106 protein-coding genes, 5 tRNA genes and 1 pseudogene (2 of these 112 running past the window's edge) are annotated in these 115343 nt (G+C 66.0%); 44 read left to right on the plus strand and 68 right to left on the minus strand.

Translation table 11 applies throughout. From position 1 onward, the window contains the following. From OHQ90_RS00185 to mftA, 6 genes are all read right to left on the minus strand, one after another. Positions 1–7852, minus strand: partial view of a non-ribosomal peptide synthase/polyketide synthase gene (locus OHQ90_RS00185; RefSeq protein ID WP_328406515.1) — the 5' end (the start) only. The gene continues 10016 nt to the left of window position 1, outside the view; 7852 of the gene's 17868 nt are visible here — the first part of the coding sequence; its start codon is at positions 7850–7852; its stop codon lies off the left edge, out of view. A 491-nt stretch (positions 7853–8343) separates the two neighbouring features. After that, entirely contained in the window at positions 8344–9717 is a 1374-nt protein-coding gene (locus OHQ90_RS00190; RefSeq protein ID WP_328406516.1) for a GAF domain-containing protein, read from the minus strand. A 124-nt stretch (positions 9718–9841) separates the two neighbouring features. After that, positions 9842–11323, minus strand: a complete 1482-nt coding sequence (gene mftG, locus OHQ90_RS00195) for a mycofactocin dehydrogenase MftG (RefSeq protein ID WP_328406517.1) — start codon at positions 11321–11323, stop codon at positions 9842–9844. A 32-nt stretch (positions 11324–11355) separates the two neighbouring features. Further along, positions 11356–12756 (minus strand): mycofactocin biosynthesis glycosyltransferase MftF, encoded by a 1401-nt coding sequence (mftF, locus tag OHQ90_RS00200; protein ID WP_328406518.1) that lies wholly within the window; start codon positions 12754–12756, stop codon positions 11356–11358. Positions 12757–12988: 232 nt separating this feature from the next. Next, complete coding sequence (gene mftC / locus OHQ90_RS00205) at positions 12989–14551, minus strand: mycofactocin radical SAM maturase (protein WP_328406519.1); 1563 nt, start codon at positions 14549–14551, stop codon at positions 12989–12991. 14 nt (positions 14552–14565) lie between these two features. Beyond that, entirely contained in the window at positions 14566–14664 is a 99-nt protein-coding gene (gene mftA, locus OHQ90_RS00210; protein WP_328413443.1) for a mycofactocin precursor MftA, read from the minus strand. Positions 14665–14992: 328 nt separating this feature from the next. Here mftA and mftR2 point away from each other — a divergent pair, with 328 nt between their 5' ends. After that, entirely contained in the window at positions 14993–15631 is a 639-nt protein-coding gene (gene mftR2 / locus OHQ90_RS00215) for a mycofactocin system transcriptional regulator MftR2 (protein ID WP_328406520.1), read from the plus strand. A 61-nt stretch (positions 15632–15692) separates the two neighbouring features. After that, positions 15693–16748 (plus strand): ferredoxin--NADP reductase, encoded by a 1056-nt coding sequence (locus OHQ90_RS00220; RefSeq protein WP_328406521.1) that lies wholly within the window; start codon positions 15693–15695, stop codon positions 16746–16748. 268 nt (positions 16749–17016) lie between these two features. On the opposite strand, the gene OHQ90_RS00225 is transcribed toward OHQ90_RS00220, so the two are convergent. From OHQ90_RS00225 to OHQ90_RS00235, 3 genes are all read right to left on the minus strand, one after another. Continuing rightward, complete coding sequence (locus OHQ90_RS00225) at positions 17017–17760, minus strand: DNA alkylation repair protein (RefSeq protein ID WP_328406522.1); 744 nt, start codon at positions 17758–17760, stop codon at positions 17017–17019. 69 nt (positions 17761–17829) lie between these two features. Next, the gene (locus OHQ90_RS00230; protein WP_328406523.1) at positions 17830–18591 is read right to left on the minus strand and encodes a glutamate racemase; all 762 of its coding nucleotides are present in this window, start codon (positions 18589–18591) and stop codon (positions 17830–17832) included. Positions 18592–19005: 414 nt separating this feature from the next. After that, positions 19006–20205, minus strand: a complete 1200-nt coding sequence (locus tag OHQ90_RS00235) for an NAD(P)/FAD-dependent oxidoreductase (protein ID WP_328406524.1) — start codon at positions 20203–20205, stop codon at positions 19006–19008. Between the two features lie 244 nt (positions 20206–20449). Between OHQ90_RS00235 and OHQ90_RS00240 the strand changes: the two genes are divergently transcribed. The 3 genes from OHQ90_RS00240 (at position 20450) to OHQ90_RS00250 (ending at position 22717) form a co-directional block, all read left to right on the plus strand. Further along, the gene (locus OHQ90_RS00240) at positions 20450–20806 is read left to right on the plus strand and encodes an SPW repeat domain-containing protein (RefSeq protein WP_328406525.1); all 357 of its coding nucleotides are present in this window, start codon (positions 20450–20452) and stop codon (positions 20804–20806) included. Continuing rightward, positions 20806–21435, plus strand: a complete 630-nt coding sequence (locus OHQ90_RS00245; protein WP_406233519.1) for a TetR/AcrR family transcriptional regulator — start codon at positions 20806–20808, stop codon at positions 21433–21435. Before OHQ90_RS00240 ends, OHQ90_RS00245 begins: the two co-directional genes overlap by 1 nt. 127 nt (positions 21436–21562) lie before the next feature. Then, positions 21563–22717, plus strand: coding sequence for a lipase family protein (locus OHQ90_RS00250; protein ID WP_328406527.1), 1155 nt, complete (start codon positions 21563–21565; stop codon positions 22715–22717). A gap of 36 nt (positions 22718–22753) precedes the next feature. Here the strand turns inward: OHQ90_RS00250 and OHQ90_RS00255 are convergent, their stop codons facing one another. Together OHQ90_RS00255 and fusA (OHQ90_RS00260) are read right to left on the minus strand one after the other, a co-directional pair. After that, entirely contained in the window at positions 22754–23563 is an 810-nt protein-coding gene (locus OHQ90_RS00255; RefSeq protein ID WP_328406528.1) for an alpha/beta fold hydrolase, read from the minus strand. A 140-nt stretch (positions 23564–23703) separates the two neighbouring features. After that, positions 23704–25776: an elongation factor G gene (gene fusA, locus OHQ90_RS00260; RefSeq protein WP_328413445.1), complete on the minus strand. Its 2073-nt coding sequence runs from the start codon at positions 25774–25776 to the stop codon at positions 23704–23706. A 389-nt stretch (positions 25777–26165) separates the two neighbouring features. Here fusA (OHQ90_RS00260) and OHQ90_RS00265 point away from each other — a divergent pair, with 389 nt between their 5' ends. Beyond that, positions 26166–26717, plus strand: coding sequence for a hypothetical protein (locus tag OHQ90_RS00265; RefSeq protein ID WP_328406529.1), 552 nt, complete (start codon positions 26166–26168; stop codon positions 26715–26717). Between the two features lie 75 nt (positions 26718–26792). Here OHQ90_RS00265 and tuf read toward each other — a convergent pair whose 3' ends face one another. The 6 genes from tuf to OHQ90_RS00295 form a co-directional block, all read right to left on the minus strand. Then, positions 26793–27983 (minus strand): elongation factor Tu, encoded by a 1191-nt coding sequence (gene tuf, locus OHQ90_RS00270; protein WP_328406530.1) that lies wholly within the window; start codon positions 27981–27983, stop codon positions 26793–26795. Positions 27984–28097: 114 nt separating this feature from the next. Next, on the minus strand, positions 28098–30200 hold the full coding sequence (gene fusA / locus OHQ90_RS00275; RefSeq protein ID WP_328406531.1) for an elongation factor G: 2103 nt from the start codon (positions 30198–30200) through the stop codon (positions 28098–28100). 138 nt (positions 30201–30338) lie between these two features. Beyond that, positions 30339–30809, minus strand: coding sequence for a 30S ribosomal protein S7 (gene rpsG / locus OHQ90_RS00280; protein ID WP_040739280.1), 471 nt, complete (start codon positions 30807–30809; stop codon positions 30339–30341). Between the two features lies 1 nt (position 30810). Beyond that, a complete protein-coding gene (rpsL, locus tag OHQ90_RS00285; RefSeq protein WP_019049359.1) occupies positions 30811–31185 on the minus strand; it encodes a 30S ribosomal protein S12 in 375 nt (124 codons plus the stop codon). A gap of 370 nt (positions 31186–31555) precedes the next feature. Beyond that, positions 31556–32122, minus strand: coding sequence for a DUF3558 domain-containing protein (locus tag OHQ90_RS00290; protein WP_328406532.1), 567 nt, complete (start codon positions 32120–32122; stop codon positions 31556–31558). An 11-nt stretch (positions 32123–32133) separates the two neighbouring features. Further along, complete coding sequence (locus tag OHQ90_RS00295; protein WP_328406533.1) at positions 32134–32661, minus strand: DUF3558 domain-containing protein; 528 nt, start codon at positions 32659–32661, stop codon at positions 32134–32136. Positions 32662–32791: 130 nt separating this feature from the next. Between OHQ90_RS00295 and OHQ90_RS00300 the strand changes: the two genes are divergently transcribed. Continuing rightward, positions 32792–33010 carry a hypothetical protein gene (locus OHQ90_RS00300; protein WP_328406534.1) on the plus strand — a complete coding sequence of 73 codons (219 nt, stop codon included), beginning with the start codon at positions 32792–32794 and terminating at the stop codon, positions 33008–33010. A gap of 12 nt (positions 33011–33022) precedes the next feature. On the opposite strand, the gene hppD is transcribed toward OHQ90_RS00300, so the two are convergent. After that, positions 33023–34225 (minus strand): 4-hydroxyphenylpyruvate dioxygenase, encoded by a 1203-nt coding sequence (gene hppD / locus OHQ90_RS00305; RefSeq protein WP_328406535.1) that lies wholly within the window; start codon positions 34223–34225, stop codon positions 33023–33025. A gap of 148 nt (positions 34226–34373) precedes the next feature. On the opposite strand from hppD, the gene OHQ90_RS00310 reads away from it, so the two are divergent. After that, positions 34374–34898, plus strand: a complete 525-nt coding sequence (locus OHQ90_RS00310; protein WP_328406536.1) for an Lrp/AsnC family transcriptional regulator — start codon at positions 34374–34376, stop codon at positions 34896–34898. A 47-nt stretch (positions 34899–34945) separates the two neighbouring features. Here OHQ90_RS00310 and OHQ90_RS00315 read toward each other — a convergent pair whose 3' ends face one another. Together OHQ90_RS00315 and OHQ90_RS00320 are read right to left on the minus strand one after the other, a co-directional pair. Further along, positions 34946–36055, minus strand: coding sequence for a winged helix DNA-binding domain-containing protein (locus OHQ90_RS00315; protein WP_328406537.1), 1110 nt, complete (start codon positions 36053–36055; stop codon positions 34946–34948). Positions 36056–36143: 88 nt separating this feature from the next. Further along, positions 36144–37118, minus strand: a complete 975-nt coding sequence (locus tag OHQ90_RS00320) for an NADPH:quinone oxidoreductase family protein (RefSeq protein WP_328406538.1) — start codon at positions 37116–37118, stop codon at positions 36144–36146. 160 nt (positions 37119–37278) lie between these two features. On the opposite strand from OHQ90_RS00320, the gene OHQ90_RS00325 reads away from it, so the two are divergent. Together OHQ90_RS00325 and OHQ90_RS00330 are read left to right on the plus strand one after the other, a co-directional pair. Then, positions 37279–37575: a type VII secretion target gene (locus tag OHQ90_RS00325; protein WP_328406539.1), complete on the plus strand. Its 297-nt coding sequence runs from the start codon at positions 37279–37281 to the stop codon at positions 37573–37575. After that, a complete protein-coding gene (locus OHQ90_RS00330; protein ID WP_328406540.1) occupies positions 37572–38717 on the plus strand; it encodes a transglycosylase SLT domain-containing protein in 1146 nt (381 codons plus the stop codon). Before OHQ90_RS00325 ends, OHQ90_RS00330 begins: the two co-directional genes overlap by 4 nt. Here the strand turns inward: OHQ90_RS00330 and OHQ90_RS00335 are convergent. Continuing rightward, positions 38711–38926, minus strand: a complete 216-nt coding sequence (locus OHQ90_RS00335) for a DNA-binding protein (protein WP_328406541.1) — start codon at positions 38924–38926, stop codon at positions 38711–38713. The genes OHQ90_RS00330 and OHQ90_RS00335 overlap by 7 nt on opposite strands. A gap of 140 nt (positions 38927–39066) precedes the next feature. Here OHQ90_RS00335 and OHQ90_RS00340 point away from each other — a divergent pair, with 140 nt between their 5' ends. Then, the gene (locus OHQ90_RS00340; RefSeq protein WP_328406542.1) at positions 39067–39840 is read left to right on the plus strand and encodes an acyl-[acyl-carrier-protein] thioesterase; all 774 of its coding nucleotides are present in this window, start codon (positions 39067–39069) and stop codon (positions 39838–39840) included. An 80-nt stretch (positions 39841–39920) separates the two neighbouring features. Here the strand turns inward: OHQ90_RS00340 and OHQ90_RS00345 are convergent, their stop codons facing one another. Beyond that, positions 39921–41591, minus strand: a complete 1671-nt coding sequence (locus OHQ90_RS00345) for an FAD-dependent oxidoreductase (RefSeq protein WP_328406543.1) — start codon at positions 41589–41591, stop codon at positions 39921–39923. Between the two features lie 179 nt (positions 41592–41770). Between OHQ90_RS00345 and OHQ90_RS00350 the strand changes: the two genes are divergently transcribed. Further along, positions 41771–42262 carry a SixA phosphatase family protein gene (locus OHQ90_RS00350; RefSeq protein WP_328406544.1) on the plus strand — a complete coding sequence of 164 codons (492 nt, stop codon included), beginning with the start codon at positions 41771–41773 and terminating at the stop codon, positions 42260–42262. 71 nt (positions 42263–42333) lie between these two features. Here the strand turns inward: OHQ90_RS00350 and OHQ90_RS00355 are convergent, their stop codons facing one another. Further along, positions 42334–42537, minus strand: coding sequence for a hypothetical protein (locus tag OHQ90_RS00355; protein WP_328406545.1), 204 nt, complete (start codon positions 42535–42537; stop codon positions 42334–42336). 59 nt (positions 42538–42596) lie between these two features. On the opposite strand from OHQ90_RS00355, the gene OHQ90_RS00360 reads away from it, so the two are divergent. From OHQ90_RS00360 to OHQ90_RS00385, 6 genes and pseudogenes are all read left to right on the plus strand, one after another. Continuing rightward, entirely contained in the window at positions 42597–42965 is a 369-nt protein-coding gene (locus OHQ90_RS00360; protein ID WP_328406546.1) for a VOC family protein, read from the plus strand. Between the two features lie 120 nt (positions 42966–43085). Next, positions 43086–43544, plus strand: a complete 459-nt coding sequence (locus OHQ90_RS00365; protein ID WP_328406547.1) for a MerR family transcriptional regulator — start codon at positions 43086–43088, stop codon at positions 43542–43544. 43 nt (positions 43545–43587) lie between these two features. After that, on the plus strand, positions 43588–43881 hold the full coding sequence (locus tag OHQ90_RS00370; protein WP_328406548.1) for a putative quinol monooxygenase: 294 nt from the start codon (positions 43588–43590) through the stop codon (positions 43879–43881). Between the two features lie 79 nt (positions 43882–43960). Then, positions 43961–44434 (plus strand): annotated as a pseudogene (locus OHQ90_RS00375) (carboxymuconolactone decarboxylase family protein); the annotation flags it as partial. Between the two features lie 12 nt (positions 44435–44446). Continuing rightward, the gene (locus tag OHQ90_RS00380) at positions 44447–44758 is read left to right on the plus strand and encodes a GNAT family N-acetyltransferase (protein ID WP_328413447.1); all 312 of its coding nucleotides are present in this window, start codon (positions 44447–44449) and stop codon (positions 44756–44758) included. Continuing rightward, on the plus strand, positions 44755–45744 hold the full coding sequence (locus OHQ90_RS00385; RefSeq protein ID WP_328406549.1) for a pirin family protein: 990 nt from the start codon (positions 44755–44757) through the stop codon (positions 45742–45744). The genes OHQ90_RS00380 and OHQ90_RS00385 overlap by 4 nt, the downstream gene beginning before the upstream one ends. Positions 45745–45826: 82 nt before the next feature. On the opposite strand, the gene OHQ90_RS00390 is transcribed toward OHQ90_RS00385, so the two are convergent. Then, on the minus strand, positions 45827–46309 hold the full coding sequence (locus OHQ90_RS00390; protein ID WP_328406550.1) for an SRPBCC family protein: 483 nt from the start codon (positions 46307–46309) through the stop codon (positions 45827–45829). Beyond that, on the minus strand, positions 46306–46638 hold the full coding sequence (locus OHQ90_RS00395; protein ID WP_328406551.1) for an ArsR/SmtB family transcription factor: 333 nt from the start codon (positions 46636–46638) through the stop codon (positions 46306–46308). The genes OHQ90_RS00390 and OHQ90_RS00395 overlap by 4 nt, the downstream gene beginning before the upstream one ends. A 231-nt stretch (positions 46639–46869) precedes the next feature. Here OHQ90_RS00395 and OHQ90_RS00400 point away from each other — a divergent pair. Next, positions 46870–46989 (plus strand) — tRNA-OTHER (locus tag OHQ90_RS00400). 44 nt (positions 46990–47033) lie between these two features. On the opposite strand, the gene OHQ90_RS00405 is transcribed toward OHQ90_RS00400, so the two are convergent. After that, positions 47034–47888 (minus strand): helix-turn-helix transcriptional regulator, encoded by an 855-nt coding sequence (locus tag OHQ90_RS00405; protein ID WP_328406552.1) that lies wholly within the window; start codon positions 47886–47888, stop codon positions 47034–47036. A gap of 101 nt (positions 47889–47989) precedes the next feature. On the opposite strand from OHQ90_RS00405, the gene OHQ90_RS00410 reads away from it, so the two are divergent. Beyond that, on the plus strand, positions 47990–49000 hold the full coding sequence (locus OHQ90_RS00410) for an aldo/keto reductase (RefSeq protein WP_328406553.1): 1011 nt from the start codon (positions 47990–47992) through the stop codon (positions 48998–49000). Positions 49001–49090: 90 nt separating this feature from the next. On the opposite strand, the gene OHQ90_RS00415 is transcribed toward OHQ90_RS00410, so the two are convergent. The 16 genes from OHQ90_RS00415 to rplJ form a co-directional block, all read right to left on the minus strand. After that, positions 49091–49561 (minus strand): PaaI family thioesterase, encoded by a 471-nt coding sequence (locus OHQ90_RS00415; protein WP_328406554.1) that lies wholly within the window; start codon positions 49559–49561, stop codon positions 49091–49093. Positions 49562–49813: 252 nt separating this feature from the next. Further along, positions 49814–53767: a DNA-directed RNA polymerase subunit beta' gene (locus OHQ90_RS00420; RefSeq protein ID WP_328406555.1), complete on the minus strand. Its 3954-nt coding sequence runs from the start codon at positions 53765–53767 to the stop codon at positions 49814–49816. Between the two features lie 105 nt (positions 53768–53872). Next, positions 53873–57382, minus strand: a complete 3510-nt coding sequence (gene rpoB, locus OHQ90_RS00425; protein WP_328406556.1) for a DNA-directed RNA polymerase subunit beta — start codon at positions 57380–57382, stop codon at positions 53873–53875. 428 nt (positions 57383–57810) lie between these two features. Continuing rightward, the gene (locus OHQ90_RS00430) at positions 57811–58575 is read right to left on the minus strand and encodes a hypothetical protein (protein ID WP_328406557.1); all 765 of its coding nucleotides are present in this window, start codon (positions 58573–58575) and stop codon (positions 57811–57813) included. A gap of 12 nt (positions 58576–58587) precedes the next feature. Beyond that, complete coding sequence (locus tag OHQ90_RS00435; protein ID WP_328406558.1) at positions 58588–59367, minus strand: hypothetical protein; 780 nt, start codon at positions 59365–59367, stop codon at positions 58588–58590. 130 nt (positions 59368–59497) lie between these two features. Beyond that, the gene (locus tag OHQ90_RS00440) at positions 59498–60739 is read right to left on the minus strand and encodes an MCE family protein (protein WP_328406559.1); all 1242 of its coding nucleotides are present in this window, start codon (positions 60737–60739) and stop codon (positions 59498–59500) included. Next, positions 60736–61977, minus strand: coding sequence for an MCE family protein (locus OHQ90_RS00445; RefSeq protein WP_328406560.1), 1242 nt, complete (start codon positions 61975–61977; stop codon positions 60736–60738). The genes OHQ90_RS00440 and OHQ90_RS00445 overlap by 4 nt, the downstream gene beginning before the upstream one ends. After that, positions 61977–63245 carry an MCE family protein gene (locus OHQ90_RS00450; protein ID WP_328406561.1) on the minus strand — a complete coding sequence of 423 codons (1269 nt, stop codon included), beginning with the start codon at positions 63243–63245 and terminating at the stop codon, positions 61977–61979. Before OHQ90_RS00450 ends, OHQ90_RS00445 begins: the two co-directional genes overlap by 1 nt. A gap of 1 nt (position 63246) precedes the next feature. Further along, positions 63247–64266 (minus strand): MCE family protein, encoded by a 1020-nt coding sequence (locus OHQ90_RS00455; RefSeq protein ID WP_328406562.1) that lies wholly within the window; start codon positions 64264–64266, stop codon positions 63247–63249. Further along, positions 64267–65343 carry an MCE family protein gene (locus OHQ90_RS00460; protein WP_328406563.1) on the minus strand — a complete coding sequence of 359 codons (1077 nt, stop codon included), beginning with the start codon at positions 65341–65343 and terminating at the stop codon, positions 64267–64269. It abuts the gene before it with no gap. Continuing rightward, complete coding sequence (locus OHQ90_RS00465) at positions 65340–66689, minus strand: MCE family protein (protein WP_328406564.1); 1350 nt, start codon at positions 66687–66689, stop codon at positions 65340–65342. The genes OHQ90_RS00460 and OHQ90_RS00465 overlap by 4 nt, the downstream gene beginning before the upstream one ends. Positions 66690–66723: 34 nt before the next feature. Next, positions 66724–67557 (minus strand): MlaE family ABC transporter permease, encoded by an 834-nt coding sequence (locus OHQ90_RS00470; protein WP_328412428.1) that lies wholly within the window; start codon positions 67555–67557, stop codon positions 66724–66726. Between the two features lie 36 nt (positions 67558–67593). Next, the gene (locus OHQ90_RS00475; RefSeq protein WP_328412430.1) at positions 67594–68355 is read right to left on the minus strand and encodes an MlaE family ABC transporter permease; all 762 of its coding nucleotides are present in this window, start codon (positions 68353–68355) and stop codon (positions 67594–67596) included. A gap of 44 nt (positions 68356–68399) precedes the next feature. After that, positions 68400–69476: an ABC transporter ATP-binding protein gene (locus OHQ90_RS00480; protein WP_328406565.1), complete on the minus strand. Its 1077-nt coding sequence runs from the start codon at positions 69474–69476 to the stop codon at positions 68400–68402. 276 nt (positions 69477–69752) lie between these two features. Further along, positions 69753–70127, minus strand: coding sequence for a 50S ribosomal protein L7/L12 (gene rplL, locus OHQ90_RS00485; protein ID WP_328406566.1), 375 nt, complete (start codon positions 70125–70127; stop codon positions 69753–69755). A gap of 143 nt (positions 70128–70270) precedes the next feature. Beyond that, entirely contained in the window at positions 70271–70816 is a 546-nt protein-coding gene (gene rplJ / locus OHQ90_RS00490; protein ID WP_328406567.1) for a 50S ribosomal protein L10, read from the minus strand. A gap of 442 nt (positions 70817–71258) precedes the next feature. Here rplJ and OHQ90_RS00495 point away from each other — a divergent pair, with 442 nt between their 5' ends. Next, positions 71259–72881 carry an MFS transporter gene (locus tag OHQ90_RS00495; protein WP_328406568.1) on the plus strand — a complete coding sequence of 541 codons (1623 nt, stop codon included), beginning with the start codon at positions 71259–71261 and terminating at the stop codon, positions 72879–72881. A 73-nt stretch (positions 72882–72954) separates the two neighbouring features. Here the strand turns inward: OHQ90_RS00495 and OHQ90_RS00500 are convergent, their stop codons facing one another. The 11 genes from OHQ90_RS00500 to OHQ90_RS00550 all read right to left on the minus strand — a co-directional run bounded on the left by OHQ90_RS00500 (position 72955) and on the right by OHQ90_RS00550 (position 78983). Continuing rightward, a complete protein-coding gene (locus OHQ90_RS00500; protein WP_328406569.1) occupies positions 72955–73479 on the minus strand; it encodes an NADPH-dependent FMN reductase in 525 nt (174 codons plus the stop codon). Positions 73480–73608: 129 nt separating this feature from the next. Next, the gene (gene rplA / locus OHQ90_RS00505) at positions 73609–74322 is read right to left on the minus strand and encodes a 50S ribosomal protein L1 (RefSeq protein WP_328406570.1); all 714 of its coding nucleotides are present in this window, start codon (positions 74320–74322) and stop codon (positions 73609–73611) included. An 80-nt stretch (positions 74323–74402) separates the two neighbouring features. Next, entirely contained in the window at positions 74403–74837 is a 435-nt protein-coding gene (gene rplK, locus OHQ90_RS00510) for a 50S ribosomal protein L11 (RefSeq protein ID WP_328406571.1), read from the minus strand. Between the two features lie 117 nt (positions 74838–74954). After that, positions 74955–75749: a transcription termination/antitermination protein NusG gene (gene nusG, locus OHQ90_RS00515; RefSeq protein WP_442941429.1), complete on the minus strand. Its 795-nt coding sequence runs from the start codon at positions 75747–75749 to the stop codon at positions 74955–74957. 154 nt (positions 75750–75903) lie between these two features. Then, positions 75904–76293 (minus strand): preprotein translocase subunit SecE, encoded by a 390-nt coding sequence (gene secE, locus OHQ90_RS00520; protein WP_328406572.1) that lies wholly within the window; start codon positions 76291–76293, stop codon positions 75904–75906. Between the two features lie 29 nt (positions 76294–76322). Then, a tRNA-Trp gene (locus OHQ90_RS00525) sits at positions 76323–76395 on the minus strand. A gap of 270 nt (positions 76396–76665) precedes the next feature. Beyond that, positions 76666–77733 carry a fused (3R)-hydroxyacyl-ACP dehydratase subunits HadA/HadB gene (locus OHQ90_RS00530; protein ID WP_328412433.1) on the minus strand — a complete coding sequence of 356 codons (1068 nt, stop codon included), beginning with the start codon at positions 77731–77733 and terminating at the stop codon, positions 76666–76668. Positions 77734–77918: 185 nt separating this feature from the next. Next, a complete protein-coding gene (gene rpmG, locus OHQ90_RS00535) occupies positions 77919–78089 on the minus strand; it encodes a 50S ribosomal protein L33 (protein ID WP_014988500.1) in 171 nt (56 codons plus the stop codon). Between the two features lie 42 nt (positions 78090–78131). After that, positions 78132–78207 (minus strand) — tRNA-Met (locus OHQ90_RS00540). A gap of 70 nt (positions 78208–78277) precedes the next feature. Then, a tRNA-Thr gene (locus tag OHQ90_RS00545) sits at positions 78278–78350 on the minus strand. A 141-nt stretch (positions 78351–78491) separates the two neighbouring features. Continuing rightward, on the minus strand, positions 78492–78983 hold the full coding sequence (locus OHQ90_RS00550; RefSeq protein WP_328406573.1) for a YajQ family cyclic di-GMP-binding protein: 492 nt from the start codon (positions 78981–78983) through the stop codon (positions 78492–78494). A gap of 175 nt (positions 78984–79158) precedes the next feature. Here OHQ90_RS00550 and OHQ90_RS00555 point away from each other — a divergent pair. Beyond that, positions 79159–79241: transfer RNA gene (locus OHQ90_RS00555), tRNA-Tyr, on the plus strand. Positions 79242–79330: 89 nt separating this feature from the next. Here OHQ90_RS00555 and OHQ90_RS00560 read toward each other — a convergent pair. Then, entirely contained in the window at positions 79331–80407 is a 1077-nt protein-coding gene (locus tag OHQ90_RS00560; protein WP_328406574.1) for a nitroreductase/quinone reductase family protein, read from the minus strand. A gap of 125 nt (positions 80408–80532) precedes the next feature. Here OHQ90_RS00560 and OHQ90_RS00565 point away from each other — a divergent pair, with 125 nt between their 5' ends. Beyond that, complete coding sequence (locus OHQ90_RS00565) at positions 80533–81018, plus strand: MarR family winged helix-turn-helix transcriptional regulator (RefSeq protein ID WP_328406575.1); 486 nt, start codon at positions 80533–80535, stop codon at positions 81016–81018. Positions 81019–81029: 11 nt separating this feature from the next. Here OHQ90_RS00565 and htpX read toward each other — a convergent pair whose 3' ends face one another. Both htpX and OHQ90_RS00575 read right to left on the minus strand, forming a co-directional pair. After that, the gene (gene htpX / locus OHQ90_RS00570; protein WP_328406576.1) at positions 81030–81911 is read right to left on the minus strand and encodes a zinc metalloprotease HtpX; all 882 of its coding nucleotides are present in this window, start codon (positions 81909–81911) and stop codon (positions 81030–81032) included. 248 nt (positions 81912–82159) lie between these two features. After that, positions 82160–83167: a polyprenyl synthetase family protein gene (locus tag OHQ90_RS00575; RefSeq protein WP_328406577.1), complete on the minus strand. Its 1008-nt coding sequence runs from the start codon at positions 83165–83167 to the stop codon at positions 82160–82162. Positions 83168–83501: 334 nt separating this feature from the next. Here OHQ90_RS00575 and OHQ90_RS00580 point away from each other — a divergent pair, with 334 nt between their 5' ends. Genes OHQ90_RS00580 through OHQ90_RS00590 form a run of 3 tightly spaced genes read left to right on the plus strand, consistent with a single transcriptional unit; the run spans position 83502 to position 85694 of the window. Further along, entirely contained in the window at positions 83502–84782 is a 1281-nt protein-coding gene (locus OHQ90_RS00580) for a geranylgeranyl reductase family protein (protein WP_328406578.1), read from the plus strand. Positions 84783–84786: 4 nt separating this feature from the next. Then, a complete protein-coding gene (locus tag OHQ90_RS00585; protein ID WP_328406579.1) occupies positions 84787–85200 on the plus strand; it encodes an AraC family transcriptional regulator in 414 nt (137 codons plus the stop codon). A 56-nt stretch (positions 85201–85256) separates the two neighbouring features. Then, the gene (locus OHQ90_RS00590; RefSeq protein ID WP_328406580.1) at positions 85257–85694 is read left to right on the plus strand and encodes a VOC family protein; all 438 of its coding nucleotides are present in this window, start codon (positions 85257–85259) and stop codon (positions 85692–85694) included. A gap of 70 nt (positions 85695–85764) precedes the next feature. Here OHQ90_RS00590 and OHQ90_RS00595 read toward each other — a convergent pair whose 3' ends face one another. Then, complete coding sequence (locus tag OHQ90_RS00595; RefSeq protein ID WP_328406581.1) at positions 85765–86271, minus strand: DUF2505 domain-containing protein; 507 nt, start codon at positions 86269–86271, stop codon at positions 85765–85767. A 73-nt stretch (positions 86272–86344) separates the two neighbouring features. Between OHQ90_RS00595 and OHQ90_RS00600 the strand changes: the two genes are divergently transcribed. The 4 genes from OHQ90_RS00600 (at position 86345) to OHQ90_RS00615 (ending at position 93515) form a co-directional block, all read left to right on the plus strand. Next, entirely contained in the window at positions 86345–86773 is a 429-nt protein-coding gene (locus tag OHQ90_RS00600) for a DUF3592 domain-containing protein (RefSeq protein ID WP_411998987.1), read from the plus strand. Between the two features lie 90 nt (positions 86774–86863). Next, the gene (locus tag OHQ90_RS00605) at positions 86864–88006 is read left to right on the plus strand and encodes a glycosyltransferase family 4 protein (RefSeq protein WP_328406583.1); all 1143 of its coding nucleotides are present in this window, start codon (positions 86864–86866) and stop codon (positions 88004–88006) included. A 393-nt stretch (positions 88007–88399) separates the two neighbouring features. Continuing rightward, entirely contained in the window at positions 88400–89041 is a 642-nt protein-coding gene (locus OHQ90_RS00610; protein WP_328412435.1) for a demethylmenaquinone methyltransferase, read from the plus strand. A 223-nt stretch (positions 89042–89264) separates the two neighbouring features. Next, positions 89265–93515: a bifunctional nitrate reductase/sulfite reductase flavoprotein subunit alpha gene (locus OHQ90_RS00615; protein WP_328406584.1), complete on the plus strand. Its 4251-nt coding sequence runs from the start codon at positions 89265–89267 to the stop codon at positions 93513–93515. Positions 93516–93565: 50 nt separating this feature from the next. Here the strand turns inward: OHQ90_RS00615 and OHQ90_RS00620 are convergent, their stop codons facing one another. Continuing rightward, positions 93566–94600, minus strand: coding sequence for an aldo/keto reductase (locus tag OHQ90_RS00620; RefSeq protein ID WP_328406585.1), 1035 nt, complete (start codon positions 94598–94600; stop codon positions 93566–93568). Positions 94601–94682: 82 nt separating this feature from the next. On the opposite strand from OHQ90_RS00620, the gene OHQ90_RS00625 reads away from it, so the two are divergent. The 3 genes from OHQ90_RS00625 to OHQ90_RS00635 all read left to right on the plus strand — a co-directional run bounded on the left by OHQ90_RS00625 (position 94683) and on the right by OHQ90_RS00635 (position 95965). Beyond that, positions 94683–95303: a TetR/AcrR family transcriptional regulator gene (locus OHQ90_RS00625; protein ID WP_328406586.1), complete on the plus strand. Its 621-nt coding sequence runs from the start codon at positions 94683–94685 to the stop codon at positions 95301–95303. An 87-nt stretch (positions 95304–95390) separates the two neighbouring features. Further along, on the plus strand, positions 95391–95627 hold the full coding sequence (locus OHQ90_RS00630; RefSeq protein ID WP_328406587.1) for a hypothetical protein: 237 nt from the start codon (positions 95391–95393) through the stop codon (positions 95625–95627). 113 nt (positions 95628–95740) lie between these two features. Next, positions 95741–95965: a hypothetical protein gene (locus OHQ90_RS00635; RefSeq protein WP_328406588.1), complete on the plus strand. Its 225-nt coding sequence runs from the start codon at positions 95741–95743 to the stop codon at positions 95963–95965. Positions 95966–95969: 4 nt separating this feature from the next. Here the strand turns inward: OHQ90_RS00635 and menD are convergent, their stop codons facing one another. From menD to OHQ90_RS00650, 3 genes are all read right to left on the minus strand, one after another. Then, a complete protein-coding gene (menD, locus tag OHQ90_RS00640) occupies positions 95970–97613 on the minus strand; it encodes a 2-succinyl-5-enolpyruvyl-6-hydroxy-3-cyclohexene-1-carboxylic-acid synthase (RefSeq protein WP_328406589.1) in 1644 nt (547 codons plus the stop codon). A 173-nt stretch (positions 97614–97786) separates the two neighbouring features. Further along, positions 97787–98233 carry a DUF6918 family protein gene (locus tag OHQ90_RS00645; RefSeq protein ID WP_328406590.1) on the minus strand — a complete coding sequence of 149 codons (447 nt, stop codon included), beginning with the start codon at positions 98231–98233 and terminating at the stop codon, positions 97787–97789. An 86-nt stretch (positions 98234–98319) separates the two neighbouring features. Further along, complete coding sequence (locus tag OHQ90_RS00650) at positions 98320–98976, minus strand: PaaI family thioesterase (RefSeq protein WP_328406591.1); 657 nt, start codon at positions 98974–98976, stop codon at positions 98320–98322. A 114-nt stretch (positions 98977–99090) separates the two neighbouring features. Between OHQ90_RS00650 and OHQ90_RS00655 the strand changes: the two genes are divergently transcribed. The 5 genes from OHQ90_RS00655 to OHQ90_RS00675 all read left to right on the plus strand — a co-directional run bounded on the left by OHQ90_RS00655 (position 99091) and on the right by OHQ90_RS00675 (position 103844). Continuing rightward, positions 99091–99984: a 1,4-dihydroxy-2-naphthoyl-CoA synthase gene (locus OHQ90_RS00655; RefSeq protein ID WP_328406592.1), complete on the plus strand. Its 894-nt coding sequence runs from the start codon at positions 99091–99093 to the stop codon at positions 99982–99984. A gap of 47 nt (positions 99985–100031) precedes the next feature. Beyond that, positions 100032–100424 (plus strand): VOC family protein, encoded by a 393-nt coding sequence (locus OHQ90_RS00660; RefSeq protein WP_328406593.1) that lies wholly within the window; start codon positions 100032–100034, stop codon positions 100422–100424. Positions 100425–100787: 363 nt separating this feature from the next. After that, positions 100788–101924 (plus strand): o-succinylbenzoate--CoA ligase, encoded by a 1137-nt coding sequence (gene menE, locus OHQ90_RS00665; RefSeq protein WP_328412437.1) that lies wholly within the window; start codon positions 100788–100790, stop codon positions 101922–101924. A gap of 88 nt (positions 101925–102012) precedes the next feature. After that, a complete protein-coding gene (locus tag OHQ90_RS00670; RefSeq protein WP_328406594.1) occupies positions 102013–103002 on the plus strand; it encodes an ATP-binding cassette domain-containing protein in 990 nt (329 codons plus the stop codon). Then, complete coding sequence (locus tag OHQ90_RS00675; RefSeq protein ID WP_328406595.1) at positions 102999–103844, plus strand: ABC transporter permease; 846 nt, start codon at positions 102999–103001, stop codon at positions 103842–103844. The genes OHQ90_RS00670 and OHQ90_RS00675 overlap by 4 nt, the downstream gene beginning before the upstream one ends. 133 nt (positions 103845–103977) lie before the next feature. Here the strand turns inward: OHQ90_RS00675 and OHQ90_RS00680 are convergent, their stop codons facing one another. Continuing rightward, positions 103978–107523 carry an AfsR/SARP family transcriptional regulator gene (locus tag OHQ90_RS00680; RefSeq protein WP_328406596.1) on the minus strand — a complete coding sequence of 1182 codons (3546 nt, stop codon included), beginning with the start codon at positions 107521–107523 and terminating at the stop codon, positions 103978–103980. Positions 107524–107569: 46 nt separating this feature from the next. Here OHQ90_RS00680 and OHQ90_RS00685 point away from each other — a divergent pair, with 46 nt between their 5' ends. Together OHQ90_RS00685 and OHQ90_RS00690 are read left to right on the plus strand one after the other, a co-directional pair. Beyond that, the gene (locus OHQ90_RS00685; RefSeq protein ID WP_328406597.1) at positions 107570–108025 is read left to right on the plus strand and encodes an SRPBCC family protein; all 456 of its coding nucleotides are present in this window, start codon (positions 107570–107572) and stop codon (positions 108023–108025) included. 60 nt (positions 108026–108085) lie between these two features. Continuing rightward, positions 108086–108958 (plus strand): 1,4-dihydroxy-2-naphthoate polyprenyltransferase, encoded by an 873-nt coding sequence (locus OHQ90_RS00690; RefSeq protein WP_328406598.1) that lies wholly within the window; start codon positions 108086–108088, stop codon positions 108956–108958. Between the two features lie 95 nt (positions 108959–109053). On the opposite strand, the gene OHQ90_RS00695 is transcribed toward OHQ90_RS00690, so the two are convergent. The 5 genes from OHQ90_RS00695 to OHQ90_RS00715 all read right to left on the minus strand — a co-directional run bounded on the left by OHQ90_RS00695 (position 109054) and on the right by OHQ90_RS00715 (position 111923). Beyond that, a complete protein-coding gene (locus tag OHQ90_RS00695) occupies positions 109054–109437 on the minus strand; it encodes a phage holin family protein (RefSeq protein ID WP_328406599.1) in 384 nt (127 codons plus the stop codon). Between the two features lie 77 nt (positions 109438–109514). Then, positions 109515–110099: a Clp protease N-terminal domain-containing protein gene (locus tag OHQ90_RS00700; protein WP_328406600.1), complete on the minus strand. Its 585-nt coding sequence runs from the start codon at positions 110097–110099 to the stop codon at positions 109515–109517. Next, on the minus strand, positions 110099–110320 hold the full coding sequence (locus tag OHQ90_RS00705) for a helix-turn-helix domain-containing protein (RefSeq protein WP_328406601.1): 222 nt from the start codon (positions 110318–110320) through the stop codon (positions 110099–110101). Before OHQ90_RS00705 ends, OHQ90_RS00700 begins: the two co-directional genes overlap by 1 nt. Before the next feature lie 158 nt (positions 110321–110478). Further along, positions 110479–111564, minus strand: a complete 1086-nt coding sequence (locus tag OHQ90_RS00710; RefSeq protein ID WP_328406602.1) for a PLP-dependent cysteine synthase family protein — start codon at positions 111562–111564, stop codon at positions 110479–110481. Continuing rightward, a complete protein-coding gene (locus OHQ90_RS00715) occupies positions 111561–111923 on the minus strand; it encodes a DUF4229 domain-containing protein (RefSeq protein ID WP_328406603.1) in 363 nt (120 codons plus the stop codon). The genes OHQ90_RS00710 and OHQ90_RS00715 overlap by 4 nt, the downstream gene beginning before the upstream one ends. Before the next feature lie 182 nt (positions 111924–112105). On the opposite strand from OHQ90_RS00715, the gene OHQ90_RS00720 reads away from it, so the two are divergent. Together OHQ90_RS00720 and OHQ90_RS00725 are read left to right on the plus strand one after the other, a co-directional pair. Beyond that, entirely contained in the window at positions 112106–112330 is a 225-nt protein-coding gene (locus OHQ90_RS00720; RefSeq protein WP_328406605.1) for a BldC family transcriptional regulator, read from the plus strand. A 121-nt stretch (positions 112331–112451) separates the two neighbouring features. Next, positions 112452–112658 carry a hypothetical protein gene (locus OHQ90_RS00725; protein WP_328406606.1) on the plus strand — a complete coding sequence of 69 codons (207 nt, stop codon included), beginning with the start codon at positions 112452–112454 and terminating at the stop codon, positions 112656–112658. A gap of 264 nt (positions 112659–112922) precedes the next feature. Here OHQ90_RS00725 and OHQ90_RS00730 read toward each other — a convergent pair whose 3' ends face one another. Next, positions 112923–113534: a hypothetical protein gene (locus tag OHQ90_RS00730; RefSeq protein ID WP_328406607.1), complete on the minus strand. Its 612-nt coding sequence runs from the start codon at positions 113532–113534 to the stop codon at positions 112923–112925. Positions 113535–113845: 311 nt separating this feature from the next. Here OHQ90_RS00730 and lppU point away from each other — a divergent pair, with 311 nt between their 5' ends. Together lppU and OHQ90_RS00740 are read left to right on the plus strand one after the other, a co-directional pair. Beyond that, on the plus strand, positions 113846–114484 hold the full coding sequence (gene lppU / locus OHQ90_RS00735) for an LppU family putative lipoprotein (protein WP_328406608.1): 639 nt from the start codon (positions 113846–113848) through the stop codon (positions 114482–114484). Between the two features lie 177 nt (positions 114485–114661). Next, positions 114662–115343: the start of an ATP-binding protein gene (locus OHQ90_RS00740; RefSeq protein ID WP_328406609.1), read on the plus strand. Its footprint extends 2471 nt past the window's final position; only the first 682 of its 3153 coding nucleotides appear in the window; its start codon is at positions 114662–114664; its stop codon lies off the right edge, out of view.

Consider the following 115343-nt stretch of genomic DNA (forward strand, 5'->3'; position numbering starts at 1 on the left):
ACAGCAGGTCGATGTCACCGACCCGAAGCTGTGGGTCGGCGCCGACGGCGTCGAGCACTCGGCGCAGCCGGGCAGCGAACGTGGCGACGGTGTTCGCCTCGAACAGATCGGTGGCGTACTCGAGGACCGCCGCGATGCCCGCGGGTGCGCCGGTGCTGTCGGTGGACTCGGTAAGGGTCAACTGCAGATCGAATTTCGCGGTCCGCGATTCGATGTCGAGCGCGGACACCTCCAGACCGGCCAGCGCCAACGAGGTCTGCGCGGTGTTCTGGAAATCGAGCATGACCTGGAACAGCGGATGCCGTGCCGTGGTGCGCTCCGGATTCAGCACCTCCACCAGCCGCTCGAAGGGGACCTCGGCGTTGGCGAAGGCGCGCAGATCGCAGTCGCGCACAGCGGCGATCAGGTCGGCGAACGACAGCTCCGGACGCACATCGGTGCGCAGCACCAGGGTGTTGACGAACATGCCGACCAGCTCGTCGAGCGCCTGATCGCCGCGACCGGCGATCGGCGTACCGATCGAGACATCCTGCTGCCCGGCAAGTTTGGCAAGCAAAGTGGCGAAGGCGGCGTGCACGACCATGAACAGCGATGCGTGCGACTCGTCGGCGAGCTCGCGCAGTCGGCGGTGCGGCGCCGCGTTGATGGCGAACGTGTGCCGGTCCCCGCGGCCCGAGGCGACAGCGGGACGCGGCCGGTCCGCGGGCAGGGTCGAAGTGTCGGGCAGGCCGGCGAGTTCGGTCGACCAGTAGCGGATCTGCTCGGCGATCAGCGAGTCGGGATCGGCTTCCGCGCCGAGCGTTTCCCGCTGCCAGAGCGTGAAGTCGGCGTACTGCACCGGCAGTGGCGTCCAGGCGGGCGTGGTGCCCGCGCATCGTGCGGCGTAGGCGAGCATGATGTCGCGGGTGAGCGGCGCGATGGACCAGCCGTCCGCGGCGATGTGGTGTATCGAGACGACGAGCACCTGCTCTGCGCCCTCAGCGGTGTCGTTTCGCGCACCCGTCTCCAGCAAGGTCAGCCGCACCGGCGCGGCCTTGTCCACGGCGAAAGGCAATGCCGCGATGGCACGGATCCGATCCTGGAGGTCCGCGTCCTCGACCGGCTCGGCGATCAGCCGTGTCGGTGTCTCGTCGATCGGTAGCACGTGCTGGCGTGCAATGCCGTCCACCGCCGGGTAGCTGGTGCGCAGCGTCTCGTGTCTGGCGAGCACATCGCCGATCGCGGCGGACAGCGCGGCACGATCGAGTACACCGGTGAGCCGAACGGCCACGGTCAGATTGTTCGCGACCGAGTTCGCGTCGAACTGGTTGAGAAACCACATCCGCTGCTGCGCATACGACAACGGCACCAGGTCCGGACGCGGTCGGGCGACGAGCGGCCGACGGTTCGTGGCCCCGCCGGCAGCGGGCAGATTCGCAGCGAACGCGCCGACCGTCGGATGTTCGAACAGCATTCGCACCGGAACATCGGTGCCGACGGCGGCCCCGATGCGCGCCGCGATCTGCGTGGCCACGAGCGAATTTCCACCCAGCGCGAAGAAATCGTCGTCGAGGCCGACCCGATCGACGCCGAGCACCTTGCCGAATGCCTCGGCCACCGCCTGCTCGGCAATGGTGGCCGGCGCGCGAAATACCTTGGCGGCCGGTACCGGGTCCGGCAGTGCCGTGCGATCCAGCTTGCCCGAACTGGTCAGCGGCATCGCCTCGAGCCCGACGTACGCCGCAGGCACCATGTACGAGGGCAGCGCCGCCCGCAGCCGCTGCCCGAGCACCGCGGCGAGCTCCGGCCCGGGTATGGCGGTGACAACATAGGCGACGAGCATGTCCCCGGCGGGATGGGCGAATATCCGCACCGCGGCCGCCCGCACGTCCGACGCGGCGACCAGCGCCGCCTCGATCTCGCCCAACTCGATCCGTTGTCCGCGCAGCTTCACCTGGAAGTCGCTGCGCCCCAGGTATTCCAGCGCACCGGCGCGCGTGCGCCGTACCAGATCGCCGGTCCGGTACATCCGCGATCCCTGCGGACCATACGGGTTGGCGACGAACCGTTCGGCACTCAACTCTGCCCGCCCGTGGTATCCGCGTGCGACCTGGACGCCGGACAGGTACAGCTCGCCGACCACTGTTTCCGGCACCGGACGCAGCCGCGCATCGAGCACGAGCACCTGACTCGCGCGCACCGGACGCCCGATCGGCACCGGACCGGCGCTCGCCGCGTCGACCGGTGCGTGCGTGGCGTGCACCGTGAATTCCGTCGGCCCGTACAGATTGTGCAGTTGAGCCGAGCTCGCCGCGGCGAAGTCCGCCGCGGCTTCGCCGGTCATCGCCTCACCCGCGACGAAGACGGTGCGCAACGAGGCGATCGCCGCACCGGGAGCCGCATCGGCGAACACCGTCAGCATCGAGGGCACGAACGAGGTCATGGTCACCGAGTGCGCCGCGATAAGGGCTGCGAGATAGCCGCTGTCGCGATGCCCGTCATGCTCGGCCACCACTATCCGAGCGCCCCTGGCCAGCGGCGCGAACAGCTCCCACACCGACACATCGAAGGTCGCGGGCGTCTTGAACAGCACGACGTCGTCGCGGCCGATGCGGTATTCATCGGCGATCCACTCGACCTGATTGACCATCGAGGCGTGCTGGACAGCAACGCCTTTCGGCCGCCCGGTGGAGCCGGAGGTGAAGATGACGTAGGCGGTATTCAGCGCACGCAACGGTCGCGGGCGCTCCGCGTCGCCGACCGGCGCGTCCGAGTACCGCGCGCCATCGAGCGCGTCGATCGCGATGACCGGGACACCGGATCCGCCCTGCCAACCGTCGGCGGAGGTGGTCAGTACGCACACAGACTGTGCCGAGGCGATGACGTGCGCGATCCGGGCGACAGGCTGGTCGGGGTCGATGGGCACATACGCGCCGCCTGCGGTCAGCACCGCGTATGCGCCGACCACCAGCTCCGCCGAGCGGCGCATCCCGAGCACCACCAGCGACTCGGGTTCGACACCCGCATCGATCAGCACCCGCGCGAGACGATTGACCCGGGAGGACAATTCCGCGTAGGTGAACGTCCGATCGCCGTCCAGCAACGCCACCGCATCGGGGGTCCGGCGCACCTGCTCCTCGAACGCGGCGAGCACCGTGCCCGTGGCAGGGGTCGCGCGCGGGGCCCGACCCCGCTCGATCGCCCGCCGCTGCCCCGCGGCGTCGAGTAACGGCAGGTCACCGACCGGTAGATCGGCATCGGCCGTGATCGCCCGCAGTAGCCGCACCAGCCACCGCGCATAGTCCGCGATGGTGGCTTCGTCGAAAAGATCGGTCGCGTACGTGAATTCCGCACGGACCCCCGTCGGTGCCGAACCTTCCTCGAGTCCGGCACCGACGAAGCCTTCGGTGACCGTGAGCTGGAGATCGAACTTGGTCACTCCAGTGTCCAGAGTACTGGTGGCAACCGACATGTCGGGTAATTCGAGGGTGATTTCCTGTGCGTTGTCGAAGGCGAGCATGACTTGGAACAGCGGGTGGCGCGCCTGCGAGCGTGTCGGGTTGATGGCCTCGACTAGCTGCTCGAATGGCAGTTCGGCATGACCGAAGGCGGCGAGGTCGACCTCGCGCACCCTGGCGAGCAGGGTGGCGAACGAGGCCGCGGCGTCGACCTCGGTGCGCAACACCAGGGTGTTCACGAACATCCCGATGAGATCGTCGAGTGCGCGCTCGCCGCGACCGGCGATCGGGGTGCCGATCACGATGTCGGCGGTGCCCGACAACCGCGACAGCAGCACAGCTAGCGCACCGTGCACAACCATGAAGGTCGAGACACCCTCGGCGCGAGCCAGATCGGTGATATCGGCATGGAGGTCCTGCGGCAGCACGAAACCGAACACCGCGCCCGCACCGGAGGACACCGGCGGCCGCGGCCGGTCGGTCGGCAGCTCGAGCTGGTCGGGCGCCCCGGCAAGGGTTGCGGTCCAGAATTCCAGGTGCCCGGCAGGCAGACCCCGCGCACGCTGCCAGAGGCTGTAGTCCGCGTACTGCACGCTCAGCGGCGACCAGCCCGGTTCGGCACCGACGCGTCGCGCACCGTAGGCGGTCATCACATCGCGCGCCAGCACCCGTAGCGAAAGCCCGTCGGCGGCGATGTGATGCAGTACCAGAACAACCGCGTGACTGCCGTCGTCCACTGTAAAAACGCGGGCACGAAAAGGAATCTCGTGTTCCAGATCGAAACCGCGAGCAGCGAAGCGGAGCAGTTCCGCATCGAGCTCGCGTGCGCCGATCGGTTCGGCAACGCCGAGGGCCTCGGCCATCGGAAGGACAACCTGCTGCGCCGCAACACCTTCGGCCGCTTCGGCCGCGTCCGCGAGCATCGCGGGGAAAATAGTGCGCAGCACCTCGTGCCTGGCGAGGACGTCATCGAGCGCCGACCGCAGCGCGGCGACATCGACCGCGCCGCGTAGTCGCGCCACGAACGGCATGTTGTACCCCGCGCCGGAACTGTCGAACCGGTTCAGGAACCAGATCCGCCGCTGTGCGGGAGAAAGCGGAACCAGCGGCGGCCTCGGCCGCGCCCGCAGCAGCGCAACAGCGGGCACGCCGCCGGTTCCTCCCGCCCGCTCGATCAGTTCGGCGAGTTCGGACACCGTGGTGGCGGTGAACAATTCGCGAACTCCGAGCCGGCAGCCCAAATCGGCGGCGAGCCGGGCCGCCACCTGTGTGGCCACCAAGCTGTTTCCGCCGAGTACGAAGAAGTCGTCATTGCGGCCCACGCGCTCGTGACCGAGCACCTCGCCGAACACCCGCGCGATGGTCTGCTCCACCGGCGTCACCGCGGCGACATACTCCGTGGTGGTCCGCTCCGGCGCGGGCAATGCCGCACGATCCAGCTTGCCGGAGGCATTGACCGGCAGCGCGTCCAGCACCACGAAGGCCGCGGGCACCATGTATCCGGGCAGTGCCCTGATCGCCGCAGCACGCAACTGCCGCGGCAGCACCGATCCCGGCTCGGACTCCACGGCATAGGCGACCAACTGCTCGCCGACCCCGGCATCATCACGCACCACAACCACGGCACGCACCACCGAATCGACCGTGCCGAGCACCGATTCGATTTCGCCGAGCTCGATGCGCAACCCGCGCAGCTTGACCTGAAAGTCGGTGCGGCCGAGATACTCGAGCTCACCGGCGGTGGTCCAGCGCACCAGATCACCGGTGCGGTACATCCGATCACCTGGTGCGGAGGGGCCGTCCGGCCCGCCGAACGGATCGGCGACGAACCTGCCCGCCGACAGTCCCGGCCGGTCGAGATAACCCCGGGCGAGCTGTACCCCCGACAGATACAGCTCACCCGGCGCCCCGACCGGTACCGGCCGTAGCCGCGAATCGAGTACATAGAGCCGGGTGTTGAACACCGGCCCGCCGATCGGCACCGAGAGGGTATCGGCGTCGGTCACTTCATGGAAGGTCACGTCGACGGCGGCCTCGGTCGGGCCGTACAGGTTGTGCAGCCGCGCGCCCGTCAACACGCGCAGCCGCTGGGCCGGTGCGGCGGGCAGCGCCTCGCCGGAGGCGAACACCATCCGCAGTGTGGTCCGCGTCGTGAATTCGTGATGCGCCAGAAACGCTTCCAGCATCGATGGCACGAAATGCGCTGCCGTCACGCCGTATTCGGCAATGACAGCGCGCAGATAGGCGGGATCGCGGTGCCCGTCGTGCTGCGCGAGCACCAGGGTCGCACCGACCTGCAGCGGCCAGAAGAACTCCCACACCGACACATCGAAAGTGGCGGGAGTCTTCTGCAACACTACGTCGTCGACGCCGAGCCGGTACATCGACTGCATCCACACCAACCGGTTGACGATCGCCTCATGGGTGACCGCCACGCCCTTCGGCAGCCCGGTCGAACCCGACGTGAAGATCACGTACGCGGGATTACCGGGCCGCAATGCCGCGGTGCGTTCCCGATCCCAGACCGGCCCATCGCAACAGCCGGGATCCGACCGGTCGACATACACGACAGGAAGTCCGGAAACAGCAGGCACACCATCGCGTTCGGTGGTCAGCACGCACGCCGGGCGGGCGGTGGCCAGGATGTGCGCGGTGCGCTCGGCGGGATGGTCGGGGTCGAGCGGAACGTAAGCCGCACCGGCCGCGAGCACCGCGTAGATCGCGACGAGCAGTTCGGGTGAGCGCCGGAGGTTCAGCGCGACCACGGTCTCGGGCCCGACCCCGAGCCCGATCAGCTGCCGTGCCAGCCGGTTGCTGCGGGCCGCCACCTCGCGGTAGGTCATGGCCTGCCCGGACCCGTCGGCGTATCGCACCGCCACCGCATCCGGCGTGCGGGCGACCTGCGCCTCGAACAGCGAGACAAGCGTCGCGACAGGAGCCCGGCCTGCCGATCGACTGGGCAGTACCGCATCGACGTCGTAGCCGGTCGCATTCCAGATCCTGGTGCTGACCTCGAGCTCCAACTCGGTCGCGACCCGCACCGCGTCCACCGGTGCGTCGAGATCGGTGGCCAGCAGCCGCTCCAGGTATTGCAGGAATCGCGCGTGGTGGCGGGCGATTTCGTCGGCGCCGTACAGATTCGGATTCGCCTCGAAATCCACGTGCACGCTGTCGCGCTCGCCGTAGTAGACGTTGAAGCTGAGGTCTTCCACCGGCCCGGTCGAGAGCACGTGATACCTGGCCACGGTGTCGCCGAAGGTCAGGTCGTTGCCGAACAGCATGATGTTGGCCAGCGGACCGAATAGCGCACGTCGCGCGGGCTGCCCATCGTGTTCGGCGTCGCGGCGGATGTCCTCGTGCCGGTATCGCTGATGACGCAGTGCGCCTGCCACCTCGACTCTGGTCGCCCGCAGTAGCGCACCCCAGGTGACCGGGGCGGCGGAGCGTGCGCCGCCGACCGGCAGCCGCAGCGGCACGATATTCGACAGCATCCCTGCCGAACGCCGCATCACCGCCGTAGTGCGCGCGGTCACCGGCAGGCTGAGCACCACTTCGTCCCGATCGGTGAGCCGTCCCAGGTAGCAGGCGAAGGCCGCGAGCAAGACCACCGCGAAGGTCGAATCCTGGGTCGAGGCAAGGACATTCATTTGTTCGACCAGGCGCTCCGGCAGCGCACGGCCCGCAATCAGATTCATCGCCGCCCGCGGCGCGGTGCGGCCGTCGAGGCTGGTCGCGCTGTCGAGTCCGGCGACCCGCTGCGCCCAGTGAGCGCGGTCGGTGGCGTATCGCGTGCTGTCGCGGTAGGCGAGCTCACCTTCGACCAGCGCGGCCAGCTTGCCGGGCGGCGCCGCGGCGAGCTCGGTGCCGAGCACCCGCGCGGTGTAGCGCTCGGCGACACGGTTGGTGCTGGTCAGCGCACCGTATCCGTCGAAGACGAGATGGTGGGCCCGCAGATACCAGAAGTACCGCTGGTCGGCGACCCGCAATACAGCGCATTCGGCGAGGCGATCGGCGATCAGATCGACCGGTGCGGCCATATCCGTCCGCATCCAATCCTGCGCGGCGGCAATCGGATCGGCGTGTGTGCGCAGATCGATCACTTTGATGTCTTTGGAAAGTTCGGGGTCGACGCACTGATAGGGCACACCGTCGGATTCGCCGAGCCGCACCAGGATCGATTGGCATTCGTAGGCCGCCTCGATCGATTCCTCTTGCAGGATCGCAATATCCAGTTCGCCGTGCACATCCACGTACTGCGCGATATTGATCGGCACATCGGGATCGATCAGCTGCGCGTACCACACCCCCAGCTGCGCGGGCGCGAGCGGAAACGGCGTCGGCGCGGGTGGCACCGCCCCGGCATGGGCGGTCTCATCCGGCCGTGCACCGAACTCACCCAACTCCGTACCGTGCACCAGAGCCTCCTCGTTTTGCGAAACAACAGCTGGCCGAACGCTTTTGGGCAGCACGAATAAGCCTCTGCACCAGAGCCTTCGAGCTCCGGCGCATGGCAGAATGCCGGCCTTTGGGGCGATTCGACGAAAGCGCGGGACGCGGCAGCATCGCTCGCGCGGGTCCGAACAGATTTGCGTGAAACGAGATCGGCGACTTCGCGTCACCGCCGTGGCGAACGCAGATCGCCACGGTTGCGCCTAGCTCTTGATCGTTCCTCCAACTCCGCCGCCGCGATGCGGGCGGGCACCGCGGCCGTGTCAGCTACATCACATGGATGTGATCCATGCATTGCGAACATTAGGCGGTTCGTTAATAAAAAGGAACGCTTTCCCCTAAAAACTTCTGGACGATCGTCCAGCGGGGTTGAGCGGGCAGAAAGCCCTGGACAGAGCTGTGTTCGCGACCACAGTTGGGCCGCGCGTGTGAGTTACCACACTTTCAGATGTGCAGACTATGAGCCGGAACGTTGCATCCGCGTTGCATCCACGCCCAAGCGCCGGTCGAGGACCCGAATCTTGGCTTCGATCTGCGCGTACAGCGGCGAATCTCGATCGACCGCCGAGCGGTAGACGGCCCACGCCGCGGCATCGTCGCGCCCCTCGGCGGCCGCTGTCCACCGACGCAGGACGGCGGCGTCACCGGAACTCAGTACCGCGGCGCGCAGCCGGACCCGGAGCTCGTCGCGAAGGTCGACAATCCCCGGAGCGGTCGAGCGCGGAAGCACCGGGCCCGCATAAAGCCGTAATGCGGCATCGACATCACCGGAGTCGAGTGCGGCGCGCAAGGCCTCCACATCGGTTGCGACATGCACGCGCAAGCGGTATGGGCGCGAACCGAATACGGCCGGACCGACCACCGAACGCAATCGCGACATGGCGGCGCGGATGGTGCCGTTGTCCAGATCCGTATCGTCGAGCAGCAGCGCGAGATGGTCGGCGCCCAGCCCTTCCGGATGCTCGGCGAGCAGCAGCAGAATCTCGGCGTGCCGCTGCGACAACGGAACTCGATCGCCCGCGACAGTCAGCAACGGCTGCCCGAGCCCGAGCACGTCGAGACCCAACCGGCCCGCCGCGGCGGCATCGGCCGCCTCCTGACTGCCGGGCCGATGCACCGCACCGTGCTGTCCCGCTCGCATCGCGCTGAGCAGCAGATCCATTTCCGCGGCGGTCGACGCCGCCTTGACCAACGCCAGAATCTCCGGCTTTGCGACACGGACGCCACCGGCGATCATCAGCACCCCGACCAGCCTGCCGTCGGGATCGTGCACCGGCGCCGCGGCGCCGGTGATCTGATGCATGCGATGCAGGAAATGCTCGGGGCCGTGAATCCATGCGGCCCTTCCGGTACGCACCACAAGACCGACCGCATTGGTGCCGATGCGCCGCTCACTCAGATCGTCGCCGGCCCGCACACCGATCTCGGCCGCCGCGGTGATGTGGTCGGCATTGCCGTGAATCGAGAGCACGCGACCGAATTGATCGGAGACCGCGACAATCAAACCCGTTCTGGCCGTGTCCTGTACGAGAAGCTTGTCGATCAGCGGCATCAATGCGGCGATCGGATGTGCATCGCGGTAGCGCTGTAAATCCGCGCCGCGCAGACCCCGACCGTCGAGCACATCCATGGGATCGACGCCGCCGCGCACACTGCGCAGCCATGATTCGAGCACGACCGGACGCAGCAGACCGGCAAGCTGCGAAAGCTGGTCGCCACCCGCGCTAAGATATCCGTGCGCTTGTGCGGCATAGGCTTCAAGGGCGCCGAGTTGAGTGCCGGGTTCGACGCCATGCCGTGGGGGCCGCCCACCTGCAAGATTGCTGACCATTTGCCTTTCTTTCCGCCCCAAACTGTACCGGCGCGTATTCCGGTGGAAGGGCGGATGCATTTTTTGTCCGCCAGGTCACACCCGGTTCATTCCTCGTGCAAATGTGACATACTCATCTTTCACATCACCGAGAGAGGTAATCGGCGGCGCGCTCGGCGATCAGCACCGTCGTAGCCTGCGGACCGCGACTCAACGGCACCGGGACAATGGAAAGATCAACCACCGACAATCCGGTCACTCCGTGCACTCTGCACAGCTCGTCCACCACCGCACGTTCGTCATGCGCACGCCCCATCCGACACGTACCGGAGAGATGTTGCGAGGTAGCCAGATTCGCCCACAGCCACCTATCGGCAGCAGCGCCGGAGGATTCCGGGATCGGGTTCGATACCCGCGCCGCCGATATCCGGCGCAACAATTCGGTGGCAGTGCCGACAGCTTCCCGCAAACGGTTCCGATCATGTGCCGCCGACAGATAACGGTGGTCGATATGTGGCGACACGACAGGATCGGGCGAACGTAGTCGCATGACGCCTTCGGCATGTGGTCGCATCAAAGCCACCCCGAGCCGCTGCACCCCCGGTGTGAACGCGACGGTGTAGGGCCGGATTTCGATATCGTCCAGACTCAGCACATATTCCAGCGGCACCGTCTCCGGCGTTCGAAGCGGTGGATCGAGCCGGTATTCGATACCGATCTCGGGATGGTCACTGAATCCGATTCCGACCGGTGCGGGATGGCGTACCGGAATATCCAGTGTTCGAAGCTGCTCGACGCCGCCGATGCCGGAACGCAGTAACAGGGCCGCCGATTCGATCGCCCCCGCGCACAGCACGATCCGATCGGCCGACATCGTGCCGATCACACCGTCGCGCAGGAATTCCACACCGATGGCGCGAGTGCCCCGGAATTCGATGCGGGTGACCTGTATTCCACCGACGACGGTCAGATTGGGCCGCGCCGATGCGGGCAGCAGATACGCCCATCCGGTGCTGACCCGCCTGCCGTTCTCGATACTGCACGGCACGCGGCCGATGCCGTCGGCGGGGCCGGTGCCGGGCGGGGCGTTCAGATCGGCGACCTCGGGAACGCCGGCCGCGGCGCAGGCGGCGGCGAACTCGGCGCTCAGCGGCACGGGTGTGGCTATCCGGCGCACCGGCACGGGTCCGGTCCGGCCGTGCCATGGGCGGTCACCGAAATCGTGGTCGTGCTCGAGTCGCCGATAGAACGGCAGCACCGCGTCGAAGGACCAGGTGGTCGCGGCGATCTCGCTGCTCCACGCGGCGAAGTCGGCCGCCGTGGCGCGCACGAAGTAGCTGCCGTTGATCGCACCGGAGCCACCGATCACCCTGCCGCGCACAATATTTCCCGCGACCTCGTTGCCGATATCGTCCGTCGCGAGGGTAACCGGGTAGGTCCACAGCCATGGCGACCCTTGGCCGACCGGCAGCCGGGTGGCGTCGAGCAGGTCGGTGGGCATCTCTGCCGCCGTCGCCCACACCGGGCCCGCCTCGAGCAGGCGCACGGTGTGCTCCGGGTTTTCGCTCAGCCGGGCCGCGAGTACACAGCCCGCCGTGCCGCCACCGACGATCAGAGTGTCTGCCATCTACATCAACATCACAGCATCAGCGGTCCGAGTCAGCTGGACGGCGTGGTGGGTTTGAGTGACTCGAGGCTGCGCGCGCGAAACGCGCCGAGCCACAGCCCGCTGCCGTAGGCGATGTCGTCCATCCGCTTGTAGGCCACGTAGCGGAACGGATCGAGCCCGCCCGAATCGCGGTGGGTGAACCAGTCCGCGAGGCCGTCGGCAACGGCCATGGTCACCGCGATGCGCCGGATGCGCCGCGACGCCAGCATGGCCAGCATGGTGACCGGCCAATAGTGCCTGCACATCGCCGATGCCAAACGCCATAGGCCCGCGAAGAATCCGCGCGAGAGGTAGATGGCCGCGATCCTGGTCGGGTTGTCCAGCTCCGCGAAGACCCTTCGTAGTCGGATCAGCGCAGTGACGAGGGTGATCAGTCCACCGAACAGGCCCCACTTCGACAGCGTCGCGAACAGCAGGGCGGCAACCACCGTCCAGGACGGCACCGACAGCGGCGACACCATGCCGGCGTGCCGGTCGCCGAGCGGTGCGGCCCCGGTGCCGTAGAACAGCTTTCGGCCGAACCAGTCGCGGAAGGAGATCCGATGGTCGTGCGCCACGTGCGCCGCGGGCTCGTAGCGCAGCCGCCAGCCCGCCTGCTCCAGCCGCCAGCACAGGTCGACGTCCTCGGCCACCTGCATCGTCTCGTCGAAGCCGCCCTGGGCGAGCAGGGCCCGGCGCCGGACGAGCAGTGCCGCGCTCGGCACATAGGACACCAGGCCGCGCGACTGCACCGCCGACTCGCGCCTGCCGAGGTCGAGCGAGGAACGGGTGTGTTCGTAGCGGGCCAGCGCGTTCGACTCCGGATCGAGCGCGACGATACGCGGCGCGACGAGCGCGACCTCCGGGTCGCTGAAGTGCCCGAGCATCACCTCGAGCCAGCCGCTACGCGGGACGACATCGGAGTCGAGGAAGGCGACGAAGTCGGTTGTCGCGGCCCGCAATCCGGCATTGCGCGCCGCGGCCGGCCCCTGCTTGCGATCGTGGCGCAGGACGGTCACCCGGCACCGGGTGCCCCGATTGCTCGGGATGCGCACCGGTTGATCGGAACCGTCGTCGACGACGATCACGTTGTGCCCGCGCAGCGCCGCGAGCAGTCGGACCAGACCGTCGGCGTTGTTGTACAGCGGAACGATCACGGTGACGTCTTCCGGCGAGGGCAGCAGTCGGGGACGCGGATTGCCGACACCGGAATCGAGCAGCCGTCTGGCAACAACAGCAGACTTGGGGTCGGTGACCTCCAGGTACCCGTCGCCGATCATCTCGGCGGCCTCCGGGGCAAGCCGCAGCAACCGAGCGGGCGAACCGCCGATCAATATGCGTCCCCCGGAGTATGCGCGTACCCGTGGATCGATCCGTACCCCGAACCCGTCGGGCAGGCGATCATTGCGCATTCTTGGCATGCTAGGCGGAGATTCGCGCACGAGCATCATCCACCCGGAAAAAAGGACAGAATTCCGTGCGAATTGGCCCGAACGGACCGGCAACTCCCGACACCAAGCGTTGCCGAGTGGTCGCTGGCTACCGAACTCGAACCATCGGCAACTGAAGGGCAAACCTCCGGCCGTCCGATCGACGGCGACCTTCGAGCGATATGGCAGCACATCACTGGCTACCGACCCGGCATCATGTCAGCGGACTCTCGTCGCAGGCGCGCGACGGGCGTCGTTCGGGCGTGACGACGGGCCGGGACACCGACAGCGTGAGCGGAATCGGACCCGACTTCCGCGGACCCGACTTGCGCGGCGCCGACCGCCGCGAGTGGTCGACCGACGAGCGCGGAATCATCCGCCCCGTGTCGGCCAGTGCCGCCTCGCCGTAGCCCTGCACACACTCCGGGTCCGGTCCGTCGGCGGGCAGGCCGGTGAAGAACTTCGCCGCCATGCAGCCGCCGCGGCAGGAGTCGTAGTGGGCGCAGCCGGAGCAGGCGCCGCCACCGCTGGGCTCGCGCAGCTCCGCGAAGAGCTCCGATTCCTGCCAGACGGCACGAAAACCACCGTCCGCCACCACATTTCCGGCCATGAACCGTTCGTGGATGGCGAACGGGCAGGCGTACACATCGCCGAGCGGATCGACGAGGCAGACAACCCGGCCCGCACCGCACATGTTCAGCCCGGGCAGTGCCTCGCCGAACGCGGACAGGTGGAAGAACGAGTCGCCGGTGAGCACACCGTCACCGTTGCGCACCAGCCAGTCGTAGAGCACCCGTTGCTGTTCGGGCAGCGGGTGCAGTTCGTCCCAGACGTCCGCGCCGCGCCCCGAAGGCCGTAGTCGGGTCAAACGCAGTGTGGCGCCGTACTTGTCGGCGATCGCCTTGAACTCGTCGAGCTGGGCGATGTTGTGGCGGGTCGCGACCACCGACAGCTTGGCGTCGGAGAACCCCGCCGCGGCCAGGTTGTCCAATGCCCGGATCGCCATGTCGTAGGAGCCGGGCCCGCGCACGGCGTCGTTGACCTCGGCGTCGGCACCGTCCAACGAAATCTGAACGTCCACATAGTCACTGGCGGCAAGGCGCGCGGCGACCTCCGGCGTGATGCGAACTCCGTTGGTGGAGAACTTCACTCCGACATGATGCGCGGTCGCGTAGTCGACCAGCTCCCAGAAGTCCGGGCGCACAGTGGGTTCGCCGCCGCCGATATTCACGTAGAAGATCTGCATGCGTTCGAACTCGTCGATCAGCGCCTTGCACTGCTCGGTGCTCAGCTCGCGCGGATCGCGCCTGCCCGAGGAGGACAGGCAGTGCACGCAGGACAGATTGCAGGCGTAGGTGAGCTCCCAGGTGAGGCAGATCGGTGCCGCGAGACCGGTTTCGAATCGGTCGATCAGGCGCACCGCACCGGCCGATGCCGGAGCCGCCCCCGCGTCCGGTCGGGCGGCGGGTGCGGCGAATGTGCTGTGCCGCAATGCCTCCGGGGCACTGCCCGGTGCCGCTGGAGTGATCATGCTCGAGTCGGCCAGCTGTTCCAGTGCCCGCACATACGGGCCTGTGACATCGTCCGACAGGCCGACCGCCCGCAGCGCGGTACGCGCCGAGGCGTGCGAGGGCAGCGACCGCACGATCTCGAGGATCTGCGGGTTCTTCAGGAACGAGAGCTTGCGTGTGCCGAAGTGGTAGAGCAGCGCGCCGAACGACTCCGGCCGCAGCGCCACCCTCGGGTGCAGCTCCCAACGAGTATCGAGATCGAGCATGGTCGCTCCGCCGTTCAGTAGACGCCGCACATACCGTCGATGGAGACCTCTTCGATGAGGGTTTCCTCCACCAGCGGCGCTTCCTCGGCCGAACGCGCATCGACCGTGGTGATCGGCCCGGTGCTGTCGGCGTCGGTCTTTCCGAGCGATCCGTATTCCGGCATGGCTACCTCCGAGATGACGATCGGTGTCCACGGCCACCCGATGTAGCCGCGCTCACACGATAACGTCATGCACTGACAAAATGGAACAGGTTCCACTCGATCGATCGAGGTGGGCGTGCAGCGTCCCACTCAGTGGACGCGTCACCCCGGGCCGTCCGACCTGCGGGCCGAGTCGCACGCACACCGACCGGTTCGGCGGCGGGCGCTCTAGACTTTCGGTGGCAAGCAGCTGAACAGGACGTGACGGGCGATCGATGCCCGCGGTGGTAGAGGTGGCATGGGAGTCGGACGAATGCAGGCGAGCGGGGGCGGCAATACTCTGTCGGAGTCCGAGATCGTCGAGGCCGCGCTGCGAGTGGTTCGGGAAGACGGCGTCGAGAAATTGTCCATGCGGCGACTTTCCCGCGAACTCGGAGTTTCACCGATGGCGCCGTACTACTACGTGGCCGATAAACGGGAACTGCTCGACCTGGTCGCCACTGCGGCATTGACCGGAGTTCGCAAGCCACCGCCCGAATCCGGGCCGTGGCAGCAGCGGCTGCGCGACCTCATCGACCAGATCGACGAGAAGCTGCGCAAGCATCCCGGCCTCGGCGATGTACTGATCGAGCAGATGCTCGGCAAACAACTCGATCTGATCGCCGCACTGATGGAGATCCTGTTCGAAGCGGGCTTCACCGACCGCAATGTGCTCGCCGCCTACGCGACGATCCACACCTACCTGTTCGGCCGCAGCCGGGTGAATCCGCGGGATCGCTCGCCGCTGTCGGATGTGGCGCTGCCCGACGTCGTGGAGCGCGCCACCAAGTACATGGCGGACCTGCGTGGGAAGTACGCGTACGACTTCGGCATGGAGGTGTTGGTAGCCGGTCTGGAGGCCCAGCTTGTCCGGCAGCCGAATACCGACGTACGATGAAACTGAAACACGTTCTAGTTTTGTCGGTACCCGCCGGCCGCGCCACGTTCGAGAGGACGCCATGACCACCGTTGAAGTTCCACACGGCTCGCGCTCGGTCGTGCTGCGGGTAGCCGCTGTCATCACCGAGACCGTCGACACCTGCTCGCTGGTCTTCGACGTGCCCGAGGAATCGCGTGAACGCTTCAGCTACCAGCCCGGCCAATTCCTGACACTGCGCATTCCGAGCGACCTGACCGGCTCGGTGGCGCGCTGCTATTCCCTTGCCAGCTCGCCCTACACCGACGACCTACCGAAAGTCACCATCAAACGCACCGTCGGCGGCTACGGATCGAACTGGGTGTGCGACAACGTCAAAGCGGGCGACCAGATCGAGGTGCTGCCACCCTCGGGCGTTTTCACACCCAAGGACCTCGACGAGGATCTGCTGCTCTTCGGCGCGGGCAGTGGCATCACCCCGGTGATGTCCATCCTGAAATCGGCACTGGCCAGGGGTAACGGCAAGGTCGTTCTGATATACGCCAACCGCGACCACGAATCGGTGATCTTCGCGGCCGAATTGCGGGAGCTGGCCGACAAGCATGCGCAACGGCTCACCGTGATCCACTGGCTGGAGTACCTGCAGGGCCTGCCCACGCCGGACGCGCTGGCCACCCTGGTGTCGCCCTACGCCACCTACAACGCCTTCATGTGCGGGCCGAAACCGTTCATGGACCGTGTGCACGACGCGCTCGCACAGCTCGATGTGCCGCGCTCGCGGACCCACGCCGAGACGTTCAATTCCCTTGCCGGAGACCCGTTCGCCGACCAGGCACCGATCGAAGTCAGTGATGAGGAGGCCGCTGCCGCCGCCACCGTCGAGGTCGAACTCGACGGCGAAGTGCACGAGCTGTCCTGGCCGCGCAAGCAGACCCTGGTCGACATCATGCTGGCCAAGGGACTCGACGTGCCCTACTCCTGCCAGGAAGGCGAATGTGGTTCCTGCGCCTGCACGGTGCTGGAGGGCAAGGTCGAGATGGAGAACGCCGAAATCCTCGACCCCGAGGACATCGCCAACGGCTACATCCTCGGCTGCCAGGCCAGGCCGGTCACCAACCACCTGAAGATCCAGTTCTGAATTCTTGGCAGCGCCTGCGGCGCTGCGTGTTCGCGGCCCCCAAGGCTCGCGTCCGAGCGGCCGAGACTCGCGACTTCGTCGCATGCGCTTCGGCCGCTCGGACGCGAGCCGGCCGCGAACGGTCGCTCGTAAGACTCGCTCCGTGGTGGGTGCTTTGGTGGAGAAGCTCGCGACTTTGGCGCGCTGTATCGGTTGCGTAGGTGCAGGCTGCGAACGGTCGCTCGTCAGACTCGGTCCGTGGTGGGTGTGAGTTGCGGCTTCTTTTGTTTCAGCGTGCTGCGCGGTAGGCGACGCGCTGCGCGGGGGCGAGGCGTTCGACGGCGTAACTGAGTGCGGTGCGGCCCATCTCGGGCGCGTGCTTGTCCAGGAAGTCGGTCAGCAGCTGCTCATCGATGCGCTTGCCGACCTCGCGGAGCATCCAGCCGAGCGCCTTCTGGATGAGGTCGCGGCGGTCGGCGAACAATCGCTCGGACAGTTCGAAAGTCGTGGTGGCATCGCCCGCTTTGATGAATGCGAAACTCGAAAGCAGGGCGACTCGACGCTCCCACAGCGACTCGGCGTCGGCCAGCTCGAAAAGCAGGTCGCGTGGCTTGTCCAGCAGCCACGGGCCGATGATGTTCTCCGCCGACACATCGACGAGGTCCCAGTTGTTCACGCGGCCACGGCGCACGGCGGCGAGATACAGCTCGACCATGGCCGCGCGGGCCTTGTCGTCGAAGGTGCGCGGCTTGGATGCCGCGGCGAACCTGCCATTGAGGATGACCAGCGCCGCGAGCCGGTGCTCGTGCACCGGGCTGTCGAGCAGGGCGTCGATTTCGGTGAGCGGCAGTGTCGCAAAGCGTTTCGCGATCGAACGGGTCACCGGCACCCGGACGCCGATGAAGACGTCGCCCGCGCCGTACTCACCGGGGCCGGTTTTGAAGAACCGCTGTAGCTGGAACGCATCGGCGGGGTCGGCGACCTCGGCCAGCGCCGCCCGCAGCTGCGCAGCGTTCTCGGCAACTGCCGTCATCAGCGAACCTTCCATGTCAGCCGGTCGACTTGTCCTGTCGAAGGGCGCGGTGGCGGAGATCTGCGGAAATCAGCTCTGCGCGCCGAGGATTCGGCCCGACTCGAAGGCGGCGGCGCTGGCAGGCAGATCACCGGGACGACCGCTGTTGAGCACCCGGACCGCACCGTTTCCGGTGCTGGGCCTGCCGAGCGCGTCCATGCGCCGAATCGTCTGCGTGGCAACGGCTTGCGCGCTGTCGAAGAGGCGAACACCATCGGGCAGCGCAGCGAGGATGGCATCGATCACCAGCGGGTAGTGCGTGCAGCCGAGAACCACGCCCTCGACGTCGGCGGGGGTCTGCTCGGCGGCCCGCGCGATCGACTCCTTGGCTCCGGCGAGATCGCCCGCGTCGATGGCATCGGCCAAGCCGTGGCAGGCGACGCCGACTACGTCGGCCGCGCCACCGAACCGGGCGATCAGGTCCGCCTGGTAGCGGCTGGCCGTCGTCGCCGCGGTCGCCCACACCGCCACCGACGAGCAGACGGCAGCCGCAGGCTTGATCGCGGGCACGGTGCCGATCACCGGCACCTCGGGACCGACCTCGGCGCGCACATGATCCAGCGCCGTGACGCTTGCGGTATTGCACGGCAGCACGATCACCTCCGCACCGAGCGCGACCGAGGTGCGCGCGGCGCCGACCACCCGATCGATCGTCCACTCCTCCGGCTTCGGCCCCCACGGCGCACCATCCGGATCCAGTTGCAGCAGCAGGTCCACATCCGGTCGAAGCTTGCGCAGCCACGCAGCTGTGGTCAGCAACCCGAGGCCGGAATCGATGAGCGCGACGATCACGTGGTCCAACCTTAGTAGGCCGCCTGGAGAACGTAGCCGGACACCGTCCCGCCGGGCCGAGCGTCGGCGAGGCAGCCGCCCATCGAACACAGCCGGACACCGTCCGACAATCGCCGCGCCGGGCCGAGCGTCGGCGAGGCAGCCGCCCATCGAACACAGCCGGACACCATCCGACAATCGCCGCGCCGGGCCGAGCGTCGGCGAGGCAGCCGCCCATCGAACACAGCCGGACACCATCCGACAATCGCCGCGCCGGGCCGAGCGTCGGCGAGGCAGCCACCCATCGAACACAGCCGGACACCATCCGACAATCGCCGCGCCGGGCCGAGCGTCGGCGAGGCAGCCACCCATCGAACACAGCCGGACACCGTCCGACAATCGCCGCGCCGGGCCGAGCGTCGGCGAGGCAGCCGCCTATCGAGCCGTGCCGAGCAGCTCCGCCACCGGGGCGCCCGCTGCGATCTTCGCGCGGACTTTCATCACCTGTGCGGTCATGCCCGCGCCGACCACGCCGGTGAGGTTGCCGTCCTGGGTGTAGTAGGCAAGGAACTTGCGGCCGTCGTCGGAGACGATGTGGACCTCGTCGGTCGCGTTCGGGGTGCCGAGAGCCTGGATTTTCACGTTGTACTGGTCGCTCCAGAAGTACGGCACCCGCGCCGCGGTCGGCGGTTGCGCACCCAGCAGCGCGCAGGCCAGCAGTTTTGCCTGCTCGCCCGCGTTGGTCCAGTGCTCGACCCGCTTGCGCTGACCGGTCTCGTGCAGCCACGCGGCGACGTCGCCGACCGCCCACACACCCTCGACGGACGTACGGCCCACCCCGTCGGCGAGGACGCCACCGCCCGCGGTCGGCTCGGCGAGCGCGATGCCGGAATCGGCGAGCCATTCGGTGACCGGGCGCGAGCCGACCCCGATAACCACCAGGTCGGCGTACACCTCACTGCCGTCCGACAGCCGCGCACCGCGTACCCGGTCGGCGTCGTCGGCGAGGAAGGTGTCCAGACCGGTGCCGCAGCGCAGATCCACGCCCTCGGCACGATGCATCCTGGCGACCAGCGCACCGACCTGCTCGCCGAGCACCGAGGCCAGCGGCGTCGGCTGAGGTTCGATCAGCACCACCTGCACCCCGCCCGCGCGGAAGCTGGCCGCGAGCTCACATCCGATGAACCCCGCACCGACCACCAGCGCCTTACTCGCACCGGACAATTCGGCCCGCAGCGCGGCGGCGTCGGCGTGCCCGCGCAGCACGTGCACACCCTTCAGGTCGGGCAGGCCCGGCAGCCGGCGCGGCTGCAGGCCGGTCGCGATGATCAGCTGGGCGTAGTCCAGCGTGCTGCCGTCGGCAAGAGCCACCTGCCGCGCCGCGGTGTCGACGCCGACCGCCGCGGTGTTCAGGCGCAGATCGATCTGCTTTTCGACAAAGAATTCCTCCGGTCGGAGTGTGGTGTCGTCGGTCTCGCCGCGCACGAACTGCTTGGACAGCGGCGGGCGGTCGTAGGGCAGCCGCGACTCCTCGCCGACGAGGATCAGGTCACCCTCGTATCCTGCGCGGCGCAGTTCCTCGGCGGTGCGCAGGCCGGCCAGCCCAGCGCCGACGATCACGATCGGCCCGTTCATGCGGCCTCTCCTTCGGTGTGGCCGGACAGTCGCCGGGTCGAGTGGGCATCCGTAACTGAAGGTGACACGCAGCTCACCCTAACTTCTGCTTGGTCACAGCTCACAGTGAGGGCCGTCACTGTGACGACGGGGCCAGGACCACCGCCCATTGGTGCACAATCGTGTCTTTATCGATATTGATCGGGCGGTCAATCAGAGTTGAATCGGAGGCAGGAGAACATTCCATAGCCCGAGGAGGCACTCCATGTTCACCGAAAGTCGCACACAGGACTACCTGGCCATCGTGCTGGGAGTCTTCGCCGCGCTGTCACCCCTCTGGGTAGAGACGAACGACAACGGCCAGTGGTCACTGATCGTCTTGGGCGTTCTCATTGCTCTCACCGGACTCGCGCAGATCTACCGGCCCGCCATGCAGGCCACCGACTACGCGATGGGCCTGTTCGGCGCATTGCTGTTCATTTCCCCGTGGGCAATGGACTTCACCGAGTACCGCGGCGCATCCTGGACCGCATGGGTAGTCGGGATAGTGACGGTAGTGGTCGCGATCGCGGCGCTGCCGGCAATGTCGGCGCGTCTGCACGACATGGTTCCGCACCACTGATGCAGATGCCCAAACCGCATCGAGCAGGGCGTCGCCGTAGCGCCAAGGTGGACGGCGACGCCCGGCAGCTCATCCTGGATGCCGCCGAAAAGCTTTTCGCGGCACAAGGATTCGATGCGACCGCGACCGCGGCCATCGCCGGCGCGGCAGGCGTCCCCAAGGGCCTGGTCTTCTATTACTTCCCGACCAAGGATTCAATTCTGTCCGCGCTGATGGCCGAACGGGTGCCCAACCATCCGATCGATGACATCGGCACGGTGGTCACGCCCGGCGATCCGGCCGCTAGTTTGGTCAATCTCGATGCCGCGCTCAATCTGCGCGACAACCATTCCTCGGTGCTGCGCGTCATCATGTGGCGCGAAGCCGACACCCACCCGGACGTGCGGCGCCAATTGCGCCACCTGCGTGACCAAATGCTCGATATCACCGCCCGAGTCCTCCAGGCGAGCACGCCGACGCCGGTTCAGCAAGGCACCCTGCGCGCCTGTGCGGCCGCCTGGGTTTCGGCCATGTTCGCGATCGCGAGCACCGACCGCCTGCATGCGCTCGACGGCCTGCCGCTGCCGACAACAGACGAGTTGTTGAATGTGGCTCAGGTCGTCGCCGCGGGCATGACGCAGCTCGGCTGACAAAATTCTGAAATGCCGTGCCTTCGCAATTGTGCAGCTAGGCCGTGGTAGTTGTAATTATGTGCACATTGGTATAACCACGCGAGGCACACTGGCAACCGGGCTGCTGGCCGGAGTTCTAGCGACGATGCTGATCGGTACCGGCACCGCGCCGGCAACACCGATTTACCCGGTCGCGGATCCCGATCCCTTCTATGCCGCACCGGCCGATATCGCGGCAAAACGGCCGGGTCAGGTGATCGCGACCCGGCCGCTGCCACCGCTGATGATCTTCCCGGATACCGACGTCACGCTGATCAAATTCCGCTCGACGAACTCCCGCGGACTGCCCATCGCGGCGACAACCACCGTGCTGACACCGCACGGCCGTCCCCCCGACGGGCCGCTGCTGTCCTACCAGCACATCATCAACGCGCTCGGAACCCAGTGCGCAGTCTCCAGGGAGCTCTACTCCGACGATTTCAATCTGCAGATCAAGGAAGCGGTGGCGCTGAACGCGGTGCTGCTGCATGGCTGGAGCGTCGCCCTGCCCGATCACCTCGGTCCGACCTTCGCCTACGGTGCGGCCCGGCTCGGCGGCCAGATCACTCTCGATGGAATCCGCGCGGTGCGTCAGGTTCCCGAGCTCGGTGTGCAGCACAGCCCGATCGCGATGGCAGGTTATTCCGGCGGTGGCATGGCCACCGCGTGGGCCGCCGCACTCGCACCGCGCTATGCACCCGAGCTCGACATCGCGGGCGCCGCAGCCGGCGGTGTACCGACGAACATGGTGAAAATGCTCGAAGGCATCAGGTTCGAACCACATCCGGCCTTCGGGCTGTTGATGGCGGCGGCCATCGGGCTGGAACGCGAATACCCGGACCGATTCCCGATCAGCGACTACCTCAATTCCCAGGGAATGGCAGCCCGCGACCGCATTGCCAACAGCTGCACCAATGAAATTCTGGCCGCCGGAGCGTGGCGCAGCGCGCGCGATTTCGCAAGCAACATGTCACTCACGGAAAATCGAAACGCGCGAAGCGTCGTCGAGGAAAACAGTCTGGAATTGTTCGACGGCGTGCCGAACATGCCAATATTCGAATGGCATTCGCCGACCGACCCGCTCATTCCGATCGACGCGACCGACAACATCAACCGCCGCTATTGCCGGGCGGGCGTGCGGTTACAGACCGAACTCACCGCCTCCCCCGAACACCTCACAGCCGCTGTCCTCGGCATCCCCGCGGCGCTCGCCTGGCTGGAGGCCCGCTTCCGCGGCGAGCCTGCGCCGACGAATTGCTGAACGGCGCCTGCGCTGCGCGGCCCGCAGGACCGCCGCTCAGGCCGCGTCGAGAAAGTCGGCGATATCGGGGGCGAAGCGTGGGTGCTTGATCGCACCCAGGTGGTCGGCGCCGGGGTAGATGATCAAGCGGGAATTCGGGATGCCATCGGCGGTGTGGCGGAATGTTGCCGTGCTGTAGGCGCTGTCGCGCTCGCCGCCGATCACCAGGGTCGGGGCCGTGATGTCGCCGAGGCGGCCGGAGAGGTCGAAGACGTCTTCTGCCAGCGCGAAGGCAAGGGTGTCCGCGGGATTCTTCGGGCGTGCCAACGGGTCGGCCAACCACATGGCCGCCGCGGCGAGACGTCCGAGGATCGGCGAGGAGGCGAAGATGGGAGCCATGTGGTGCAACGCGCGGTGGCCCTCGGCCGCCGCCACCGCGTAGCGCAGCTGGGATTCGCGCGCATGGTCCTCCAGTCGGTAACCCGAGGAGGCGATCACCAACCTACGCACCGCCGCGGGATGGTCCGCCGCCAATTGCAGCGCGAGCGAACCTCCCGAGGAAACCCCGAGCACGTCTACCGGACCACCGAATTCGGCACGCAGCGCCGCCGCGTGCTGGGCGGCGATATCGGCCATCGTCGTGCCTGCGGGCATGTCCGGCGCACGGTTCACCGCGTAGACCCGGTAGCGCCTCGCCAGTGGCGCGAGCGTGGTGATCTCCGAGTCACGCATCCACCCGCGTGGGTTGGCGTGATCGAGGGTGAACCACCGCAGAAACACCAGCGGCCGCCCGGAGCCGAGCGCCAGATAGGGCAGCTTGTGCTCGAGCGTGCCCTCGGTGACCTCCAGCTGCGCGTTCTTGGCCATACATCCTCCGAATCGTTGCGATCTCTCACTACGACAGTGCGTCGGATTACCGATGAAGTCCATGACCTCCGAGGTGATGTCGTCAATGACATGAGCCGCGAAACGGCGCCGCCCCGAATCGGGGCGGCGCCATCCGCGTACTACTCGCCGGTCGCCTTGGCGATGATCTCCTTCGACACGTTGGCCGGAACCTCCGCATACGAATCGAACACCATGGAGTAGTTCGCCCGGCCCTGGGTCTTCGACCGCAGATCACCGATATAACCGAACATCTCCGAGAGCGGAACCAGCGCCTTGACGACACGGGCACCACTGCGTTCCTCCATGGCCTGAATCTGGCCACGGCGGGAGTTCAGGTCGCCGATCACATCACCCATGTAGTCCTCCGGTGTCACGACCTCGACGGCCATGACGGGTTCGAGGAGCACCGGGCGAGCCTTACCGACCGCCTCTCGCACCGCCTGAGCAGCCGCGGTCCGGAAGGCGAAGTCGGAGGAATCCTTCTCGTGCACGGCACCATCGAGCAGCACCACCCGCATGTTCACCAACGGATAGCCCGCGAGCATCCCCGACTGCATGGCATCCTGCGCACCGGCATCGACCGACGGAATGAATTCCTTCGGCACTCGACCACCGGTCACCCGACTCTCGAACTCGTAGATCGCGCCGCCCGCGCCGACGAACGGCGCCACTGCGACGACGACCTTCGCGAACTGACCCTTGCCACCGGATTGCTTGCGGTGGGTGTGTTCGAGCCGAGCCACCGCGGTGGTGATCGTCTCGCGATAGGCCACCCGCGGCTTGCCGATGTTCGCCTCGACGTTGAACTCCCGCTTCATGCGGTCGATCAGGATGTCGAGGTGGAGCTCGCCCATGCCGCCGATGACGGTCTGGCCGGTCTCCTTATCCAGCGTCACCGAGAAGGTGGGGTCCTCCCTGGCCAGCTTCTGGATCGCGACACCGAGCCGCTCCTGATCCGAGGTGGTTTTCGGCTCGATCGAAACCTGGATGACCGGATCGGGGAATGTCATCGACTCCAGCACGAGCTGGTGGTCCGGATCGCACAGGGTGTCACCGGTGGTGACGTCCTTCAGCCCGATCACGGCGTAGATGTGTCCCGCAGCGGCCACGTCGACCGGTGTCTGCTTGTTCGAGTGCATCTGGAAAAGCCTGCCCAAACGCTCCTTTCGTCCCATGCGTGGATTGATCACCACCGCGCCCGCTCCGACCCGGCCGGAGTACACCCGGATGTAAGTGAGCTCGCCGAAGAACGGGTGCGCGGCAATCTTGAACGCCAGCGCCGCGAACGGCGCGTCCGCATCGGCAGCGCGGTGGATGATCTGTCCCTCGTTGCCCGGCGCATGACCATCGATGCCGCCGCCGTCGAGCGGTGCCGGCAAGTAGTCGACCACCGCGTCGAGCATCGGCTGCACGCCCTTGTTCTTGAACGCCGAACCGCAAAGCACCGGGTAGGCAAGGGAATTCACCGTCAGGTGACGGATCGCCCCCTTGATCTCCGCGACGGACAATTCCACACCGCCGAGATACTTCTCCAGCAGCGCCTCATCCGACTCGGCAACAGCCTCCACCAGCTCGGCGCGATAGCGCTCGGCACGCTCGCGAAGCTCGGCCGGAATCTCGACGACCTCGTACCGCTCACCGAGTTCCGTATCACCGCACCACATCTTGGCATTCATCTCGACCAGGTCGACAATGCCCTCGAAGGTGTCCTCCGCGCCGATCGGCAGCTGGATCACCAACGGCTCGGCGCCGAGACGGTCCCTGATGGCCTGCACGGTGAAGAAGAAATCCGCACCGAGCTTGTCCATCTTGTTCACGAAACAAATGCGCGGCAGCCGGTACTTGTCGGCCTGACGCCACACCTGCTCGGACTGCGGCTCGACGCCTTCCTTGCCGTCGAACACCGCGACCGCACCGTCGAGCACGCGCAGCGACCGCTCCACCTCCGCCGTGAAGTCGACGTGTCCCGGCGTATCGATGATGTTGAGCTGGTAGCCGTTCCAGAAGCAGGTGGTCGCCGCCGAGGCGATCGTTATTCCGTGCTCCTGCTCCTGCACCATCCGATCCATCGCCGAAGCGCCGTCGTGCACCTCGCCCAGCTTGTAGGTGACGCCGGTATAGAAAAGGATCCGTTCGGTGGTCGTAGTCTTACCGGCATCGATATGGGCCATGATGCCGATGTTCCGAACCATACTCAGATTGCCGAGCACGCCACGTGTCACGGTAATCCCCACTCCCTCAACTAGTTTCGTCAGAAAGACGCTCGCCTAGTTGGTGCGTTCCGGCAACGGCGCGAGCATCGTCCACGCGGCGCGGGCGGCACGCCGAAGGGGCTCTGCCGACAACTACCGCGAACGCGGACCCGAGGGAAACATGCCTCATATGTACCGCCCGCCCCCGCCCGCGTCCATCGAATATCCCGCCGGACAACCGATTGTCGAGATGATCTTCTCGGCGCTGGGGATAGCGCTGGGCGACAATCACGGACCGGAGGGGTCACGATGTTCGCCAAGCAAGATGCGGCCCATGATCCGGCCGCGGCAGTGACCCACGCGGCCACGGAATGTGAGGTCGACTCACGATGACGAACACCTTCGCCGAAGGCGCCGAATACACCATGCCGACACAGCGACTGCGGCGCAATCCGCCTTCGCCCGAGCGAGTTCCGATGTTCGGCAACGACATGCAGCTGCGTACCGCGCTCATTCCCGACCGGATCCGCGCCGCGCCGATCAATCACGATTACGAGTTGCTCGCCGTCCAGGACGCGCAGAACGCCGGATACCTCAGGGAGATCCAGGATCTGGCGGCCGAACTCGCGCGCGTCGCGGCCTTCGCCGCGGTCCGAGGTCATAATCAGACCGACCAGCTGCGCGTGCGGCAGCTGGAGTCCGCCCTGGATGCCGCGATTACGGATGCCGCGGCCGCGGGGATCGCCGCCTCGGACATTCAGCTCGCCGTCGAGCAGGGCCGGGCCGGCGCGTATTGGATCGACCGGCCCGCACACCGGTACCTCGGCCGGATCGCGCAACTGACCGACGAGATGGCGGGCAGGCTCAGCGAATTGGACGCCTCCCGACAGCGGATCGCCGAACTCGAGCACCGGCTGGCCCAGGCTCGCGATAACGCCTGACGGGCACGCATCCACGAAAACACAAACGGCGCCGCCCCTTTCGGGGCGACGCCGTTTGGTCAGCGAGTCAGAGAATCACTTGACGATCTTCGTGACGCGACCGGCGCCGACGGTGCGGCCACCCTCGCGGATCGCGAAGCGCAGACCCTCGTCCATGGCGACCGGCTGGATCAGCTTGACGGACATCTCGGTGTTGTCACCGGGCATGACCATCTCGGTGCCCTCGGGCAGGGTCACAACGCCCGTCACGTCAGTCGTACGGAAGTAGAACTGGGGACGGTAGTTGTTGAAGAACGGCGTGTGGCGGCCACCCTCGTCCTTGGACAGGATGTAGGCCTGGCCCTCGAACTCGGTGTGCGGGGTGGTGGTGCCCGGCTTCACGACGACCTGGCCACGCTCGACATCTTCACGCTTGATGCCACGAACCAGCAGACCGACGTTGTCGCCCGCCTGGCCGTTGTCGAGCAGCTTGCGGAACATCTCGATGCCCGTGATGGTGGTCTTGGTGACCTTCTCGCGGATGCCGACGATCTCGACTTCCTCGTTCACGTTGATGATGCCGCGCTCGATACGACCGGTGACGACGGTGCCACGACCGGTGATCGTGAAGACATCCTCGACCGGCATCAGGAACGGCTTGTCGGTCTCACGGACGGGAGTCGGGATCGACTCGTCGACCGCGTTCATCAGCTCGACGATCGACTCGGTCCACTTCGGGTCGCCCTCGAGCGCCTTCAGACCGGAAACACGCACGACCGGCGCTTCCTCGTCGAACTCCTGGGCGGCCAGCAGTTCGCGGACCTCCATCTCGACGAGCTCGAGGATTTCCTCGTCGTCGACCATGTCGGACTTGTTCAGCGCGACCAGGATGTAAGGAACACCGACCTGACGGGCGAGCAGCACGTGCTCGCGGGTCTGCGGCATCGGGCCGTCGGTGGCGGCGACCACCAGGATGGCGCCGTCCATCTGCGCCGCACCGGTGATCATGTTCTTGATGTAGTCAGCGTGACCCGGGGCGTCGACGTGCGCGTAGTGGCGCTTCTCGGTCTGGTACTCGACGTGGGAGATGTTGATCGTGATACCACGAGCCTTCTCCTCCGGCGCCTTGTCGATCTGATCGAACGCGAACGCGGCGTTCAGATCCGGGTACTTGTCAGCCAGCACCTTGGTGATCGCTGCAGTCAGCGTGGTCTTGCCGTGGTCGACGTGACCGATGGTGCCGATGTTGACGTGCGGCTTCGTCCGCTCGAACTTCGCCTTCGCCACTGTGGTGTCCTCCTGGACTTGTTGGTGCGTGCAGTTGCAGCAGTGCGGTTATTACTGGGGGGGTCGTACTGACTCCCGGCTGATGGGGCAAGCCGTGCGGCCTGCCCCGTCGGATTACTCGCCGGTCGCCTTGGCGATGATCTCCTTCGACACGTTGGCCGGAACCTCCGCATACGAATCGAACACCATGGAGTAGTTCGCCCGGCCCTGGGTCTTCGACCGCAGATCACCGATATAACCGAACATCTCCGAGAGCGGAACCAGCGCCTTGACGACACGGGCACCACTGCGTTCCTCCATGGCCTGAATCTGGCCACGGCGGGAGTTCAGGTCGCCGATCACATCACCCATGTAGTCCTCGGGCGTGATGACCTCGACCGCCATGAGCGGCTCGAGGATCACCGGACCGGCCTTACGGGCCGCTTCCTTCAGTGCCTGGGAGCCGGCGATCTTGAACGCCATTTCCGAGGAGTCGACGTCGTGGTATGCGCCGTCGAGCAGGATGACCTTCAGGTTCACCAGCGGGTAGCCCGCGAGCACACCGTACTGCATGGCATCCTGCGCACCGGCGTCCACCGAAGGGATGTACTCGCGCGGAACGCGACCACCGGAGACCTTGTTCTCGAACTCGTAGGTCGCGCCGTCCTCGCCGACGAACGGCTCGAGGGCGATGATGACCTTCGCGAACTGGCCGGAGCCACCCGTCTGCTTCTTGTGGGTGAACTCGAGCTTCTCGACCTTCTTGGTGATGGTCTCGCGGTAGGCCACCTGCGGCTTGCCGACGTTCGCCTCGACCTTGAACTCGCGACGCATACGGTCGACGAGGATGTCGAGGTGGAGCTCGCCCATGCCGCCGATGACGGTCTGGCCGGTCTCCTGGTCGAGCTTGACCGAGAAGGTCGGGTCCTCTTCCGAGAGACGCTGGATCGCGGTGCCCAGCTTCTCCTGGTCGGACTTGGTCTTCGGCTCGATGGAGACCTGGATGACCGGGTCCGGGAAGGTCATGGACTCGAGCACGATCTGGTTCTGCGGATCGCACAGGGTGTCACCGGTGGTGGTGTCCTTCAGGCCGATGACCGCGTAGATGTGGCCTGCCACGGCCTCGCCGACCGGGTTCTCCTTGTTGGAGTGCATCTGGAACAGCTTGCCCAGACGCTCCTTCTTGCCCTTGGTCGAGTTGATGACCTGGGCGCCGGAGTCGACCTTGCCCGAGTACACGCGCACGTAGGTCAGCTTGCCGAAGAAAGGGTGCACGGCGATCTTGAACGCCAGCGCCGAGAACGGCTCACTGCTGTTCGCGTCGCGGTGGATGATCTCCTCTTCCTTGCCCGGGACGTGGCCATCGGTGCCACCATCGTCCAGCGGGGTCGGCAAGTAGTCGATCACGGCGTCGAGCATGGGCTGAACGCCCTTGTTCTTGAACGCCGAACCACACAGCACCGGGTAGAGCTCGGAGTTGACGGTCATCTTGCGGATGGCGCCCTTGATCTCATCGATCGTGAGCTCATCGCCGCTGAAGTGCTTCTCGAGCAGCGCCTCGTCCGACTCCGCGACAGTCTCCAGCAGTTCCTGGCGGTAGATCTCCGCCTGGTCCGCGAGGTCGGCCGGGATCTCGACGACCTGGTACTCCTCGCCGAGCTTGGTCTCGCCCTTCCAGACCTTGGCGTTCATCTCGACCAGGTCGACGATGCCCTCGAAGGTGTCCTCAGCGCCGATCGGCAGCTGGATCACCAACGGCTTGGCACCGAGACGGTCCTTGATGGTCTGCACGGTGAAGTAGAAGTCCGCACCGAGCTTGTCCATCTTGTTGACGAAGCAGATACGCGGCACGTCGTACTTATCGGCCTGACGCCACACCTGCTCGGACTGCGGCTCGACGCCTTCCTTGCCGTCGAACACCGCGACGGCGCCGTCGAGCACGCGCAGCGACCGCTCCACCTCGACGGTGAAGTCGACGTGCCCGGGGGTGTCGATGATGTTGATCTGGTTGTCGTTCCAGAAGCACGTGGTAGCCGCGGAGGTGATGGTGATACCACGCTCCTGCTCCTGCTCCATCCAGTCCATGGTGGCCGCGCCATCGTGGACTTCACCGATCTTGTAGGTGATGCCGGTGTAGAAGAGGATGCGTTCAGTTGTGGTCGTCTTGCCCGCATCAATGTGGGCCATGATGCCGATGTTGCGGACCTTGTTCAGGTCGGTGAGCACGTCCTGTGCCACGGAAATCTTCCCCGCTCGTAGCTAGTTGGGATTTTCGGGGACGACCCTGTGGTCGTCACTATGTCAACGCCGGAAGCGGTGGGTAAGTACCGCATCCGGCTGTGCCTCCCGACCCAATAACGACGGGCCGGGCAGACGTCACCAGCGGTAGTGCGCGAAGGCCCGGTTGGACTCGGCCATCTTGTGGGTGTCCTCGCGACGCTTCACCGAAGCGCCGAGGCCGTTGCTGGCATCGAGCAGCTCATTGGCGAGACGCTCGACCATGGTCTTCTCACGGCGAGCCCGCGAGTAGTTGACCAGCCAGCGCAGCGCCAGGGTGTTGGAGCGGCCGGGACGAACCTCGACCGGCACCTGGTAGGTGGCGCCACCGACACGACGGGGCTTCACCTCGAGTGCGGGCTTGACGTTGTCCAGCGCGCGCTTGAGGGTGACGACCGGATCGGTGCCGGTCTTCTCGCGCGCCTGCTCCAGCGCGCCGTAGACGATGCGCTCGGCGGTGGACTTCTTGCCGTCCAGCAGGATCTTGTTGACCAGCTGAGTGACCAGCGGCGACCCGTAGACCGGGTCGTTGATCAGCGGACGCTTGGGTGCGGGGCCCTTGCGTGGCATATCAGCTCTTCTCCTTCTTGGCGCCGTAACGGCTGCGGGCCTGCTTGCGGTTCTTCACACCCTGGGTGTCGAGCGAGCCACGGATGATCTTGTAGCGGACACCGGGGAGGTCCTTCACACGACCGCCACGCACGAGCACCATCGAGTGCTCCTGCAGGTTGTGGCCCTCGCCCGGGATGTAGGCCGTGACCTCGACCGCGCTGGTCAGGCGAACACGCGCGACCTTACGCAGCGCGGAGTTCGGCTTCTTCGGGGTCGTGGTGTACACGCGAGTGCACACGCCACGGCGCTGCGGGCTCCCCTTGAGGGCCGCGGTCTTGGTCTTGGAGACCTTGTCGCGACGACCCTTGCGGACCAGCTGGTTGATGGTTGGCATAGACCGGCTTTCCTTAATTAGTTAACGCGGTGTCTGGAACTTCATGTCGGTGTTCAGTTGGCGGCGTTCTCGGCGCCCTCCGTGGTCACGCAAGCTACCGCCTCCGGGCCCGTCGTTCACGCCGCTGTCATCGAGCTTTCACCCGCACGCCCAGCCGCGTTTCTCGCGTCCCGAGGTCGGGCGTGTCGCGCGCGAAGCAAGACCGGTTTTCCGGGCACGCCGGGAAGGTCAGCCGCTTTCGCTGGCTTACGTCCACGCACGAACTTGCCCGCATGCTTCCGGGCACAGCGATCCACGATACTCGTGGTCGCGACACAGGGTCAAAGTGGGGTGGGTAACCACCACGACCGGCAGTTCGATTCCAGCGTACCTACCTCGCGAGATTCAGGGTCAATTCGACGAGTTTCTGCGCACCGACGCACGGATCGGGATGTCCGGAGCCGGGACGGTAATTGATCCACCAGCCGATCACGCCGGTGTCGGCCGCGCTGGCGCTGACCCCGCAGGAGTCGGGATCGTTGGGGCGATGCGTCTGCAGCGCCCGCTGGCCCTGCACGGTGATGTTGTTGGTGAGGTAGCCGAGTTTGTCGTTGTTGGTCTTCTCGTTGTTCAGCGAGCCGACCTCATACCAGTTCAGGGTCACCATGGCGGTGCCGCCGGGCGCATTGTCCACGTCCCACATGCACACCGCACCGTAGAACGACGCCCCGGCGTATGCGCCCTCGCCCACCGCCTTGCCGATCTGGTCCATCGAGACGACATCGCACTCGCGCAACAGCTTGTCGAAGTTCGTGTTGACCGACGATCCGGTGCCCGACCCCGCGGGATGCGCGGACCCTGGCACCGTGCGCCCGCAGCCGGCGACCGAAACGGCGATGCCGAGCACGGCCAGCGCGGCGATCAGGCCGCGGGTCGTCGAACGGGCACGAAGATTCATGGCGAACTCCCTCACTGCAGCCGCTGCACGGTCAACTCGGCGAGCTTGTGCATCCGGTCGCATGGATTGCCGGTCGCCGCGAAGAGACCGAACGACATCGACCACTCGAAGAAATCGTCGTCGAGCTGCACGGCGAGATCACACACCGCGCTGTTGGTCTCCAGCGCCTGAAATCCGACGCGGCCACCGACCTCGATCTTCTCCACACCACGCCCTTGGGTGGTCACCCACGCCCGTTCCCGATCGATGGGGCTGCCCCGATACGCGGCGAAAGTGACGCTGGTCGAACCCTGCCCAGCGGATTGCCAATTGCAGCCGACCGAGTTCTTGAACACCCGCGAGAGCTGCGCCAAACCCGCGATTTCGCGGACCTCGTCGTCGGTGACATGACCGCACTCACCGGCGAACGGACCCAGAGTGGCGACCTTCGGCGGCGGACGCAGCGGCGTGTTCGACGAATCGGAGTCGCCGCCCGAACCGCATGCCGACAGTGCCAACGCCAAGGTCGCACCGATGACGATTGCCGACGGAATCCGCATGCCGTGAACTCTACCCATCGGCACCTGACACGGCCGGATACGACTGCGGGGCCGCGGCGGGTTCCGCGGCGCGGCCACGCTCGCTATGATGAAAACGCTTCACTACGTGAGCAATTGGGAGGGGAAACCAATGCTGAAGAAATTGGCCGTTGCTGTCTTGATCATTGCGGGGCTGTGGGGCGGCCTCGCGGGAACAGCCTCTGCGGGAGGCAACTTCCTCGGCCGCTACTACTGGCTGAGCGACTGCCTCGATCACGCGAATTGGTATCACAACAATGGGAATCCGCATGCTCGTTGCCAGCCGATCGTGATCAATGGCAAAGAGGTCTACGACCTCTTGGCGTCCTGACTCGGCGGCACGTCAAAGGTTGCCTCTGGCTTCCTGTTCGCGTTCGATCGCCTGGAACAGAGCCTTGAAGTTGCCCTTGCCGAAGCCGAGCGAACCGTGTCGCTCGATCAGTTCGAAGAAGACGGTCGGGCGATCGGTGAGCGGCTTGCAGAAGATCTGCAGCAGGTAGCCGTCTTCGTCCCGGTCTACCAGGATGCCGCGCCGCTGCAACTGGTCGACCGGCACCCGGACGTGGCCGATGCGGGCGCGCAATTCTGGGTCGGAATAGTAGGTGTCCGGCGTTTCCAGGAATTCGACGCCCTCACGGCGCAGCGTGTCGACGCAGGTGAGGATGTCGCTGGTGGCCAGGGCGATGTGCTGCACGCCGGGCCCGCGGTAGAACTCGAGATATTCGTCGATCTGCGAACGCTTCTTGCCCACCGCGGGCTCGTTCAGCGGGAACTTCACCCGGTGATTGCCGTTGGCGACGACCTTGCTCATCAACGCGGAGTACTCGGTGGCGATGTCGTCACCGACGAATTCGGCCATATTCGTGAAACCCATGACGCGGCGGTAGAACCCGACCCACTCGTCCATCATGCCGAGCTCGACGTTGCCGACGACATGGTCGATCGCCTGGAACAGCCGGACCGGCGTGCCCGCGCGCGGTCGATAGATGGAGCGGCGGGCGATATAGCCGGGCAGATAAGGCCCGTAATACTTGGAACGGTCGACCAGCGTATGCCGTGTCTCGCCGTAGGTGGCGATGGCCGCCGAGCGGACCGTGCCGAATTCGTCTGTCTCGTCGTGCGGTTCGACCAGAATCGTCGCGCCGTGGGTGCGCGCCCAGTCGATGCAGCGGTCCACGTCCGGAACCTCGAGTGCGATATCGGTGATGCCGTCGCCGTGCCGGTCGTGATGGCCGACCAGCGGGCTGTCCGGATCGACCGCACCGGTGATCACGAACCGCGCGCCGCCGCTGCGCAGCACGAACGCCTTGTGGTCACGATTGCCGGTCTCCGGTCCCGCGTAGGCCTCCAGCCGCATGCCGAAGGCGGACTCCAGGAAGTGCGCGGTCTGCGTCGCGTTGCCGACCACCCAGACCAGGGCGTCCCAACCGATGACGGGGAACGGATCGACGCTGTCGTCGTGCTCGACCAGTCCGACGAGCCTGCGCAGCTCACCGTCGGTGGGTAGGGCCGTCGGCCGGGAATTCGGCAGGTTCTCGATCGTCATGATCCAAGGAAATCGCCACCTATGCCGGTAGGCAATAGCGGTGGATTCCGATAGACACTCTGGCGAATTCGGCTAGCAAGACCCACAAGATGCTGGACAATTTGAATAGCATCACCGAGCACAGCCCGCGCCACGAACGGAGGCCGACATGTCGCACACGCCGGCAAAACTCGACGAACTCGATCTCGCCATCCTGGCCGCGATGCACGAGTATCAGAAGGCGGGAGTCCTCGAACTGTCGCGCCGCACCAAGGTTGCACGGGCGACCGTACAATCCAGGATCGGCCGCATGGAGGAATCCGGGGTCATCGCCTCCTACGACCCGCAAATCGACGTCACCGCTGCGGGTTTCGATGTCCAGGCCTTCGTCACGCTGGAGATCGCGCAGGGTGCGCTCGATACCGTCGCCGCCGAGCTCGACGCGATTCCCGGCGTGCTCGAGGCCTATGCGACCACCGGATCCGGCGATGTGCTGTGCCGGATCGGCGCCGACTCGCACGCCGGCCTGCAATCGGTGTTGCTGAGCATCGATCGGACCACCGCGGTGGTGCGCTCACACAGCGTCATCGTGTTGTCGACGGTGATCCAGCGCCGCACACTGCCGCTGCTGCGCACCCTGACCCCCACCGGAACCACCAAGGCCCCCGCCTACCGCGACGCCTACGGGCGATAGCCGACCGCGCACGGCCTGCCGAGTCGCGTGCCTCCGGACAGCGCCGATCAGGGGCGCAGGTCGGCAGCTACCTCGAGGATTTCGACGCGCGGCTGTTTATCTGCCTCCAGGAACGCGAGCAGCGCATGCGATTCGGCCTCGACAGCCCGACTCTCCGCCGCCGACCACTTCCTGGTCGGGGTGATGCGCAGGCGGGCGACACCCTTCTCCGGGAAGATCTTGTAGAACCCGGAAAGGTAGCCGTCGAGCAGCACCGGCGAAACCGCGGCGGCAAACGCGCGCAACGGCACCGGCTGGCTGTCGGGCGCGATCCTGCTCCGATCCTGATGCGAAAGAATCGCATTGTCGTACCAGCCGAGCAGGCGCACCGGGGCGGGCAGCTCGGCGTCGGCCAGTACACCGTCGGCGACGTCGTAGAGGGTGCGGCCGCGCTCGTCGGTGTAGGTGCGCAACCTGTCGCCCAGCTGCTCGACCGCTTTCTTCATGCCGGTCAGCTTCGACCAGGTCTGCATGTCCATGGTGCTGGCGGGACCGAAAGCACGCAGGTACCGGAAAACCAACTCCGCCAACGGATATGTCGGATCCAGTGGCGCGCCGAGCCACGGCTCGACCCGGGACCAGACCGGCCTGCTGTTGTCCTTCCACTTTCCACGCGGCGGAGTCTGCAGCACCGGCAGCTGATAGAGCCAGGTCTGCACGACCGCGCCCGCGTCCCGATCGGGCCACAGCTCGGCCGCGTGTGCGCGCATATCCGCCGCCGACATCGGCTCGTTCCCGAGCACCTGCTCGCCACGCGCGCGGACTTCCGCGGGATCGAGTCCGACCATCGCGCCGTAGTTGAACCCCTTACGGAACGGGATCTTTTCGAGCTCGGGCTGCACGTGTGGTGCGATACGCAAGGCATCCGGCGGCGTGACCAGGTGAATCGTGCCGCGCATCAACGTGATGCGAACCAGCGCGCGATCCTCGAGTCCCGCCGACACCGTCGCCGGATCGAAATCCGCTGTGCGGCTCCACAATCCGACGAACGGCGGCGTCGAGTCCTGGGCCTGCAGCCCGACGAGATGATCGCACATCTCGGGCACGCTCAGCGACGAGCGCTCCAGCAGATGCTGGCGGGCGAGCAGGGTCCGGTTCAATACCCGACTGGACAGCATCGTGCCGCGATTCCTCGAGGAGTGGTGGTCGAGCGGCGGATGCGCCGGCTTCTTGATTCGCTCAGAGTACGTCGCCGCACCGACAGTCTCAGCCCACTGTGACGACGACTTTGCCGGTGGCGGTGCGGTTGTCCAGTGACGCGACCGCCGCGGCGGCCTGCTCGAGCGGGTAGCGCACCGGGTCCGGCGGCGCGATCTTGCCGGAGGCGAGCAGCGGCTCGACCTCGGCCCACTGCTCGGTCAGGTAACCGGGATGCGTCATCACCCATTCACCCCAGGCCGCGCCGGTCACCTCGACGTTCTTGAGCAGCAGCCGATTCACCTTGACCGTCGGGATTTCCCCGGCCGTGAAGCCGACAACCAGCAGGCGACCCGCCGAGGCCAGCGATCGGATGCTGTCGGTGAAACGGTCACCACCCACCGGGTCGAGCACGATGTCCACACCGCGGCCGCCGGTCAGTTCCTTGACCGCGGCGAGCCAGCCCTCGGTCAGCACCACATCGGTGGCGCCGTTGGCGCGGGCCACCGCTGCCTTTTCCTCGGTGCTGACCACCGCGATCACCCGGCCCGCGCCGAGCGCGACCGCCATGCGCAGCGTCGAGGTGCCGATGCCACCCGCGGCACCGTGCACGAGCACGGTCTCGCCTTCGGCGAGCCTGCCGCGGTTACGCAGGCAGAAATGCACGGTCAGGTCGTTGAACAGGATGCCGGCCCCCGCCTCCAGCGACACGTTGTCGGGCAGGCGGAACACCATCTGCGCGGGCGCGACAGCGACTTCGGCCATTGCATTGCCGAGCAACGTCAACGCCACCACCCGATCGCCGGCCTTGACGTGCGCGTCCTGCGGCGCCTCACGAACGATGCCCGCCACCTCGCCACCGACGACGAACGGCAACTCCGGCTTCATCTGGTACAGCCCACGCGTCATCAGGACATCGGGGAAAGCCACCCCGGCCGCGTGCACATCGATGACCACGCCTCCCGGATATCCCGCAGGCTCCGGGATCTCCACGATCTCGATCGCTTCGGGCCCCTCCAACTTGCTGACCTGGGCTGCGCGCATGTGCCGACCTCTCTGTCCACTCGCCGACGCGGAACTCGCCGGCGACGCTGTGACCAACATAATGCGCAGCACCCGATGCCCGCTTCGGTGCACCTGTTCGGACGAACGCATTTTGCTATGCTGGCCGCGACTTATGGTCGGGCGGGAAGGGGGATTTCCTATGCAGGTCAATCCGGAAACGCTGAAATCGTTCGCGACGAACCTCGGCACCGAAGCGGGCGCCATTCAGAAGTTCAACGAGGGGGCGGGCTTCGGCGTCGCGAGCAATGCACTGCCGGGCACCGAATTCGGCGGCACTGTGCAGCAGACCACCGATGTGGTCAACCGTTGCCTGCAGCGAATCGGTGAACGTCTCATGACCGTCGCGGGCAATATGCACAATGCGGCGGGCGCGTACGAGCTGACCGAAGACGACTTCGCTGCCAAACTCCGCACAATCGGACTGCAGGTGTCATGACGCTGACCATTCCTGATGTAGAGAAATGGGAGCCCGACCAGCTGGCCACCGCGGGCAATCACGCCGACGGAATGGCGACCGAGCTCGACGCCGCGGTCAAGGACGGCTCCGACAAGACCCGTGCGCTGACCTGGTCCGGCGCCACCGCCACCGCGGCGAATGCGCGGATGGATATCGAACAGACACGCGCAGGCACCGTCAGCACCGCGCTGCAGGGCCTGCATACCGCGTTCACCTCGCAGGTGGACAACCTGAAGAACGCCAAGACCAAGGTGCTGCAGCTGCGCGACCTCGCCACCACGCCGAGTGCCGGCACCGACGGCGTGGAACCCATACCCGGTTTCAAGGTCGAGCCCAATGGAACCGTCACGGCCGACGACCGGATCGCCAAGGTCTGCGCACTGATGAACGGCCAGCAGCGGGTGGACGAGTCCTTGCGAATTCTGCGGGATGCGGCAACCTGGCAGGTCGATATCACCAACGCGCTGCAGCAGGCGGAAAGCGTTGCGGAACAGGCGAAAACGCAGGTCGCCCAGGCTGTCGCGAATCTCCAGACCGCCTACGACGGCCTCGGCGAACCGAAATCCGGCACCGCACCCGCGCCGACCACACCGGCCGCGACCAATACCGCGACGCCCGTCGCCTCGAACAAGCCCAACTATGCGACCGGCGGCAATCACAACAGCAGCGGCAACTCCCATTCGTCCTCGGGAACGCCGTCCACCGGCAGCCCGAGTTCCGGCTCCCCGACCAGTTCCGGCTCCCCGACCGGGCCGATGCCGTCCGGCGATGTCGCCGAATGGATCAAGAAGGCCAAAGAGAAACTGATCGCGATGGGCTACAGCCCTGATCAGATCGACGAGCGCGCGCTCGCGATGATCATCGAGCACGAGTCCGGCGGCAATCCGCAGATCGTCAACAACTGGGACAGCAATGCCGCGGCCGGTCACCCCTCGAAGGGGTTGATGCAGACGATCGACAGCACGTTCAACGCGTACAAAGCGCCCGGCCACGACGATATCTACGACCCGGTCGACAACATCATCGCCGGTACGCGATACGCGATCGACCGGTACGGCTCGCTGTCCAATGTTCCCGGTGTGGCAGCCGTCAATAGCGGCGGGGCATATCAGGGCTACTGACCTACCACGCCACCTGGTCGGCCGAAGGTCAGATTGTGCGCTGCGAGGGCGGCGCGGAGCTTGGTGATGGCGGTCGGCCCGACACCGTGCAGCGCGGCCACCTCGCGTTCGGTCCACGAGGTGAGGTCGCAGAGACGCTGAATTCCGGCTGCGGCGAGGGCTCGTTCGGCGGGTCTGCCGAGTTTCCCGGGGAGGTCGGAGTCCGTCATAGCGCCTATTTTGCCTGATGAGACGTCATATGCGGCAGTACGGGCGACTCGCCGAGAGGGTGTGACGTACGACCCGTAAAGTCATCTCAGAACAAGCAACGCACGAGAACGCGGCACAACGTGCAGCGCGAGGAGCACCAGTGTCACTCGAACAGCCACTCGCCCCGCTTCCCCAGGAGGGCATGGGGTTTGCTTCGGCGTGGCCCATCCGGGCTGGCGATGTAGATCCGTACAACCGCTTGCGATTCGATGCGGTCGCCCGCTATCTGCAGGACATTGCGGGCGAAGAGCTGGAGCAGACCTTCCTCAACCGGACCGATCCGAACTGGATCGTCCGACGCACCGTGATCGATGTGATCCGGCCGATTCTCTGGCCGGACAAAGTGCAGCTGCTGCGGTGGTGCTCGAGCATGTCGACCAGGTGGACGAACATGCGGGTGCGGGTGACCAGCTCGAACGGTGGATTGATCGAGACCGAGGGCTTCTGGATCAATATCAGCGAGTCGAACAACATGCCCGCGCGGATCAGCGATGACGGCCTGGCCTACCTGGCGCAGACCACCACCGAGCATCGGCTGCGCTGGCGGCCGTATCTCACCGACACCACACCGGCGGAGTCGGACACGGACATGCCGTTCCCGGTGCGCGCCACCGACATCGACCAGTACAACCACGTCAACAACGCCTGTTATTGGCAGGCGGTGGAGCAGTACCTCGCCGAGTATCCCAAGCTGGTCGCCGCACCGCACCGCGCGGTGATCGAGTACGTGGCGCCGGTACTCGCGCGCCAGCATGTGACGGTGCGCAGCCGCTATGAGCCGGGTGACCGGTCCGGTCATCCGGTGCTGCGGCTGTGGTTCGTCGTCGGCGGCACCACCACCACGGTGGTCCGCATCATTCCGCTGCCCGCCTGAGGCTCTCCCCCGCCGCCGCGGCGCTGTTGCAAGACGAGAACGCCGGTCGGATCGTGGCGAATCCGACCGGCATTGCTTCCTCAGCCGCGTGCGGCCTTGATCAGATCCTCGCGGCTGGTGAACTTGACCCGAGGGCGGCCGGAAGCCTTGCCCGCCGACTTCTCCGCCAGATCGATCGCCTTCCAGCCCTGCCGGTCGACCAGGTCTGCCTGGCGCTCGCCGAGCAGCGCCTTCAGTGCGGCCCGATTGGCCTGTGGCACACCGAGTTTGCCAGTGGTGAAGTCGGCGATCAGCTGCTCGACGGTCTCCTCGGAGTCGATCCGGTTGGAGCCGATCACGCCGCGCGGACCGCGCTTGATCCAGCCGCTGACGTACACGCCAGGGATCGGGATGCCGTCGTCGCCGAGCACTCGTCCGTGCTCGTTGGGCACCACCGCGCGCCGCTCGTCGAAGGGCAGGTCCTTGATCGGTTCGCCCTTGTAGCCGATGGACCGCAGCACCAGCGAGGCCTCCATACTGTCGGTGCGCTCGGTCGCCCGCGCCACCAATTGGCCGCCCTCTTCGACCAATTCGTTGTGCACGAATTCGACCGTCTCGACGTGCTCGGCGCCGGTGAGCGCCGTCGGCGAGCCCAGGTAGCGGAACACGATCCGTTTGTTGGCCGGATCACGCCGACCCGCGGCGTACTCCTTCGCCAGGGTGTACTTGAGCCGCAGCGACGGCTCGACCTTCGGGTCGTCCAGCAATGCCTGACTACCCGTGTCGAGGGCAAGATCGGCCTCGTCGACGACGATGTCCACACCCTTCAGGTGGGCCAGCGCCAGGAATTCCGACGAGGTGTACGCCGCTTGCAGTGGGCCACGCCGGCCGAGCACGACCACTTCGCGAATATTGCTGCGGCGCAGCGCGTCCAGGGCGTAGTCGGCGATGTCTGTCCTGGCGAGCTCGTCCGGATCGACGGTCAGCACACGCGCGACATCGAGGGCGACATTGCCGTTGCCGACGATCACCGCTCGCTCGCCGGAGAGATCGAACTGGCGGTCCGCGTAATCGGGGTGGCCGTTGTACCAGGCGACGAACTCGGTCGCGGAGTGGCTGCCCGGCAGGTTCTCACCCGGCACGCCCATGTGGCGGTCGGTGGCAGCTCCGACGGCGTAAATGACGGCGTGGTGGTGGGCCATCAGTTCCTCGTGCGTGATGTGCGTGCCGACCTCGACATTGAGGTAGTACTGCAACGTCTCCCGCCGGAACGCGGACTCGAACAGACCCGAGACGGTCTTGGTGCCGGGATGGTCGGGGGCGACACCCGCGCGCACCAGACCCCACGGCGTCGGCAGCCGGTCGAACATCTCGACCTCCACGTCGGCACGGCGCAGCAGCTCGTCGGCCGCATAGCAGGCCGCGGGTCCGGCGCCGACGATCGCGACCCGCAAGGTGCCGAGGTCCTTCGGCGGCCGCGCAGGCGTCACGATCGGATCGAAGTTCGATTCGAGCGGGTGCCGTTGGAAGTAGGCGGCATTGATATCGCGATACCTGGCTAGCGACGCCGTCAGATCATCTTCGGAGAAGATGGCCTCCACCGGGCACGCGTCGACACAGGCACCGCAATCGATACAGGTGTCAGGGTCGATGTAGAGCATCTCGGTCGTCGCGAACTCCGGCTGATCCGGTGTGGGACGAATGCAATCGACCGGGCACTCGGAGACGCAGCTGGCGTCGTTGCAACAACGCTGCGTGATTACGTAGGCCATAGTGTGCAGATCCTCGAAAATGTGCGTGGGCTGTAGGCCACCCAAGGGTTGAAGACGGGCAGAAGCGTTACAACAGTGGACCCGCGGGAGTGTCCCGCAGAGCGCCGCGTTGTGACGCCGCTTTCAGTTTGCCTCGAGTGTGGTTCACGCCTCTCGGCCGGAGGCCCTACGGTATCCCTATGGTGCGGACTCTGATCCTCATGCGGCACGGCAAATCGGCCTATCCGGACGGTGTCACCGACCACGAACGCCCGCTCGCGGCGCGCGGAGAGCGCGAAGCGGGCCTGGCGGGGCAATGGTTGCGCGATACTCAGCCGCCGATCGATGCCGTGCGGTGCTCGACCGCGACACGCACCCGGGAAACGCTGGCCGCCACCGGGATCGACGCGCCGGTCGTCTATGAATCCGGCATCTACGAGGCCTCGCCGCGGACTCTCATCGAACTGGTCCAGCTCAGCGACGACGCCGTCTCGACCTTGCTGGTGATCGGGCACGCGCCCGGAATGCCGTGGACGGCATGGGAGCTGGCGGGCAACCGCGACTCGATGCAGGCGGTCGAGCTCAGCAGGAAGTTCCCCACCTCGGCACTCGCAGTGCTCGAATTCGACCGCCCGTGGGCGGACGTCGACCCGGGCACCGGAGAGCTCGTGCGCTTCCACATTCCGCGCTGAGAAATTCCTCGGTTCCACGCTGACCAGCTTCCCGGCCACGTTGCAGACGCCCGGCGGCATCGGCCTCGATGTCAGTGCCGCAGCTTGCCGCCGACGACAACGACACCGCCGAGCACAACAAGCAGCACGAAGGCGGCGAACCCGCCGACCAGCCACCAGACGAGCCCGAGCGCGGCGACGAACGGCGCCACCGCGATGGCGGTGATCACCGGGCTTTCCTTGACCGTGGCCCAGGCGGCACGTGCCCTGACCCGATCGATGTCCTTACCTGGCATGCTCCCAGCGTAGGCGCGAAACCCGAACTTTGTCGGGCCTCGGTGGGATGCTCGGGACTATGGATTGGAAAATCGAGCTCGTCGCCATTCCGGTCACCGACGTCGACCGGGCCAAGGACTTCTACACCAAGATCGGCTTCAATGCCGACTTCGATGAAAGCCCCACCGAGGACATCCGTTTCGTACAGCTGACCCCGCCCGGTTCCGGCTGTTCGATCTGTATCGGCAGGGGCATCACCGAGGCCGCGCCCGGCAGCGTCGAGGGCATGCAGGTCGTCGTCGCCAGCGCCGAAGCGGCCTACCAGCAGCTGGTCGCGGCCGGCGTGGAGGCGTCACCGGTCAAGGACATGGGCTGGGGCCTGTTCACGTTCTTCGCCGATCCCGACGGCAATAAGTGGGCCGTCCAGGAACTGCCGAAGCGCGACTGACCCGTCCGCCTCGGCGCACCGCCCGTTCGACGGCGTTCCGATTTGCCGGAAGAATAGCCTTGCTTGGAGTGCGCTCCAGGTGAGTAGCGTCGTCGGTGTTCCACGGGAAGGGCGAGTGCAGTGAGTGAAACTGCAAGTCAGAGTGTTTTCAGTGCCGACAGGGAGCGCCCGAGGTACTCGATCGGCGATGCTGCCGAACGCTCGGGCCTGAGCCGGGACACCTTGCGCTGGTACGAGCGGATCGGACTGATGGACTACATCGGGCGCGATCACACCGGGAAGCGGCGGTTCAGCGACCGCGATCTGGAGTGGCTCGCGCTGATCGGCAGGCTGCGCACGACCGGCATGTCGGTGGCCGATATGGTCCGCTACGCCGAGCTGGTCCGGGCAGGCGATTCCACGTTCCCGCAACGGCTCGAGATGTTCCGCAATACTCGCGCCGAGGTACTCGCCAAGATCGATGAACTGCGCCAGACCGTGGCCGTGCTGGACTACAAGATCGACGTGTACGAGGGCAAAGCCTCGGCGGTCCGACCGGCAATTCTTACCGCGCACCACAGCGCGGGGCTCGAGGCGTGACCTCCGCGACCATCGACCCGCACAAGAGAGCAGGAGATCATCTGTGTCCACGCTGACGCTCAATGTCCGATTCCACGCGAAGCCGGGACGGGAGGCCGACCTGCGCGAGACGCTGGAGGCCCTTGTCGCACCGACGGTCGCCGAGGCAGGCTGCCTACGCTACGAGCTCTACCTGCACCCGACCGATCCGAGCCGGATGGTGCTGCTCGAGGAGTGGGTCGACGCAGCGGCCCTTGCAGAGCATTTCGCGACACCGCACCTGAAGCAGGGCGCGGCAGCGCTCGCGGAGATCCTGGCCGAGCCGTTCCAGATTCGGCGGTTCAGCGAGATCTCCTGAGCTCGAAACCAGGGCAGCGCGGGCGATCTGGAGCACAGTCCGACCAGGTCGCCGTGCTGCTGCTCTACTATCCGGGCTCATGGAGTCCCGAGGCCACGACGACGACCACGTCTGGATCGACAAGCAAACACCCGATGCGTTTCGCGCACTCAACACCGTCGCGAGCGCGGTCCGTGCCGCGGGCGCCGCAGCGGGGCTCGATCGCAGGCTCATCGAACTGATCAACGTTCGCGTTTCGCAGATCAACGGCTGCGCCTTCTGCCTGGACGTGCACCATCGTGCCGCGATCGCCGCAGGCGCCACCGAGCGCGAACTCGCCGTACTGCCGGCCTGGCGCCGCACCGAGCTGTTCACCCCGCTCGAATGCGCCACCCTCGCCCTCGCCGAGCTCACCACCACATTGCCGGATCAGCCGACGATGGAGCGTGAGTACGCTTTCGCACGGAAGCATCTGTCGGATGATCAGGTTTCCACCGTCATCTGGGTCGCGACGACGATCGGCGCGTTCAACCGGGTGTCGATCATGAGCATGCATCCGGTGCGCACGCGGAAGGAGAGGGCGAACATGACCGAATCGGCTCCGGAGAGCAGGGTCGTCCGCAATGACGAGAAGGACCGCTACGAGGTCTTCTACGGCGGCGAACTCGCCGGTTTCAGTGAGTACGAGGAGCGCGACGACGAGACGGTGTTCATCCACACCGAGATCGATGGCGCTTTCTCCGGCAAGGGTCTCGGCAGCATTCTCGCCGGGCAGGCCATCGAGGATGTCATCGCGCGTGGCCGAGTGATCCGGCCGCTGTGCCCGTTCATCAAGGCCTATCTCGAGAAGCACCCGCAGTACGACGAACACGTGGTCGGCAAGGGCATCACACGGTGAGCGATCTGGATCCGCACCCCGAGGAAGCGCTGTGCGAGGCGGGCCCGTGTCCGGGTCCGGTGACCGAGTTCTTCCCCGCACGTGAGGTGCCGCTCGGCGGTGTGCGCGGCGTTTTCGTCGAGCGCGTACTGCCGCAACGTGATCTGCCGACCGTCGGGGCATGGTGTTTCCTCGATCATTTCGGGTCGCCGACCGTCACCAAGACGGGGGCTTCCCCCGATATCGACCCGCACCCGCACATCGGCCTGCAAACGGTGACCTGGCCGTTCGACGGCCGGATCCGGCATCGCGACTCGGTCGGGTCCGATGTGGAGATCGAGCCGGGTCAGCTGAACCTGATGACCTCGGGACGTGGCATCGCGCATTCCGAATACAAGGTCGCGGCCGCGCACTCGGGGCACGGGCTGCAACTGTGGATCGCCTTGCCCGGCGACCGAACCGGGATCGAACCGCACTTCGAGCAGCATCGCGAACTACCGGTGTACGCGACGCCCGGCGTGCGTGCGATTGTGCTGATCGGCTCACTCGGCGGTCACACCTCACCGGCGATCGCCTACACGCCCCTCGTCGGCGCGGACGTGCGGATCGAGCCGGGCACCGAGACCGCCCTTCCGCTCGAACCCGGCTTCGAATACGCGGTGCTGGTGATCGAGGGTGCGGTCACCGTCGCGGGCGCCGAGGTCGGTGCGGGCCCGCTGCTGTACCTGGGCACCGAGCGCACCGAACTGCCGCTCAGCAGCGCGAACGGCGCACACTTCGCGCTGATCGGCGGCGAGCCGTTCGGCGAGGATCTGGTGATGTGGTGGAACTTCGTCGGCCGCAGCCACGAGGACATCGTCACGGCCCGAAATGACTGGGAGAACCGGAATATCGAACGGTTCGCCGATATCGCGGGCCACCCGCCCGAGCAGCGGATCCCGGCGCCGCCCCTGCCCGGACTGCATCTGAAGCCGCGCAAGCGTCGAATCGGACCTGCTCGCACCTGATTTCGCCGTTCGACAGTCCGGCCCTGCCTCGATCGATGACGCAGGGCCGGATTGCTCGGTGCAGGAACGTCTTTCGGATGGCTCACGCACCCTTGGCGAGCAGCGCGTCCAACGCCCGATAGCTCGCGTTGAGTCCGGTCTCCATGCCGGACTGCAGCATTCCGTCGCGCTCCTGCGAGGTGTGGTACTGGCTGACGGTCACCACCTTTGTCCTGCCGTCGCCGAGATCGACGAAAGTGGCGCTGTCGATGGCGATATGGGCGGGCATGCCGTCCCATTCGAAGGACTGCACGATCCGCTCCATCGGCGTGATCTCACGGAATCGTCCCTCGAAGCCGTGTACTTCGCCGTCGGAATGCTGGACGAAGCGGTAGTGTCCGCCCTTGCGGAATTCCCAGCGCTCCACGTCGAAGCGGTCGCCGCCGCCCCACCACTGGACCAGCTGCTCGATTCGGCTGTAGGCGTTCCACACCCGCTCGAGTGGCGCGTCGAAGGTCCGTTCGATGTGGATCTCGCGTTCCACGGGGGTGGCAATCGTTGCGTCGGTTGTGGTGCCTGTGCTCATTGGTCGTGCTCCGTTCGCTCGAGGAATTCACCGAGACGGTCCATCCGGGCTTCCACCATGCGCCGATGTTCCTGCATCCACGCCAGCTCGCGATCGAAGACATTCGCGCCGAGCCGGCAATATCTGACCCGTCCGCGCTTCTCCGTGACAACCATGCCCGCGCCCTCCAGCAGGTGGATGTGCTTCTTGATGCCGGTGAGGGTCATCTCGAAGCGCTCCGCCAGTTCACTGACCGATGCGGGCCCTTGCCCGAGGTGCCGCAGAATCCCGCGCCTGGTGGGATCCGCGAGCGCCCCGAACGATTCGTCGAGGAAGTCATACTGAACCATCTAGTTCAGTATTAACTCTCGGCACTCATCCCGTCAATGCCTTGTCGCCGGAGATTCCGCAGAGCAGGTTCTGACGCCCGTCGAGCTCGCCCGCCCCGGGCCAGCGGTGGCCGGATCATGTGGAGCACACACGTATGGCGAGGCCGGACACACGGCGGGCAAAAATCGCTCTACAAATGATGTGGTCCGTTCCTAGGATGTCGTCAGCGGGATCGTGCGATCCCGCAGGATGCGGACCGTGGCAGAGCGGCCCAATGCAGACCGGCAGCCGGAGGAACCTCGGCTGCCGGTGTGATGGAGACGAGCGGTCCTGCTCCGATCCGTCCGCGGGTTCGAATCCCGCCGGTCGCCGCATCCGCCCAGGATTTCACCCTGTCGGCTGTTGACCTCGACGGCTATCCGTGGATGTCGTCGGACACCAGGGTCTGGGTTCCGATGACGCGCAACAGGTCCAGCTTGTCGGCGGCATCCGTGCCCGGGCGCGGCAAATAGACGAGCAGCCGTTGGGCCGAGTTCGGCGTCAGCAGGGGTTCGCAGACGGTGTCGATCAGGCCGACCTGGGGATGCAGAATCCGCTTGGTGTCGGCAACCCGCACCGCCACTTCGTGTTCGTTCCACAGCCGCTCGAATTCCGCACTCGCGGCACGCAGTTTGCTCACGTACTCGGTGACGTCGGCATCGCCGGAGCGACGCGCCGCGGTAGCTCGCAGGTCGGCAACGTGGCTGCGGCCCAAGCGATCCCAGTCTTCCTCCGGGAAGATCGACCTGGACTGCGGCTCGGTGAACCAGCGCCACGAGTAGTACCGCTCCATGCCACGTCGATTTCCGTGGTCACCGACGAGCAACATGTGCATCCGATTCTGCACGAGCACCTCGCCGAGGTCGGTGACCACCGCGGCCGCGGTGTCGTCGAGCTTGGCCAGCACGTGCAGCAGGCCGGGGCCGACATGCTTGTCGCCCAGGTCGCCGCCGGGGGCCGCGTGGTCGCAGAGGTGGTAGAGGTGATCGCGCTCGTCGCTGCTGAACCGCAATGCTCGCGCCAGCGACGCCAGCACCTGGGTGGAGGGTCGCGGACCTCGCGACTGCTCGAGCCGGGTGTAGTAGTCGGTGGACATGCCCGCCAGCAACGCCACCTCGTCGCGGCGCAGCCCGGGGGTGCGACGCCGGACGCCCGGCGGCAGGCCGACGTCGGCCGGCGTCAATTGCTCGCGGCGGCGACGCAGGAAATCGGCCAATTCGGATCGGTCCATGTCTCCACTGTGCCCGAACCCGATACCGCGAGCCAGGGATCGCCGCTCCCCCGATAAGCGATCTCTGCCGCCATCCTTGGATGTACATCAGGCTTTGTCCCATGACGACATCGAAGATCTCCACCACGCAGCTCGGCAGCACCGGACCGACCGTCAGCCGTATCGGCCTCGGCGCAATGGGCATGTCCGGCATGTATGGCGCCGCCGACGACGCCGAGTCGACGGCGACCATCCACGCCGCACTCGACTCCGGGGCCAACCTCATCGACACCGGCGACTTCTACGGCGCAGGCCACAACGAGATGCTGATCGGCAAGGCCATCGCCGAGCGTCCCCGCGAGGACGTGATGCTCAGCGTGAAGTTCGGCGCGATGCGCGGTCCCGGCGGCACCTGGGACGGCTTCGACAGCCGCCCGGCCGCGGTGCGCAACTCCCTCGGCTACAGCCTGCAGCGCCTCGGCGTCGACTACGTCGACATCTACCGCCCCGCCCGCCTCGACCCGAATGTCCCGATCGAGGACACCATCGGCGCGATCGCCGAACTCATCGAGGCCGGCTATGTCCGCCACATCGGACTGTCCGAGGTCGGTGCGGACACCATCCGCCGGGCCGCCGCCGTGCATCCGATCGCGGATCTGCAGATCGAGTATTCGCTGATCTCCCGCGGCATCGAGGCCGAAATCCTGCCCGTTGCTCGCGAGCTCGGCATCGGCATCACCGCCTACGGCGTGCTGTCCCGTGGCCTGCTCAGCGACAGCGTGCGCCGGGAAACGACCTTCGCCGCCAACGACTTCCGCGCCCACAGCCCGCGCTTCCAAGGCGAGAACTTCACCCAGAACCTGAGCCTGGTCGATGCGCTGGCGAAAATCGCCGCGCAACAGGGTATTTCGGTGGCGCAACTGGCCATCGCGTGGGTGTTGACCCGAGGCGAGGACATCGTCCCGGTGATCGGTGCTCGCCGCCGTGAGCGGTGGACCGAAACCCTGGGCGCACTGGATGTGCAGCTCAGCGCCGAAGATCTGGCCGTCATCGAGGCGGCGGTGCCCGCCGATCAGATCGCGGGCGACCGCTACGCCACAGCACAGATGGCGCTACTGGACAGCGAGCGCTGAGGTGCTCGACACGAAGCGCTGAGTGCGAACATCGGGAGGATGCGCGCACCGCTGGTGACGCACCCTCCCGATGGCTCGCACGAGCCGGTTCTATTGCCGCTTGGGGCGAATAACAGCGGTGAATGCCGCTGTGGCGACGACCTTTCCCGTGCCGTCGGCAATGCTCACCGGAACCTCCAGTTCGATCGCGACGCGGGCCGCGATGTCCGCTCGGACCTTCGCGAGGGTGTCGGCCGATACCTCGGAGGTCGCCAGAAACGGCCCCGCAGCGCCTTTCGCGCGCGCCAGATATTCGATCCGTCCGTCCCTGGCGACGATGAATGTTTCCCCCATCAGATCGACGATGCCGGAGATGGACGCCCCCATCGCCGCCGTCTCCGCCAGCCCGAACAACACTGCGGCATGCAGATCACCGTTGTGGTTGAAGTGCTCCGAACGCGGCGCAATCGACACAACATTGCGGCCAGGACCGAACTCCACCCCTTCGATGCCGGTGTACTGGATGAAACCCAGCTTCTGAAACCCGGCCATCACCAACTCGCCCATGGTTGCGCTGTCCATCGAATCTCCCACCAGCCTCAAATTGAAACGTGTTCCACTTTCATACCCCGAGGCCTTCGCGGTTGTCCATGCTTGGGAGACCACCTGAGCAAGCTCGATAGCGCACCGGTTCATGACATTGCCCGACTCCGCCTGCGACATCACATCGAAGGGCGAACCCAACCGGTCCTGGGCTGACGCCGGCCGGCCCGAACGCACATCGGCCCCCGCTCCAGCTGGAGCGGGGGCCGAATGCTGTTGCAGGCTACCGAATTACCGGTAGTCGCTGAAACCGTAATCGTCCAGCGGGACCGCGGCACCGGTGGTGGCGCCGAAGCTGTCCGGGCTGTAGTAGGTGTCGTCGTAGGACGGCACCGCGTACGCCGCGGCACGGGCTTCTTCGGTCGGCTGCACCGTGATGTTGCGGTAGCGGTTGATACCGGTACCGGCCGGGATCAGCTTGCCGATGATCACGTTTTCCTTGAGGCCGATGAGCTTGTCCGAGCGGCAGTTGATGGCCGCGTCGGTCAGGACTCGAGTGGTCTCCTGGAAGGATGCCGCCGACAGCCACGAATCGGTCGCGAGCGACGCCTTCGTGATACCCATCAGCACCGGGCGACCGGCCGCGGGCTCATTGCCCTCGGCGACGACGCGACGGTTGGAGGCCTCGAACTCGGAACGCTCGGTGAGCGAGCCGGGCAGGAACTCCGTGGCACCGGAATCGATGATCGTCACGCGACGCAGCATCTGGCGCACGATGACCTCGATGTGCTTGTCGTGGATCGACACACCCTGCGAGCGGTAGACCTCCTGGACCTCGTGGACCAGGTGGATCTGCACCTGACGGGGGCCCATCACGCGCAGCACCTCGTGCGGATCCGCCGCGCCTTCCAGCAGCTGCTGGCCGACCTCGACGTGGTCACCGTCGGAGAGCAGACGCTCGGTGCCGTCGTCGTGCTTGAAGACACGCAGACGCTGACGCTTCGAGAGCTTGTCGTAGACAACCTCTTCGCCACCGTCATCCGGGATGATGGTGATCTTGTAGAAGCGATCGTCGTCTTCCATCCGCACGCGGCCGGAGACCTCGGCGATCGGAGCCTTGCCCTTGGGCACGCGGGCCTCGAACAGCTCCTGGACACGCGGCAGACCACCGGTGATGTCCTCGCCTGCGACACCACCCTGGTGGAAGGTACGCATGGTCAGCTGGGTACCGGGCTCACCGATGGACTGCGCGGCGACGATACCGACGGCCTCACCGATGTCGACCAGCTTGCCGGTCGCCATCGAGCGGCCGTAGCAGGTCGCACACACGCCGGTGCCGGTGGTGCAGGTCAGCACGGAGCGGACCTTCACCTCGGTGATGCCGGCCTCCAGCAGCGCCTCGATGGCCGGGTCGCCGAGGTCGGCGCCCTTGGCGATGACGAGGTTGCCCTTGGCGTCCACCGCGTCCGATGCCAGGGTGCGCGCATACGCGGAGGTCTCCACGTGCGCGTCCCGGATCAGCGAGCCGTCCGCCTGCTTCTCGGCGATCGTCACGATGATGCCGCGCTCGGTGCCACAGTCGTGCTCACGCACGATGACGTCCTGCGAGACGTCCACCAGACGACGGGTCAGGTAACCCGAGTCGGCGGTGCGCAGCGCGGTGTCGGCCAGACCCTTACGGGCACCGTGGGTGTTGATGAAGTACTCCAGAACCGTCAGGCCCTCACGGAAGGAGGACTTGATCGGCCGCGGGATGAACTCACCCTTCGGGTTGGTAACCAGGCCCTTCATACCGGCGAGGGTACGAGTCTGGGTGAAGTTACCGGTCGCGCCCGACTCGACGATCGTGATGATCGGGTTGTCCGGCGGGTAGTGCGCACGCAGTGCCGTACCGACCTCTTCGGTCGCTTCCTGCCAGATCTTGACCAAGGCGCTGTTGCGCTCGGTGTGATCGAGCGCGCCACGCTGGTACTTCTTCTCGATCTGATCGGCAAGCGCCTCGTAGCGCTCCATGATCTCGGCCTTCTCCGGCGGCACCAGCACGTCGGACATCGAGACCGTCACACCCGAACGCGTGGCCCAGTGGAAGCCCGCGTCCTTGAGCTTGTCGACGGTCTGCGCGACCACGATCATCGGGTAGCGCTCGGCCAGATCGTTGATGATCGTCGCCTGACGCTTCTTGGGCATCTGCTCGTTGATGAACGCGTAGTCCGCGGGCAGCAACTCGTTGAACAGCACCCGGCCCAGCGTGGTCTCGGCGAGCCACGCGTCACCGCGGTTCCAGCCCTCCGGGAACAGCTCCGCCTCGATGTCCTTCGGCGGGCGCTGCTCGGTGAGCCGCACCTTGATCAGCGAACGAACGGTCAGCTCATCACGGTCGACCGCCATCTGCGCCTCGGCAGGCGAGGAGTACACGCCCCGCTCGGAAGCGTCCTTGGAGGCCGGCTGGTAGGAACCCTTCGCGCCCTCGACGAGGCGAGTCAGGTAGTACAGGCCGGTCACCATGTCCAGACGCGGCATGGCAAGTGGACGACCCGAGGCGGGCGACAGGATGTTGTTCGAGGACAGCATCAGGATGCGGGCCTCGGCCTGCGCCTCCGCGGACAGCGGAAGGTGCACGGCCATCTGGTCACCGTCGAAGTCGGCGTTGAACGCTTCACAGACGAGCGGGTGCAGCTGGATCGCCTTACCCTCGACGAGCTGCGGCTCGAAGGCCTGGATGCCGAGGCGGTGCAGGGTGGGCGCACGGTTCAGCAGGACCGGGTGCTCGGCGATGACCTCTTCGAGGACATCCCACACCTGGGGACGCTGACGCTCGACCATCCGCTTGGCGGACTTGATGTTCTGCGCGTGGTTCAGGTCGACCAGACGCTTCATCACGAACGGCTTGAACAGCTCGAGCGCCATCAGCTTGGGCAGACCACACTGATGCAGCTTCAGCTGCGGACCGACGACGATGACCGAACGGCCCGAGTAGTCGACGCGCTTGCCGAGCAGGTTCTGACGGAAACGACCCTGCTTGCCCTTGAGCAGATCACTCAGGGACTTCAGCGGGCGGTTACCCGGTCCGGTGACCGGACGGCCACGACGGCCGTTGTCGAACAGCGCGTCGACGGACTCCTGCAGCATCCGCTTCTCGTTGTTGACGATGATCTCGGGCGCGCCGAGGTCGATCAGTCGCTTGAGGCGGTTGTTGCGGTTGATCACGCGGCGGTACAGGTCGTTCAGGTCGGAGGTGGCGAAACGGCCACCGTCGAGCTGAACCATCGGACGCAGCTCCGGCGGGATCACCGGGACAGCGTCGAGCACCATGCCCATCGGCGAGTTGCCGTTGGTCTGGAACGCCGCGACGACCTTGAGGCGCTTGAGCGCGCGCAACTTCTTCTGGCCCTTGCCGCTGCGGATGGTCTCCCGCAGGCTTTCGGCCTCGGCGTTGATGTCGAAGTTCTCCATCAGCTTCTGGATGGACTCCGCACCCATGGCGCCGGTGAAGTACTCGCCGTAGCGGTCGACCAGCTCGCGGTAGAGCACCTCATCAACGATGAGCTGCTTGACCGACAGCTTGGTGAAGGTGGTCCAGATCTCCTCGAGCCGATCCAGCTCACGCTGGGCCCGATCGCGGAGCTGACGCATCTCGCGCTCGCCGCCGTCCTTGACCTTGCGGCGGACGTCGGACTTGGCGCCCTCGGCCTCGAGCTCGGCCAGGTCGGCCTCGAGCTTCTGGGCGCGGGCCTCCAGGTCGGCGTCGCGCTGGTCGGCGACCGCCTTCTTCTCGACCTCCATCTCGGCTTCGAGAGTGGAGAGCTCGTTGTGGCGCAGCTCGTCGTCGACGCCGACGATCACGTAGGCGGCGAAGTAGATGATCTTTTCCAGATCCTTCGGCGCCAGGTCGAGCAGGTAGCCCAGACGCGAAGGCACGCCCTTGAAGTACCAGATGTGGGTGACGGGAGCGGCCAGCTCGATGTGGCCCATCCGCTCACGACGCACCTTGGCGCGAGTCACCTCGACGCCACAGCGCTCACAGATGATGCCCTTGAAGCGGACGCGCTTGTACTTGCCGCAGTAGCACTCCCAGTCCCGGGTCGGACCGAAGATCTTCTCGCAGAAGAGCCCGTCCTTCTCCGGCTTGAGCGTGCGGTAGTTGATGGTCTCCGGCTTTTTCACTTCGCCGAAGGACCACTGCCGAATGTCTTCGGCGGTGGCCAGGCCGATCCGGAGTTCATCGAAGAAGTTGACGTCTAGCACGTAACTTCCTTTCCCCTATTCGGGTCGAATTCGAGCAAAAAGTTCACTAGTTGGTGGAACGCGGGGCCGAATGCCGTTCGAAGTGAACGGCATCCGGCCGACCGCCTAGTTCGCCAGGTCGTCGACGGTGGCTGCTTCGTTCCTGGACAGGTTGATGCCCAGGTTCGCCGCCGCGCGCTCCAGGTCCTCGTCGTCGCCGTCGCGCATCTCGATCGCGGCGCCGTCGGAAGACAGCACCTCGACGTTGAGGCATAGGGACTGGAGTTCCTTGAGGAGCACCTTGAACGACTCCGGGATGCCCGGCTCCGGAATGTTCTCGCCCTTGACGATCGCCTCGTAGACCTTCACGCGGCCGACGACGTCATCGGACTTGATGGTGAGCAGCTCCTGCAGCGTGTAGGCGGCGCCGTAGGCCTGCATGGCCCAGCACTCCATTTCGCCGAAGCGCTGGCCACCGAACTGCGCCTTACCACCCAGCGGCTGCTGGGTGATCATCGAGTACGGGCCGGTCGAACGGGCGTGGATCTTGTCGTCGACCAAGTGGTGCAGCTTCAGGATGTACATGTAGCCGACCGCGACCGGGTACGGGAACGGCTCGCCGGAGCGGCCGTCGAACAGGGTCGACTTGCCGTTCTCGTCGACCATGCGCTCACCATCGCGGTTCGGCAGGGTCGAAGCGAGCAGACCGGTCAGCTCCTCTTCGCGGGCGCCGTCGAACACCGGGGTCGCGATGTTGGAGTCGGCAGGAGCCGCCAGCATCTCTTCCGGCAGCGCCTTGGCCCAATCCGGACGGTTCGTGCCGTCCGCGTCGGCCCCGACATCCCAGCCTGCCTTGCCGATCCACCCCAGATGGGTCTCCAAGATCTGACCGATATTCATACGACGCGGCACACCATGGGTGTTCAAAATGATGTCGACCGGGGTGCCGTCGGGCATGAACGGCATGTCCTCGGTGGGGAGGATCTTGCCGATAACACCCTTGTTGCCGTGCCGACCCGCGAGCTTGTCACCATCCTGGATCTTGCGCTTCTGCGCCACATACACGCGCACCAACTCGTTGACACCAGGAGGCAAATCGTCGTCGTCCTCACGCGAGAACACCCGGATACCGATGACCTTGCCGGACTCACCGTGGGGCACCTTCAACGAGGTGTCACGCACCTCGCGGGCCTTCTCACCGAAAATCGCGCGCAGCAGCCGCTCCTCCGGGGTCAGCTCGGTCTCACCCTTCGGGGTGACCTTCCCGACCAGGATGTCGCCGTCACGAACCTCCGCACCGATGCGGATGATGCCACGATCATCGAGATCGGCCAGCACCTCATCGGAGACGTTCGGGATATCCCGCGTGATCTCCTCGGCACCCAACTTCGTATCACGAGCATCGATCTCGTGCTCCTCGATGTGGATCGAGGTGAGGACGTCCTCTTCCACGAGACGCTGCGACAGAATGATCGCGTCCTCGTAGTTGTGGCCCTCCCACGGCATGATCGCGACGAGCAGGTTCTTGCCCAGCGCCATCTCACCGTTCTCGGTGCACGGACCATCAGCGAGCACATGCCCCTGCTCGACCCGCTGACCCTCATCGACGATCGGCCGCTGGTTGGCACACGTGCCCTGGTTCGAACGCGCGAACTTCCGCATCCGGTAGGACTTGCGAGTGCCGTCATCGGCCATCACGGTGATGTAATCGGCCGAAACTTCCTCGACCACACCGGACTTCTCGTTCACCACCACATCACCGGCATCGACCGCGGCACGCAACTCCATACCGGTGCCCACGATCGGGGACTCCGACCGGATCAACGGCACCGCCTGACGCTGCATGTTCGCACCCATCAGGGCACGGTTGGCGTCATCGTGCTCGAGGAACGGGATCATCGCGGTCGCCACCGACACCATCTGACGCGGCGACACATCCATGTAATCGACCTCAGCAGCCGAAACGAACTCGACCTCTTCACCGAGACGACGGACCAGGACCTTGTCCTCGAGGAAGCGTCCCTCGGCGTCGACCGGCGAGTTGGCCTGCGCACGGATGTGCCGGTCCTCCTCGTCGGCGGTCAGGTACACGACGTCGTCGGTGACCTTGCCCTCGACGACCTTGCGGTAGGGGGTCTCGATGAAACCGAACGGGTTGACCCGCGCATACACCGACAGCGAACCGATCAGGCCGATGTTCGGGCCTTCCGGGGTCTCGATCGGGCACATGCGGCCGTAGTGCGAGGAGTGGACGTCACGGACTTCCAGACCGGCGCGCTCACGGGACAGACCACCCGGGCCAAGGGCCGAAAGACGGCGCTTGTGGGTCAGACCCGACAGCGGGTTGTTCTGGTCCATGAACTGCGACAGCTGGGAGGTTCCGAAGAACTCCTTGATCGCGGCGACCACCGGGCGGATGTTGATCAGGGTTTGCGGCGTGATCGCCTCGACGTCCTGAGTCGTCATCCGCTCGCGGACCACGCGCTCCATGCGCGAGAGGCCGACCCGGATCTGGTTCTGGATCAGCTCGCCGACGGTGCGCAGGCGACGGTTGCCGAAGTGGTCGATGTCGTCGACCTCGACGGGAACCTCCGCGCCACCCGGCGCGGTCATCATCCGATCACCGGAGTGCAGGCGCACCAGGTACTCGATCGTGGTGACGATGTCTTCCTTGGTGAGGACCGACGCGGTGATCGGCTCGCCGAGGTGGATGCCCAGCTTCTTGTTGATCTTGTAGCGACCGACGCGCGCCAGGTCGTAGCGCTTCTCCTTGAAGAACAGGTTCTCCAGCAGGGTCTGCGCGGACTCCTTGGTCGGCGGCTCGCCCGGGCGCAGCTTCCGGTAGATGTCCAACAGCGCCTCGTCCTGACCGGCGGTGTTGTCCTTCTCCAGGGTCGACATCATGATCTCGGAGAAGCCGAAACGCTCGACGATCTCCTCGGTCGTCCAACCCAGCGCCTTCAGCAGCACGGTGACCGGCTGGCGACGCTTGCGGTCGATGCGGACACCGACGGTGTCGCGCTTGTCGACGTCGAACTCCAACCACGCGCCGCGGCTCGGAATGACGCGCACGCTGTGCAGGTCCTTTTCCGTGCTCTTGTCGACGCTGTTGTCGAAGTAGACACCCGGCGAACGCACCAGCTGCGAAACGACGACGCGCTCGGTGCCATTGATGATGAACGTGCCCTTGTCGGTCATCATCGGGAAATCACCCATGAAGACCGTCTGGCTCTTGATCTCACCGGTGTTGTTGTTGATGAACTCAGCGGTGACGAACAGCGGCGCCGCGTAGGTCATGTCCTTGTCTTTGCACTCGTCGATGGAGGCCTTGACCTCTTCGAAACGAGGATCCGAGAAAGACAGGGACATCGAGCCCGAGAAGTCCTCGATCGGCGAGAGCTCCTCGAGCACCTCCTCGAGACCCCCCGTTAGTCCGCCGTCGCCGCGGAGCGCGGCCTTTTCACGCCATGAAGGCGAACCGATCAACCATGCAAATGAGTCCGTCTGTAGATCGAGAAGTCCGGGCACCTCCAAGGGTTCACGGATCTTCGCGAAAGACACCCTCAATGGGGCTCCGGGGATTCCGGCAAGTGCCTTGGTCTGGGTGGAGACTGCCAAGATGCGTCCTTCCAGCACCTCACGCGCGTCGCGTGGTGGTCCGCGACCGTCGCTTGTCTGCTACGAATTCCGCTGGTTACAACCCGAACGAAAACCCGAACAGACAACAGCGGAAGTAACACCGGAAGGGTGGAACTCACGTGTGCGAATCGAGGTATGGACAGGAGGCAGCCAGCGCAACGTCCAAACCTACACCTACATACGCCGAGGTGTCAAAGTACCACCCGAACGAGCCTCCACGTGGCGGCGCGCCGCGACCTATATGGCTGGCGCGCCGGGCCCGAATCGCTGGCTGCGTCGGGAGCCATGGGGTGCTTGGAGCCACTGTGACAGCTGCCGCTGTTGTGAATAGCGTGACGGGTCGGGCGAAACTCGTCAAGTGGCAGCGCCGACCAGGGGCGCACCGAGATCGCCTGCCGCGCTACAAGATCACCAGGTCGAGCGGCTCAATTGCGATCGACGATGTCGCTGGCCAGCCAACGTCCGTCCTCTTTTTGCATGCGCAAAACGATCGGACCGGAGGCGCTTTCCTGCGCAACGCCGTCTTTGTTCGCGCTGACGACCATATTGACGAGCAGCTCGGCCTTGTCATCGGTGAGCAAGGTCACTCCGATCGGCTTGGCATCGACATCCGCGCTGGTCTGGGCCTGTTTGATGGCGGCGATATTGGTGTCGGCGTACTTGTCGAAGTCGGTCAGCATCTGCCCGGTCACCACCTGGTGCACCGCATCCTTGTAGCCGTCGAGCTTCTTCACGTCGTAGGCGAACACGGTGCGCAGCGCGTGCTCCGCGGCGGCGCTCACTTCTTCGGTGGCCTTGGTCTGCACGAACGCCTGGTTCGAATCGTCGACGCCGGGCCGGAAGGCCGCCAGCACCGCGAAACCGGCGAGCAGCACCGTGGCGACGCCACCCGCAATGACAACCCCCCAGCCGGTGTTCGAGCGCCGCAGTGGCCGCCGAGCAGGCCGCTGCTCGACGTCGTGCTGCGGTGGCGTGCCGGATTCGACCGCCTCGGTGTTGCCGGCGACTTTAGGACGGCGGGTCCTCGCGGTGCGCGGCTCATCGGCGACCCGGGTCTTGCCGGTCGGCCTGCGGTTCGGCGCGGCAGGCTCCGCGGCCCGCCGGTTGCGCGCTCCCGCGCCTGCGACCGCCCGGTCGGTTGCAGCCCGATTCCTGGGCGTTACGCGGTTGACGGGTCGTTTGGATGCCATGAATCGGTCCTCCTACGAGCCGGGCTTGGTCGGGGGCGCGGGTGCGGGTGCGGGGGCACCGGGCGCTTGCGGCGCACCGGGCGTACTACCCGGTTTCGGTGCGTCCAGCGGCACCGGCTGCCCGAGCGATTCCGCCTTCTCCGCCTTCCAGACCTCGCCCTCCTTGATCATGTTCAGCGTCCAGGACTGCCGGAAGCTGACCGGCGCGGTGTCGGGCACGCTGCGTGTCACCTGCAGCACCACCAGCGCCGATGCCCGGTCCCGCTCGGAGTTCAACGAGGTAAGGGCCGCACCGAGCACCTTCGACTCCAGCTTGGTCTTGGACTCCGAAGCCGTCGTCCGCAGCTGTTGCTGCCCCTTGGTCGCCTCGTCGAGCAATTGGCCGGTCATCGAGGACTGGATCATCGCGATCGAGCCGTCCACATCGGCCGGGTTGATCGACATCAGATTGATCGCGGCCTGCCTGGCATCGGTGAGCGCGGCATCACGCGCCTCGGTGCGCGGACCGTCGGTGAAGAACGCGGCACGCACCCAGCCCCCGCCGAACCAGGCCGCGGCGACCAGCGCGATCACCAGCGCGGCGGCGGCCACCACGGTGACGACGAACGGCGGCCGCCCGGCCGCGGCATCGGCGGGCACGGAATCGACCGCACGCGTCGCCGGCTCCGCTGTGGACTGTTCAGCGGTCGGCGACTCGGCGGCGGCCTCCGTGGGGACAGCCGCCGCGGCGTCGGATTCCGTGGAATCGGGCGCGTTGGGTTCCGGCTGTTCCGTGGAAAGATCGGGACTCACGACTTCACCTCGCTGACGCTCGGTTCCGTCGTGCCCCGTGGCGCTGTGCCTATAGTTCGCTCGCTGCGCTCACTCACGACTGCACACCCTAACGTCAGTAATTATTGCGGCGACGCCGCGTCGGTCCTGGTCACCGCTTCGGCGTGACCCCCAGCAGGGTGGCCATCTGAACAGCGATCGGGTTGAGGTTCAGCTTTTCCGGGTCGGTCTTCGGGTTGGAATCCCACGGCTGCACGATGCTCGGGTCGGCGAGATCGGCCCGCGCGCCACCGCGCACCGCGGTCGGATTACCAAACGGCACAGTGCATTTCGCGTCCCGGTTGAACGGGAACTCGTCACGCGTGTCGTCGAAATCCGGATTCTCCCGCTTCATCTGCTCGAGGATCCGCTGGGTCCCCTCGTAGCCCAACGTGCACGCGGGCGGGTTATTGGCTTCGAGGACGAGACCGAAGTGGCTGGTGCCGTCGCCGGGGGCGGTGGAGGAGGCGCCGATGGACAGCGACGGCAGCATGATCAGCAGCGGCCGCAGCGCGTAGAACTTCGGCGAGATGGACTGCAACAGCTGGCGCAGATTCGCCAGGTCCTCGGTCAGTGCGGGGCCACTCTCGCTGAGCAGCGCGCCGATCTGGTCACTTGCGTCCGTTCCCGTCCCGATCAGCCTGCGCAGATCGGGGTCGCTGGACCGCAGCTGAGCGGTCAACAGATCGAGGCCATTGCTGAATCGGCGGATCGCGCCGTCCTGCTCGGCCTGGGTGCCGAGCGCGATGCGGCCGTCCTTGATCAGCTGAATCGTTTGCGGCAGCGTCTCGTTGAACGTGACGGTGAATTTGTTCAGCGAGTCGACGAAAACCTGCAGATCGTCGCCCTTGCCGTTGAACGCTTTGCCGAGCTCGGTGACGGTGGTGTTCAGCGCGGCCAGGTCGACCGAGCTGGTGAACGAGTCCACACTGCCGATCAGTTCCTCGATCGATACCGGTGTCGTCGCCGAGGTGATCACCGAGCCGTCGCGCAGATAGGGACCGCGATCGGAATCGGGCTGCAGATCCAGGTATTGTTCGCCGATGGCGGAGCGGTTGGCAACGACGGCCTTGGCCGAGGCCGGGATATCCGGCGAGCTCGAGTCGATGACGAGGTTCATCACCACGCCCTTGTCGGAGAGCTCCAGATCGCCGACCCGGCCGACCGGAACGCCACGGTAGGTCACCTCGGCGCCCTTGTAGATGCCGCCGGTCTGCGCCGTCTCCACCTTCACGGTGTACAGACCGAAGCCGAGCATATTGTCCAGGCGGATGTACTTGGCGCTGACGAGCACCACACCCACCACCGCGACCACGACGAAGAGGATCAGCTGATTACGGACAAGGCGGGTCATCGCGGACCACCTCCCACACCGAGTTGGTCGAGAATCGCACCGAGCGGATTCGTCGGCGGCGCAACGCCGTTCGCGGGCGCGAAGGCCATGTTCGGCGGCAGCGGCAGGATCGAGACCGTGGGCCAGCCCGGTCGCGGACCGTTCCCGTTGTAGTACGGGTTGGTCGGGTTGATCACCGGCGTCGGACCCGTTTTCGGCGGGATGTACACCGGATCACCCTTGCCGACGCCGAGATTGCTCAGCGTCACGCCGATCTGCTGGTCCACCGACAGCCAGGTGTTCACCTGACCACCGAAGGTGCCCTCCAGCGTCGAGTCGGGGAACGGGTAGGTCGGCACCAGCGGCAGCGCCGTGACCAGATCCGGCGCCGCGCGGCCGAGCTCCTGCAGTGTCGGACGCAGTGCACGCAGATCGGTGATCAGATCGTTCTTCGAGCGGTCCAGCACCTCGAACCCGGCCTGGCCGACCCGATCGAGCTGGGCCAGCATCGAAATAAGCTGCGGGCGTTGCTCATTGAGGATCTTGATACCCTCGGGCAGTTCGTCGAGGATCTTGCCGATCTGATCGGTCTGGGTGGCCACCCGGCCGCTCAGTGTCGCGAGACCATCGATGGCCCTGGTGATGTTGTCGACCTGCGCGTCCAGTCCTGCGATGAGCGTGTTCGCCTGATCGAGCAGCGAACGCACCTTGTCCTCGCGGCCGCCCAACGTCCGGTTCAGCTCGGTGACGATGGGCTGCAGCTGCGCGACGCCACCACCGTTGAGCAGCAACGACATCGCGCCGAGCACCTGCTCGATTTCGGTGGCGTGCCGGGTATTGGCGACCGGGATCACCGAGCCGTCGGTGAGCTTCTTCGGGTCCGGATCCGCGGTGGGCCTGGTCAGCTCGATGAATTTCTCACCGAGCAGATTGGTCTGCTTCACCTCCGCCTTCGCGTTGGCGGGCAGCTCGACCGAGGAGTTCACCACGGTCCGCACGCTCGCGGTCCACTGGTCCTTGCCGATGACGATCTCCTCCACCCGACCCACCGGCACGCCTTCGAGCTTGACCGCCGACTGCGGCACCAGGTCGAGCACATCGTCGAACTGGATCTCGATATGCATCGGGTGCGCGCCGACATCCGCGCCACCCGGCAGCGGGACGCTGTAGATGCCGTTGGAGGCGCACGAGGCCACCAGCAGGCCGACCGCGCTCAGCGCCACGGCCGCTGCGCCCTTGCGAATCGTGTTGCGGCTCATCACCGGCCACCTCCCTGCGACGGCGGAAGCTGATCGGACGGGGTGCCCGGCACGGTCCCCGGCACCGGGGCGCGCTGCTCGTTCTCGCCACTGAGGATGCCGAACGGCAGGATCAGCGTTGGCGTCTTCACGCCCGCGGTGATCTGGTCGGTGATCTCCTTGCAGTGGTCGAGCAGCGGTCGCATCTGCTTGCCGATGGCCTCGAACTTCGGATCGCCCGGCATCAGCTTGCTCAGATCGAGCATCTTGCACACCGCACCGAACGGATCTTGCAGATCGGTGAAGTTGGCGCGCATGTCGAGCGTGCCCGATTCGCCGTTGTGCACATTGATCAGATTGCTCAGCGCCAGCGGCAGCACCGGAAGCGCGGCGGCGAGATCATCGCGCTTGTCGGCGAGGGTCTTGGTGAGCTCGGTGAGCGCCTGCGCGTTGTCGGCGATCAGGTCGCGGTTGTCGTCGATGAACCGGGCGACATCGCCGAGGCCGACCGACAGCAGGTTCAACGCTTCACCGAGGTTCTGCCGCTCGCCGGCGAGGAACCCGGACAGATCCGCGAGCTGCGCGTTGAATTGACGCACCTGCGAGTCGTTCTGGGCCAGCATGGTCACGAAGCTCTGCAGGTTCTTCACGGTGTCGAAGATGTCCCCGCGCGCGTCGGACAGGTAGCGCGCCGCCCGCGAGAGCTGCGTGATGCTGTTGGCGAGCGCCTCGCCGTTGCCTGCCAGGTTCGCCGCCGACGTGCGCACCAGCTCGTTCACCGCGCCCTCGGCGTTGGCGCCGTTGGGGCCCAACGCATCCGACAGCTCGGTGATGCTCTTGTACAGCTGGTCGACCTCCACCGGGGTGACCGTGCGGTCCCGCGGAATGGTCGCGGTGCGGCCCATTTTCGGCCCGCCGGTGTACACCGGCGTCAGCTGGATGAATCGGTCGGAGACCACCGAGGGGGTGATCTGCGCGGCCTTGGCGTCGGCGGGCACGTCGTATTTCCGGTCGACATCCATGACGACCCTGACCTGGTCGCCCAGCGGCTCGACCGAGGCGACCCGTCCCACCGGCACCCCGAGCACCCGCACGTCGGAACCCTCGTAGATGCCGACCGATCGATCGAAGTAGGCGGTGATCTTGGTGGTGGTCATCCGATCGAACAGCCACCACAACACACCCGCCGCCAGCAGGGCAGCGACCACCACCACGGCGATGGCCGCCTTGGTGCCGCGACTGGAGGACCGCAGTGCGGTCAAGGGCTCACCGCGCCAGCTCGTCGCCATGTCAGTTACCTTCCAGAGGGCCGAAAGAACGCACCGGCGGCCGATCACCGGGAATTTCCGGCAGGCCCGGCGGAAGCAGGTTGACGATCACCGCGTCGAACCAGCGACCGGTGCCGAGCACGTTGGCGTAGAGGCCGTAGAACGGCGCCGCGAGTTCCAATGTCTTGGAGATGTTCTGCTGGTTGGCGTTGAGCAGGTCGATGGAGGCCTTCAGATTGGTCAGGGCCGGGCCGATCTGCTCCTGGTTGTCGTGCACCAGCGCGCTGAGTTCGGCCGCCACCGTCTTGGCTCCGGTGAGCAACTGCGAGATCGACTGCTGACGAACATTGAGCTCGGTCAGCAACTGCCCGCCCGAGGCGAGCAGCCGCTCGAACTCGGCATTGCGATCCGCGAGCACCTGGGTGGTCTGCTTGGTCGCGGCGAACATCCGCTTGAGCTCTTGGTCGCGCTTGCCGAGGGTCTCCGAGAGCCTGGCGACACCATCGATGGAACTGCGGATCTCCGGCGGCGTGGTGGCGAATGCCTCCGACAGCACCCGCATGCTGGTGGCCAGCTGCGTGGTGTCGATCTCGTCGATGTTCTTTGCCGCATCACTGAACGCATCCACCACGTCGTACGGAGAAAGCGTGCGCGACAACGGGATTCGCTTGCTCGGATCGGCGGGCTCGGAGCCCTTCGGGTCCAGCGCCAGGTACTTCTGCCCCAGCACGGTCTTGATCTGGATGGAGGCGGTCGTCTCGTTGCCGACCCAGGCGTCCTTGGTGCGGAAGTCGATGAGCACCCGGTCACCGGCCAGCCGGACATCCGACACTGCACCGACCTTGACGCCGGCGATGCGGACTTCGTTGCCCTTCTTGATGCCCGCCGCCTCGGAGAACTCGGCGGTGTACCTGGTGCCTGCGCCGATGATCGGCAGCCGGTCCAGGAAGAACGCGGAGATCGTCACCAGCAGCACCATCACGAGGCCGAGCACACCCATGAATGCGGGGCTGCGCTTGCCGAGCAGGATCCGGTCGTCCATCTAGCGGCCCTTCCCGTGGCAGCGCGGCGCGGCGTTGGTGTAGAGCGGCTGGTTGATCGTCGGCATCCCGGCCGGGAGGTTGAGCTGCGGCGCATCCGGCACACCCGGTCCGACGACGATGTCGATACCGCACAGATAGAACTGGAACCACGAGCCGTAACTGCCGACGCGGCCGAGCTTCTCCATCTTGATCGGGAGGTTGTGCAGCACCTCGTTCACGTCGTCCTTGCGCTCGTTGAGGGTGCCGGTGAGCTGGTTGAGCCCGGCAATCGAACCCTGCAGCGACGGCCGGGTCGGGACAAGCAGATCCGAGGTCGCCGAGGCCAGGTTGCCCAGCGAGGTCACCGAACGGCCGATGGTGTCGCGCTCGGCGGCGAGCCCGCTGACCAACGCCTCGGTATTGACGATCAGCTGGTCGAAGTTGTCCTCGCGCTGGTTGACCGTTTCCAGCACGGCGGTCAGGTTCTTCACCAGTTCCCCGATGACGGCGTCCTTGTCCGCGATCTTGTTCGTCAGGCTCGCGGTGCTGGTCACCAAATCTTTGATGGTGCCCTGCTCGCCCTGGAACACCTGGATGATCTCGAAGGACAGCTTGTTCACGTCGTCGGCGGTGAGCGTGTGGAACAGCGGTCGGAAGCCATTGAACAGCGTGGTCAGATTCAATGCCGGACGCGTGTGCTCCAGCGGAATCGTCGCGCCCTTGTTGATCTTGCGGCCCTGCTCGCCCGCCCCCTGCTCGAGCGCGATATAGCGCTGGCCGACCAGGTTGCGGTATCGGATGGTCGCCGTAGTCGAGGCGGGCAGCCAATTGCGGTCGGCCAGTTCGAATTTCACCTCGGCCAGCCGCTTGTCCACAATCGAGACGTCGGTGACCTTGCCGACCCGCACACCCGCGATGCGCACCTCGTCGCCCGGGTTCAGCGAGGTGACATCGGTGAACCTGGCCTTGAACTCGGTACCGCCACCGCTGTAGTTCGCGATGGACAGGCCGAGCATCGTGGTCGCGAAAAGGGTGACGATGACGAAGATGATCAGCTTGGTCAGCGGCGATCCCACGCCACGCAGCTTCTGTTTCATCGCACGCTCACCTCACTTCCGCGGAATGCCGGCGCCCCGATCCGAGTCACCCAGCTGGGCACCTGTTCCGGCGAAACATCGTTGGCCGCACCGTAGATCGCGCCGAGGGTCTGCTGCTCCAGTGGCGAATTCGCCGTGGTCGGCGCACTGCCTGCCGGGTAGACGCCGAACTGCGGAGTCTCGAAGTATCCGGTGTTCTGGTCACCGGGGTTGCGGCTCGGCACCTGATACGAACCCTCGTTGGCGGAACCACCGGTGTACTGACCGGGGTCGACGCCGAGCGGGTACTCCGGAACGCACCACGGCCCCCTGGTGTCCAGCCAGCGCGGCTCGTCCTGGTTGGGCAGATACTTGCCGCGGGTGTTGACCAGTTCGATGGTCACCCGCGAGCCGGGCCGATCGGTGCCTTTGCCGAAGAGGCGGTCGATGCGCGGCTTCATCTTCGCGAAGTTCGCCAGCGCGCACGCGTAGGTGGGCGAGTAGGTCGCCAGCAGTTCGAGCGCGGGCCGGGAGTCGACGGCCAGATCGATGATGTTGTCGTGGTTGGCGAGGAAGAAGTCGGCGGTGGTGGCCGCGGTGGGGGTCAGTGAAGCTATCAACGTGTCGATCTGCGAGCGCTTCTGCACGATGGTCGCGTTGGTGGTGCGCAGATTGTTCAGCGCGTCGATCAGCTGCGGCGCGGCATCGGAGTAGGTCGCGGCCACGTCGGCAAAGCTCGCAAGATCCTGTTGCAGATCCGGCATCACCACGTTGACCTCGCGGAAGATGTTGTCCAGCTTGTCGATCGTCTCGCCGAGCGCAAGACCCTGACCCGACAGCGCCTGCGACAGCGAGCCGAGGGTGGCGGCCAGATCCTGCGGCGGAATCGCCTGCAGCAGTGGCAGCAGATCGTCGAGCAGCTTGCTGATCTCGATCGCGTTGCCGCTGGTGTCCTGGTGCAGGGTGACGCCATTGGTCAGATGCTGGGCGCTGGGATCGTCCGGGATCACCAGATCCACGTACCGCTCCCCGAACAGCGTCTTGGGCAGCAGCCGGGCCGTCGCGTTCACCGGAATCTGTTCGGCCTTGCCGGGATCCAGCGCCAGCGCCAAGGTCACCTTGCCGCCCTCGGACTGGCTGGAACGGACTTCACCGACATGGACGCCGCGGACCTTGACGTCCGCATTGCGGGTGAGCGCGTTGCCGACGCTGTCGGTGATGAGGTCGACCTCGACGGTCTTCACGAACTGCTTGTTGTAGATCGCGACGGTGGTCCAGAGGAACAGCGCGCAGATCACGAAGAATGCGATACCGAGAACCCGGACCCGCACCTTCTCGGTAGACCGCCAGGCCTGAACGGAACTCATGACCGAGCCTCACTTCGCTCGCCACGGATGCGGCTCATCCCGCGACCCGCACTGTCGTGGTTGTTCCCCAGATCGCCAGGCTCAGGAAGAAGTCGAGCACATTCACGAGCACGATCGCCGCACGCACCGCCCGGCCGACCGCGACACCGACGCCGGCGGGACCGCCGGTGGCGTGGAAGCCGTAATAGCAATGCACCATGATGATCACGAACGCGAATACCAGCACTTTGAGGAACGAATACAACACGTCCTCTGGTGGAAGGAAAAGGCTGAAATAGTGGTCGTAGGAGCCGCTGGATTGCCCGTTGAACCAAATGCTGATCATTCGCGATGCCAGGAATGTGCCGAGCAGGCCGACGATGTACAGCGGAATGACCGCGAGGAATCCCGCGATCACACGGGTAGAGACCAGGAACGGCACACCCGGCACCGCCATCACCTCGAGCGCGTCGATTTCCTCGGAAATGCGCATCGCGCCGAGCTGGGCGGTGAAACCACAACCCACCGTTGCCGATAGCGCCAGCGCCGCCACCAGCGGCGCGATCTCGCGGGTGTTGATATAGGCGGTGAGGAAGCCGGTCAGCACCGAGCTGCCGAGTGAGTCCAGCGCCTTGAAGCCCTGCAGGCCGACCACAACGCCGACCGAGCCGGACATGAACACGATGACACCGATGGTGCCGCCGATCACCGCGAGTGCGCCGCTGCCGAAGGTCACCTCGGCGAGCAGCCGCATGACCTCCTTGCGGTAATGCACCGCGGTCCGCGGAATCCAGGCGATGGCGCGGGAGTAGAACGACATCTGCTCACCGGCGCGATCGACCATGTTCAGTGGCATACGCACGATTTCGCCCGCCCGGCGGGCAGTCATGGCCAGGGCCGGGCTGCGGTACGAAGTGGCCACGGGTCAGGCGCCCTTGGCGGGGACGACCTGGAGATATACCAGGGTCAGCACCAGGTTCACGAAGAACAACACCAGGAACGTGATCACCACCGCTTGGTTCACCGCGTCACCGACTCCTTTCGGGCCCCCTTTGGGATGCAACCCCTTGTACGCGGCAATCACGCCGGCGAGCAGACCGAACACGAGCGCCTTGATCTCACCGATCCACAGGTCCGGCAACTGCGCCAGCGCGGAGAACGAGGCCAGGTAGGCGCCCGGCGTACCGCCCTGCAGCAGCACATTGAAGAAATAGCCACCCGCGATGCCGACCACCGACACCAGACCGTTGAGCAGCACGGCCACCAGGGTCATGCCGAGGACGCGTGGCACCACCAGCTTCTGGACCGGATCCACGCCGAGCACCTCGAGCGCGTCGATCTCCTCGCGGATGGTGCGCGAACCGAGGTCGGCAGCGACCGCCGACCCGGCCGCGCCCGCGATGATCAAGGCGGTGACGACCGGGGCAGCCTGCTGCACGGTAGCGAGCACGCTGGTTGCTCCGGTGAAAGATTCGGCTCCCAGTTGCTTGATCAGCGAGCCGGTCTGTAGCGCAACAACTGCGCCGAACGGGATTGCCACCAGTGCGCTCGGCAAAATCGAAACACTCGCGATAAACCACGACTGCTCGATGAATTCGCGCAACTGGAACGGCCGCTTGAACGTCTTGCGCAGCACGTCGATAAAGAGCGCAAAGATGTTGCCGGCCTGGGCAAACCCTGACTCCATTGGAGTCCGCAATCGCGCCAGGGTGGAGTTCACGATCGCAGATGTTACCCGTTAGTTGTGTTGTGGCGCACGGTTGTGTCGTATGTGCCACCTTGATAACCTGCTGGGTCGCCGCTGTTATAGGTCAGCACCTGCGTGTCGTCGTTCTCCGCAAGTGACTCACGAATCGCAACCTGCGCCTGGTGTGGCAGGGTGTGCATGATCTCGCGGACCCGCTCCTTGCGACGATGCACGGCCTGTCGCACCGGCATGCCGGGCTCGGCCTTCATCTGCGGGATGATGCCCTCGACCTCTTCGGCGCCGCCGTGGTGATGGCCGGCGTCGACGAGCGCCTGCTCGCGCGCCATCTGCGCCTCGTCCTTTTCCTCGCTCATACCGATCGGGCCGATCATGCGGCCGTTGAGGAACTGCTTGACCACGGGCTCGTCGCTGGTGAGCAGCACCTCGCGCGGGCCGAACATGACCAGCTGACGACGGAACAACATGCCGATGTTGTCCGGCACCGTGCGCGCCAGGTTGATGTTGTGCGTGACGATCAGGATCGTCGCGTCGATCTGCGCGTTGATATTGAGCAGCAGCTGGCTCAGGTACGAGGTGCGGACCGGGTCGAGGCCGGAGTCCGGCTCGTCGACCAGGATGATCTGCGGGTCCAGCACCAGGGCGCGGGCCAGGCCCGCTCGCTTGCGCATACCGCCCGAGATCTCGCCGGGCAGCTTGTTCTCGGCCCCGAGCAGACCGGTCAGCTCCAGCTTCTCCATGACGACCTTGCGGATATCCGACTCGGACTTCTTGGTGTGCTCGCGCAGCGGGAAGGCGACATTGTCATAGAGATTCATCGAGCCGAACAGCGCGCCGTCCTGGAACAGCACGCCGAAGAGCTTGCGAATCTCGTAGAGCTCCTTATTGGAGCACGTGGTGATGTCGGTGCCGCCGATATAGATGGAGCCTCGCTCCGGGCGCAGCAAACCGATCAACGACTTGAGAAAGACGGACTTACCGGTACCCGAGGGACCGAGTAGGGCGCTGACCTCGCCCGAGGGCAGTGTCAGCGAGACATCCTGCCAAATTCGCTGTGAACCAAAAGACTTGGTAACACCCTCGGTCCTGACCTCGACGCCCACGCCAACCTCCACAATTCTCAGCGAGCAGCCCACCGGCGTACCACGCAATTCGGCTGTCGCGGTGTGTCGCATCACAGTGGGTTCGGTCACTGTAGCCCATGGGCGAGACCCGGCACACCCCAACCTGACTGAAGAGTAACCCCGAAACGCTCACGATAATCGCACCACGGTCGCGTGCGTTCGGACAAAGCAAACGGGCGGTCCCCAATGGGGACCGCCCGTTCGGCGAAGTAGTCGCAGGCGACTGCTCGCGGGTTACTCGAAAAGACGAGCGAATTACTTGACGGAGACCTTGGCGCCGGCCTCTTCCAGCTTCGCCTTGGCAGCCTCGGCGGCGTCCTTGGCGACCTTCTCCAGGATCGGCTTCGGGGCGCCCTCGACCAGGTCCTTGGCTTCCTTCAGGCCCAGGCCGGAGACGATCTCACGGACCACCTTGATGACCTGGATCTTCTTGTCGCCCGCACCCTCGAGGATGACGTCGAACTCGTCCTGCTCTTCGGCGGCCTCGACCGGCGCGGCGCCGACAGCGGCGACGGCGACCGGAGCAGCGGCGGTGACCTCGAACTTCTCTTCGAACTTCTTGACGAAGTCCGACAGCTCGAGCAGGGTCATGTTGCCGAAGGTCTCGAGCAGTTCGTCAACGTTGGCCATGATGTTGTTCCTTTCGGTAGTTGATGTCTATGAGGGCGAGCCGCACGCGAATCACCCGCTGTGTTCAATTTGCGGCCTTCGCGGGACCCTGCGTGGTTACGCTGGCGCTTCCGCCTCCGGGCCCGTCGCTCACGCCGCGGGGGTTATTCAGCAGCAGCGGTTTCGCCACCGGATTCGGCCTGCTTCTTCTCCACGAGCGCGGCGGCCAGGCGGGCCACCTGCGATGCGGGAGCGTTGAACAGACCGGCGGCCTTCGCCATGTTGCCCTTCATCGCGCCGGCCAGCTTGGCCAGCAGGACCTCGCGGGACTCGAGGTCGGCGATCTTCTCGACCTCGGCAACGGACAGCGCAGCGCCGTCCATGTACCCGCCCTTGATGATGAGCGCCTTGTTGTCCTTGGCGAAGGTCTTGAGGGCCTTCGCTGCGTCGACCGGCTCGCCCTGAATGAAGGCGATGGCGGTCGGTCCGACGAACAAGTCGTCCAGGCCTTCGACGCCCGCTTCCGCGGCCGCACGCTTGACCAGGGTGTTCTTGGCGACGGAGTACGTGGCGCCCGCGCCGAGCGCGCGACGCAGATCGGTGAGCTTGCCGACCGAAAGACCACGGTATTCCGTGACAACGGTGGCGGTCGAGCTCTTGAACTGCTCCGCAATCTCTTCGACCGCAGTGACCTTCTCGGGTTTTGCCATACTTCGCCTCCTCTCTGGATGTCGGTTCGTATATACGAACTACCAAGCACCAGGGGCCAGCGATAAAGCAAACGCCCCGAACGCAGAGCGTTCCGGGGCGCAATACAGGATCGACCCGAGTAATACTCGGACCAATTCCCAGCCTCAGATCTCCCTGCGTGGGCCGCCGGCTATTGCCGGACCTTCGACCGATCCCAGGCGGGAACGGCGACCAACGGTCTTCGGTAGAACGGATTGGGTAGCGATCGAACTCGTCGATAACTGTCGTTCAGAGTACCTGCCAGGGTCACCATCTGCCAAAACGGGCTCTCCATGGGGCCGAATCGCCCCCCTCCCGACGTCGAATTGTTGTGTGTCATCTCACAATTCACGGCGCTTTGCGGTCGACATCTCCGCCAAAAAGTGTTACCAACGGTGACAGATATTGCTTGACTGCTGAACTATGGCAACCTCCATAGTCGATCCACCGGTGCCGCTGGAACAACGCACGCACCGCTTCGCCGCACTCGCCGTGATCTGCCTGGCAGAGCTGCTGGTCGTCCTCGACAACACCATCGTCAACGTGGCCCTACCCTCCCTCGGCGTCGAGCTGGCGACCGGCGTCAGCGGACTGCAATGGGTCGTCGACGCCTACACACTGACCTTTGCCGGACTACTGCTCGCCTTCGGAAACCTCGGCGACCGCTACGGCCGCCGCCGGGTGATGATGATCGGCCTGGCCGGCGTGGCCGTCATGTCGATCGGCGGCGCGCTATCGGATTCCATGGGCAGCGTCATCACCGCCCGTGCCGCCATGGGCGTGTTCGCCGCCGCCGTCTTCCCCGCGACGCTCGCGCTCATCATCAATATCTTCACCGATCGTCGCGAACGAGCCCTCGCCATCGCCGCGTGGACCGCCATGGCCGGATTCGCCATCGCCATCGGCCCCATCTCGGGAGGCTGGCTGCTGGAACACTTTTCGTGGCATTCGGTGTTCTGGATCAACGTTCCGGTGGCGCTGCTGGCCATGACCGCGACGCTGATCTGGGTGCCCGAATCGCGCTCCTCGCAGGTAGGGCGGCTGGATCCGGCAGGCATCGGGTTGTCCATCGCGGGTATCACGCTGCTGGTCTGGTCCATCATCGAGGCGCCGCGCTTCGGCTGGACATCAGTGACCACGCTCGGCGCCGGCGCATTCGGCGTCGCATTGCTTGCCGCATTCGTCACCTGGGAACTGCGCACCAGCACACCAATTCTCGATATGACGCTGTTCGGCAATCGGCGATTCTCGCTGCCCGCCTTGTCGATCGCGATCGGCTCCTTCTCGATGTTCGGATTCCTGTTCCTCATCACACAGTACTTCCAAGGCGTGCGCGAATACACACCGCTCGAATTCGGTATCGCCTCACTGCCGTTCGCATTCTCGGTGGCGATCGGCGCGCCGATCGCAACCCTGCTCGCACAACGACTCGGCACCACGCCCGTCATCGTGTTCGGCCTGCTGCTCACCGGCCTCGGCCTCTACCTCGGTGGCCAGGTGACAGTCGACAGCCCTTACCTCACCGACGTGCTGCCGTCCATGGTGTCGATGGCGCTCGGCTTGGCCATCGTGCAGGGCCCGGCCACCGAATCGATCATGTCGTCACTCCCGCTCGACGAGGCGGGCGCGGGTTCGGCGGTCAACGACACCACCCGCGAGATCGGCGGCACCCTCGGTGTCGCGGTGCTCGGATCAATTGTGGCGTCGTATTACACGACTCGCGTTTCGCCGCTCATCGACCGCGTACCCGCCGGGATGATGGACGCCAACGAGCGGAGTCTGGTGAAGGCGAGCCCGCTCAGCGTGCTCGAGATGCGCAAACGGGAGTTGGCCCCATTCTTCGAGGCACAGCGCGAGAACCTGATCACGGCGATGAAGACCGCGGCGCTGCAGGGTTCGCACGCGGCATCCCTGGTGGCCGCCGGTGCGGTGGTCGTGTGCGCGGTGATCGTCGCAATCTTCCTGCCGTGGGGCGTGCAAGAAGGCGAGTCGGTGCTGCTCGGATGGCGGAAAACCGCAGGAAATCAGGAAGATTCGTCCGACTAGAAACTCGCTCATCACAGTGAACGCCCCGTCGTTCCGGCTTGCGCCGGGAAAACGGGGCATTCTCATTTCAGCGTCAGACCGACGACCGCGCCGCATGCTCGACCAGGCGATCGAGCGCTTCGATTGCGCCGGAGCGGAATTCGGCGGTATCGACGAGACCGTCCTGGCCGACGGCCGCACGAGCCACGGGCAGCCTGGCGCAAATGTCCGGATCGACGACCGCGCCGATATAGCCGAGTACGGTTACCAGAGTCGCCGCGGCTCCTTCGCCCCGACCCGGTGCGGCCACATTCAGAAAGGCCGTCGGCTTTTCGTAGAAATCGCCGGTGCCGACGGTCCAGTCCAGCAGGTTCTTGAAGCTGCCCGGCAGCGTGCCCGCATATTCGGGAGTGCACAGCAGCACCGCATCGGCGCGCGAAAGCTGTTCGCGGAGGGCGACAACGGATGGGTGGCCCGTGCCGTCATCATCGGGGCTGAAAGCGGGCAACTCGGTCAGACCTTCGTACCAGGTGGTCTCCACGCCCTTCGGGGCGATCGCCTGCACGGTGCGCAGTGCGGCGGAATTGGTCGAAGCACTGCGCGTGCTTCCAGAAATCAACAGAACAACGGTCACACGAGAAGTAACGACCATCGCGCGTGGATTAGTCCGGCCGCGCACCTGGCGGAAACGCGCAACGGCGGGAACGCGATTCGCGTTCCCGCCGTTGCGGTTGCTGCCTGGTGCTACTTACGCATCCTCGTCGAGGAGGTTGCGGGTGCGGTTCGGGTCCACCGGGATGCCCGGTCCGGTGTTCGTCGACACCGTCACCTTCTTGACGTAGCGGCCCTTGGCGGTCGACGGCTTGGCACGCAGGATCTCGTCCAGCGCGGCACCGTAGTTCTCCACCAGCTTGGTGTCGTCGAAGGACGCCTTGCCGATGACGAAGTGCAGGTTGGCCTGCTTGTCGACGCGGAAGTTGATCTTGCCGCCCTTGATGTCGTTGACGGCCTTGGTCACATCGTTGGTGACCGTGCCCGTCTTCGGGTTCGGCATCAGGCCACGCGGTCCGAGGACACGCGCGATCCGGCCGACCTTCGCCATCTGGTCCGGGGTGGCGATCGCGGCGTCGAAATCGAGCCAGCCGCCCTGGATCCGCTCGATCAGGTCCTCGGCGCCAACGGCGTCGGCACCGGCGGCCTCGGCCTCGGCGGCCTTCTCGCCGGCCGCGAACACGATGACGCGGGCGGTCTTACCGGTGCCGTGCGGCAGGTTGACCGTGCCGCGGACCATCTGGTCGGCCTTACGGGGATCCACACCGAGACGAACGGCAACCTCGACGGTCGCGTCGGTCTTGGTGGTGGCGGTCTCCTTGGCCAGCCGCGCAGCGGCGAGCGGGGAGTACAGCTGATCGCGATCGACCTTCTCGGCCGCGGCGAGATACGCCTTGCTTCGTTTTGCCATGATTCTCTGTCCTTGTTCTGGTTCAGAAGTGGTTATCGGGCCTGGCCGGCCCTCCCACCTGGGTGGAGGAGCGAGTTCGCTCAGCCCTCGACGGTGATACCCATCGAGCGAGCGGTACCCGCGATGATCTTCGCCGCCTGATCGATGTCAGTCGCGTTCAGATCTTCCGCCTTGGTCTTGGCGATCTCCCGGACCTGGTCCATGGTGATCTTCGCGACCTTGGTCTTGTGCGGCTCGGCCGAACCCTTCTGGATACCGGCGGCCTTGAGCAGCAACCGGGCAGCGGGCGGGGTCTTCAGCTTGAAGTCGAACGACCGGTCCTCGTACACCGAGATCTCGACCGGAATGACGTTGCCACGCTGCGACTCGGTCGCGGCGTTGTACGCCTTGCAGAACTCCATGATGTTGACGCCGTGCTGACCGAGCGCGGGGCCCACCGGAGGGGCGGGGTTCGCCTGGCCGGCCTGGATCTGAAGCTTGATGATCCCGGCGAGCTTCTTCTTCTTGGGGGGCATCTTTCTTTCCTAGGTGTCTGTTTTCCTTGCTCTTTGCAAGTCCTGGTGAATCAGCCCGTTTCCCGGGCAGATCCATCCCATCATCCCGGATCGTGTTCCGGGCCGACGGAGGTGGTCTTAGATCTTCGCGACCTGGGTGAACGCCAGCTCGACCGGAGTCTCGCGGCCGAAAATCGACACGAGCACCTTGAGCTTCTGCTGCTCGGCGTTGACCTCGGAGATGCTGGCGGGCAGCGTCGCGAACGGGCCGTCCATCACGGTCACCGACTCGCCGACCTCGAAGTCGACCTCGATAGTCGGCTTGGCGACGATGTCGGCGGCGCCACCCTCGGCGCTCGCGGCAGCGGCGGCAGCGGGCTTCTTCTGCTGCTGCGCGGCCGGGACCAGGAACTTCACCACATCGTCGATGGAAAGCGGCGACGGGCGCGAGGTCGCGCCGACGAATCCGGTGACACCGGGGGTGTTGCGCACCGCGCCCCACGACTCGTCGTTGAGTTCCATCCGGACCAGGATGTAGCCGGGCAGCACCTTGCGGTTGACGTGCTTGCGCTGGCCGTTCTTGATCTCGGTGACCTCTTCGGTCGGCACCTCGACCTGGAAGATGTACTCCTCCAGGTCCAGGTTCTGCACACGGGTCTCGAGATTGGCCTTGACCTTGTTCTCGTAGCCCGCATAGGAATGGATGACGTACCAGTCGCCAGGGGCGCGCCGCAGCGCAGCCTTCATCTCGGCGACGGGGTCTGCGGGCTCGGCATCGATGGGGGCGGCTTCGGCGGCAGGCTCGTCAGCGGGCTCGGATTCCTCGACCACCGACGCTTCGTCGGCGGCAGATTCCTCGACGGAGTCGGTGGCCTCGACCACCACGTCGTCGACCGGGAACTCGTCGGTTGTGTCGTTCTCCGGGGTGCTCACTGGGGCACTCGCTTCCTGTGTCGTCACGTACATCCTCTGCGTGCCGGGGCCGGGCGCCCGGCGGAATCGCTCCGCCCGTGTCCGCCCCGGGATCGGCTACCGGCTTCGACCGATCGTTTCGAGCGACCTGCGAGCAGTCGCCGGCGACGTTCGGCTAGCCGAACAGCCAGTTGACACCCTTGATGAACGCCAGATCCAACCCGCTGATGAACGCGACCATGAAAATCACGAACACCAGAACAACGCTCGTATAGGTGACCATCTGCTTCCGATTGGGCCAGATCACCTTGCGCAGCTCCGCGACAACTTCGCGGAGGAACTTGATCAAGCGCTTGAACGGGTTACCCGTCTTACGCTCGGCCCGATCGGTCTTCTTGGCTGCCTTGCTCAGCGACGGCCGCTCGATAGTGGCGACCGTGCCCGAATCGGACGCGTTGCGGGCCCGCCGGGCGGACCGCTTGCCGCTCGGCCGACTCACTGCGGCGGTGTCATCGCCATCGTCGGCCGCATGCGCGCCGTGGCGAGTATCCCGCTCGTCGCTCACGTCGATCCTTTCGTCGCTGGCATCCAGGGCAGGGGCGACAGGACTTGAACCTGCAACCTGCGGTTTTGGAGACCGCTGCTCTGCCAGTTGAGCTACGCCCCTTTGGTTGGACCGTGTTGGCTGTCCAACCACTGTTCGGTATTCAGTTGTGCAGTTCCGGTGTCACACAACACGCGCGCCGCTCCAGCAGTTGCCGGCCCCGTCGGCGATCCTTCGGAGTACATCCCGCCGGACCGCCTGGAACCAGCCCTACAGAGCAGCGCGCAACGGCTGGTGACCCCAGAGACCTGAGTGTACGTTACCGTCCGCGCCATTTGCCAATCAGGGTCAGTCGACCAGGTCAGGCCGGGTCCGACTCCGGACCACGACCACTCACGCCAGCTGCACCGTTGCGGTCGCGCGGCCGAAGATCTTGCGACCGACCGACTTCGCCACAATGGCGATGACCGCGGTCCGCGTCTCCGGATCCACCGACTTCACCTTCCCGGAGTACTCGATCTCGGCAGGCTCGTCGGAGCCCACGTAGACCGGGCTGGTGAAGCGGACGTTGTACTCCTTGACCGCACCGGGATCACCGAGCCACGAGGTGACGAAACCGCCACCGAGGCCCATGGTGAGCATGCCGTGCGCGACCACGTTTTCCAGGCCGACCAGCTTGACGACATCGTCGCTCCAGTGGATCGGGTTCGCGTCGCCGGAGACGCCCGCGTAGTTCACCAGGTCGCCGCGGGTCAGCCGGACGGTGCGTGAGGGCAACTCGTCGCCGACGGACACCTGCTCGAAGTCGAGCGCGTGCTTGCTCGGCGCGATATCGGGGATTGTGGCCACCGGCGCGGGCGTCGGTGTATCCGAGGCAGGCGTACGCGGGTGGTGCTCGGGCGCATCCTCGCCGATACCGTGCATCAGCACGTTGCGCACCGCGCCCTGCAGATTCGGGTCGATGTCGCCGCCACTGCGCCCGATCAGGGTGGTGTAGGTGGTGAGCACCAGCTCGTCGTTCTGATCGGTGACGATGTTCTTCGTCACGATGATGTCGCCACCGAATGCCTGCCGGAACGAATGCAGGAAGACATCGCAGGTCAGGTGGTCGCCGACCTTGATCGGCCGGTGGAATTCCAGAATCTGATCGGTCTGCATGATCTGGCTCAGGTCATAGCCTGTGACGATCTGCTCGAAGAGCTTGCGCTGCGCCAGAATGCCGACAAGGGAGATGAAGGTCAGCGGGGCGAGCAGGCCGTCGTAGCCGTACTCCTGCGCGACGTCCTCTTCCCAGTGCAGCGGGTGATAATCCTGCACGGCGCGGGCGTACTCGCGGACCTTTTCGCGGCCGACCTCGTAGTAGTCGTCGACGCGGTAGTGGTGACCCACCATGGAGGCCGCGTGTGCCGCAGGATCGAAAGTCTCGTCCATGGCGATCGCTTCGTCTGTACCGGTGTTGATTGTCACGGGAGGACTGTACCTATCTGACCCCGCTGCCGGAGTCGGCGGAGCGTTCGACCACCGCACTCGCACCGTGAAATGCGTCAGGGCCGGACATTCGTCCGGCCCTCGCATTTGTCACAGCCCGAGTAACCGGGATTCGCTCTCCCGGAATCGATCCACGCGGCAGCGGCACGCGTGGCGGACTAACGGGATTCTTTGTGTCCCCGGTGTGTGCCACAGTTCGGGCAGAACTTCTTCAGTTCCAGCCGATCGGGGTCATTGCGCCGGTTCTTCTTGGTGATGTAGTTGCGGTGCTTGCACTGCTCGCAGGCCAAGGTGATCTTTGGCCGGACATCGGTGGACTTCGCGGCCACGATATTCCTTCTTTCGGGTCAACCAGATGGTCTGATCGGTTTTGGTAGCGATGGCCGGACTTGAACCGGCGACACAACGATTATGAGTCGTTTGCTCTACCGACTGAGCTACACCGCCACGGGTCGCATTGCCTGGTGCCGCGCCCAACCTAGGAGATGCCGAGTCGGTCACCACCGGCAATCCGGCGAGCCCCCTAACGGAATCGAACCGTTGACCTTTTCCTTACCATGGAAACGCTCTGCCGACTGAGCTAAGGGGGCATGACTACTTCCGCACCAAGATTTTCAATCGTAACCCCGGCGCGGCGAAGTCTTGAACGAGATTACACACTCACCGGTCGCACTTCCAAACCGTGTGGTCAGAGCGGTTTTGCGGCGACCCGCCGAGGGCCGCCGACCGCACTAACGGTAGTTGACGAACTGCAGCGCGATACCGAAGTCATCGCCCTTCAGCAGCGCGATGACCGCCTGCAGGTCGTCGCGCTTCTTACTGCTCACCCGGAGCTCGTCGCCCTGGATCTGCGCCTTCACGCCCTTCGGGCCCTCGTCGCGGATCTTCTTGGTGATCTTCTTCGCATGCTCGGTGTCGATGCCCTGCACCAGCGTTCCGGTGATCTTGTGGATCTTGCCGGAGGCCATGGGCTCGCCCGCATCGAACGCCTTGAGGGAGATGTCACGACGGATCAGCTTTTCCTTGAATACGTCGAGCGCAGCCTTGACCCGCTCCTCCGCCTCCGCGGTCAGCACGATCTTGTCCTCGCCGGACCACTCGATCGTCGCGCCCGTCCCACGGAAGTCGTAGCGGGTGGTCAGCTCTTTTTCCGCCTGATGCAAAGCGTTGTCGACCTCCTGACGGTCGACCTTGCTGACGACATCGAAAGACGAATCGGCCACACTGCGCTCCTGTTCGGTGACGGTCCTACGGTGCTGACGCACGCCGGGTGCTCCCGGTCATCGTCAGTTCTACCCGGAAGCACGACCGTAGTCGCGTCGCACGGCCGTTGGCCAGCCGGTTTGCATTAGGGGTCGGGGTTCGTTGTAAGCTGCTCTGCGCGCCGAGAAGCGCAACGGCAGATTGCCCGAGCGGCCAATGGGAGCAGACTGTAAATCTGTCGGTGAAAGCCTACGTAGGTTCGAATCCTACATCTGCCACCGAATAACCCCCGTCGATCACGATCGACGGGGGTTTCCCTTTTCCGCCATGCTGCGGGCAGGACGATATTCGCGACGCATTCGTTTGTTCAGCGGCCACCGGGCTGGTCGGCACCGGGCTGGTCGGCACCGGGCCGGTCGGCACCAGGGCGCGGCGGCAGCGCGGAAGTGTCCATCGCATTCAGCGCGTCGATGATCATGCTCTCCTCATAGACAAAGTGCGCCTCCAATTCGCTTGCGAGCCTGTCGAATTCAGTTCGGATATGAGCCGGATCGGCGGTGTCGCCACGATCGAGCACCTGCTGCAACTCGGCGATCACGCTGGCGACCGCAGCGTGCTCACGCTGTAGCCGGGACAGCACGGGCGACAATTCCGGAAACTGCTTCGCAAGCACCGGAAAGACACCGTCTTCGGAGGTGTGGTGTTCATGCAGCGCACTACAGAAGCCGACACAATGGGCGCGTAAGTCGCGCGGCAGACTCGGCAGCGTCACCGAATCGCCCACCTGCGCCGCCAACTCGGCGCGCACCGCACCGAGGTCGCGCCTCAGCTGCGCATGCACCTGCCGGAGATGGTCGCCGATCGCCGTTGTTCGCGCCGAGGCAGTCGCCGGAGCCGCGGTGGGAGCCGTTCTCTCGGTGAAACCACGCGTGGCGAGGACTGCGGCCCCGCCGGCGAGGATCGCCGCACCGAGGACGATGGGGCGTCGACCGACCGATGGCCGCCGGGCCTTGTGCAGGGCGACCACCGGAATGACCCGCTCGATTCCCGCTTGATACGCCGCGAAGGCCGGGTCACGAGCGGCCTGTTCGGCATAGCGACGATCCCGCTCGGCACCGCCCAGCACGACCGCGGTCGCCTGAAAGGTCTCGACGGCGCCGGATGCGCTGATCTCTACTGTCACCTCGGGGTTGTTCCGCACGTTGGACAACCACGTGGGATGGCTGTCGGACCCGCCATTCGAGCCGAACACCAGGAGGTGATCGTCGTGTCGGTGATACACGAGAGGAGTGGTGTGGCTGCGCCCGCTTTTCGCCCCGATCGTCGTCAGCAGCACGAGCGGCGCGCCCGCGAACAAACCGCCGACCTTGCCCGCATTGGCGCGGAACTCGTTGATGATCGCCGCGTTGAAGTCGGCGGCGGAGGTCGGCTGCGAGTCGGTCATGTCCTGGTCCTTCCGGGCTGCCGCCACAGATCGGCGGCTGCCGGTAATAGCCTTGTCGGAGAGAATAGAGTTTGCTTTGCAAGCAAATTAACTTTGCGACCAAAGATTATTTGGAGGTGTCCGGGATGTCAACCGATGGGCGCAGCGCCGCAGCCGAGCGCGCGCACGACACCGCAGGTATCGCGGTGGAAGAGGGCATCCGCAGCCTGCTGCTGCTCATGCCGCGGGTAGTGGGCCGCGCGAAGAAGATGCGCATTCCCGAAGAGCTGCAATCGTTCTCGCTCGCGCCGCGACATCTGTCATTGCTGGCGAACCTGGTCTTCGAGGGGCCGATGACCGTGAACGATCTCGCAGCGCGCCTGGAGGTGGCGCCGACGACGGTCAGCCTGATGGTCGGCGACCTCAGCCGTCAGGGCGTGCTGGAACGACGCACCGACGAAGCCGACCGACGCCGCACCATCGTGGGTATCGCGGCGGCGCACGAGAAGTCGGTCAACGACTGGCTCGGCGGCAGCGCACGGGCATGGCGAACAGTGCTCGGGCCGCTGACCCCCGAGCAACGCAGGCTGTTCGTCGACACTCTCCGCGCCTACGAGCAGGAACTCGGATAAGCGGACCCGAGCTAGTAGTTGCGCGGGCCGCCCGCCATTTCCTCCAGCCGGGCGATGCGCTCGGCCATCGGAGGGTGGGTGGAGAACCAGCGGGCGGCCTTCTCGCCGGCGCGGAAGGGATTGGCGATCATCAGGTGCGACTGGGCGGTCAGCTGCGGCTCAGGAGGCAGCGGGGCGGCTTGGACACCGCGCTCCAGTTTGCGCAGCGCCGACGCGAGGGCCAGCGGGTCGCCGGTCAGCTCGGCGCCGGATTGGTCGGCCTGATACTCGCGTGAGCGTGAGACGGCCAGTTTGACCAGGGTCGCCGCGATCGGACCGAGCAGCGAAATCAGCAGCACGCCAAGCATGTTGGGGCCGCCGCCATTGCGGTTACCGCCGAACATCGAAGCGAAGAAGGCCAGGTTGGCCAAGCCGGAGATGACCGCGGCGAGCGCGCCGGCGATCGAGGAGATGAGGATGTCGCGGTTGTAGACGTGCGACAGTTCGTGGCCGAGCACCGCGCGCAATTCGCGTTCATCGAGAATCTGCAGGATGCCGCTGGTACAGCAGACCGCCGCGTGCCGAGGGCTGCGGCCGGTGGCGAACGCGTTCGGAGCGTTCGTCGGGCTGATGTAGAGCCGTGGCATCGGCTGCCGCGCGGTGGTCGCGAGCTCGCGCACGATGCGGTAGATCATCGGCGCCTCCAGCTCACTGACCGGCTGCGCGTGCATGGCCTTCAACGCGAGCTTGTCGCTGTTGAAGTACGCGTAGGCGTTCATACCGACGGCGAGCACAATCGCCAGGATCAGAATCGTCGGGCTGCGGAACATCGCCCCGGCGAACACGATCAAGGCCGAGAGACCGACCATTAGCCCGAACGTCTTCAGTCCATTCGCATACCCGTGCCCGTGCATACGTCTCCTTGCCCACTCCCCCGTCCATTGAGTGCCTTACAGCAGCTCAACGATATAAGCGCAACACAGGTTCCAGAGGGAGTCCACGCCCACATTCGCGCGCTTATCCGCCTCTCCGAGAATTCAGGCCGGACTCGAGTGCCACGAGGTTGTCGTCGGCGGCCGGCGGTGAGGTGGCGGCTCAGTGCGCCCGTGCCCGGTGAGCTACCCATGTACGTGCGAGATCAGTTGTTGCCGGCAGATGCCGCTCAGCCGACGCGTTCGATGGTGTAGCGGACCAAACGCTCGAGTGCGTCATTGGCTGGGCCCGTGGGCAGTGCGGACAGTTCGGCGTGTGCGATGTCGGCGTAACCCTGCAGCTTCTCCTTCGCGAGCACCATGCCCCGCGAGCGGGCGAGCAGGCCGAGCGCCTCCTCGACCTCGTCGTCGGTCTCCAGCGGGCGGGCCAGCAGTTTGCGCAGACGATCGCCCTCGGCGCCCTCGTCGCGCAGCGCGTAGAGCACCGGCAGGGTGTGCACGCCCTCGCGCAGGTCGGTGCCCGGCGTCTTGCCGGACTGCTCGGACGCCGAGGAGATGTCGATAATGTCGTCGGAGATCTGGAAGGCGGTGCCGACCGCGTCACCGAGGCGGGCCAGCCGCTCGACGTGTTCGTCGTCGGCGCCGGAAAAGGTGCCGCCGAAACGGCCTGCGGCGGCGATCAGCGAGCCGGTCTTCTCCCACACCACGCGCAGGTAGTGCTCGACCGGGTCCTGGGAGTTCTGTGCGCCCATGGTCTCGCGCATTTGGCCGGTCACCAGTTCGGCGAAGGTTTCGGCGATGATCCGCACCGCATCGGGGCCGAGAGTGGAGGTCAGCCGGGAGGCGTGCGCGAAGAGATAGTCGCCCGCCAGGATCGCGATGTTGTTGCCCCAGCGCGAATTCACGCTCGGCGCACCACGGCGCATCGAGGCTTCGTCCATCACATCGTCGTGGTAGAGGGTCGCCAGGTGCACCAGCTCCACCACGGTCCCCGCGGTGACCAGCGCCGGGTCGGTCGGGCGCGGGCCGAGCTGGCCGGTGAGGATGGTGAACAGCGGGCGGAACCGCTTGCCGCCCGCCTTCGCCAGATGCAGCGCCGCTTCCTGAAGGAAGATTTCGCCGTCGGACAGCTCGTCGATCAGGAGTTTCTCGACGTTTTCCAGGCCGTTTCGCACCGTCGCCGCGAGTTCGGTGTCACCGAGATCGACCCCGGCCACCACCGTGCTGACGTCGCTCATAGCTCCTCCTCGCCGGCGCTCGGATCCGCTGTTCGCGAGGCGCGCCGCGTCATTGATTCGCTCGCTCCGCTCGCTCATTGCAGATGTGCTCATTTCTTCTCCCAGCGATGCGTCCGACCCCACGGTAGAGAACCTAGCGTGTCCCCGCCCGATGGCCCCATGAACACCGTCACTATGCGGTGTATCAGACACTTTTGCACATTGTTTTTCGCGCGCGAGCACCGCATGCTCTCAGCTGGGGTTCCGCCGTGACACAGGCAGTGTCGGGCCCGCTCGAATAAGCGAATGCCCGGTCGCCGCACACCGACGAGACTGCCCTGCAAGTATTGAGCGCATGGGTTCACCGGATGTCACACCCACTGGCCGCGACGGGGACACGCAGGCCGCGCTGCCCGCAAGGACCGAAGTACTCGTCGTCGGTGCGGGACCGGCCGGTTCCGCGGCCGCGGCGTGGGCCGCGCGGGCGGGCCGCGATGTGCTGCTCACCGACTCCGCTGTCTTCCCACGCGACAAGACCTGCGGCGACGGCCTGACCCCGCGCGCGACGGCGGAGCTCGAGCATCTCGGGCTCGGCGACTGGGTGCGAGCGCACACGGTGAATCATGGCCTCCGCATGACCGGCTTCGGTCGCGAGGCGCTGCTGCCGTGGCCGAGCGGTTCCTTTCCGACCTACGGAAGTGCCGTTCCCCGAACCGAACTCGACGACAAGCTGCGCGAGACCGCGGTCAAGTCCGGCGCACGGATGCTGGACGGCACGAAAGTGGTCGATGTCACCCGCGAGGGTGACCGGGTCACCGGTGTGACGGTCGAGACGGCCGAGGGCGCCCGGTCGATCGGCTGCCACATTCTGATCGTGGCCGACGGTGTGCGTTCGCCGATCGGCAAACTGCTCGGCCGCACCTGGCATCGGAAGTACGCCTACGGTGTCGCGGCCCGCGCCTACATCAAGTCCGCCCGCAGCGATGATCAGTGGATCACCTCGCATCTGGAGCTGCGCGACGCGAACAACGAACTGGTCCCTGGTTACGGGTGGGTGTTCCCGCTCGGCAATGGCGAGGTGAATATCGGCGTCGGATCGCTGGCCACGGAGAAGCGGCCTTCCCACATCGCACTGAAACCGCTACTGGAGCACTACACCTCGCTGCGGCGCGACGAATGGCGATTCGAAGGTTCGCTGCGGGCCGTCGCCTCGGCGCTGCTGCCGATGGGCGGCGCGGTCTCGAATGTGGCGGGGCGCAACTGGGTGCTGATCGGCGATGCGGCGGGCTGCGTGAACCCGCTCAACGGCGAGGGCATCGACTACGGCCTCGAAGGCGGGCACATGCTTGCCGGGCTGCTCGACGAGCCGGACCTCACCAGGCTCTGGCCGGAACTGCTGCGCGCCCGTTACGGGCGGACGTTCTCGGTGGCGCGGCGGATTGCCGGGCTTGCCACCCATCCGCGCATGGTTCCGGTGGGCGGTCCGCCGGTGATGCGGTCGAAGTATCTGCAGCGCACCGCGGTTCGGGTGATGGGCAATCTGGTCACCGACGAGGACGTGGACATGACGGCGCGGGCCTGGCGTGCCGCGGGCCGGGCATCCATGCGCTTCGATGAGCTCGCGCCGTTCAGCTGACGCCATGACCGGCCGGCCCGCGCTGTATCTGCTGCCGCACCTGCGGCGGGCGCGCGACCTTGCGGATCGGCATTATGCCGAGCCGTTGAATCTCGATGAATTGGCCGCTGCGGCAGGGGTTTCCAAGTTCCATTTCCTGCGGGCGTTCGCGGCGGTGTACGGAAAGACGCCTGCGGCTTATCTGGCCGAGCGGCGCATCGAGCGCGCCCAGGATCTGCTGCGCGCAACGAATCTGACGGTGACCGAGGTCTGCATGCTGGTCGGATACAGCAGTCTCGGGTCCTTCAGCAGCAAGTTCCGGCAACTGGTCGGCTCGACGCCGTCGCAGTACCAGGCCAAATTCGCCGACGGGGCGCCGCGGATTCCCGGGTGCTACGTATTCATGCACGGGCTGTCCGATCGCACACCGCCGAGCTGACCAACACCGCAATTTCGGAGAAGCCGGGGCGTGTGGTGCGGCAATAGCCTGTACTCATGACAAGCATTTCGAACGTCTCACTGGTCACCGTGTACGTCACCGACCAGGACGCAGCAAAGCAGTGGTACATCGATAAGCTGGGATTCGTCGAGGTCAGCGACGTGAACATGGGCGACAATGGCTTTCGCTGGGTCACGGTCGCACACCCCGATCACACCGAACTCGAAGTGACGCTGATGATTCCCGGCCCGCCCCTGGACGACAACCTCGCCGAGGCGATCAGGCGGGCGCTCGCCAACGGCACCCACGGCGCGCTCGGACTGAAGACCGAGGACTGCCAGAAAACCTTCGAGGAACTCACCGCCAAGGGCATCGAGTTCATCCAGCCGCCCGCGCAACGGCCCTACGGGACCGAGGCGATCATTCGCGACAACTCCGGCAACTGGCTGGTGCTGGTGGAGCCGAAGGAATTCGACCCGCAGGCCTTCGCGTAGCGAACGCGGCGCAACGGCTCGACTGGCCCCGGCTTGCGCCGGGGCGACAGGTGGCGGAGATCGGGTCGAATCAGGCAGTGGCCTGGGCGGCCAGCCACTCCTGACAGAACTTGCGCTCGCTATTGAGCACCCGATGGAACAACTGCTCGGCCAGCGGCTCGATGGCGCCACCGACCAGCGGCACCTTCACCTGCACGGTGCCGACAACCTCGATCTCCGACCCCTCGGCAGTCGGACGCAGCTCATAGTTCCCCGACATCTCGGTGGTGATGCCACCGGTGGCGCCTTCGAAAGTGCCCTTGGCGATCTCGCCGTCGAGCGCCTGCCAGTCATCGGTGCGCGAAAGCATGAGCTCGCTCTTGAGCACCTTGCCGACGATGCTGGGAACCTTGTCCCGGCTTGCCTTTTCGGTCATGTGAATGCGGATCGTGCCCTCGCCGCCCGGGTGCGATAGGTCGATCGTTGCGGTCTGGGCGTCGGCGAAGCGCGCCACCCAGGCGGCATCGGTAGTAAGTGCCCGGTGAAGATCTTCGACCGGGACTGTGTACTGCACGGTGAAGCTGAATTTTCGGGACATGGGCGCACACGGTATCCGAGGCGGCAAGTAGCCTATTGCGGTGTCGGAAACCAGCCAGTCTGAAAGGCGGTCGATCCGCCTGCGGCGGGCCGAGATCAGCATCCTCACGGTCGCGATCGTCCTCACGACCCTCGTTGTCCTGCTCGTGCTCGCGGCCTGGCGCAACGACTATCTGATCAGCTCCGACAAAGGCGTGACCACCGCCGAAGTGCTCTCCGCGGGCCGGTTGCGCTCGGCGGTCATGTACGTCACACCGGACGGAGAGACGCATAATCCGAAGGTCGGGGTGCTCTATCCGACCAATCTGACCGCGGGCGAGCGGATCAATGTGGAGTACAACCGCAGTGATCCGGATCTGGTCCGAGTGGCGGGACGCGACGCGAGCGTCGCGGTGCTGCCCGCGCTCTCGGTGATCGTGGTGGTGTGGTTGATCGCACTGCCGACGCTGTGGATACTGCTGCGCATCGGCCGGCGCAGGGCGAAACCGGTCCCGGCTCGCTGACCGGCCGTGCCCCCGACATTTCGCCGGAACTTTCCGTCCTGGTCACGTCGGCGTGACGGCACGGCGCGGTGTACCGGTCAGTCTTGGGTGGTGCGAGTAGCCATCGTTTCGGAGTCGTTCCTGCCGAATATGAACGGCGTCGTGAATTCCGTGCTGAAGGTGCTGGACCATCTGGACCAGCACGGCCATGAGGCGCTCGTGGTCGCACCCGACACCCCGTGCGGACAGCCCACCGCCCCGCGCTTCTACGGTCGTTTCCCGGTGCACCGGGTCCCCGCGGTGATGGTGCCGAAGATCAGTTCGCTGCCGGTCGGCCTGCCGCAGCCGGGCATCACCGCCGCCATTGCCGATTTCGACGCGGACGTGGTGCACCTGGCCTCGCCGTTCCTGCTCGGCGCCGGTGGCCTGGCCGCCGCACTGCGATTGGACCTGCCCGCGGTGGCCGTCTATCAGACCGATGTCGCCGGGTTCGCCAAGAGCTACGGGCTCGGATTGGCCGGCCGCGCGGCCTGGGGCTGGACCCGGCGCATCCACGAGGGCGCCACCCGCACGCTCGCGCCGTCGCGGGCGGCCGCGGAAGATCTCGCGCGGCACGGTATTCCGCGGGTGCACCGGTGGGGTCGCGGCGTCGATATCGCCCGGTTCACCCCGTCGGCGCGGCGAGAAGAGCTGCGCACAGCCTGGCTGTCGGGACAGCAGAAGCTGATCGTCGGGTTCGTCGGGCGGCTGGCTCCGGAAAAGCATGTCGAACGGCTCGCGGTGCTTGCCGGCGACCGCGATATCCAGCTGGTGATCGTCGGCGACGGTCCGGAACGGGCTCGGCTGGCCCGGCTGATGCCGACCGCCGTGTTCACCGGCGAGCTCGGCGGCGACGAATTGGCGCAGGCCTACGCCGGCCTGGATGTCATGGTGCACGCCGGAGAGCACGAAACGTTCTGTCAGGGCGTGCAGGAAGCACTGGCCGCCGGGGTTCCGGTGATCGGCCCGGACGCAGGCGGTCCACGCGACCTCATCGCGCACTGCCGCAACGGATACCTGCTCCCGGTCGATCGCTTCACCGAACTGCTGCCGAGCGCCATCGGCGCGCTGCACGATCCGACGTTACGAACCCGATTCGCCGCCGCCGCCCGCAAGTCGGTACTGCACCGCACCTGGCCCGCGATCTGCACCGAATTGATGGGCCACTACGCGGCCGTGACGGGACAGCAGATCCGATTGCCACACACTGCCTGATGAAACACTGCCGGACGGAGTCCGTCGCCAGTCGCGCCGGGTCGAGCGAAGGCGAGACAGCCGCCTGATGACACTGCCGGACAGAGTCCGTCGCCAGTCGCGCCGGGTCGAGCGAAGACGAGACAGCCGCCTGATGACACTGCCGGACAGAGTCCGTCGCCAGTCGCGCCGGGTCGAGCGAAGACGAGACAGCCGCAGTTGCGCCGGGGCGAGCGATGGCGAGGCAGCCGCCAGACCCGCGGGAACCGGGCGCGGGCATGGTCCGCGGCAGTTGTGCCCGGGATCATGGCCGGTGCGGACCGGACGGCGCGTTACTGTCGAGGGGTGGCGAAAACAGAGCAGCGAGAATCGGTTCGGGCCTCGCTGGACAAGCAGCCGCGCGAGGTCGCGTCGATGTTCGACGGGGTCGCGAAGCGGTACGACCTGACCAACACCGTCATTTCCATGGGCCAGGACAAATACTGGCGCTGGGCGGTGCGCAAGGCGCTGGCGGCACGGCCGGGTGAGCGCGTACTCGACCTCGCGGCAGGCACCGGGATCTCCACGCTCGACCTGGCGAAATCCGGCGCCTGGTGTCTGGCGGCCGACTTCTCCCAGGGCATGCTCGCCGCGGGCAAGTTCCGCGATGTGCCGATGGTCGCGGCCGATGCCACCGCGCTGCCCTTCGCCGACGATTCCTTCGATGCGGTGACGATCTCCTACGGACTCCGCAATATTTCCGAAAGCGAGCAGGCGCTGCGCGAGATGCTCCGGGTCACCAAGCCCGGCGGCAGGCTGCTGGTCTGCGAGTTCTCCACGCCGATCATTCCGGTCTTCAGCACCGTGTACATGGAGTACCTGATGAAGGCGCTGCCGAAGGTGGCGCGAGCGGTCAGTAGCAATCCGGATGCCTATGTTTACCTGGCCGAATCCGTCCGCGTCTGGCCGAATCAGCGGCAGCTGGCCGTGCGGATCGCCGACGCGGGCTGGTCGGCGGTGAAATGGCGCAATCTGACCGGCGGCATTGTCGCGATGCACCGCGGATACAAGCTCTGACGGTCGTGCGGTGACTGCACTCACACCGCGCGCGGCCGAGGTGGTTATGGTGCGGTTACCGCCGATATCGCCGGTGAAATGCGGCATTCACCCAGCTGGACGGGCCATACCGAGATATCAGGATGCGCACCTCACCGCTCTCGGCTCCTGCTGTGAGGAAAATTGTCATCTGGCGATAACGCTGGGTAAATAGGTCGCAACCGGTGATCGCCATGATCGAGGCATGTCGGACGCAGTGACAGGGAGCGCGCCGGGCACGGCCAAGACGGCGTGCTCGTACTGCGGCGTCGGCTGCGGCATCACGGTGCAGACGCGAACCGATGCGAGTGGTGCGACGGTGATCGCGAAGGTGAGCGGTGACAAACTGCATCCCGCGAACGCAGGCAGGCTGTGCACCAAGGGCGCTACCCACCTGGATCTGATGCGGGCGCCGGGGCGGATGGAAACCGCCTACCGCCGGCCCGCGCGGGACCAGGCTCCGGTGCCGGTGTCGGTCGACGAGGCTGTGCGTGAGGTGGCGGCTCGGCTGCGGGCCATCCTGGACGAGCACGGACCGGACGCGATCGCGCTGTATGTGTCCGGGCAAATGTCGCTGGAAGCGCAATACCTGGCGACGAAGCTTGCCAAGGGATACCTGCGCACCATCCACATCGAGGCCAATTCCCGGCTGTGCATGGCCAGTGCCGGGACCGGGTACAAGCAGTCGCTCGGCGCCGACGGGCCGCCCGGATCCTATGACGACTTCGAACACGCCGATCTGTTCTTCGTGATCGGCGCGAATATGGCCGACTGCCATCCGATCCTGTATCTGCGGATGGTCGATCGGATCAAGGCGGGCGCGAAGCTGATCGTCGTCGATCCGCGGCGCACCGACACCGCGGCACGCGCCGACCTGTTCTTGCAGCTCGCGCCGGGCACCGATCTGGCGCTACTGAACGGGCTGCTGCATCTGCTCGTCGACAACGGTGACATCGACGAGGAATTCATCGCCGAGCACACCGAAGGCTGGGCGTCGATGCCCCAATTCCTCGCCGACTACACCCCCGAGAAGGTCGCCGAGATAACCGGCCTCGCCGTGGCCGACATCCGCACCGCCGCACGCTGGATCGGCGAGGCAGGCGAATGGATGACGCTGTGGACGATGGGGCTCAACCAGTCCACCCACGGCACCTGGAACACCAACGCCATCTGCAATCTGCACCTGGCCACCGGCGCCATCTGCCGTCCCGGCAGTGGACCGTTCTCGCTCACCGGTCAGCCGAATGCCATGGGCGGTCGCGAAATGGGTTACATGGGTCCGGGTTTACCCGGCCAGCGCAGCGTGCTCGCCGCCGCCGATCGGGCCTTCGTGGAGACCGCGTGGGGCATAGAGCCCGGCACGCTGCGGACCGAGGCCGGGCCGGGCACTATCGATATGTTCGGCCAGCTGTCGGACGGCAGCATCAAGGCCGCGTGGATCATCTGCACCAATCCGGTGGCCACCGTCGCCAATCGGAAGACAGTCATCGCGGGACTCGAGGCCGCCGAGCTGGTGATCGCCCAGGACGCCTACACCGAGACCGCGACCAATGCCTACGCCGATCTGCTGTTGCCCGCCACGCTCTGGGCCGAAGCCGATGCGGTGATGGTGAATTCCGAACGCAACGTCACGTTGTTACAGCGGTCGGTCGATCCGATCGGCGAGGCGCGGCCGGACTGGCTGCTGATCGCGCAGGTCGCCACCGCGATGGGATTCGATGGCTTCGATTTCGCCTCCAGTGCAGAAGTTTTCGCCGAGCTCCGCAGGTTCGCCAATCCCGCCACCGGCTACGACCTGCGCGGCATGAGCTTCGAGCAGCTGCGTGCCGGACCGATGCAGTGGCCGTGCGCCGAGCCCGGCGCGCGGCGCAACCCGATCCGCTATCTCAACGACGGTGTCAGCCAAGAGCTTTTCGTCGACGAGGTGGGCAATCGGCCTCGACTGGCGTTCGCGACGCCGAGTCGTCGCGCAGTGTTCTGGCCGCGCCCGCACCTGGCTCCGGCGGAAATGCCCGACGACGACTATCCGTTCGTGCTCAATACCGGCCGGTTGCAGCATCAATGGCACACCATGACCAAGACCGGCAAGATCGCCGCACTGACCAAGTTGAACGGGCAGCCGTTCGTCGAGGTGCATCCGGCGGATGCGCAACGGCTCGGTATTCAGGCAGGCGATCAGCTCGAAATAGCCTCGCGACGTGGGCGAGCGGTGCTACCCGCGCAGATCAGTGACCGGGTGCGGCCCGGCGACTGCTTTGCACCGTTCCACTGGAACGACGAGCAGGGTGAGTACCTGACCATCAACGCGGTGACCAACGACGCTGTCGACCCGGCATCCCTGCAACCGGAGTTCAAGGCGTGTGCGGTGTCGTTGCGCCGGGTCGCACCGGTGCCGCGGTCCGAATCGCCTGCCGCGCCCGAATCTCCCGCGACACCAGACATTTCCGGAGTGCAGCCCGCGCTGTTCAACGCGCTCGAAGGAGCCGCTTTCCGCGGCGTCCACCCCTTGGCCACCGCACTCGGACTCGACGCGGCCACGACGCCGACCCTCACCGAGCACGAACGCATCTACCTCTCGGGATACCTCTCGGCGCTGCAATCGATGCCGGTCACCGGACAGCCGGTGCTGCCCGAGTCCGCACCGCTGTCGCCGCGCAGTCGGTTCTGGATCGATGGACTGCTCGCAGGCATGTACTCCCGCGCCGCGGCCGCGACGACGACCGACGACATCGCCGTCCAGCCGACGATCACCATCCTGTGGGCCTCGCAGACCGGCAATGCCGAGGAACTCGCGGCGACCACGGCCGCCCGCCTCGCCGACAACGGCTATCTGCCGAGACTGCTGGATATGGACTCGTGCGAGCTGAGCGTGCTGACCGGCGATGTGTTGTTGATTACCAGCACCTTCGGCGACGGCGGACCACCGGACAACGGCGCCGATTTCTGGAGCCGCCTCGACGACAGCGCTGCCCGGCTGACCGGCGTGCGGTACGCGGTGCTCGCACTCGGCGACTCCTCCTACGACGACTTCTGTGGCCACGGACGCAAACTGGACCAGAAATTCGCCGAACACGGTGCGACCCGGCTGCTTACGCGCGTCGACACCGAACCCGACTTCGAAGAGCCCGCGGCGCAGTGGCTCGACAATGTCCTTGCCGCACTCGGCGACTCGTCGAACGGTGAACTGTCCGAGACGGGCACACCGCCGACGCCGGGGCCGAGCGCTCCTGCCCCTACTCGGACCGCGGTGCGCGCAGGCGGAGCAGGCACGCTGGTGCTGACCCGTACGCCCGCGCCCGCGCTCGACCGCACACAGCGCGCCGAGCCTGCACCTTTCACCGGCAATGCGCCGGTCGCCGCCCCGCTGGTGCGCAACGAACCGCTCTCGCGCGCCGGATCATCGAAAGAGGTGCGGCAGTTCGGGTTCGATCTGCGCGAGCTGGAGGCCGTTTACGAGGTCGGCGATTCGCTGGGGGTGTGGCCTGCCAACTGCGAGTCGCTCGTCGCGGAGTGGCTCGAGGCAACCGGGCTGGACGGCCGCAGGATCGTCGAAATCGACAACAGGGAACTGCCACTGGCCGATGCGCTGCGAACCCACTACGACATCACCAGGGTCGGCCAGGATCTGCTCGGTTTCATCGCCGAACGCAACCACAGCATTCAGCTCGCCAAGCTGCTGCGCCGCGACAATCGCAACGAACTCGACAAATACCTGTGGGACCGGCAAGCCGTCGATGTGCTGCGCGACTTCCCGGTACGGGCCGATCTGGTCGAATGGCTCGGCGCCATGAAAAAGCTGCAGCCACGCCAGTATTCGATCTCCTCCAGCCCCCTGGTCAGCCCGGACGAGGTGCAGCTCACCGTCGGGATCGTCCGCTACGGCGATCCGGCGGCGACCGGATCCGCCGACCGCCGCGGCGGGGTGTGCTCGACGTTCCTGGCCGATCGCGGCACCGCGGTCCCGATCTTCCTGCACCGGTCCCCGCACTTCCGACCGCCGCTCGACCCGACAGCGCCGATGATCATGGTCGGTCCCGGCACCGGCATCGCCCCGTTCCGCGGCTTCCTCCAGGAGCGGCGCGCACTCGGCTGCACCGGCCGCAACTGGCTGTTCTTCGGCGACCAGCACGCCGCCGAGAACTTCTACTATCGCGCCGAGTGGGAAGACATGTTCCGCTCCGGCTTCCTCACCCGGCTCGATCTCGCCTTCTCCCGCGACCAGCGTGAGCGAATCTACGTGCAGCACCGGATGATCGAGCACGGCGCGGAACTGTGGTCCTGGCTGCGCGACGGTGCGCACTTCTACGTCTGCGGCGATGCCGCGCGGATGGCCAAGGACGTCGACGCCGCCCTACTCCGCATTGCCCGGATCCACGGCAAGCTCGACGAGGACGGCGCGCTGGCCTTCAAGAAGCAACTCATCGCCGAGAAGCGCTACGTCCGTGACGTTTACTGATAGGTCCTGCTTCGCGGGACCGGCTGGAGGGTGTCGGCGATGCGTTTCTCCTACACCGCGGGCGGGTTGAGCCGGGCGAAGTCGGGCAGGCGGTAATACGGGTAGTACGGGTACGGCGGCGTGGTCGCGCTGGCCTTGTCGAGCCGAGAGATCTGGGCGGCGGACAGCTGCCAGTCGACGGCCCCGAGGTTCTGGCGCAACTGTTCCTCGTTGCGGGCGCCGACGATCACCGTTGCGACGGTGGGTCGGCTCAACAGCCAGTTGAGTGCGATCTGCGGGACCGTCCTGCCGGTTTCCGCGGCGAGCTCGTCGAGTACGTCGACCACGTTGTAGAGGTGCTCGTCGTCGACCGGCGGGCCTGCCTCAGCTGTCTGGTGCAGTCGACTGCCGTCCGGAATCGGTTGTCCACGGCGGATTTTGCCGGTCAGCCTGCCCCAGCCCAGTGGGCTCCAGACCACCGCGCCGACACCCTGATCCCGGCCGAGGGGCATCAGCTCCCACTCGTAGTCGCGGCCGACCAGCGAGTAGTACACCTGGTGCGCGACGTAGCGGGTCAGACCGTTCCGATCGGCCGCGGCAAGGGATTTCATCAGCTGCCAGCCCGCGAAATTGGATGCGCCGAGGTAGCGGATCTTGCCCGCGCGCACCAGATCGTCCAGTGCGGCAAGGACTTCCTCGACCGGGGTGTGCGCGTCGAAGGCATGCAGCTGGAACAGGTCGATGTAGTCGGTGCCCAGCCTGCGCAGCGATCCCTCGACCGCGCTGATGAGCCGGGCCCGCCCCGAACCCGCGTCATAGGGGCCGGGACCGGTCGGCAGACTCGCCTTCGTCGACAGCAGCAGCTGATCGCGGCGTCCCTTGATAGCCGCGCCGAGCACCTCTTCGGAGGCGCCGTCGGAATAGACATCGGCCGTGTCGAACATGGTGACGCCTGCCTCCAGGCTGATGTCCACCATGCGTCGGGCCTGTTCGGCATCGGTGTCGCCCCAGGCGCTGAAAAGTTCGCCACGACCGCCGAAGGTGCCCGCGCCGAAACTCAAGGCCGGGACGAGCAAACCTGATGCGCCGAGCCGCCGGTACTCCATGATGACTCCTAAAGGGTCTATAGTTCCGTTAACATCTTGAACAGTACACCCGTCGCGCCATAAATGAAACTGGAGTCCCGTTATGACGTCCGAGGAGCTCACTCCCGGCTCGGTCCGCCCTGGTGGACGCACCGCACGCGTACGCGAGGCGGTACTGCAAGCAGCAGGAGATCTGCTGGCCGAACGCGGCTTTGCCCACCTGGACCTCGCCGAGGTCGCCGCACGGGCCGAGGTCGGCAAGACCACCGCGTACCGCCGCTGGCGCACCCCGACCGGACTGGTCATCGACCTGCTCGCGGACATGGCCGAACAGTCGCTGCCGCACGCCGACACCGGCTCCCTGCTCGGCGATCTGACCGCAAACGCCCGGCTGGTCGCCAAGACATTGACCGACCCGCGCCAAGGCAGGCTCTTCCAGGCCGTCATCTCCGCCGCGACCTGTGACGACACCGCCGCCACCGCCCTGCACCGCTTCTACGACATCCGCCTCACCGAATGGTCCCCCTGTGTGCAGGCGGCGATCACCCGCGGTGAGGTTCCCGAAGGCACCGACGCACGCGCGGTCCTCTCCGCGGTCTCGGCGCCCCTCTACTACCGCCTGCTCGCCTCGGGCGACCCCATCGACGACCTCGCGGCGACAACGGCCGCCCGCGCCGCGACGAGCGCCGCTGCGGCGGGCCTGTTCGTGGCCGCCCCGCAGTGATCCGGCACGTTGATTCGCGTTCCTCGCACCCGCCGTCGCAACCAAGTCGTAGCGGCGAAAAGTCCTGGAAAAGCGGATAATTGGGAGATGAAGGGTGATCGTGTAGAGGTGGTCGTCGACTTCGGCGACGGGTCTCGAAGCTATGAAGTGGTCGCGACAAGGGCAGGCCGGCGCGTAGACGTCCGGATCGCGCGCGGCGTTGTCGAAGTCAGCGAAGTGACGAGGACCGGAGTCGCGGTTCGCACCGCGCGGTTCATGGCGAACCGGACGCTGGCGCTGGTGGAATACCCGGCGAACGGAACCGGTGCGATCGAGGGCGAGTAACAGCAGGGTTGCCGCATCGCGCGCGGCGGAGCATTCTCGATGCGTGTCCGACTGTTGTCCTACTCCGTCGTGGGTGATCCACGCAGGAGGCACCAGCGGAGAGGAGCGAACGAATGACCGATCGCAACACGTCCCGCGCCATGGACGTGGTTCCGGAAGCCGATCTCGCCGAACAATCCGTGTCGGCCTATCCGGACGAAATCGTCGACGAGACCGATGAACAGGAGATTGCCGCAGCGGTCGATCGGGACGCGCTGAGCGCGGACCCGGCCGACATCGTCGAGCAATTGATCGCAGTGCCGCTGGACGACGACCACGACACCGGCCCCGCCTACTGACGCGCTAGGGCGCGATCTTGGCGCGCACCGTGGCATGCAGCTCGCGCAGGCTGGACCGTTCGGTCACCACCTCCAGCACCCGTGTTCCGTGAGCCCGTGCGGTCAGCTCGACGGCCAACTGCTCCGGATCGACCTGACGGTGCGGAATGCGGTACGCGGCGCACAGCGCGGCCAGATCCATCCCGTGCGGGGTGCCGAACACTCGCTCGAAGACACCGGCGTACTGCGGGTCGCCCTGTTCGAGCAGTTCGAAGATGCCGCCGCCGTCGTCGTTGGCGACCACGATGGTGAGGTCGGCGGGGCGCGGTTCACCACGCCCGATCAGCAGGCCGGACGCGTCGTGCAAGAAGGTGAGGTCACCCATCAACGCAATCGTGCGGCCTTCGTGATGCAGGGCCGCGCCGACCGCAGCGGACACGGTGCCGTCGATGCCCGCGACACCGCGATTGGACAGCACCCGGACGCCGGGCCGCGGCGACGAGACGAGCGCCGCATCACGGACCGGGTTCGACGCGCCGAGCAGTAGTTGATCGCCCTCGCGCAGCGCATCCATCACCACCCCGGCCACATGCAGGCCGGTCGGCTTCGGGTGCGCGGCGAGTTCGGCGCGCACCACCTCATTCGCCCGCGCGTTCAGTTCCCGGCAGTGTGCCAGCCATTCCGGCCTCGGTGCGCCCGTGACCAGCGCGCGAGTACCGGTCCCGACGACATTGCCTGAGACATCGGGCCAGCGCGGCCCGGTAGTCAGCGCGAAGACGGTGACATCCGGGTCGGCGAGCACCCGCGAGACCTGCCGGTGCAGAGTGGGGCGGCCGGTGATGATGGCCTGCTGCGGCTTCAGCAGCGGCAGCGCGAGCGGGTGCAGTGCCGGGCCGTGCATGGGGGCCGTCGGCTCGGCGACGGTCGGCAACGCGGACAGCTCGGGTCGCAGGCCGGCACCATGCCCGGAAATGACGACCGTGTCGGGCGTCAGGTCGATGTCGAGCGGCACATCGAGCGTCGCGTACTGGGTGAGCGTCCAGGCTCGGCCGCCCGCGCGGCCGGCAGGCGCGGATTCGCCCGGCGCAAGGTCGGGCACCAGCGGCTCACGCAGCGGGATATCGAAATGCACTGGGCCCGCGTTGCCGGAGCGGGTGCCGCGGGCCGCGGCGAGCACCCGGCAGACCGCCGAGCGCCACAGGCTGTTCTGGTGCCCGTAGGGCGCGCGGTCGGCGTTGGCGGATTCGTCCTCGGCGAGGCCGAGACTGATGGTGGCGCGGACCTGGCTACCGAACAGGCCGAGCTGTTCCACCGTCTGGTTGGCGCCGGAACCCAGCATCTCGTAAGGCCGGTTCGCGCTGAGCACCACGAGCGGCACCCGCGCGTAGTTGGCCTCCAGCACCGCGGGCCCGAGGTTGGCCACCGCGGTCCCCGACGTCATGACGACCGGGACGGGCAGCCTGCTCGCGACCGCGAGCCCGACCGCAAGGAATCCGGCGGTCCGTTCGTCGATGCGCATGTGCAGCCGGAGCCGGCCCGCCGCGTCGGCCGCTTGGAGCGCGAAGGCCAACGGAGCGTTGCGTGACCCCGGACACAGAACGACGTCCCGCACACCCCCGCGCGCGAGTTCGTCGACGACCACCTGCGCTTGTGCTGTAGACGGATTCACGACTCCAGCCTCTCAGACAGTTGCCCCGACGTCTCCGTCGCCCTGCTCACACACGTGTGTTCGAGTGGGTTTTCGCCGCCCGCGTCCACCACCGGACGCGGGCGGCGCAGAAGCGTGCACACCCCGAATCGGCGATGCCGATATCGGTCGGTGTGCGACGCGCGCTGCCGAAATCAGTTGGCGTGCTTCTGAACCAGATCGCCCAGCCGCGGCAGGGCCTCGATGACGTTCTTCTTGGCCGAGGAACGCATCGAGGAGTAGACCTTCTTCAGCGCGGGCCTGGTCGAGGAGTCGGCCCGCTCGTCGGTGACGACGAGCAACGCCTCGGCGACCTCGTCGGACTTGGCGACCAACAGCTCGGCGAATGTGCCTGCGCCGTTGGCCGCGTACTCCTGCCAGAACGGCTCCAACTGCGCGACGAGCTTGGGCGCCAAGGACTCCAGCGCATCAGGCACGATGGACGGGCTGATCTTCTTGACCGCCGCGTATCCACCCTTGACTGCCAGGCCAGACGCACCACCCTTGTCCGACACCTCGGCGTCCAGAACCTCCTTGGCGTCGGCAAGGAAGGCCGTGCGCTTGGCGTCGTCGAGCAGGGATTCAGACAGTGCTGCAACCACTTTCAGGTTCCTCCGGATTGATGTCGATGAACGAGCGCTGGCAACTATACGCACTGGTGCGGAAGGTCACACGGTACTGACCCGGCTCAGGGCTGCCAGGGCAGCAACTGCACCATGAGTCCTTCACAATCCGCGAGCACATTGTCCTGCTCATCGAGCAGCTCCGCGGTGATGAAAGTCTTGCGTCCTTCGATCCGATCGACCCGTCCTCGCACTGTGAGCGGCGTCTCCAGCGGAGTGATTTTCCGGTAGTTGACGTGCAGATATGCGGTTCGGCTTATCGGTCTGCCCGCGTAGTGCACGATCATGCCGAGCAGGTCGTCGAACAGCAGCGGCAGCACGCCACCGTGCGCGGCGCCGTTGCCGCCGAGATGGAAGCGACGAAATTCACCGGTCATCCGGATTCCGTCGGGTCCTGCCGCGGCCACCTGCCACGGCAGCAGCAAAAGGCTGCCGCGCCCTGGCAATTCGACCGCGCGGCCCGCGGGCCCCTGTAGCTCGGGCGCGCGGTAGGGCTCCAGCAGATCGATCAGCTGCCGCGCTTGTGCGAGCGCTTCGCCGAAAACGTCGTCGGTGGCGTCGACGGAGACGGCCAGATCCTGCAACGTGCGCATCGCCTCGACGAACGGCCCGAAATCGGACCCGATCTTCGCGCGGGAGACCTTGGGAAAGCCCCCGTGCTTCTCGTACCGGGATTCGTCCACCGCGCTCCGGTCGATAACCGGTTTCACTCGCTCGCTCATACCTGCACGGTAACGCGTTGTTTTACACCGTCAAGTCGAAGAATCCGGTGATCGGGCTCCGACCATGGGAAGTCGCTGGCACCCGACGCGAGGCCGGGGGCAATAATCACTGACGTGACGTTCAATCCGAAGCTGTGGCGGCCCGTTCCCGGGTTCGAGAACCTGACCGACATCACCTACCACCGGCATATCGAGCAGGGCACCGTCCGTGTCGCGTTCGATCGTCCGGAGGTGCGCAATGCGTTCCGGCCGAACACCGTCGACGAGCTCTATCGCGCGCTCGACCACGCCAGGATGACCCCGGACGTCGGCGCGGTGCTGATCACCGGCAACGGGCCCGCGCCGAAGGACGGCGTCTGGGCCTTCTGCTCGGGCGGCGATCAGCGCATCCGCGGCCGCAACGGTTACCAGTACGCCAGCGGAGAGACCGCCGACACGGTCGATCAGGCGCGTGCGGGCCGGCTGCACATCCTGGAGGTGCAGCGGCTGATCCGCTTCATGCCGAAGGTGGTCATCGCGCTGGTCAACGGCTGGGCCGCGGGCGGCGGGCACAGCCTGCACGTGGTCTGCGACCTGACGCTGGCCAGTCGCGAACACGCTCAGTTCAAGCAGACCGACGCCGATGTCGGCAGTTTCGACGGTGGCTACGGCAGCGCTTATCTGGCGAAAATGGTCGGCCAGAAATTCGCACGGGAAATCTTCTTCCTCGGCCGCCCGTACACCGCGGAGGAAATGCATCAGATGGGCGCGGTGAACAAGGTCGTCGATCACGCCGAGCTGGAAAACGTTGCGCTGGAATGGACTGCCGATATCAACGGTAAATCCCCACAGGCCCAGCGCATGCTGAAATACGCGTTCAATCTCCTCGACGACGGCCTGGTCGGCCAGCAGCTGTTCGCCGGTGAAGCCACCCGCATGGCCTACATGACCGACGAGGCCGTCGAGGGCCGCGATGCGTTCTTGGAAAAGCGGAAGCCCGACTGGACCCCGTATCCCTGGTACTTCTGACCACCACCGGGTCGCACTTATCGGACTAATCGGACGGATGGTGTGAAATGGACATTCTGAGCAGCCGGATAATCCTGCGTCCGGCTGACCACGCGAAAACGCTCGCGTTCTATCGGGATGGACTCGGGCTCGCCATTGCCAGGGAGTATCCGGGCGGCACGGTTTTCTTCGCTGGACAGTCGCTGGTGGAGGTGGCCGCGCACGGCGGAACGGGAAATTCGACGGCCTTCAGCGGCGCGATCTGGCTACAGGTCCGCGATGTTTCCGACGCCGCCGCCGAGCTGGCGCTGCAGGGGATCGCGATCGACCGACCACCGGTGCGCGAGCCATGGGGCCTGATCGAAATGTGGCTCAAAGACCCCGACGGCGTACCGATCGTGCTGGTCGAGGTGCCCGCCGAGCATCCGATCCGGCGGGATTCGCGCTGGTCACCGGACTGAAGGCCGGATAGGCCAGGAGCCGCCACCGGTGGCCCGAGTTGCCAATGCCGAGTCCGGCGAGGACGATAACGCTCGGATGGCTGCCCGACCGCCGATGTCCGGGCCCGCCGCTGTGTACCCCGTCCGACGAGTGAATCGCAGTCTCGATGCCTGGCGTACCCGAACCCCATTCCCGCGCAGCGCACCCACCCCGCGCGCGTCGATCCAGCAAACCGACCCGTTCCGCCGGTGGCGGCGCGGGCATGACACGATCAGACGCGTGAGGGAGCGGAGCGAGCGAGCCATGGGCACAGCGCCTCTGGGCACGACGGAGCCCGGCGTCAGCGAGGTGGAGTCGTGACAACGACCTTGCGGACTTTGCCGATGCCGACCGGATCCCGGGTCGGCGATGTGCTGCCACATCTGCGTGAAGCATTGGAAGGGAACGGCCCCGCGTGGTTGCCGATCCCGACCAGCGATCGTCGCGAGGCCCAGCGCCTCAGCGACGCCCTCTCCCCCGGTGAGCCGATCGACGACGGCATCGCGCTCGTGGTGACCACCTCGGGCACCACCGGGGTGCCGAAGGGCGCGATGCTCGGCGCGTCCGCGCTGCTTGCCAGCGGCGCGGCCACCCATGACCGGCTCGGTGGGCCGGGCAGTTGGCTGCTCGCCCTGCCGACGCACCACATCGCCGGTATCCAGGTGCTGCTGCGCAGCATCCAGGCAGGCACCGAACCCACCGTGCTCGACGTCTCGGGTGGTTTCCTGCCCGAAGCCTTGGCGGGCGCGGTCTCGAGCATGCGTGGACCACGCCGGTACACCGCATTGGTGCCGACCCAGCTGGTCAAGGCGCTCGACACACCCGCCGCCGCAGCCGCATTGGCCGAACTGGACGCGGTGCTCGTCGGCGGCGCGGCCACCCCGCTACCGCTCTACGAACGCGCGAAAGCTGCCGGTATCAACGTTGTTCGCACCTACGGCATGAGCGAGACCTGCGGTGGCTGCGTCTACGACGGGGTGCCGCTCACCGGCACCGAAGTGCGCATCGAGGACGGCAGGGTATTGCTCGGTGGAGCCATGATCGCCGCGGGCTACCGCAACCAACCCGATCATCCCGCGTTCGCCGAACCGGGTTGGTTCCGCACCGAAGACGCGGGGACCTTCGACGACGGCGTGCTCAGCATCAGCGGCCGGCTCGACGAGGCAATCACGACCGGCGGCCTGCTGGTGATACCGCAGGTAGTCGAGGCCGTGCTGGGGACGCATCCGTCGATCAGCGAATGCGTGGTGCTCGGACTGCCCGACGAACGACTGGGGCAGCGCGTCGCGGTGGTGGTAGTGCCTGCCGCGGGCGCGACGCCGACCCTGGAGGAATTGCGCGAGCACGTCGTGCGCGAGCTGGACTCCATCGCGGCCCCCCGGGAATTGGCGCTGCTCGACGAGCTACCGCTGATCGGCCCCGGCAAGCCCAACCGCACCGAACTACGCGCCTATCTGCTGGCCGAGTCGACGCGACAATAGGCTTACGACCTGCAGTGCCTGCCGCTGCAAGTGCGCGTGACACCGTCATGCAAGGGCCGTGCAAGATCGGCCCGCCACAGTTCTCCGCATGACTTCTTTCGCACCAACTTCAGCGCTCGCCGTAGAGGCGGACGGCTTGGTCAAGGTGTTCGGGGAACAGCGCGCCGTCGACGGTGTGAGCCTGGCGGTTCCGCAGGGCTCGGTATACGGCGTGCTCGGACCGAACGGCGCAGGCAAGACCACCACCATCAAGATGCTGGCCACCCTGCTGCGGCCGGACGGCGGCAGCGCCCGCATCTTCGGCCGTGACGTCGTCGCCGAACCGACGGCCGTGCGTTCCCTCGTCGGTGTCACCGGCCAGTACGCCTCGGTCGACGAGGACCTGTCGGCCACCGAGAACCTGATCATCTTTTCCCGCCTGCTCGGTCTGGGCCGGATCGACTCGCGCCGCAAGGCCGCCGAACTGCTCGAGGAATTCGACCTCACCGAGGCGGCGAACAAGCCGCTGAAGAACTTCTCCGGCGGCATGCGCCGCCGCCTCGATCTGGCCGCCAGCCTGATCGCGACGCCGCCGCTGCTGTTCCTCGACGAGCCGACCACCGGCCTCGACCCGCGCACTCGCGCCCAGATGTGGGAGACCATTCGCCGGCTGGTTCGTGAGGGCGCGACGGTGCTGCTCACCACGCAGTACCTGGACGAGGCCGATCAGCTGGCCGACCGGATCGCCGTCATCGACCACGGCAAAGTGATCGCCGACGGCACCGCCGACGAGCTCAAGGCCTCCGTCGGCGGCTCCTCGCTGCACCTGACCCTCATCGATCGGGCCCAGCTCGAGGAGGCTCGCCGCATCGTCGGTGATTTCCTCGGCGCCGAAGCCCTGATCACGCCGGAGGCCGGCAGGCTCACGGCGCCGCTCGAGGACGCGGGCATGACCGCCGATCTGCTGATTCGCCTGCGCGAGTGGGACATCGCGGTCGACGAGATCACCGTGAGCAAGCCGACCCTCGACGAGGTCTTCCTCACCATTACCGGCCACCCGGCCGACGACGACAACGATTCCGAACGGAGCGCGGCATGACCACCATCACCGAACCGAGCACGGCTGCTGCCGGGCGGCACGCGGCGCCACTCTCGATCCCGGAGGCCAGCAACAAAATCGGCCTCCGGCAGACCGTGTCGACCTCGTTCACCATGGCCTACCGCGGCATTCTGAAGATCAAGCACAATCCCGAGCAACTGTTCGATGTGACCGTGCAGCCGATCCTGTTCACCGCGCTGTTCGCCTACATCTTCGGGGGCGCGATCTCCCACAACGTGCACGACTATCTGCCGATCCTCATCCCCGGCATCCTGGTGCAGACGGTGATCCTGACCTCGGTGGTGACCGGCACCCAGCTGCGTGAGGACATGGACAAGGGCGTCTTCGACCGGTTCAAATCGCTGCCCATCGCACGTATTTCGGCACTGGCCGGCGCGTTGATCGCCGATATGGTGCGCTACGTTCTCGCGACCACCCTGACCATCCTCGTCGGCCTCTGCCTCGGCTACCGGCCCGAGGGCGGCGTGGTCGGCGTGGTGGTCGCGGGCTTGGTCATCGTGGTGTGCTCGTTCGCGGTCAGCTGGATCTGGGCGCTCGTCGGCGTCACCGGCAAGAGCGCCGCGGGCGTGCAGGGCATCTCGATGATGGTGATGTTCCCGCTGACCTTCATGTCGGGTGCGTTCGCTCAGGTGAGCACCATGCCGGGCTGGCTGCAGGCGATCAATCACGCAAATCCGGTGTACTACATGGTGAATACGGCCCGGGCCTTGATGAACGGGAACGACTACGGCAGTGACCTGGCCTGGTCGCTGCTCGGCTCGGTCGTCGTGATTGCGATCTTCGCCCCGCTGAGCATCAAGGCGTACATGCGCAGGGCGTGAGCGTCCGGCATCGCAGGCAATCATCCCCCGAACCGAATGCCATGGTGAGAGACGCAAAGTCACTCACCATGGCATTCGGCTTTCGTGTCGAGCGGTGCCCCTTCCGAGGTCGATCATCGACCGGAGTGTGCGCTCAATCCGCGGCGACGCCCGACAATTCGCGCAGCAATTCGATGATTCGCTGCGCCGCGTCTTTGCGCCGCAGCGCCGCCGCCCGGGACAAGGCCGCGTCCAGTCGCTCGTCACCGATCACCTCTCGATGCAGCCGAATGTGGCGCCGCCATTCCATCGAGGGATAGTCCTGTCTGGCAACGACCTTGGTGGCCAGCGCGAGCAGCTCCAGACCGCGGTCCGATTCTTCGCCGATGGCGAGGTGATACGAGCCGACCGCACAGCCGACCGCACCGATCTGCGGCAGATCGAAGAACTGTGGAAGACGGACCGCCGCGCTGCCCGCGAGCTCGTGCATCAATCCGGCCACCGCCGCCGCACGGCCGTGCAGGATATGGGCGTCGAGGACCCCACTGGCCAGCATCAATCCACCGGGTCCTGGTGCGAGCAAGTCCTCCGGCCAGCCGAGCAAGTCGAGCGCCCGGTGGAAGTGGCGCATCCCGGCGTCGATATCGCCCTCGGCGAGTTCGAGTTCCGCGACCCCGCCGACCACGGCCGCCAAACGCGGATTTCGCCGAATGGACGGGTCGTCGACCAGGGATCGAGAGGAGGAATCCGAATCCGCGGATCCGAGTGCGGAGTCCAGCACCTGCCGCGCCTGCCCCAGCCGCCCCGTGCCGATCAGCGAGATCGCGAGGTAGCTACTCATTTCCAGCATTTCTTCGTGGGCGCGCAATTCCCGCAAGAGATCTGCTGCCCTACGGTAATACTGGACAGAATCGGCGTATTGCGCGGTCTGCCCGGCCAATTGCCCCAGATGCTGACTCACCATCGAGGTGCCCCACAGATCGCGGCCGTCCATGATTTTCAGGACCTTCAGCGCATCTCTGGTGGAGCCGTAGACCAGTCCGGAATTCTCCTGCGCGTTCATCCGCATGATCAGCGCGGAGGCGCGGACATCGTCGTCGGGCGAACGCGCACCCTCGGCGAGCAGCCTGGCCACGCCGGCGCCGGACGGATCCACACAGAGGAGCTCGCCGAGATATCGAATGCCCGCATTGAAATCGGTGCCGGTGCGCGCCAATCGGCGTGCGCGTGCTCGCACGGTGGCAATCGGGCGCAGGTCGGTGCTCATGTACAACATGTGCAATGCAACCACCAAGTGGGCGAGCATCTGCAGATCGGCAACCGTACCGCGCACCGGCTGCTTTTCCGGCGGCAGCACCATGATCCTGCGCGCCCAACCCGTCAGCTCCATGTGCGCGCCGCGCATCACCCACAGCAACGCGACCACCGGGAACACCCGGTACACGGTCCGTGAATCGCGGCGCTCGACCGCGTAACGCAGTACTGCGACCAGGTTGTCCAGGTCGGCCGCTACCGAAAGCACCGTGGGTACCTGCTCGCCTGCCCGATACCGATCGGCCGCGGCAACCGTGAAATCGCGGGCCCAGTGTGACATCCGGTGCATAACAAGCAAGCCCTCGTCGACTGCGCCCGGAACACCCGCCACCGCTTCGGTTTTGGTGAGCGCGAGCTGTTCCTCACCGAATTCACGGACGGTCTCCAGCATGCGGTAGCGCGTGCCGACCACGCCGTCGTCGTCCTCGAGCACCGTGAGCAGCGACTGGCCGACCAAGCCGTCCACGGCGAGGGCGACATCGTCGACCTCGGGGCCGCCTGCCACCGTCTCGGCGGCCGCGAGTGTGAAACCGCCCGGCATCCGGCACATTCGGCGCAGGGTCACCTGCTGCGGTTCGTCGAGCAGGTTCCAACTCCAGGCGATCACCGCGTGCAGGGTTCGATGCCGGGCGGGTGAGGAACGATCCCCGCTGCGCAGCAGGGCGAAACGGTGCTCGAGCCTGGACTCGATCTCCTCCACGCTCATCGTGCGCACGCGAGCCGCGGCCAGCTCGATGGCGAGCGGCAAGCCGTCCAGCGTGCCACACAACCGGGCGACCGTCTCCGAATTCAGTCGCACCGCCGGTCGCACCGCACGGGCTCGCGCCATGAAGAGGTCGGTGGCGGGCGATCCGGCCGCATCGATCGCCAAGGGCGACAACGGATACACCGTCTCGGCGGTGATCGCGAGCGGCGCGCGGCTGGTAGTCAGCACGGTGAGCTGATCACAGCTGCCGACCAGGTCGGCGACAACCTCGGCGACCGCGTCGATCAGGTGCTCGCAGTTGTCCAGGATCAGCAGCATCGGACGGGCCGAGAGCGCGTCCCGAAGCCGTCTGCGCGCATCGACCGGCTGCCCAGGGCGCATGCGACCCGATTCCAGCACGACCTCACCCAAGCCGAGGGTGGTGCTGACCGCGCCTTCGATCTCCGAACGGGCATCGGCATCCGCGTCGGTGCGCACCGACGCGAGCTCCACCAGCACAACCGGCATGCCGTGCGCCACCCGAGCGCCCAATTCGTTGGCCACCCTGGTCTTTCCGGTGCCGCCGGGGCCGAGCACCGTGGTCACTCGCGACCGGCGCAGCAGTTCCTCGAGGGCATCCAGGTCGGCGGCCCTGCCGAGCAGGGTGTTGGGTGCCGCACGCAGCCCGATCGCGGTCACCGCACTCGGGGCCGAACCGCCCGACCACACAGGCGAATTTCGTCCGCTGGTGGCTGCCGGGTCGGTAGCCGCGCCCCGCGTCGGCTCGTCGAATACGGCACCGTTCACCGCGGCATCGCTGGGCGATCGCGGCGCGTGATCGGAGCGCGCGGCGAGACCGGGAACCGGGTCTCCGCGCAGGATCGCGGTATTCAGGTCGACGAGCGTAGGCCCCGGATCGGCGCCGAGTTCTTCGACCAGCCGACCCCTGATGGACGCGAACACCTCCAGCGCCTCGTTCGACCGGCCGGCCGCGGCGAGCAGTTGCATCAACATCGCGTGCGCGGCCTCGTCCACAGGGTTGGCCGCGACCGTTCGACGGGTGATCGCCACCGCACCATCTAGGTCACCACCGGACACCAGGGCCGAGACCTCGACGGCCTCCAGGTCGGCGAATCGTTGTGCGGCCGCGGCACGCAGTTCGTCGGCCAACTCGCCTGCGGGCAGATCCGCACCGGGCTCGCCACGCCACAACGACCTGGCCCGCGCCACCGCGGCCAGGCACGCCGCGTGGTCTCCCTCGGCCTGCCGCCTGCGTGCCGTGCGCATCAAGTCATCGGCCAACGTCAGATCGACCTGATCGGCGCGCAGGATGAGCCGATAGCCCGCGGGCCCGATCTCCAGCGCACCGTCCGGCAGCGCCGACCGTAGCCGCGACACCTGGGTATGCAACGCGTTCATCGGCGCGCGCGGCGGCTGTTCGCCCCAGACATCGTCGATGAGGGCCTGCGCGCTGCGGCTGCGGCCGGGCCGCAGGGCCAGGGCAGCCAGCAACAGTCGCGACCTGGCGCCCGGCAGCGCCGCGAGCGCACCGTCCCTGCGTAGCGCGATTTCACCCAGCAGGGCCACCACGACCGATTCGCCTGCGGGCGTTGTCACAGTCCGACTTCGGCCGTCGGGGCCGTTCTGATCCGGAAACATTCCGTCGTCATCGTATGCGAGCAACGCCGACCAGGTCGTCATGGTTTTTCGCCTCCATTCCGGCCGGTCGGTCGCCTACGCTGAGCACATGGCTGAGTTCGAGGTAGTTCGGCAGGCCGTCATCACGGCCGAGCCGTCGCGTATTCACGGGCTGATCGACGATTTCCACGAGTGGACGAAGTGGTCGCCGTGGGAGGACATCGATCCGCAATTGCAGCGGAGCTACACCGGGTCCGATGCCGGTGTCGGCGCCAAATACGCCTGGGACGGCAACCGCAAAGCCGGGCGCGGCGCCATGGAAATCACTTCCAGCGACGTTCGCGAAATCGACATCAGGCTGGCGTTCGAGAAGCCGTTCAAGGCCGTCAACCAGACCACGTTCGAGCTGAATCCGGTCGAAAGCGGCACCGAGGTGGTGTGGCGGATGACCGGTCAGCGCCAAGGCCTGATGGGGCTGATCGGGAAGGTGTTTCCGATCGACAACATGATCGGCAAGGACTTCGAGAAGGGTCTCGGCCGGCTGAAGGCGGTCGCCGAGGCGTAGGCGAACCGATCGCGCGGCGCTCGACGGACTCGGTGCGCTGGTACCTATTAGGCTGCGGGTATGGCTACAGCAGCGCAATGGATCGAGGGCGCACGGCCCCGCACCCTGCCGAACGCGATCGCCCCTGTCATTGCCGGTACCGGCGCCGCCGCGTCCATCGATGGCGCGGTGTGGTGGAAAGCGATTCTCGCGCTGCTGGTTTCGCTGGCACTGATCATCGGCGTGAACTACGCCAACGACTACTCCGACGGCATCCGCGGCACCGATGACGTGCGGGTCGGCCCGCTGCGGCTGGTCGGGCAGAAGCTCGCCTCGCCCGCCGCGGTCCGCAACGCCGCAATCATCAGTCTGGCCATCGGTGCGGTGTTCGGTCTGGTGCTCGTCGCGCTGTCGGCCTGGTGGCTGATTCTCGTCGGCGCCGCCTGCCTGGCGGGTGCGTGGTACTACACCGGCGGTAGCAAGCCCTACGGCTACAGCGGATTCGGCGAGATCGCGGTGTTCGTGTTCTTCGGTCTGATCGGTGTGCTCGGCACCCAGTTCGTGCAGGCCGACCGGATCGACTGGGCCGGTGTGGTGCTCGCCGTCGCGGTCGGCTCGTTCTCCAGCGCGGTGCTGGTAGCGAACAACCTGCGCGATATCCCGACAGATACCGAATCCGGGAAGGTGACCCTTGCGGTCAAGCTGGGCGACCCGCGCACCCGCACCCTGCACCTGGCGATGCTGGCGATCCCGTTCCTCGCCACGCTGATCCTGGTGGCCAGGACACCGTGGGCGCTGGTCGGACTGGTCGCGATCCCGCTCGCGGTCCGCGCCAACGCGCCGGTGCGCTCCGGCAAGGGCGGGCTGGAACTCATTCCAGCCCTCCGCGATTCGGGCCTTGCACTGCTGGTCTGGTCCGCGGCGAGCGCGCTCGCCCTGGGGATTGCGGGCTGAGCGGAGCTCTAGCCTGCGCTCGGCCGAGCGCGAGGCCGCCGACGGGTCTCGTCCGGCGGTAGCCGTCGGTCGCCCCGAGATTTCAGCGCGGCGCGTTAGTCGTCGCCGTCGGGGACCAGGATTCCCAGCACCCAGTTGACCACCGAGATGATGACGCCGCCCCAGACGGCGGCCCAGAAGCCGTCGACGCGCAGACCGTACTCGGTGGTTTCGGTGACCTTTGCGGTGAGCCACAGCATCAGTGCGTTGATCACCAGGAGGAACAGGCCGAGGGTGAGGATCACCAGCGGCAGCGACAGTAGTTTGACGATCGGCTTGACCAGTGCGTTTATCACGGTGAAGATCGCGGCGATCACCAGCACGGTGATGATCTTCTGCGTCGTACTGTTGTCGGGACTTAGGATCTCGATCTTGTCGACCCATGCCGCGGCCAGCCAGATGGCAACACCGTTGATGATCAACCGAATCAGAAGCTGCATGGCCCAATGCTAGGCCCGGCGGGCGCGCGGGTGCTGCCCCACAACGCGAATTGTGGTGCCAGCACCCGCACACCGGGTCAGGCGGCACGATCGAGGAGGGCGAGCACCTTCGGTCGAAGTTCGGCGATCGCTCCGGAACCGCCGAGCAAACGGGTGGTAGTGGCATTGGGGGCACGCAGGATCCCGAGCAGCAGGTGCGTGGATTCGATGGTCTTGTCCTTGCGGGCGAGGGCTTCGCGCAGCGACAGCTCCACTACCTTCTTGGCGTCGCGAGCGAAGGGAATGTGCCCGAGGTTGCCGCCGCGACCCCAGCCGAACGGTCCGAGCCGCTGCTGCTCCGGCGTCACCCGGTCGAGCGCGTCCTCCCCGAAGTTGGCCTCCAGGCTTTCGCGCACCGCATCGAGGTCGATGCCGATGGAACGCAACGCCTCGGCGTCCTCTTCGCCGAGCGGCTGACTCTTGTCCGGCTGCGCCAGGTTGCTGCGCACCCCATCGTGGGTGATGCCGGCCTCGGCCAGCAGTTCTTGTAACTCCTGCTCACCTTGCGACAGCACGCCGAGCAGCACATGCTCCACGTCGATGGTCGAGGACCGCAGCTCACGGGCGTCCTCCTGCGCCGTCACGATGGCCGTTCGGGCCGCCCTACTGAACCGTTCGAACATCAGCGATTTCCGCCTCTCCGAGAGTGTTTGTGATGGACCGCCTGCTTGCTGACCTCGAGCGCCTCCGCGATCTGCTGCCATGACCAGCCCTGTCCCCTGGCATTGGCCACTTGGATCGCTTCGAGACGTTCGAGCAGCCGACGTAGTGCGAGCACCGCGCGCAGCCCGACCTTGGGGTCGGGGCTGCCTGCGGCGGCCGCCAGTGTGGTTGCCTCAGTCATGTCGTCAATTTTTATTGACAACATCGGTTCTGTCAATAAAAATTGACAATCGGCGGCGCCGGACACCGGCAGTTCACTACTGGAGAAACAGACAACCCGCCGGCCGAGGCAGCTCGGGTGGCGGGGTTGCGAGAACAAGACCGGAAGGGAACGCGGCGTTATCCGCTCCAGACGCCGGTGCTGTGGAACTTGTCCAGAATCGCCGCGGGCTCGGCCAGGCTCATCCCCTGAGCCACAACCCACTCGTCGTTGAAATACGTTCCGGCATAACGATCTCCGCCGTCACAGAGCAACGTCACCACACTGCCGGAGCGCCCAGCGGCGATCATCTCGGCAATGAGGGCGAAGGCACCCCACAGATTCGTCCCGGTGGACCCGCCCACCCGGCGGCCGATTACGCCGCTGGCGTGCCGTGCGGTCGCGATGGACGCGGCATCGGGAACCTCGATCATGCGATCGACCACCTGGCCGACGAACGACGGCTCCACCCGCGGACGGCCGATTCCCTCGATGCGCGAAGACATTCCGGTCTCGTAGCCCACGTCACCGGTTTCGTAGCCGCCGTAGAACGCGGAGTTCTCCGGGTCGACGACAGCCAGCTTCGTCGCATGCCTGCGGTAGCGGATATAGCGGCCGATGGTGGCACTGGTGCCGCCGGTGCCCGCGCCGACGACGATCCAGTCCGGCACCGGGTTGGTCTCCAAAGCCATTTGCTCGAAGACGGATTCGGCGATGTTGTTGTTGCCACGCCAGTCGGTGGCCCGCTCGGCGTGGGTGAACTGGTCCATGTAGTGGCCGCCGCATTCGGCGGCGAGCCGGGCCGCCTCGGTGTACATGTCCGGTGGTCGCTGCACGAAATGACAACGGCCGCCCTGGGCTTCGATGAGCGCGATCTTCTGCGGCGAAGTGCTCGCCGGCATCACCGCGACGAAATCCAGCCCGAGCAGCTTCGCGAAATACGCCTCGCTCACCGCGGTCGAACCGGACGACGCCTCGACCACCGTGGTGCCCTCGCCGACCCAGCCGTTGCAAATCGCATACAGGAAAAGGGATCTCGCGAGCCGATGCTTGAGACTGCCGGTGATGTGGGTGGATTCGTCCTTCAGGTACAGCTGGACGCGCCATTCGCCGGGCAGCGGGTAGCGCAGCAGATGGGTGTCGGCGCTGCGCTGGGTGTCGGCGTCGATCAATCGCACGGCATTGTCGACCCAGTCGCGCGGGGTGCTGCGGTCGCACTGCTTCATGCGGACGTGCCCCCGTCTTTGTCCTCGTCCGGGGTCTCGCCGCGCAGCCTGGCCCGCAACAGCGCCTTGTCCCTGCGGCGCTTCTCATCCACCAGCGCGATGTCCTCGTTGACGCGGGTGCGCAGCTTCTTGAACAGCGTCAGCGACAGCGGCATGGCGATGAGCAACGCGAACAGGGCGGCGACCACCAGCGGAATGTCCACCGACACCAGCCGGGCGATCCCGACGATCGCCACCGTGATGACGACGACCAGACCCAGCCTCGCGAGGGTGTAGAGCGCCAGATTGCGGGCCAGCCGTCGGCCGGCGCCAGCGGGTTGCTGTCCGGTTGCACCTTCCGGTGGAGTTGCGTCACTCACGTCGATCAGCCTATGCGACGCTATCGGCCGCCTTCGGCGAGACCTCGTACCGAAGGCGGATGGCGTATCCGATTTGTCTATTACTTCCCCTTTACCAACTGTAGGTGGTTCGACTACGTAGGGGTCGCAGTGCAACGATGGCGCCACTGATGAGGGAACTGTCGAGAACGGAGAGGTTTGCTATGACTGCGCTTACCGTCGGCGGCCAGGACACCCTGCTGACACCGGGCCAAGTGGCCGCCATGTTCCACGTCGATCCAAAGACCGTCACCCGCTGGGCCCACGCCGGGCGTCTCGGGTCGCTGCGCACGCCGGGCGGACATCGCCGGTTCCGTGAGTCCGAAGTTCTGCAACTACTCAGGTCGTTGACCACAGAGGCCACCAGCACCGCGGTCAACGCGCGCTGACCCGCAGGCCCCGCTCGGGCCCGCTGTCCAGGGGCCCGTGCAAGGCTGTCGCACCAATTTCGTATCTCCGGTGTCCGAAGACTACGTACGCGGCTACCCTCGATACCAGGAGGTGAGCGACGTGACGTACCTGTTGGCACTCATCGCAGTTGTGGCTGTCGCGGTGTTGTGCTGGAAGGCGTTCGGCCCGGAGAAGTCGGGTCCGACCACCCCACCTACGCGGTCACCGCAGCGCAAGCACATCAAGGGTCCCGACGACGACCCCGAATTCCTGTGGCGGCTGTCCCGACAGCACCGCGACGGCGACTCGGGTCCCACCGAGCGCTGAGAATCGCGCGCTGGAGTTCGTCCCCGCGCGGCGGCAGTCCTGCGTCGATCCGGAGACCGTCTCGAAATCCACGAGCCCGCGTCTGGTCAGCGACTTCGGCGCGGCGCCCCGAGGTACCGGGGATAGATCACCACACGCCACCGACCCGACAACCGTTGCGCGGGTAACCCAACACTCCCGCACACCGGATGTCGTCGGTCGGAATCCGCCTACTCGCGGACACCGCGAGCGCACGCGGCCTCGGATCGAGGCACGCCCCCTTGATCAGGGCTCACCCCGGACGACCGCGCCCATGGCATCCACGAACGACTGTCCGCCCATGATGTAGCCGCCGGCGATCGCACCGACCAGCAGGCCGATCGGGCCGGTGATGATGCTGAAGAAACCGAGGCCGACCACGGCGCCGATCAGACCACCGATCAGGCCACCCGCGACCAGGCCCACGACGTTCTTGTTGAGCTCGGTGACAAACCTGGCCATGGAGCTGATGGACTGCATCTCGCCGATGTTCTTGGCGCTCACTTGCGGTGTGAGAGCAAGCTTCCGGCCGTTGTCACTGATTTCGTGCGCGACCGCCATCCGGCTTCCGGAGATGTCGAAGGCTAGCGGCACCTCGGCGACCACCGCGCCGCTCGCGGATTTCAACGCAACCTTTGCACCGTTGTCGACAAGCTCGAAGGCGCCGCCGTCGACGGCAGTGGTGATCACGCCTGCGACATCGGAGAGGACGGTACGGTAGCTGATTCCTTGCTCGACGCCCGATGTCGAAACCTCTCGGATGACCTCTTCCGCAGGCTTCGCATTAACCGTTCCCGCAGCGATTCCCACCGCAGCAACGGCTAAAACAGTGGTGGCGGCGAACATGCCGAACTTCATTCAGGTGTTTCCTTCTCACGAGACCTCCGGCTCGTGCAGCCGGATGACGTGTACAGCGACAGTATCTTGTTGCCATACATGGCAATAGATATGCCTACCGTAGGCCATCGTTGCCCCATCGTGACCTGGTCATTCGACCAATGTCCCGCTTTTGCGAAGATTGTGTCACCGAGCGAAATATGATGCCGGACAACAACTCGACGCGCGCCCGCCGAATAGTGTATGCATTGCGTGATCTGCAAACTGCAAGTTTCACAACTTCGAACCTCGGCGGGGTATGTTCGAAGCGCAACAGCTCTGGAGGATCTCACGTGTCGCGCCAACGTATCCGTGCCGCTGTCGTACTGACGGTCTTCGTTGCCGCGACCGCGTTGACGGCAGCCCTCGTGGCAATGATCGCGGTGTCGATGAACGATCACGATCCCGATGTCAAAGAACAGGCGCAAGCCAACGAAAGCACAAGCACAGCAACCACATCGGCGGCACCGTCCATCGAAGAGTTCCCGTTGACGACCCCGCCGCCCACCACCGCGGGAGCTCGCGGCGAGACCGGCAAACAGCTCATTCGGCTACAGGTGAATCCTGGCGACTGCGTGGAAATCACCGGCGCGGGCGACACCACCACCCTCGGCAAAGCCGCCTGCGGCAGCGGAAGCTCCACCTACAAGGTCATCGATAAAACTGCCCAGTGCCCGCGCGACGCCGACCGTACCTTCCAGCAAACCCCGGAATCCGCCCTCTGCCTGGACATCGACTGGGTGGTAGGCGGCTGCATGGAACTGGTCCCCAACGAATCGAAACGCATCGACTGCGCCGCCCGAGGCACCCCCAACGGCGGGCGCGTGGTGGAGATCAAACACAACACCGTCGACGTCAACCGCTGCTCGAAGGGTGACCGCGGAATCGTCTACCAAGAGCGCAAATTCGTCGTCTGCGTCGCCCGCATGTGAGGATGCTGTCCGTTCGCTCGCCGGCGGTGCCGCGTGTTCGACACCGCTCGGGTAGGCCGATCCACGACGCAACGAGCCCGCATAACCGTGATACCGCAGGCGAAGACTAGTTCGTCCTGGTAGCGGGTCCGGATTTGCTCGATGGGCCCCCGGCGCGCCGACGATTACGGTATGCGGGTGGGTATCGAGATGACCTTGCTGTCGGGAGTGGCGCTGCGTGATCAGGAGATCAGCGGCGCGCGGACGCGCGGGTTGCTCGCTCTGCTGGCAATGGATTTACGCAACGGGTCCAGCGCCGCTCGGCTGATCGCCGGGGTGTGGCCCGAGGACGCGCCCGAGAATCCAGCCAAAGCGTTGCAGGTGCTGGTGTCGCGGACGCGATCGCAGCTGGGCGCCGACCTTATCGCGAGCACGCCTACCGGCTATCGGCTGACGCTGAGTCCGGAGCAGATCGACGCGACAGCGCTGGAAGTGCACGCGGCGGCAGCGCAACGCCATGCCAGGGCGGCTGACCACGTGGCGGCACTCGATCAGGCAGCGGCCGGACTCGCGCTGTGGAACGGGGTCGTCGAGCACGCCTCGGGCGCGGATCCGTTGTCCGAGTTGCGCATTGCCAAGCAGCCCGCCTATCGGACCCTGCTGATCGTGTTCGCGTTGGCATTGTCCCGGCTGGGCAGGTACGCCGAAGCCGTCAGGCCGCTGACCGACGCCGCGACGAGCGAGCCACGCAACGAGGAGGTGCTGGCCGAGCTGTTGCGGGCGGAGGCCGACACCGCGGGGCCCGCCGCCGCGCTCGCCCGATACGACGACTACCGGCGGATGTTGCGCGACGAGCTCGGCGCGGATCCGGGCACCGTGC

The sequence above is a fragment of the Nocardia sp. NBC_00403 genome (genome assembly GCF_036046055.1).
GTDB lineage: Bacteria > Actinomycetota > Actinomycetes > Mycobacteriales > Mycobacteriaceae > Nocardia.

Bases quoted from the DNA above. Each gene is read 5' to 3' on its own strand.
- OHQ90_RS00320 (WP_328406538.1), bottom strand. From the start codon at position 37,118: ATGCGCGCAGCCCAGGTCAGCAAGTTGGAGGGGCCCGAAGCGATCGAG.
- OHQ90_RS00660 (WP_328406593.1), top strand. From the start codon at position 100,032: ATGGACATTCTGAGCAGCCGGATAATCCTGCGTCCGGCTGACCACGCG.
- OHQ90_RS00355 (WP_328406545.1), bottom strand. From the start codon at position 42,537: ATGCCAGGTAAGGACATCGATCGGGTCAGGGCACGTGCCGCCTGGGCC.
- OHQ90_RS00615 (WP_328406584.1), top strand. From the start codon at position 89,265: ATGTCGGACGCAGTGACAGGGAGCGCGCCGGGCACGGCCAAGACGGCG.
- OHQ90_RS00455 (WP_328406562.1), bottom strand. From the start codon at position 64,266: ATGGACGACCGGATCCTGCTCGGCAAGCGCAGCCCCGCATTCATGGGT.
- OHQ90_RS00315 (WP_328406537.1), bottom strand. From the start codon at position 36,055: ATGCTGTCCAGTCGGGTATTGAACCGGACCCTGCTCGCCCGCCAGCAT.
- OHQ90_RS00390 (WP_328406550.1), bottom strand. From the start codon at position 46,309: ATGAGCACAGGCACCACAACCGACGCAACGATTGCCACCCCCGTGGAA.
- rpsL (WP_019049359.1), bottom strand. From the start codon at position 31,185: ATGCCAACCATCAACCAGCTGGTCCGCAAGGGTCGTCGCGACAAGGTC.
- OHQ90_RS00220 (WP_328406521.1), top strand. From the start codon at position 15,693: ATGACCACCGTTGAAGTTCCACACGGCTCGCGCTCGGTCGTGCTGCGG.
- OHQ90_RS00580 (WP_328406578.1), top strand. From the start codon at position 83,502: ATGGGTTCACCGGATGTCACACCCACTGGCCGCGACGGGGACACGCAG.
- OHQ90_RS00405 (WP_328406552.1), bottom strand. From the start codon at position 47,888: ATGGACCGATCCGAATTGGCCGATTTCCTGCGTCGCCGCCGCGAGCAA.
- OHQ90_RS00470 (WP_328412428.1), bottom strand. From the start codon at position 67,557: ATGACTGCCCGCCGGGCGGGCGAAATCGTGCGTATGCCACTGAACATG.
- OHQ90_RS00255 (WP_328406528.1), bottom strand. From the start codon at position 23,563: ATGGCCAAGAACGCGCAGCTGGAGGTCACCGAGGGCACGCTCGAGCAC.
- OHQ90_RS00475 (WP_328412430.1), bottom strand. From the start codon at position 68,355: ATGGAGTCAGGGTTTGCCCAGGCCGGCAACATCTTTGCGCTCTTTATC.
- OHQ90_RS00225 (WP_328406522.1), bottom strand. From the start codon at position 17,760: ATGACGGCAGTTGCCGAGAACGCTGCGCAGCTGCGGGCGGCGCTGGCC.
- rplJ (WP_328406567.1), bottom strand. From the start codon at position 70,816: ATGGCAAAACCCGAGAAGGTCACTGCGGTCGAAGAGATTGCGGAGCAG.
- OHQ90_RS00680 (WP_328406596.1), bottom strand. From the start codon at position 107,523: ATGACGACCTGGTCGGCGTTGCTCGCATACGATGACGACGGAATGTTT.
- OHQ90_RS00445 (WP_328406560.1), bottom strand. From the start codon at position 61,977: ATGAGCCGCAACACGATTCGCAAGGGCGCAGCGGCCGTGGCGCTGAGC.
- rpsG (WP_040739280.1), bottom strand. From the start codon at position 30,809: ATGCCACGCAAGGGCCCCGCACCCAAGCGTCCGCTGATCAACGACCCG.
- OHQ90_RS00560 (WP_328406574.1), bottom strand. From the start codon at position 80,407: ATGACCGACTCGCAGCCGACCTCCGCCGCCGACTTCAACGCGGCGATC.
- OHQ90_RS00335 (WP_328406541.1), bottom strand. From the start codon at position 38,926: ATGACGGACTCCGACCTCCCCGGGAAACTCGGCAGACCCGCCGAACGA.
- OHQ90_RS00465 (WP_328406564.1), bottom strand. From the start codon at position 66,689: ATGAGTTCCGTTCAGGCCTGGCGGTCTACCGAGAAGGTGCGGGTCCGG.
- OHQ90_RS00450 (WP_328406561.1), bottom strand. From the start codon at position 63,245: ATGGCGACGAGCTGGCGCGGTGAGCCCTTGACCGCACTGCGGTCCTCC.
- OHQ90_RS00710 (WP_328406602.1), bottom strand. From the start codon at position 111,564: ATGAAGCAGTGCGACCGCAGCACCCCGCGCGACTGGGTCGACAATGCC.
- OHQ90_RS00635 (WP_328406588.1), top strand. From the start codon at position 95,741: ATGACCGATCGCAACACGTCCCGCGCCATGGACGTGGTTCCGGAAGCC.
- OHQ90_RS00235 (WP_328406524.1), bottom strand. From the start codon at position 20,205: ATGAACGGGCCGATCGTGATCGTCGGCGCTGGGCTGGCCGGCCTGCGC.
- OHQ90_RS00595 (WP_328406581.1), bottom strand. From the start codon at position 86,271: ATGTCCCGAAAATTCAGCTTCACCGTGCAGTACACAGTCCCGGTCGAA.
- fusA (WP_328413445.1), bottom strand. From the start codon at position 25,776: ATGGTTCGGAACATCGGCATCATGGCCCATATCGATGCCGGTAAGACT.
- OHQ90_RS00265 (WP_328406529.1), top strand. From the start codon at position 26,166: ATGACGAACACCTTCGCCGAAGGCGCCGAATACACCATGCCGACACAG.
- OHQ90_RS00330 (WP_328406540.1), top strand. From the start codon at position 37,572: ATGACGCTGACCATTCCTGATGTAGAGAAATGGGAGCCCGACCAGCTG.
- OHQ90_RS00190 (WP_328406516.1), bottom strand. From the start codon at position 9,717: ATGGTCAGCAATCTTGCAGGTGGGCGGCCCCCACGGCATGGCGTCGAA.
- OHQ90_RS00360 (WP_328406546.1), top strand. From the start codon at position 42,597: ATGGATTGGAAAATCGAGCTCGTCGCCATTCCGGTCACCGACGTCGAC.
- OHQ90_RS00670 (WP_328406594.1), top strand. From the start codon at position 102,013: ATGACTTCTTTCGCACCAACTTCAGCGCTCGCCGTAGAGGCGGACGGC.
- OHQ90_RS00695 (WP_328406599.1), bottom strand. From the start codon at position 109,437: ATGCAGCTTCTGATTCGGTTGATCATCAACGGTGTTGCCATCTGGCTG.
- OHQ90_RS00585 (WP_328406579.1), top strand. From the start codon at position 84,787: ATGACCGGCCGGCCCGCGCTGTATCTGCTGCCGCACCTGCGGCGGGCG.
- OHQ90_RS00345 (WP_328406543.1), bottom strand. From the start codon at position 41,591: ATGGCCTACGTAATCACGCAGCGTTGTTGCAACGACGCCAGCTGCGTC.
- OHQ90_RS00575 (WP_328406577.1), bottom strand. From the start codon at position 83,167: ATGAGCGACGTCAGCACGGTGGTGGCCGGGGTCGATCTCGGTGACACC.
- OHQ90_RS00300 (WP_328406534.1), top strand. From the start codon at position 32,792: ATGCTGAAGAAATTGGCCGTTGCTGTCTTGATCATTGCGGGGCTGTGG.
- OHQ90_RS00590 (WP_328406580.1), top strand. From the start codon at position 85,257: ATGACAAGCATTTCGAACGTCTCACTGGTCACCGTGTACGTCACCGAC.
- htpX (WP_328406576.1), bottom strand. From the start codon at position 81,911: ATGCACGGGCACGGGTATGCGAATGGACTGAAGACGTTCGGGCTAATG.
- OHQ90_RS00675 (WP_328406595.1), top strand. From the start codon at position 102,999: ATGACCACCATCACCGAACCGAGCACGGCTGCTGCCGGGCGGCACGCG.
- OHQ90_RS00690 (WP_328406598.1), top strand. From the start codon at position 108,086: ATGGCTACAGCAGCGCAATGGATCGAGGGCGCACGGCCCCGCACCCTG.
- OHQ90_RS00720 (WP_328406605.1), top strand. From the start codon at position 112,106: ATGACTGCGCTTACCGTCGGCGGCCAGGACACCCTGCTGACACCGGGC.
- OHQ90_RS00650 (WP_328406591.1), bottom strand. From the start codon at position 98,976: ATGAGCGAGCGAGTGAAACCGGTTATCGACCGGAGCGCGGTGGACGAA.
- OHQ90_RS00620 (WP_328406585.1), bottom strand. From the start codon at position 94,600: ATGGAGTACCGGCGGCTCGGCGCATCAGGTTTGCTCGTCCCGGCCTTG.
- OHQ90_RS00350 (WP_328406544.1), top strand. From the start codon at position 41,771: ATGGTGCGGACTCTGATCCTCATGCGGCACGGCAAATCGGCCTATCCG.
- OHQ90_RS00705 (WP_328406601.1), bottom strand. From the start codon at position 110,320: ATGACTGAGGCAACCACACTGGCGGCCGCCGCAGGCAGCCCCGACCCC.
- menE (WP_328412437.1), top strand. From the start codon at position 100,788: ATGCCGACCGGATCCCGGGTCGGCGATGTGCTGCCACATCTGCGTGAA.
- OHQ90_RS00430 (WP_328406557.1), bottom strand. From the start codon at position 58,575: ATGGCATCCAAACGACCCGTCAACCGCGTAACGCCCAGGAATCGGGCT.
- OHQ90_RS00250 (WP_328406527.1), top strand. From the start codon at position 21,563: ATGCTGATCGGTACCGGCACCGCGCCGGCAACACCGATTTACCCGGTC.
- OHQ90_RS00380 (WP_328413447.1), top strand. From the start codon at position 44,447: ATGACCGAATCGGCTCCGGAGAGCAGGGTCGTCCGCAATGACGAGAAG.
- mftR2 (WP_328406520.1), top strand. From the start codon at position 14,993: ATGGGAGTCGGACGAATGCAGGCGAGCGGGGGCGGCAATACTCTGTCG.
- OHQ90_RS00290 (WP_328406532.1), bottom strand. From the start codon at position 32,122: ATGAATCTTCGTGCCCGTTCGACGACCCGCGGCCTGATCGCCGCGCTG.
- OHQ90_RS00245 (WP_406233519.1), top strand. From the start codon at position 20,806: ATGCAGATGCCCAAACCGCATCGAGCAGGGCGTCGCCGTAGCGCCAAG.
- OHQ90_RS00700 (WP_328406600.1), bottom strand. From the start codon at position 110,099: ATGTTCGAACGGTTCAGTAGGGCGGCCCGAACGGCCATCGTGACGGCG.
- OHQ90_RS00415 (WP_328406554.1), bottom strand. From the start codon at position 49,561: ATGGACAGCGCAACCATGGGCGAGTTGGTGATGGCCGGGTTTCAGAAG.
- OHQ90_RS00310 (WP_328406536.1), top strand. From the start codon at position 34,374: ATGTCGCACACGCCGGCAAAACTCGACGAACTCGATCTCGCCATCCTG.
- OHQ90_RS00325 (WP_328406539.1), top strand. From the start codon at position 37,279: ATGCAGGTCAATCCGGAAACGCTGAAATCGTTCGCGACGAACCTCGGC.
- OHQ90_RS00440 (WP_328406559.1), bottom strand. From the start codon at position 60,739: ATGACCCGCCTTGTCCGTAATCAGCTGATCCTCTTCGTCGTGGTCGCG.
- OHQ90_RS00685 (WP_328406597.1), top strand. From the start codon at position 107,570: ATGGCTGAGTTCGAGGTAGTTCGGCAGGCCGTCATCACGGCCGAGCCG.
- rplA (WP_328406570.1), bottom strand. From the start codon at position 74,322: ATGGCAAAACGAAGCAAGGCGTATCTCGCCGCGGCCGAGAAGGTCGAT.
- OHQ90_RS00495 (WP_328406568.1), top strand. From the start codon at position 71,259: ATGGCAACCTCCATAGTCGATCCACCGGTGCCGCTGGAACAACGCACG.
- OHQ90_RS00460 (WP_328406563.1), bottom strand. From the start codon at position 65,343: ATGAAACAGAAGCTGCGTGGCGTGGGATCGCCGCTGACCAAGCTGATC.
- OHQ90_RS00565 (WP_328406575.1), top strand. From the start codon at position 80,533: ATGTCAACCGATGGGCGCAGCGCCGCAGCCGAGCGCGCGCACGACACC.
- rplL (WP_328406566.1), bottom strand. From the start codon at position 70,127: ATGGCCAACGTTGACGAACTGCTCGAGACCTTCGGCAACATGACCCTG.
- OHQ90_RS00630 (WP_328406587.1), top strand. From the start codon at position 95,391: ATGAAGGGTGATCGTGTAGAGGTGGTCGTCGACTTCGGCGACGGGTCT.
- rplK (WP_328406571.1), bottom strand. From the start codon at position 74,837: ATGCCCCCCAAGAAGAAGAAGCTCGCCGGGATCATCAAGCTTCAGATC.
- hppD (WP_328406535.1), bottom strand. From the start codon at position 34,225: ATGACGATCGAGAACCTGCCGAATTCCCGGCCGACGGCCCTACCCACC.
- mftF (WP_328406518.1), bottom strand. From the start codon at position 12,756: ATGCGCAATGATCGCCTGCCCGACGGGTTCGGGGTACGGATCGATCCA.
- OHQ90_RS00295 (WP_328406533.1), bottom strand. From the start codon at position 32,661: ATGCGGATTCCGTCGGCAATCGTCATCGGTGCGACCTTGGCGTTGGCA.
- OHQ90_RS00395 (WP_328406551.1), bottom strand. From the start codon at position 46,638: ATGGTTCAGTATGACTTCCTCGACGAATCGTTCGGGGCGCTCGCGGAT.
- OHQ90_RS00410 (WP_328406553.1), top strand. From the start codon at position 47,990: ATGACGACATCGAAGATCTCCACCACGCAGCTCGGCAGCACCGGACCG.
- OHQ90_RS00240 (WP_328406525.1), top strand. From the start codon at position 20,450: ATGTTCACCGAAAGTCGCACACAGGACTACCTGGCCATCGTGCTGGGA.
- mftG (WP_328406517.1), bottom strand. From the start codon at position 11,323: ATGGCAGACACTCTGATCGTCGGTGGCGGCACGGCGGGCTGTGTACTC.
- OHQ90_RS00625 (WP_328406586.1), top strand. From the start codon at position 94,683: ATGACGTCCGAGGAGCTCACTCCCGGCTCGGTCCGCCCTGGTGGACGC.
- mftC (WP_328406519.1), bottom strand. From the start codon at position 14,551: ATGCTCGATCTCGATACTCGTTGGGAGCTGCACCCGAGGGTGGCGCTG.
- OHQ90_RS00610 (WP_328412435.1), top strand. From the start codon at position 88,400: ATGTTCGACGGGGTCGCGAAGCGGTACGACCTGACCAACACCGTCATT.
- OHQ90_RS00730 (WP_328406607.1), bottom strand. From the start codon at position 113,534: ATGAAGTTCGGCATGTTCGCCGCCACCACTGTTTTAGCCGTTGCTGCG.